Source organism: Streptomyces sp. NPDC046985 (assembly GCF_040644415.1).
Taxonomy (GTDB): Bacteria; Actinomycetota; Actinomycetes; order Streptomycetales; family Streptomycetaceae; genus Streptomyces.
This window is the reverse complement of sequence record NZ_JBEYWK010000009.1, coordinates 114,604-228,752: the sequence shown is the minus strand read 5'-3', so window position 1 is coordinate 228,752 and position 114,149 is coordinate 114,604. Positions and strand designations below refer to the sequence as shown.

The following is a 114,149-nucleotide window of genomic DNA, read 5'->3' as shown; positions in this document are numbered from 1 at the left end:
CCGCCGCCGCCCGCGACGACGTACCTGCCGATCAGGATGGCGCCGATCAGGACCAGGACGCCGGCGACGACCAGGAGGATCGTCGAGGCGTGGGACTTCTTCTGCGGGCGGCGCCGGTCCGGGCGGTCGTCGTAGCCGTAGCCGCCGTCGTCCGGGTTCATGGGCGGCAGCATGGTGGTGGCGCCGCCTGCTCCGGAGTCGGAGCGCAGCGCCGTGGTCGCGTGGTCGTCGCCGTACGCGCCGTAGCTGGCCGCGCCCAGGGCGGCGGTGGCCGCCACCGGCTGGCCGTCGAGGCAGGCCTCGATGTCGGCGCGCATCTCGTCGGCGGACTGGTAGCGGTAGTCGGGGTCCTTGACCAGCGCGCGCAGCACGATCGCGTCCATCTCGGGCGTGATCTCGGGGTCGAAGACGCTCGGCGACTGCGGCTCCTCGCGCACGTGCTGGTAGGCGACCGCCACCGGGGAGTCGCCGACGAACGGCGGCCGGACGGTCAGCAGCTCGTACAGCAGGCAGCCGGCGGAGTAGAGGTCGGAGCGGGCGTCCACCTGCTCGCCCTTGGCCTGCTCCGGGGAGAGGTACTGGGCGGTGCCGATGACGGCGGCCGTCTGGGTCATGGTCATGCCGGAGTCGCCCATGGCGCGGGCGATGCCGAAGTCCATCACCTTGACCTGGCCGTTGCGCGTCAGCATGACGTTGGCCGGCTTGATGTCGCGGTGCACGATGCCGTTGCGGTGGGCGTACTCCAGGCCCTGGAGGATGCCGATGGTCATCTCCATCGCCCGCTCGGGCAGCAGCTTGCGCCCGCTGTGCAGCAGCTCGCGCAGCGTGGACCCGTCGACGTACTCCATGACGATGTACGGGATCGAGACCCCGTCGATGTAGTCCTCGCCCGTGTCGTAGACCGCGACGATCGCGGGATGGTTGAGCGAGGCGGCCGACTGGGCCTCCCGGCGGAACCGGGCCTGGAAGGAAGGGTCCCGCGCCAGGTCGGCGCGGAGCGTCTTCACCGCCACGGTGCGGCCCAGGCGGGTGTCATGCGCGAGGTACACCTCTGCCATGCCACCACGGCCGAGCACATGACCCAGCTCGTACCGGCCGCCGAGGCGACGCGGCTCATCCATAGTTCCCTACCAGCCCTCTCCGTCGGTCCCGGCCCGCACGGGTGCGTGCGGCCGGAGGCTGCCGTCCGGGCCTACCGTACCCGGCTCGTTCTGTGCGACCTGGCCAAGCCCGTCACCCGATGCAGGACCGGTAGCGCAACGTGCACCGATGTGAAGGGGACGTGACAGGGGTCACTTCTTGGAGTTGATGACCGCCTCCATCACGCTCTTCGCGATCGGAGCGGCGAGGCCGCCGCCGGAGATGTCGTCGCGGTTGGCGCTGTCGTCCTCGACCACCGTGGCGACGGCGACCGGCGAGCTGCCGTCGCTGGTCTTGGCGTAGCAGATGAACCAGGCGTACGGCTTGCCGCTGTTGGCCACGCCGTGCTGGGCGGTGCCGGTCTTGCCGCCCACGGTGACGCCGTCGATCTGCGCGTTCTTGCCGGTGCCGTCCTTGACGACCGTCTCCATCATCGACTGAAGGATCTGGGCGTTCTTCGAGGACAGCGGCTGGCTCAGCTCCTCGGGCTGGGTCTGCTCCAGGGTGTCCAGGTTCGGCGACTGGAGCTTGTCGACCATGTAGGGCTTCATCAGCTTGCCGTCGTTGGCGACCGCGGAGGCGATCATGGCCATCTGGAGCGGGGTCGCGGCGGTGTTGTACTGGCCGATCGAGGACTGGGCGGTCTCCGACGGGTTCATGTGGTCGGAGAAGACCGAGGCGTTCGAGCGGACCGGGGTGAACTGCTCCTGGGTGAAGCCGAACTGCTTGGCCTCGGCGAGCATCTTGTCGTTGCCGAGGTCCGCGCCGATCTTGCCGAAGACCGAGTTGCACGAGACGCGCAGCGCCTCCCGCATCGTGGCGTTCTCACAGGGCAGGTCGCCCTCGTTCTTCAACGGGGTCGTCGTGCCCGGCATGATCCACGGCAGCGGCGACTTGGTGGGGTCGTCGGCCGAGGTGTACAGCCCGTTCTGCAGCGCGGCCGCGGCGGTGACCACCTTGAAGGTGGAGCCGGGCGGGTAGGTCTCGCGCAGCGCCCGGTTCAGCATCGGGTCGCTGGAGTCGCTCTTCTTCTGGAGCTTGTTCCACGCGCCGGCGTCGGCGTCGCTGGTCCCGGCGAACGACGACGGGTCGTAGGACGGGTAGGAGGCGAGGGCCAGGATCTTGCCGGTGGACGGCTCCAGGGCGACGACGGCGCCCTTGCCGTGCCCCTGGAGGCCGTCGTACGCCGCCTTCTGCGCGGCCGCGTTGAGCGTGGTCACCACGTTGCCGCCCTGCTTGGGCTTGCCGGTGACCATGTCCAGGGTGTTGCGGAAGAACAGCCGGTCGTCGTTGCCGGTGAGGATGCCGTCCTCGATCTTCTCCAGGAAGTTGCTGTCGAACGCCTGGGAGGAGTAGCCGGTGACGGGCGCCCACATGGGGCCGTTCTGGTAGGTGCGCTTGTAGAGGAAGTCGCCGTTCTTGGCCTCGACGGAGCCGGTGATGGGGGAGCCGTCGACGATGATGTCGCCGCGCGGGGCGGCGTAGCGCTCGATGGCCACACGGCGGTTGTCCGTGTCGGAGCGCAGCTTGTCGGCCTGGGCGTACTGAAGCCAGTTGTCGCGGATCAGCAGGGTGAGGACGAGGAGTCCGCAGAAGATCGCGATGCGGCGCAGGGGCTTGTTCACGTCCGGCCTTTCCACAAGCGAACAGGTGCGCCTGTTGCTTCAGTCTGTCGGTGTCGCTGGTCTGGGGCGCTCGTCCTCGGCCGCCCACAGTCTAGGGGGTGGGGCTGTGCGCCCGGCGGGGACGGCCGGGGCGGCTCTTCGGTAGACGCGGGGCGCGCGCGGCGGGTTCCCGGGGCGGTCTCCCGGGCGGTGCGCCGGACGCGGACGGCTCCCGGCCCCGGTGTGCGCCGGGGGCCGGAAGCCGGGGGTGTGCGAGGTATCACGCCTCGGGGGCGCCGGCGCCGCCGGGACGCACCACCTGGGTCATCTCCGCGTCCGGGTTGCCGGCCGGGGCGGGCGCCGGGCGGCGCGCGGTGTCGCTGATCCGGATCAGGATGCCGATCAGCGCCCAGTTGGCGATGACGGAGGAACCGCCGTAGGCCAGGAACGGCATGGTCATGCCGGTGAGCGGGATGAGACCCATCACACCGCCGGCGACGACGAACACCTGGAGGGCGAAGGCGCCGGACAGGCCGACGGCGAGCAGCTTGCCGAACGGGTCGCGGGCGGCCAGCGCGGTGCGCACGCCGCGTTCCACGATCAGGCCGTAGATCAGCAGGATCGCCATGATCCCGGCCAGGCCCAGCTCCTCGCCGAAGGTGGCGAGGATGAAGTCGGAGTTGGCGGCGAACCGGATCAGCTCGGAGTGGCCCTGGCCGAGGCCGGTGCCGAGGGTGCCGCCCGATCCGAACGCCCACAGCGCCTGCATCGCCTGCTCGGAGTGAATGACGCCGTCGTGGGTGCCGGCGCGGCTGAGCAGGTACTCGTGCATCGGGTTCAGCCACGCCTGCACGCGGGTCTGGATGTGCGGCTCGAAGCTGGCCACGCCGACGGCGCCGACCGCGGACATCAGCAGGCCGAAGACGATCCAGCTCGTCCGCTCGGTGGCCACGTACAGCATGATCACGAACATGCCGAAGAAGAGCAGCGAGGTGCCGAGGTCGGTCTCGAAGACCAGGGTCAGGATCGAGATGGACCAGACGACCAGGATCGGGCCGAGGTCGCGGCCGCGGGGCAGGTAGAGGCCCATGAAGCGGCGGCTGGCCAGGGCCAGGGCGTCGCGCTTGACCATCAGGTAGCCGGCGAAGAACACCGCCAGCACGATCTTGGCGAACTCACCGGGCTGGATGGTGAAGCTGCCGACCTGGATCCAGATCTTCGCGCCGTACACGTCGGCGCCCAGGCCCGGCACCAGCGGGAGCAGCAGCAGGAACAGCGCGGCCACCATGGAGATGTAGGTGTAGCGCTGCAACGTGCGGTGGTCCTTGAGGAAGATCAGCACGACGACGAAGAGGGCGATGCCCATCGCCGTGTAGATCAGTTGGTTGGCCGCCTTGCCGCCGGCCACGTGAATGGACTGGAGCAGCTTGGACTGGTCCAGCCGCCAGATCACGACCAGGCCGAGCCCGTTGAGCAGCGTGGCCAGCGGCAGCAGCAGCGGGTCCGCGTACGGGGCGAACTTGCGCACGGCCAGGTGGGCGACGCCGGCCAGCAGGCCGAGTCCCAGGCCGTAGCCCAGCAGGCCGGTGGGGACCTGGTCGTTGATGGCCAGGCCCACGTTGGCGTAGGCGAACACCGGGATGGCGACGGCGAAGACCAGGAGGGCCAGCTCGGTGTTGCGCCGGCTCGGCGCGCCGATGGCGCCGATCGTGGACGTGTGGTGCGTCGACGTGTTGGTAGTACTGCTCATCGTGTGTCGGGGCCTCTCACGGCTTGCCTACTGCTTACCGCACTGCGAGACGACCTTCTGCTCTTCCTCCGAGAGAGTGGGGCCGGCGCTGGGCGTGGGCGCGGTCGCGGACTTCGAGGGGGACGGTGACGGAGACGACCCGGCCGCGCGGGCCGACGGGGTCTTCGCGCCCGAGGGGTGCGGTGCCGCCGCCGTGATGAACGCGGTGCGGGTGGCGGTCGTGGCGCCGCCGGCGGCGGTGGACGCTCCAGTCTTGGCGCCGCCGGGCTTGGCGCCGCCGGGCTTGGCGTCGTTCTGCGACCGGACGGTGCGGCGCTCGGCCTCCTTGCGGCACGCGGACGCCTGCACCGACAGGTCGCCGATCTTCTGGCGCGCTGCGGGCAGGCCGCCCTCGGCGATCGTGGCCTTGACCTGCTTCTGCTGGTAGGGCGGCAGGTACTTGAGTTCGATCTCGGGGTGGTCGGTCTGCACCTCGGACAGCTTCACCCAGGCGAGGTTCTGGCTGATGCCGCGGTAGAGCGCGACGTGCTCCTCGTTGGCGCCGACGAAGTACTGCGTCTGGGTCCAGCGGTAGCCGCCGTACAGGCCGCCGGCGATCACGGCGAGCGCCAGCACGGTGTACAGGGTCCCCTTGAACCACCTGCGGCCTTTGCGGTGCTTGACGAAGTCCTCGTCGCCGTAGGCGGACAGGCCGGCCGTCGGGACGAAGCCGGTGGTGTCGCCGGAGCCGGGCGGCCCGAACTCGCCGCCTCCGCCGCCCTGGCCGGGCACCTGGCGGCCCAGGCCGGAGGCGCGTCCGGCGGGGGTCTGCATGATGCCGTTGTCGTGCGGGTGGAGCTGGTTCTCGGCGACCGCGCCGACCACCACGGGGGTGTCGGAGAGCTGGGCGGAGAGCGTGTCGCCCGCGTCCAGGTCGAGGACGTCGGCGACGATCAGGGTGATGTTGTCCGGGCCGCCGCCGCGCAGCGCGAGCTGGATCAGCTCCTGCACGGTCTCCTGGGGGCCCTGGTAGCTGGCGAGGGTCTCCTCCATGGTCTGGTGGGAGACGACGCCCGACAGGCCGTCGGAGCAGATCAGGTAGCGGTCGCCGGCGCGGACCTCGCGGACGGACAGATCGGGTTCGACGTGCTCGCTGCTGCCGAGGGCCCGCATGAGCAGGGCGCGCTGCGGGTGGGTGGTCGCCTCCTCCTCGGTGATGCGGCCCTCGTCGACCAGGCGCTGCACCCAGGTGTGGTCCTGGGTGATCTGGGTCAGCACGCCGTCGCGCAGCAGGTAGGCGCGCGAGTCGCCGACGTGCACCAGGCCGAGCCGCTGGCCGGTCCACAGCAGGGCGGTGAGGGTGGTCCCCATGCCTTCGAGCTGCGGGTCCTCCTCGACCATGGCGCGCAACTGGTCGTTGGCGCGCTGCACGGCCGCGCCGAGCGAGGTGAGCAGGTCGGAGCCCGGCACGTCGTCGTCGAGGGCGACGATGGTGGAGATCACCTCGGAGGAGGCGACCTCGCCGGCGGCCTGGCCGCCCATGCCGTCGGCGATCGCGAGCAGGCGCGGCCCGGCGTAGCCGGAGTCCTCGTTGCCCTCGCGGATCATGCCTTTGTGCGATCCGGCGGCGAAGCGCAGTGACAGACTCATGCGCACCTCGCCCGTCGGCTCGGGATACAGCCGATCGTGTCGAGCCACACTGCCCACCCTCCGGTCGGGAGCGCGCCGGGGCCCCGGGTGCCGGCCGCCGCTGCGTGCTCGCTCCGCTCGCGCTCATTCATGACGTGGCACTACTTCCGCAGCTCGATGACAGTCTTGCCGATGCGGATCGGCGCGCCCAGCGGGATCGGTGTGGGAGTGTTCAGCCGGGCCCGGTCCAGGTACGTGCCGTTGGTGGATCCGAGGTCCTCGACGATCCACTGGCCGTCGCGGTCCGGGTAGATCCTGGCATGGCGGCTGGAGGCGTAGTCGTCGTCCAGCACGATCGTGGAGTCGTGCGCCCGGCCCAGGGTGATCGTCTGGCCCTGGAGCGCGACGGTCGTGCCGGTGAGGGTGCCCTCGGTCACGACGAGCTTGGTCGGCGCGTTGCGGCGCTGGCGGCCGCCGCCCTGCTGGCCGCGCTGCTGCGGCGGCGCGGTCTGGCGCGCGGCCTGTTGCGGACGGGCCGCCTCCCGGCGGGCCCCCCGCTGGGTGACGCGCGTACCGAACAGGTCGCTGCGGATGACCTGCACGGCCACGATCACGAACAGCCACAGTACGGCCAGGAATCCCAACCGCATGACCGTGAGGGTCAGCTCTGACATTGCCCCCGGTTCACCCTTCGGCTTGCCTATAGATAACGGTGGTGCTGCCCACGACGATCCGCGAGCCGTCGCGGAGCGTAGCGCGGGTGGTGTGCTGCCCGTCCACCACGATGCCGTTGGTGGAGCCGAGATCCTGGATCGTCGAGGGCGTTCCGGTCCGGATCTCGCAGTGCCGGCGGGAGACGCCGGGGTCGTCGATCCGCACGTCGGCCTCGGTGCTGCGGCCCATGACCAGCGTCGCGCGGGAGATCTGGTGGCGGGTGCCGTTGATCTCGATCCAGTGGCGGGTGCGTCCGCCGGTCTGCGCGGACTGCTGCGGCCGCTGGGAGGCGGGCTGCGGGTAGCCGTACCCGCCGGGGGCGCCGCCGGGCGGCGGCGCGGAGGGCATGGGGGGCGCCGCCGCGGGCGGGTAGCCGTACCCGCCCTGGGCGGCGGGGCGGCCGGGCCCGGCCTGCGGGGCCGGCGCGGGGCCCTGGGCGGCCTCCTGGCTGCTGGAGGAGGCGAGCGTGCGGCTGCGCACCCGGTACAGGCCGGTGTCCAGGTCGTCCGCCTTCTCCAGGTGGACCTTGATCGGTCCCATGAAGGTGTAGCGCTGCTGCTTGGCGTAGTCGCGCACCATGCCCGCCAGCTCGTCGCCGAGCTGTCCGGAGTAGGGGCTCAGGCGCTCGTAGTCGGGCGCGCTCAGCTCCACGATGAAGTCGTTGGGCACGACCGTGCGGTCGCGGTTCCAGATGGTGGCGTTGTTGTCGCACTCGCGTTGCAGAGCGCCCGCGATCTCCACGGGCTGGACCTCGGACTTGAAGACCTTGGCGAAGGTGCCGTTGACCAGACCTTCGAGACGCTGCTCGAACTTCTTCAGGACTCCCATGGGGCACCTCCTCCGTGGTGGCCGTCACTGCGGGACTCGCGGGCGTCGTGAGTCTCGCGGTCGTGCTGCTGCGTACTGCTTACCTGGTACTGCTTACTGATCGTATCCACGCGCCGGTGAATCGGCTGGTTCCCCCCGTCGGCTCCGCCGACGGGTGTCGGCGCGCTGCGTCCCGGCGCTCCCGTCCGAGCGGCTTCGGTCGTTCTCGTGACTTCTTCTGCCCAGGATCGTAGAGGGGGCCGCAGACCAGTGTCCCGCACCCGGCGCCGGTCCCGGGCCTGCTCTCAGGCAGACGGCCGGGACCGGTACGAGGTTGAGACGTGAACTGGCGGGGGCGGGAACGGCCGTGGGGGCCGTGGGACGGCGGAGAACCGGCGGGGCGGGGCGCGGGGGCGCGGGCGGGGCGAGGGGCGTACGGGGGGCGTATGGGGCCGTACGGGGGCCGTGTGGGCGGAGGCCGGGGGCGGGGCGGGGTGTGACGGCGGGCCGTGGCCGGGCGCGCCGGGGCCGTGTGCGGGCGTGACGGGAGACGTGTGCGGGCGTGCCGGGGGGCTGCGTCCGGGCGGGGTCCCGGCACGCCGGGACGCGCGCCGGCCTGCGGCATCCGGGGGATCAGAGGCGTCGCGGGCCCTGGGGGAAGAGATGTGAATCCGCCCCCTGCGACGTGCTAATGTTCTGCGTGTCGGAAGGCGACGGGCCCGAGAAAACGGGGGCCGAGACCGGAGGACGCACCCAATGCGCGGGTGGCGGAATAGGCAGACGCGCTGGATTCAGGTTCCAGTGCCCGAAAGGGCGTGGGGGTTCAACTCCCCCCTCGCGCACACCAGTTGAAAGCCCCGCAGATCTTCGGATCTGCGGGGCTTTCGCGTTGCCCGGGGAAGCGCTCGTGGCGGCGCCCAGGGGGATTCCGGGTGCTGGGTGCGGATCGGGCCGGCGGCCCCGGGCGCCGCGTGATGGCCGGGGCGCCGCGTGATGGGCCGTCACGACCGGTGCGGCTCGTCGTCCCGCCGGGCGGCCGGTGTCGGCGCGGCCGGGTGTGACGATGCTCTCAGACGTTCGGTGGGCTCGCTGCTCTCAGACTCCGGTGGGCTCGCTTCGCGCGGCGAGCCCCGCAGGGCGGTGGAACGTGGCTCTGCGGGGTTCTGTGACGCGCTGTCGCCGGTGGACGGGCGGAAAGTCACGGCGGCCTTCCGCCCGGGACGCCGGGTTACGCGGCGACGCGCTGCGCCACGTTCCTCGCCCTGGTGGCCGCGTCCTCCAGGGCCTTGTCCCGCGAGGCCTCGAAGAGCGGGATCAGCTCGGTCATCGCCGGGTTGTTCGGGGCCATGGTGAGCTCCGGGACGATGAAGTCGAGGTCCAGTCCGAGCATGTCGCCCAGGAGGGACCGCAGGTAGTTCTGCACGTACTCGAAGCCCTCGCGCGGGGTTCCCGGCCCGTAAGAGCCGCCGCGGCTCGCCACGACGGTCACGGGGATGCCCTTGATCTTCGAGTTCTCGGCCATGGTCGTGCGGCCTACCAGCACCACGTTGTCCAGCCACGCCTTGAGGGTCGAGGGGATGGAGAAGTTGTACATCGGGGCGCCGATGAGGATCGCGTCCGCGTTCTCCACCTCCTCGATGAGCTGCACGCGCGCGGCGAAGGCCTCGGCCTGCTCGGGGCTGTGGTCCCCCGGGGCGACGAACCCGGCGGTGTGGGCCTCGGCGGTGATGTGCGGCACGGGGTCGGCGGCGAGGTCGTGGTAGACGACCGTGCCATCGGGATGCTGCTCCAGCCAGGCCGTGCGGAACGCGTCCGTCACGGCACGCGAGGCGGAGGCGCCGTCCGGGAAGACGGACGAGTCGATGTGGAGAAGAGTGGCCATGGGAATCTCCTGGATAAGCGGGGGTGAACCGGTGCCCGGCGGCCCGAAGGGGCCGTAGGGCGGAGCCCAGGCGGGCTCCGGGTGTCGAGCCCGGTCGGCCAGGTGGGGCCGGGGCCGGGCAGGGCTTCGGAAACGGGTCCAGGGCGGGGCGGCGCATGGAGGACGACGCGACGCCCTGGAAGGCTTCTCATTCGTACTCAACTAGAGATAACACAGCTACTTACTTTTTTTAATCCCCTTCCGCGGACGCAGTACTCTGGAGGCATGCCAGAACCGGGAAGCCAGGACGCGGGGCCGTGCCAGAAGGTCGACGACGGCATGACCCGTGTCTTCATGCTGCTCGGAAAGCGCTGGACGGGTCTGGTCGTGGCGGCCCTCATGCGGCACCCCGTCCACTTCGCCGAGCTGCGCCGAGCGATCCCCGGAATCAGTGAGCGGATGCTCTCCGACCGGCTCACCGAACTCGCCGCGACCGGCCTGGTCGTGCGCGAGGTCGTCGAGGGACCTCCGTTGCGGGTCGCGTACCGCCTGACGGAGGCGGGAGCGGCACTGGAGCCCGCGCTCAAGGAGCTGAGCTCTTGGGCGGAGACCTACCTGCCGGAGAGCGGATCGTGTCCGGGGGCGCTGCGGAAGTAGCCGCGATGCTTTCCGGGGCCGCTGCGGGTTGTAAGCCGCGACGGCGTGCGCGATGCCTCCTGGGGCCGCTGCGGGTGTAGCCGCGACGGCGTGTGCGGTGCCTTCCGGGGGCGCTGCGGGTGTAGCCGCGACGGTGTGCGCGATGCCTCCCGGGGGCGCTGCGGGAGACGTCACGGGCCAGGGTCCGGGCTTCGGCGGGAGGGTGCGTCGAGGCGCGTGGAAGGCGGGCCAGGACGGCCTATGGCCGGTGGCGGCGGAGTTATCCACAGGGTCCGACGCGTTTTCGCGACCGGCTGTACGGTCGGCACGAGTCGGTGTTCGTGCGCGGGGGGAGGCGGTCGTGGTTCGTGCGCGGGGGAGGCGGTCGTGACGGCCGCGGGGTGAGTCCAGGCGTCAGCCGAAGCCGAGGGCCGGCGGGGTGGGCAGGCCGGAGCGCAGCTCGTCGGTGGGCTGGGCGCGGGCGTTGGCACACATCTGGCCTGTGCGGAGTGTGCGTGGGGGCGGGAGGACTCCGAGCCTGAGCAGGCGGCGGGCTGCCCGGTGACCAGGTCGGGGCGCGTGGACGCGGTGCAGGTTCGGGGCTCGTGAGAAGGGGGCTGGCGGCCGCCGCCAGCGTGTCTACGGCTTCGGATGCGGCTGCCCCACGGCGACCTGTTCCGTGTCGGCCCGAGGGGGCCAGGGGCCGGTGCTGGTCCCGCGCGGTCCGCTGTACGGTCGGGGCGCGTTGCTGACATGACGTGTACGTGACGGGGAGGGCGGTCGCGGTGACCGAGGTGACGGTGGAGCGGGGGGCCGGTACGGGAGTGGCCCCGGCGGGTGCGGCGGGTGCCCGAGGTGCGGCGGGTGCGGCGGATGCCCGAGGTGCGGTGGGTGTGCGGGCTGCGACGGGGGCGCGGGCTGCGGTGAATGCGCGGGCCGCTGTCGAAGGGGGCGGCGCCGGGGCGGGGGCTGGGCACCGTGGGCGTGTGCCGGTGGTGCCCGGGTTCGCGCGACGGCCCGCCGACGGCTCGCCCCGGGCAGAGGGCGCGGCGGGAGAGAAGGCGCGAGGCAAGGCGCTGCGCACGCGCGTCCCCCGCTCCGCGCACGCCGCGTTCACCCCGGACCCGGGGCGGCCCGACGCCCCGACGGCCGTGGCGGAGTCCAACCGCGGCCGCATCCCCGGACTCACGCCGATCCGGGTCGGCCGGATGGCGGCGACCCCGTTCGCGTTCCTGCGCGGATCGGCGGGCCTGATGGCCTACGACCTCGCGCGGACTCCGATCACCGGCGTCGTCGCCCGTATCTGCGGCGACGCGCACGCGGGCAACTTCGGCCTGTACGGCGACGCCCGCGGCCGTCTGGTGATCGACCTCAACGACTTCGACGAGACGGTGCTCGGCCCCTGGGAGTGGGACCTCAAGCGGCTCGCCGCCTCCCTGGTGCTCGCGGGCCGCGAGGCGGGCTGCGGCGAGGATCGCTGCCGCGAGGCCGCCTGGCACGCGGCGGGCGCCTACCGGCGCACCATGCGGCTGCTGGCCCGGCTCCCGGCCCTGGACGCCTGGAACGCCGTCGCCGACGAGGAACTCGTCTCCCACGCCGACGCCCACGACCTGCTCGGCACGCTGGAGCGGGTCTCGCACAAGGCGCGGGCCAACACCAGCGGGCGGTTCGCGGCCAAGTCGACGGAGTCGGGCGAGGACGGCGCCCTCCGCTTCGTGGACGCACCGCCGGTGCTGCGCCGGGTGCCCGACGCGGAGGCGGCCGCGGTCGCCGCGTCGCTGGAGCAGTACCTGACCACGCTGCCCCACGACCGGCTGCCGCTGCTCGCCCGGTACGCGGTGCACGACGTCGCCTTCCGCGTGGTCGGCACCGGCAGCGTGGGCACTCGCTCCTACGTCGTGCTGCTGCTGGACCACCGCGGCGAGCCGCTGGTCCTCCAGGTGAAGGAGGCCCGGCCCCCGGCCCTGGCGCCCCACCTGGCGACCGCCGGCCTCGACGCGCCCCGGACAGCCCATGAGGGACGGCGGGTGGTGCTCGGCCAGAAGAGCATGCAGGTGGTCAGCGACATCCTGCTGGGCTGGACGACGGTCGACGGACGGCCCTTCCAGGTACGGCAGTTCCGCAACCGCAAGGGCAGCGTCGACCCGGCCGCCCTGCCCGCCGACCAGCTCGACGCCTACGGCCGGATGACCGGCGCGCTGCTGGCCCGCGCCCACGCCCACAGCGCCGACCCGCGTCTGATCGCCGGTTACTGCGGCAAGAACGAGCGGCTGGACGAGGCGGTGGCCGCCTTCGCCGTCGCCTACGCCGACCGCACCGAGGCGGACCACGCCGATCTCGTGACGGCGGTGAGGACCGGGAAGATCGCGGCGGAGACGGGGGTGTAGGCGCTCAGGGCGCCGGAAGCGCGGGCGCCTGGTTGCCCTGCGCGCGGGGAGCGCGGGAGTCCGGAGCCCTGGCGGCGTGGCGTCTAGGGCTTGTTTCGAAAGCAGCGTCGTCCGCCCGCCGGGCAGAGGGACTCTCGAAACACGCCCCAGGGGGTGTGGAGGTCGGCGTAACCGCGTGGTCGTGCGGGCGCGATGGCCGTCCGCGGGGTCGGTCGCCCCCGGCGCGACGCTACGCTGTGCGGGTGACGACTCCGGAAGCTGAGCAGGGTGGCGTCGCCGGAGCGGACCGGGCGACGTCCGAGAGCGCTGCGGCGCGACCCGAGGCGCGCTTGGAACGGGCCGTGCGGGCCGCCGAGCAGGCGCTGATCGAGTACGAGATCGCGGTGGAGACCTTCCGGGTGGAGGTCGAGAACTTCTCCCGCCTGCACCACCAGAGACTCGGCCCGCTCTACGCCCACCTCGACGAACTGGAAGCGCAGATCGCCGAGGTCCGGGCCGCGCGCACCGGAGACCCGGAGGACCTGCGCCGGGCCCAGGAGGCACGCGCCCGGCTCCAGCCGATCCCGGGCGTCGAGGAGCTGCTGCACGGCTGGATGGACGGGGACGGCCTGTTCCCGGAGGCCGCGGCCATGCTCACCGACCAGCCGGTGCGGCCCCCGCAGCGGGTCCGGCCGAGCGAGGAGGCCCGCGGCCTCTACCGCGAGCTGGCCCGCAAGGCCCACCCCGACCTGGCGCAAGAGGAGGACGAGCGCCAGCGGCGCGAGGAGTTCATCACTCGCGTCAACGCCGCCTACGCCCGGGGCGACGCGGACGAACTGCGCCGCCTGGCCGAGGAGTGGGCCGCGGGACCCCGTCCGCCGGCGCCGGAGCCCAGCCCCGCCGAGGAGCTGTACGCCCGCCTGGAGTGGCTCTCCGCGCGCAAGGAGATGCTCACCCTCGTCGCCAAGGAACTGGAGGACAGCGCGATCGCCGGCATGCTGCGCCTCGCCCCCGACGACCCCGACCGCCTCCTCGACGAGATCGCCGCACAGCTCCACGCCGACGTGGCGCACCGCGAGTCCGAACTGGCGGCTCTGCGCGCCGAGGGATGACCCGATGGAGAGCACCGGGCGCGACCTCGCGGCCCTGTGGCCCTGTACCGGAGCCCCGGCCGCGGGTCGGGGCGGTCCCAGGAGCGTCCGAGGACGACGGGCGGGTGCTTGGGCTCACGGGCGGTGTCATGGGCCTTGGGCGGCGGTCTCGGAGGCGTCGGGCGACGCGGTTCAGGGCGACGGTCGGGCTCGGGTGTCAGACGCCGCCGACGACGGGGCTGACCGGTCGCCGCTCGGGCACCCGCTTCAGGTAGCGTCGGAGCATGCATTTCGGAGCTGGTGTGCCCACGGTCGCGGTCAGCGACCTCAAGGACGGCGACTTCCTGCTGGACGTCCGCGAGGACGACGAATGGCAGGCGGGCCATGCCCAGGGGGCGCTGCACATCCCCATCGGCGAGTTCACGGCCCGCTACGGCGAACTGACCGAGGCCGCGCCCCAGGACGGGCGCGTCCACGTGATCTGCCGCTCCGGCGGTCGCTCGGCGCAGGTCGCGATGTACCTCGTCCAGCAGGGGGTCGACGCGGTGAACGTCGACGGCGGCATGCAGGTGTGGGCCGCCGCGGGCCGTCCCGTCGTGACCGACGCGGGCCAGCCCGGCCACATCCTCTGAACGAGGCGCGCCGAGCGCGCACGGCTCAAACCGACGGCTGAACCGGGCGCACTTCGCACGCACGGGCCGGACGTACGGCTGGATCGGGCGCGCGCCGAGCGGACGGCCGACCTGGGCGCACTCCGAGCATGTTCCGAGCGCGGCACCGGGCGGGCGAATGGTTGAACCGGGCGCGCCGAGCACACCGGCCGAGCGGACGGCCGACTTGGGCGCGCTCCGAGCACGGTCCGAGCGCGCCACCGACCGAGTGGGCTGCCCGTCGCCCAGCCGAACGTCCCGCCCGTCTCCCCGGCGCTCCGTCTGCGCTCGCCGCCCACCCAGCCGGACGGTGAGCGGACCTGCTGAGCCGCAGCCGGTGAGTCCGGGCCGACGCCCGGCGGGTGGGATCGGAAAGCCGCTCAGCCGGACGGCGAGCGGACCCGCTGGGGCGCAGCCGGTGAGTCCGGGCCGACGCTCAGCGGGTGGGATCGAAAGCCGCCCAGCCGGACGGCGAGCGACCCGCTGGGGCGCAGGCCGACGAGTTCCGGGCGCCGCCCAGCCGACGGGATAGGCACGGCCGCTCATCCGGCGGCTCCGGGCCGCGGCTCACCCGGCCCGTTCGGGCCATCGCTCCTCCGGCCCGTTCGGCCGTCGCTCAGCGGCCGAAGTCCCATTCCGGGCACCACCCAGCCGACGGGATCGGGACAGCCGCTCATCCGGCGGCTCCGGGCCGCGGCTCACCCGGACCATCCGGCCCGCTGCCCCTCCGGTCCGTTCAGCCCGCCGCTCCTCCGGTCCGTTCCGGCCTCCGGTCCGTTCGGTCGTCGCTCAGCGGTCGAAGTCCAGCTCCACCCGTTCCGTCGCCGGGTGCGACTGGCAGGCCAGGACGTAACCCGCTTCCGTCTCCTCCGGCTCCAAGGCGAAGTTGCGTTCCATGCGGACCTCGCCCGCGACCAGGAAGGCCCGGCACGTGCCGCACACGCCGCCCTTGCAGGCGTAGGGCGCGTCGGGCCGGTTGCGCAGGACCGTCTCCAGCAGGGACTCGCCGTCGCGGACCGGCCAGGCGCCGCCGCGGCCGTCGAGCCGGACGGCGACCGTGCTGTGCGCGGGCGCCGCGGGGACCTGGCGGGGCGGCGCGGCGGCGTCCACGTGGAAGATCTCCTCGTGGATCCAGTCCCGAGCCACCCCCAGCCCGCGCAGGGCGCGCTCCGCCCCCTGGACCAGCCCGTAGGGGCCGCACAGGAACCAGCCGGCCACGTCTGCCACCGGCAGCAACGCCGGAAGCAGTCCGGTCAGCCGCTCCCGGTCCAGCCGTCCGGACGGCAGCCCCGCCTGCTGCTCCTCCCGCGAGAGCACCGTCACGAGCTGGAACCGCTCCGGGTACCGGTCCTTCAGGTCGGCGACCTCCTCCAGGAACATCGTCGAGGCGGTCGTCCGGTCGCTGCGTATCAGGCAGAAGCGGGCCGACGGTTCGCGGGCCAGCAGGGTGGCGGCGATGGACAGCACCGGTGTGATGCCGCTGCCGCCGACCACGGCCGCGTAGAGGCCGGGCGCGGGCTGGAGGGTGAAGCGGCCCGCCGGGGTCATCACCTCCAGCTCGTCCCCGACGCAGACCTCCTTCAGCGCGTACGGGGAGAACGCGCCGCCCTCCACCAGCCGCACTCCGACCGTCAGCGTCCGCGGCCCCTCGCCGTCCGGGTCCGGTGCGGGGGAGCAGATCGAGTACGTCCGCCGCACGTCGGCGCCGTCGGCCGCCCGCCGCAGGGCGAGGTGCTGGCCCGGCTCGTGCTGGAACTGCGCGCGCAGTTCGGGCGGGACCGCGAAGGTGAGGGCCACGGAGTCGTCGGTGAGCCGGTCGACGGCCGCCACGGGCAGCGGGTGGAAGCGGGCCATCACACCTCCTTGAAGTGGTCGAAGGGTTCCCGGCAGGCCAGGCAGCGCCGCAGCGCCTTGCAGGCGGTCGAGGAGAACCGGCTGAGCAGCTCGGTGTCGGGCGACCCGCAGTGCGGGCAGGCGACGGGCTCGGCCGGCGCGTTTCCGGGCGCGGGGACCGGATGGGTGCGCATCGGGCTGAGCGCCAGCGGGATCGGCCCCGAGACCGCGGCCGTCCGCACGCGCGGCGGGGCGATGCCGAACTCCCGCAGTTTGCGCCGCCCTTCGGGGGTGATGTCGTCGGTCGACCAGGCCGGCGAGAGCACCGTGCGGACGGTGACCTCCCGCATGCCGTGCTCGCGCAGCACCCGCTCGATGTCCAGCGACATCGCCTCGATCGCCGGGCAGCCGGTGTAGGTCGGCGTCAGGTCGACCTCGACCGCGTCCCGGCCGCGCAGGTGCGCCGCGCGGACCACGCCCAGCTCCGCCAGGGTGAGCACGGGCAGCTCCGGGTCGGGCACCGAGCCCGCCCAGCGCAGCAGGTCCGCCTCCAGCGGGGTCGGCGCGGTCACCATGACGCGCCCGGGTGGCTGCGGTGCAGATGCTGCATCTCGGCGAGCATCCGCCCGAACGGCTCCGTGTGCAGGCCCTGGCGGCCCGCGCCCGCCGACCACGCGCCCGACCGCGAGCCCTCGGGCACGGTCAGGGTGGCGCGCCGCAGCACCTCGCCCACGGAGTCCAGCCAGGCGGCCTCCATGGCGGGCCAGTCGACGTCGAGGCCCGCCACCGGCTGGAACATCTCGCCGGTGAACCGCCACAGCGCGTCGCAGGCCCGCCGCATCCGCTCGTGGCTGACGTCCGTGCCGTCGCCCAGCCGCAGGGTCCACTGCTCGGCGTGGTCACGGTGGTAGGCGACCTCGTTGACGGCCTTCGCGGCGAGCGGGGCGAACTCGCCGTCCCCCACTGCCAGATGGGCGTACAGCAGGTGCTGGTAGGTGGAGAAGTAGAGCTGGCGGGCGATGGTGTGCGCGAAGTCGCCGCCCGGCTGTTCGACCAACTGGAGGTTGGTGAAGGCGCGTTCCTCCCGCAGATACGCCAGGTCGTCCTCGTCGCCCACCATGGACAGCAGGATCCTGGCCTGGCCCAGCAGGTCGAGGGCGATGTTGGCGAGGGCGACTTCCTCCTCCAGGACGGGGGCGTGACCCGCCCACTCCCCCAGCCGGTGGGAGAGCACCAGGGCGTCATCGCCCAAGGCGAGGGCGGCGGTCGCGGGCACGGTGGCCGTCACAGGTGCTTCACCCCTTCCGGGATCTCGTAGAAGGTCGGGTGCCGGTAGGGCTTGTCGGCGGCCGGCTCGAAGAACGGGTCCTTCTCGTCGGGCGAGGAGGCCGTGATCGCCGCGGAGGGCGCCACCCAGATCGAGACGCCCTCGCCGCGCCGCGTGTACAGGTCGCGTGCGTTGCGCAGGGCCAGCTCCGCGTCCGGGGCGTGCAGGCTGCCGGCGTGGGTGTGGGAGAGCCCGCGCCGGGAGCGCACGAAGACCTCCCACAGGGGCCAGTCGGTGTTCGTCATGCCTGCTCCGCTCCTGTCCGTGAGCTGTGCTTGGCGGCGTGGGCGGCGGCCGCGTCCCGCACCCAGGCGCCGTTGTCGTGCGCTCGACGGCGCTGGTCCAGGCGCTGCTCGTTGCACGGGCCGTCGCCCTTGAGGACCGCCTGGAACTCCGCCCAGTCGATCGCGCCGAAGTCGTGCCGCCCGCGCTCCTCGTTCCATACGAGGTCGGGGTCGGGCAGGGTGAGGCCGAGGGACTCGGCCTGGGGGACGCAGATGTCGACGAAGCGCTGACGCAGCTCGTCGTTCGAGTGCCGCTTGATCTTCCACGCCATCGACTGCGCGGAGTGCTGCGAGGCGTCGTCCGGCGGCCCGAACATCATCAGCGACGGCCACCACCAGCGGTCGACCGCGTCCTGCGCCATCGCGTGCTGCTCGGCGGTGCCTCGGCTCAGGGCCAGCAGCAGTTCGTACCCCTGGCGCTGGTGGAAGGACTCCTCCTTGCACACGCGGACCATCGCACGCGCGTACGGGCCGTAGGAGCAGCGGCACAGCGGGACCTGGTTGGTGATCGCGGCGCCGTCCACCAGCCAGCCGATCGCGCCCACGTCCGCCCAGGTCAGGGTGGGGTAGTTGAAGATCGAGGAGTACTTCTGGCGGCCGGAGTGCAGCTTGTCGAGCAGTTCCTCGCGGCTGACGCCGAGGGTTTCGGCCGCGCTGTAGAGATACAGGCCGTGGCCGACCTCGTCCTGCACCTTGGCCATCAGGATCGCCTTGCGGCGCAGGGACGGCGCGCGCGTGATCCAGTTGGCTTCGGGCTGCATGCCGATGATCTCGGAGTGCGCGTGCTGGGCGATCTGCCGGACCAGCGTCGCGCGGTAGGCGTCGGGCATCCAGTCCCGCGGCTCGATGCGCTCTTCGGCTGCCACCGCGGCGTCGAAGGCGCGCTGGTGGGCGTCGGCGCCTCCGGCGCCTTCCGGCGCTTCGTTCGCCGGGGCGCCGTCCGTCCGGTGCGCGGCTGCTGTCGCCATGCGGTCCCCCTTCGACCTCGACCTGAACTGGACTTCTCCGTCCTGACCCGACCGATCGTTCGGTCCGGCGCATTCCATGGTGCGGCTCGCCGCCGTAGGGTGTCAACCGCTGTGGACAACCGTGGGGCCGTCCTGTGGACAACTCGCGGACCGTCCCCTCGGGCGCCGTGTCCCGCCGCCTGTGCGGTCGGTGCGGCGGCAGCCATGGTCCCCCTCCCGGCACACTCCGCGCCGTTCGGGCGAGGGCCGTAGGAGTGGGGCCCGGCGTCGTCTCGGGCGGGAGCGCCTAAGCGGGGTGCGGGCCGGGGCTGTGCTGGGCGGACGGGGCTGAGTACCGTTCCATGCTGCGCCCGCGGGTGGCGCGCGGAGGAACGCGGGGCGGCACGGTGGCCGTGCGCCGCAGTGGCAGAGCGGGATGGGGAACGGGGCGGAATTCGGACATGAACGCGCGGGACGACGACGTGGACGCCTCGAACGCCCCGAACAGGCCGGGTGCGCCGCCTGGGTCACGGGAGGCGGACGAGGCCGAGGGGGCGAGCGAGGCGGCAGGCGCCAGCGGCTCGCGCGAGGCCGACGGCTCTCCCGCGACCGGCGCGGCCGCCGTGCCGCGTCCCCGGCAGGGTGATCCTCGGCAAGGCGGTGCATGGCAGGTTGGTGCACGGCAGGGTGATCCCCGGCAGGGTGGTGCTCGGCAGGGCGTGGCCGACCCCGGACCCGTCCCCGGATCCAACCCCGACCCCGGACCCGACCGTGCCCTCGCTAGTGACCCTGCCCGCGACCCGGACGCTGCCCCTGCCGCCGCCGATGCACCTGCCGAAGACGTTCTCGCGGAGTCGCCCGTCGGCGTCGCCGCGCTCTCGCCGCGCTACCGGGCGGGCGCCGTGCTGGCGCTCGCGGTGGTCGCCGTGGTCGTCTGCGCGCACCTCGGCATGGTGTTCCTGCACGTCGCCCCCGCCAACACGGTGTCGAAGCAGCACGCTCAGGCGGTGGACGACTGGATATACCCGGAGTTCGAGCAGAACTGGAAGCTTTTCGCGCCGAACCCGTTGCAGCAGAACATCGCGGTCCAGGCGCGGGCGGAGGTCCGCGGGGAGGACGGCGGTTCGCGCACCACTGACTGGTACGACCTGTCCGCCGAGGACGGCCGGGCCATCCTGGGCAACCCGCTGCCGAGCCACACTCAGCAGAACGAACTGCGTCGCGCCTTCGACTACTACACGAGCACGCACGACAAGGAGAGCCGGCCGGTGGGACTGCGCGGCGCCCTAGCGGAGCAGTACCTGCGCCGCATCGTCGAGATGCGTCTGGACCGCGACCGCGCCGCCGGTCCCGGCGGCGCCCTCGGGCGCGTCCAGGTCCGCTCCCGCACCACCAGCGTCTCCCCGCCCGTCTGGAGCGGGGAGAGGGCGTCCACCGCGCCCTTCTACCACCTGCTGCCCTGGTGGACGGTCCCGGCCGCCGAGGCCCCTGGAGGCGTGCGATGAACAGCCCCGCTCCCTCTCCCGCCGCTTCCCTCCCTCCCGTCTCTCCCGTCCCGCACACCGCGCCCACCGCTTCGCCCCCGCCTCCCGCCGCCTGGTCCCCGTCCCGGTCGCTCGCCAGAGTCGCCGACGCCGCTCTCGGCCCTTTCCAGGCGGCGGTGATACGCGTCGGCTTCTCCGCGACCTGGCTGCTGTTCCTGCTGCGCGAGTTCGCGCACCGCCAGGAGCTGTACGGCCCGGACGGCCCCTGGAACTGGGCTCTCGCCCGGCAGTTGACCTCCGACAACGGCGCCTTCACCGCGCTGCTGTGGTTCCGGGGGCAGCTCTGGTTCGAGACCGTCTACGCCCTGGCCGTGCTGTCGAGCCTGCTGCTGTCGCTGGGCTGGCGCACCCGCACCATGTCCGTGCTGTTCATGCTCGGGGTGTTCTCGTTGCAGAACCGCAGCGTGTTCATGGGCGACGGCGGCGACAACGTCCTGCACGTGATGGCGCTGTACCTGGTCTTCACCCGGTGCGGACAGGTGTGGTCGCTGGACGCCCGCCGGGCGGCGCGCGTCCGGGAGGCACGCGCGCGTGGGGAGCGGGCGCCCGACCGGGCCGGTCCCGCGCTGTGGGGGGTGCTCGGTCTGGTCCTGGCCGCGGTGACGGCCGCCGGGCGGACGCAAGGCGAGTGGCTGGTGCCCGCGATCCTGTGGGGCATATGGGCGGCGCAGGCCCTGAACTGGGCGGTCCAGCGGCGTGCCCGGTCGGCCGAGCCGCGGATCCTGCTCGACGCGGTCGGCAACATCGTGCACAACGCCGCCCTGCTCGTGATCATGGCGGAGGCGTGCCTGATCTACGCGACGGCCGGCTGGTACAAGATCCAGGGGTCCCGCTGGCAGGACGGCACGGCCGTGTACTACCCGCTGCACCTGGACTACTTCTCGCCCTGGCCCGGCCTCGGCGACCTGATGTCCTCCAGCGGCACGATCCTGACGCTGATCACCTACGGGACGGTCATCGTGCAGGTCGCCTTCCCTTTCACGCTGTTCAACCGGCGGGTCAAGAACGTCCTGCTGGTGGCGATGATGACCGAGCACGCCGTGATCGCGGTCGTCCTCGGTCTGCCGTTCTTCTCGCTGGCGATGATCGCGGCGGACGCGGTGTTCCTGCCGACGCCGTTCCTGCGCCGGCTGGGCCGCCTGGCGGGGCAGGCCCGCGCGCGGGCGACGCAGGCGGCGCGGGGCCGCGGCGACAGGGGCCGGTCCGGTCGCGAGCCGCGCTCCGCCTAGGGGATCGCAAGCCGCGCCGCCGCCGTCGGTCAGCATCCAGTCGACGGCCCGCCGGGCGTGCCTGCCTAGGGACTTGCGAGCCGCGCTCCGCCCGGGGGACGGAGGGGGACGTCCCGCCGGGGAGACGCCTCCTGGGACGGCCAGCCCGCCCGCGTAGGCTTCCCGGCATGACCGACCCCGTATCCGCCTGGCGGCGGCTCGCCGGCGCCACCGTGCTGCTCGACGGCTTCCACGCCCTCAAGCACGCGCTGCGCTTCGGGGCCGAGGTGCCGGTAGCCGTCGCCGCCGACCGGCCGGCGGCGCTCGCCCTCGCCGAGGAACTGGCGCCGGACGTCCGGGACGCCCTGGAGGCGCTGCTCGTCGAGGTGTCCGGGGACATCTACGCGTCCCTGGTGCCACGGCCGCACCCCACCGGAGTGGCCGCGCTCGCCGTGCGGCCCTCGCGCGAGGCCGGGCTGCGCGCGCTGGCCCGAACGCCGCGCGAGGCGCCGGTGATCGTGCTGGACCAGCCGCGCAATCTGGGCAACGCGGGCGCGGTGATCCGGCTGGCCGCCGGTTTCGGGGCGACCGGGGTGGTGACCACCGGGGCGCTCGACCCCTGGCACCCTACGGTGGTGCGCGGCGGGGCCGGGCTGCACTTCGCGACCGTCGTGGAGCGGCTGGGCGTGGACGAGCTGCCGCGCGGGCCGCTGTTCGCGCTCGACCCGGAGGGCGAGGACCTCCGCGGGCTGGAGCTGCCCGACGACGCCGTCCTCGCCTTCGGCTCCGAGCGCAGCGGGCTGTCGACCGCACTGCGCTCGCGCGCCGATCACTTGGCGGCCCTGCCGATGCGCCCCCAGGTCTCCAGCTACAACCTCGCCACCAGCGTGGCGATGACGCTGTACCACTGGAGCGCCGCCGGGAGCGCACCGGGCGCGCGCTGACGGCGACCTACGCCTGCCGGCGCACCTCCACCGTCCGGAAGCGGTTGGCGACGAACGCCCCGTCGGTGAGGGCCGCGTTGGCGGCCGGGTTGCCGCCCGAGCCGTGGAAGTCGGAGAAGGCGGCCGTCTGGTTGACGTACACCCCGCCGGTGAGGTTGAGCGACAGTTGGGCGGCCTCCTCCAGGCACGCCTCCGCCACCTCGCGTTCGACCTCCGCGTCGGTCGTGTAGGCGCCCACCGTCATCGCGCCCTTCTCCCGGATCGTGCGCCGCAGCAGCTCCACCGCGTCGGCGGCGGAGTCCACGGCGACGGCGAAGGAGACCGGGCCGAAGCACTCGCTCATGTAGGCGGCCTCGGCGTCCGGCTTGGCGCCGTCGAGCTTGACCACCACCGGCGTGCGGACGACCGCCTCGGGGAAGTCGGGGTGGGCGATCTCGCGGGAGGCGAGGGCGACTTCCCCGAGGCCCGCCGCGGCCTCCAGGCGGGCCTTGACGTCGGGGTTGACGATCGCGCCGAGCAGGGCGGCGGCCCGCGCGTCGTCGCCGAGCAGCCCGTCGACCGCCTTGGCGAGGTCGGCCGTCACCTCGTCGAAGGACTTGGGGCCCTCGTCGGTGCGGATGCCGTCGCGGGGGATCAGCAGGTTCTGCGGGGTGGTGCACATCTGCCCGCTGTAGAGGGACAGCGAGAAGGCCAGGTTGGCGAGCATGCCCCGGTAGTCGTCGCTCGACTCCACGACGACCGTGTTGACGCCGGCCTTCTCCGTGTAGACCTGGGCCTGGCGGGCGTGGGCCTCCAGCCAGTCGCCGAAGGCGGTGGAGCCCGTGTAGTCGATGATCTTGATCTCGGGGCGGGTGGCCAGCGTCTTGGCGACGCCCTCGCCGGGCCGCTCGGCGGCGAGCGCCACCAGGTTCGCGTCGAAGCCGGCCTCGGCGAGCGCCTCGCGGGCGACCTGCACCGTGAGCGCGAGCGGCAGCACCGCGCGCGGGTGGGGCTTGACCAGGACCGCGTTGCCGGTGGCCAGGGAGGCGAACAGGCCCGGGTAGCCGTTCCACGTCGGGAAGGTGTTGCAGCCGATCACCAGGGCGACGCCGCGCGGGACGGCCGTGAACTCCTTGGTCAGGGCGAGCGGGTCGCGCTTGCCCTGCGGCTTGCTCCACTCGGCCGCCTGGGGGGTGCGGACCTGCTCCGCGTACGCGTACGCGACGGCTTCCAGGCCGCGGTCCTGGGCGTGCGGGCCGCCCGCCTGGAACGCCATCATGAACGCCTGGCCGGAGGTGTGCATGACGGCGTGCGCGAACTCGTGCGTCCGGTCGCTGATGCGCTTGAGGATCTCCAGGCAGACCGCCGCGCGCAGCTCCGGGCCCGCCTCGCGCCAGGCGCGCTGGCCGGCCTTCATGGCGGGCAGCAGCTCGTCGAGGTCCGCGTGCGGGTAGGTCACTCCCAGCTCGACGCCGTAGGGGGAGACCTCGCCCCCGACCCAGTCGTCGGTGCCCGGCTGGTCCAGGTCGAGGCGGCTGCCGAGGACGGCGTCGAAGGCGGCCTGGCCGGCCGCGGCGTCCAGACTGCCGTGCTCCCCGTACGCCTTGGGGTGCTCGGGGTGGGGCGACCAGTACGCGCGGGTGCGGATCGCCTCCAGGGCCTGGTCGAGCGTGGGCCGGTGGCGGGCGATCAGCTCGTGCGCGGTCGGTTCGGCGGCCATGCGGGACCAACTCCTCTCTCGGGAGCTCCTCGCGAGCTCGTGACCTGGCGGAAACATGGGCGGGGACGGCCGGTCAGGGTTAGAGTAACCGAACGATCGGTCGGGGCAAGTGGTCCGCCGTATCTGTGGAAAAGTCGGCCCACAGGGGTCCGCCGCCGCTGTGGACAACGCCGTGCGGGAGGATCGCGCACATGACAGCACTGGACCTCAGCAGCCCCGTGGCCGTGGTCGGCGCAGGCACCATGGGCCAGGGCATCGCCCAGGTCGCGCTGGTCGCGGGCCACTGCGTGCGCCTGTATGACACCGTGCCCGGCCGGGCAGAAGAGGCGGCCGACGCGATCGGCGCCCGGCTCGACCGGCTGGTGGCCAAGGACCGCCTCACCGGCGCCGACCGGGACGCCGCCCGCGCCCGGCTGAAGCCCGCCGGAAGCCTCGCCGACCTCGCCGACTGCTCCCTGGTCGTCGAGGCCGTCGTGGAGCGGCTGGACGTCAAGCAGGAGCTGTTGCGCGAACTGGAGGGCGTCGTCGCCGACGACTGCCTGCTCGCCACCAACACCTCCTCCCTGTCGGTGACCGCCGTCGGCGGCGCGCTGCGCAGCCCCGGCCGCTTCGTGGGCCTGCACTTCTTCAACCCGGCGCCGCTGATGCCGCTGGTGGAGGTGGTCTCCGGGTTCGCCACCGACGTGTCGTCGGCCACGCGCGCGTACGAGACGGCCCGCGCCTGGGGCAAGACCCCGGTCGCCTGCGCCGACACCCCCGGCTTCATCGTCAACCGCCTCGCGCGCCCCTTCTACGCCGAGGCCCTGGCCGTCCTGGAGTCCCAGGCCGCCGACCCCGCCACCATCGACGCCGTGCTGCGCGAGTGCGGCGGCTTCAAGATGGGCGCGTTCGAGCTGACCGACCTGATCGGCCAGGACGTCAACGAGTCCGTCACGCAGTCGGTGTGGCGGTCCTTCTTCCAGGACGTGCGCTTCACGCCGTCCCTCGCCCAGCGCCGCCTGGTCGAGTCCGGCCGGCTCGGCCGCAAGAGCGGCCACGGCTGGTACGACTACGCCGAAGGCGCCGAGCGGCCCGAACCGCACACCGCCGAGGAGGCTCTGCCGCCCGCCTACGTGATCGCCGAGGGCGACCTCGGGCCCGCCTGCGAACTGCTCGCGCTGATCCGGGAGGCGGGCATCCCGGTCCGCGAGGAAGACGAGGACGAGGGCGACCGCCTGGTGCTGCCCAGCGGCGGCCGCCTGGCGCTCGCCGACGGCCAGACCTCCGTGGAGTTCGACGACGTCGTGTACTTCGACCTCGCGCTCGACTACCGCAGGGCCACCCGCGTCGCCCTGGCCGCGTCCCAGGACACCTCGCCCCGGACGCTGGCGGAGGCCATCGGGCTGTTCCAGGCGCTCGGCAAGGACGTCAGCGTGATCGGCGACGCTCCCGGCATGATCGTCGCGCGCACGGTCGCCCGCATCGTCGACCTGGCGCACGACGCCGTCGCCAAGGGCGTGGCCACCGAGGAGGACGTCGACACCGCGATGCGGCTGGGCGTCAACTACCCCCTCGGCCCCTTCGAGTGGAGCCGCCGCCTCGGCCGCGGCTGGGCCTACGCCCTCCTCGACGACCTGCATCTGCGCGACCCCTCCGGGCGCTACGCCCCGTCCCTGGCGCTGTACCGCCACGCCTATGCCTCCGAGCAGCGAGAGGGCACCTGATGACGACCGCCAGACGCGACACGTACACGCCGGAGACGCTGCTGTCCGTGGCCGTCCGCGTCTTCAACGAGCGCGGCTACGACGGCACGTCCATGGAGCACCTGTCCAGAGCCGCCGGGATCTCCAAGTCGTCGATCTACCACCACGTGGCCGGCAAGGAGGAGCTGCTGCGCCGGGCCGTCAGCCGGGCGCTGGACGGCCTCTTCGGGATCCTCGGCGAGGACCGCGCGCGCGAGGGGCGCTCCGATGAGCGCCTTGAGTACGTCGTGCGGCGCATGGTGGAGGTGCTTCTCGCCGAGCTGCCCTACGTGACCCTGCTGCTGCGGGTGCGCGGGAACACCGCGACCGAGCGGTGGGCGCTGGAGCGGCGCCGGGAGTTCGACCACCGGGTGGCCGCACTGCTGAAGGCGGCGGCCGCCGACGGGGACGTGCGCGGCGACGTCGAGGTGCGGCTGGCCACCCGGCTCGTCTTCGGGATGATCAACTCGATCGTGGAGTGGTACCGGCCGGACGGCCGGGGCATGAGCGAGCGCGAGGTGGCGGACGCGGTGGTGCGGCTGATCTTCGGCGGGCTGCGCGCGGACGGCTGAACCGGCGGCGGCCGAGGCGGGGCGGCGGGCCGCCGTTCGCGCCGCGTCGGTCACCGCTGCGGTTCGAGGTCCTCCTCCTCGAACACCAGCAACGTACGCGTGCTGAGCACTTCGGGGATCGCCTGGAGGCGGGTGAGCACCAGCTCGCGCAGCGCCCGGTTGTCCGGCGTGTGCACCAGCAGCAGGACGTCGAAGTCCCCCCCCACCAGGGCGATGTGCGAGGCGCCGGGCAGCTGGCGCAACTGCTCGCGCACCGTGCGCCAGGAGTTCTGCACGATCTTCAGCGTGATGTACGCGGACGTGCTGTGGCCCGCGCGTTCGTGGTCGACCCGGGCGCCGAAGCCGCGGATGACGCCGTCCTCGATCAGCCGGTTGATGCGGGCGTAGGCGTTGGCCCGCGAGACGTGGACGCGTTCGGCGACGGACCGTATCGAAGCGCGGCCGTCCGCCTGGAGCATTTGGAGGATGTCCTGGTCGACGGCGTCCAGCGGCCGGGGCGCGGACGAGGCGGCGCCGGCGGCGTTCGCCGCGCTCGCGGAGCCGGCCGCGCCGTCTGAGCCGTCGGCCATTTGTTCAGGCGCCATGTCCCCCCGCCTCCCTACCATGGACGTAGTGCGCCCATCCCACGCTGTGGAGAACCGTTTGTCCACAGGCTGAGGCCGCCTGTAGCCAAAATGCGCCGACGACCGAACAATCGGTTGGTGAGGCGGGTCACAGCCGACGCGCCTCCCGTAGTCACTCCCACGAGGAGGTGCCGTCATGACGGTCATGGAGCAGCGGGGCGCGTACCGGCCATCGCCGCCGCCCGCCTGGCAGCCCCGCACCGACCCCGCGCCGCTGCTGCCCGACGCGGAGCCGTACCGCGTGCTGGGGACCGAGGCGGCCGCGAAGGCCGACCCGGAGCTGCTGCTCCGTCTGTACGCGCAAGCGGTGCTCGGCCGCCGGTACAACACGCAGGCCACCGCCCTCACCAAGCAGGGCCGCCTCGCCGTCTACCCCTCCAGCACCGGGCAGGAGGCCTGCGAGATCGCCGCCGCCCTCGCCCTGGAGGACCGCGACTGGCTCTTCCCCAGCTACCGCGACACGCTCGCCGCCGTGGCGCGCGGCGTGGACCCCGTCGAGACGCTCACCCTGCTGCGCGGCGACTGGCACACCGGCTACGACCCCTACGAGCACCGCGTCGCCCCCCTGTCCACGCCGCTCGCCACCCAGCTCCCGCACGCCGTCGGCCTCGCCCACGCCGCCCGCCTCAAGGGTGACGACGTGGTGGCGCTGGCCATGGTCGGCGACGGCGGCACCAGCGAGGGCGACTTCCACGAGGCGCTGAACTTCGCCGCCGTCTGGCAGGCGCCGGTGGTGTTCCTGGTGCAGAACAACGGCTTCGCCATCTCCGTCCCCCTCGCCAAGCAGACCGCGGCGCCCTCCCTGGCGCACAAGGCCGTCGGGTACGGCATGCCCGGCCGCCTGGTCGACGGAAACGACGCCGCGGCCGTCCACGAAGTGCTCCGCGACGCCGTGCGGCACGCGCGCGCGGGAGGCGGCCCGACGCTGGTGGAGGCCGTGACCTACCGCATCGACGCCCACACCAACGCCGACGACGCGACCCGCTACCGCGGCGACGCCGAGGTCGCGGCATGGCGCGAGCACGACCCGATCCAGCTCCTGGAGCAGGAGCTGACCGGGCGCGGCCTGATCGACGAGGACGGCATGGCGGCCGTCCGCCAGGACGCGGAGGCGATGGCCGCGCGGCTGCGCGAGCGCATGAACCAGGATCCGGCGCTCGACCCCATGGACCTGTTCGCCCACGTCTACGCCGAACCGACCCCGCAGCTTCGCGAGCAGCAGGCCCTGCTGCGGGCCGAGCTGGAGGCAGAGTCCGAGGAGGGCCCCGCCCGATGACCGCCGTCGCCCTCAAGCCGGCCACCATGGCCCAGGCCCTCACCCGCGCCCTGCGCGACGCGATGGCCGCCGATCCCGCCGTGCACGTCATGGGCGAGGACGTCGGCGCCCTCGGCGGCGTCTTCCGCGTCACCGACGGGCTGGCCGCGGAGTTCGGCGAGGACCGCTGCACGGACACGCCGCTGGCCGAGGCCGGCATCCTCGGCGCCGCCGTCGGCATGGCGATGTACGGGCTGCGCCCGGTCGTCGAGATGCAGTTCGACGCCTTCGCCTACCCCGCGTTCGAACAGCTCGTCAGCCACGTGGCGAAGATGCGCAACCGCACCCGCGGCCGGATGCCCCTGCCGTTGACCGTCCGCATCCCCTACGGCGGCGGCATCGGCGGCGTCGAGCACCACAGCGACTCCTCCGAGGCGTACTACATGGCGACTCCGGGGCTCCATGTCGTCACACCCGCGACCGTCGCCGACGCCTACGGGCTGCTGCGCGCCGCCATCGCCTCCGACGACCCGGTCGTCTTCCTGGAGCCCAAGCGGCTGTACTGGTCGAAGGACTCCTGGGACCCCGAGGCGCCGCAGGCCGTCGACCCGATCGGGCGCGCCGTGGTGCGGCGCTCCGGCGCCAGCGCCACGCTGATCACCTACGGGCCGTCCCTGCCCGTCTGCCTGGAGGCCGCCGACGCGGCCCGCGCCGAGGGCTGGGACCTGGAGGTCGTCGACCTACGCTCGCTGGTGCCGTTCGACGACGAGACGGTGTGCGCGTCGGTCCGCCGCACCGGACGGGCGGTCGTCGTGCACGAGTCGGGCTCGTTCGGCGGGCCCGGCGGGGAGATCGCCGCCCGCGTCACCGAGCGCTGCTTCCACCACCTGGAGGCGCCCGTGCTGCGCGTGGCCGGGTTCGACCTCCCCTACCCGCCGCCGATGCTGGAGCGGCGCCACCTGCCCGGCGTCGACCGGATCCTGGACGCGGTGGCCCGTCTTCAGTGGGAGGCCGAGAGCTGATGGCACAGGTGTTGGAGTTCAAGCTTCCCGACCTCGGCGAGGGGCTCACCGAGGCGGAGATCGTCCGCTGGCTGGTCGAGGTGGGCGAGGTGGTCGCCGTCGACCAGCCGGTCGTGGAGGTCGAGACGGCCAAGGCGATGGTCGAGGTCCCCTGCCCCTACGGGGGCGTGGTCACGGCCCGTTTCGGCGAGGAGGGCGCGGAGCTTCCCGTGGGCGCGCCGTTGCTGACGGTCGCGGTCGGCGAGCCGTCGGGGGCCTCCGGGGCTTCCGGGGCTCCCGAGTCCGCCGGTGCCTCGTCGTCCCACGGGGCCTCCGGGTCCTTTGAGCCCGCTGGGGCTTCCCCGCCTGCCGGGACCGCCGGATCTGCCGGGTCTGCCGGACACGCACTGGACGGTTCTGGGGGCGGTGAGGCGGCGGGCTCCGGAAACGTCCTGGTCGGTTACGGCACGGGGGCGCCGGCGGCCCGCCGCCGCAGGGTGCGGCCTGCCGCGCCGGGGACAGCCACGGTGCCGGGGACGGCCATCGCGCCTGGGACGGCTTCCGCGCCTGGCACTGCTCTGGCGCCGGGGACGGCCATCGCTCCGGGGACGGCTACTGCGCCTACCCCTGCCACCGCGCCCAGCGCGCCCGGAGCGGACTGGGCCGTGCGGCCCGTGGCCTCCGGCACAGGGTCGCGCCTCGCGACCGCGCCGTCCGCCGGGGCGCGTGCAGCCGCGTCCGCGGCGGCGCCCGATGCGTCCGTGCGGGACGGGCTGCCCGCCGACGGCGGTCCCGTTCCCGTGATCTCGCCGCTGGTGCGCCGACTGGCCCGGGTCAACGGCGTGGACCTGCGGCGCCTGCTGGGCTCCGGTCCCGAGGGACTGATCCTGCGGGCGGACGTGGAGAACGCGCTCCGCGCCGGTACGGCGCCACACGGAGCAGGGACCGCCGCCTCCACGCACACGGGGTTCGCTGCCTCTGCGCCAGCCGATCCCGCCCCCCTCTCGGCGAACCAAGCCGCCTCTCCCTCGGCGACGTGGCCCACCGCCTCCGCCGCAGCCTCGCCCCGCGCCGCCGGTACCGCTCCCACCCCGGGCGCCGACACCCGCGTCCCCCTCAAGGGCATCCGCGGCGCCGTCGCCGACAAACTGTCCCGCAGCCGCCGCGAGATCCCGGACGCGACCTGCTGGGTGGACGCCGACGCGACGGAGCTGATGCGCGCGCGGGCGGCCATGCAGCACTTCACCGGGGGGCGCCCCCAGACGCCGGGCGCCGCGGCGCCGAAGATCTCCGTGCTGGCGCTGCTGGCCCGGATCTGCACCGCCGCGCTCGCCCGCCACCCCGAGCTGAACTCCACGGTCGACACCGAGGCCCGCGAGGTCGTCCTGCGCGACCAGGTGCACCTGGGCTTCGCCGCGCAGACCGCACGCGGACTCGTGGTCCCCGTCGTCCGGGACGCGCACACGCTGAACGCCGAAGCGCTCAGCGCCGAGTTCGCCCGGCTGACCGAGGCGGCCCACGCGGGCGCCCTCACGCCCGCCGATCTCACCGGCGGGACCTTCACGCTGAACAACTACGGGGTGTTCGGCGTCGACGGCTCCACACCGATCATCAACCACCCCGAGGCCGCCATGCTCGGCGTCGGCCGCATCACCCCCAAGCCCTGGGTGCACGAGGGCGAGCTGGCGGTGCGGCAGGTCGTCCAGCTCTCGCTCACCTTCGACCACCGCGTGTGCGACGGAGGCACGGCGGGCGGATTCCTGCGCTACGTGGCCGACTGCGTGGAACAGCCGGCGGTGCTGCTGCGCAGCCTGTGAGGAGGCGGGGCCGCCCACGGCGCCCTGTGCCGGGGCGGACCCCCCCACCATCCGGTGCCTGCCGCCCCCGTGCCTCCGGGGGCAGGCACCGGCTGCCCGGGGCACTCGGTGTCCGCCCCCGCATCCGGTGCTCCCGGGCATCCGGTGCTCCCGGGCATCCGGTGCCGTCTCCGGGCATCCGGTGCCCGCAGGCATCCTGTGTCTGCTCTCGCCGTCTTGTGGCCCCCGGCCACCCGGTACCCGCCCCCGCCATCCTGTGTTCGCCCCTGGGCATCCGGTGCCCGCCCCCGCCACTCGATGGCCGCACCCGGCTCCGGTGCCCGCCCCCCAACCGATGCCCGCCCCCGGCTCCGGTGCCCACCGACACCCCCCGTGCCCCGCTCGCGTTTCCCGGTGATCGCGGTCGGGACGCATACTCGGAGGGTGACCGTCCACGAGTCGCTCGCCCATGACGCCGTGGTGCTCGCCGGAGGCGCGGCCCGGCGTCTCGGCGGGGCCGACAAGCCCGGCGTGCGAGTCGGCGGCCGGGCTCTGCTCGACCGCGTGCTCGCCGCCTGCGCCGACGCGCGCACCACCGTGGTCGTGGCCGATCCCCGGGACACCGCCCGGCCCGTGCGCTGGGCTCGCGAGGAGCCGCCCGGCGGCGGCCCGGTCGCCGCGCTCGACGCCGGTCTGCGGCTGACCACGGCGGACTGCGTCCTGGTGCTCTCCGCCGACCTGCCGTTCCTCGGACCGGCCGTCGTGCGGCGGCTGACGGACGCCCTGCGCGCCGGCCGCGCCGACGGCGCGCTGCTCACCGACGCCGACGGCCGGGACCAGCCGTTGGTGGCGGCCTACCGCGCGCCCGCGCTGCGCCGGGCGCTGGCGGCGCTCGCCCGCGGCCACGGCGCGCTCGCCGGTCTGCCGCTGCGCCGGCTCACCGCGGAACTCGACGTGATCCGCCTCTCGGACGACCTCTCCGCCTTCGACTGCGACACCTGGGACGACATCGCGGCCGCTCGGGCACGCATCAGGGAGCATGGGCACGTGTTGGATGAATGGATCTCCGCAGTCAAGGACGAACTGGGCATCGACCTGGACGTCGACACCGGCGTCCTCCTCGACCTGGCCCGCGACGCCGCCCACAGCGTGGCCCGCCCGGCGGCGCCCCTGACCACTTTCCTCGTCGGCTACGCGGCGGCGCGCGCCGGCGGCGGCCCCGAGGCGGTCGCCGAGGCCGCCCGCAAGGCCGCCGCCCTCGCCCTGCGCTGGGAGGACGAGGACACCGGCGAGGGCCGGCCCGACGCGGCGCCCGACGCCACGCCCGATCCGCGGCCGGACACGCGATGATCGCCCGCGGAGCGCGGACCGGCGAGGACGCCGACGACCTCTACGTCGAGGAGGCCCTCGCCCTCGTGAACGCACCCCACCACGGCCGCCGCCCCGGCCACGGCGGCACGCCCCCCGGACCGGGCGCCGCATCCCCGGGACCGGGCGCCGCATCCCCGGGACCGGGCGGACCCGCCGGACCCGCGTCCTCCGGGACCGGCCGTGGCGGGCCGGGCGCCGCGTGGTCCGGGACAGGCGAGGACACCGCCCCGCACCGGGCGACCCCCTGGCACCGGGCCCGCGACCTCGCGTCCCGCGCCGCCCGCACGGCGGCCCGCCGCGCCGCAGCGCCGGTCCCCCTGGAGGCCGCGCTGGGCCTGGTCCTGGCCGAGCCGCTCGACGCCCTCACCGACCTGCCCTCCTTCGACACCTCCGCGATGGACGGCTGGGCGGTCTCCGGGCCCGGCCCCTGGGACGTGCGCGAGAGCGGCGCGCTGGCCGGAGGCGCCCTCCCCGAGCCGCTGACCGACGGCGAGGCGGCGCCCATCGCGACCGGCGCCCGGCTGCCGCAGGAAACCACCGCCGTGCTGCGCACCGAGCACGGCCGCACGGACCCCCAGGGCAGGCTGCACGCCACGCGCGAGATGGGCCACGGCCAGGACATCCGCCCGCGCGCCCAGGAATGCCGCAGCGGAGACCAGTTGCTGCCGGCCGGTGTCCTGGTCACCCCGGCCGTGCTCGGTCTGGCCGCGGCCGCCGGATACGACGCTCTGACCGTCGTGCCCCGGCCCCGCGTCGACGTGCTCGTGCTCGGCGACGAACTGCTCGCCGCGGGCCTGCCCCGCGAGGGCCGGATCCGGGACGCGCTCGGCCCCATGCTGCCGTCCTGGCTGCGGGCGCTGGGCGCCCAGACGGGTGCCGTGCGCCGGATCGGCGACGACGCCAAGGCGCTGCACCAGGCCGTCACCCGGTCCCAGGCCGATCTGATCGTGACCACCGGCGGGACCGCCGCCGGGCCGGTCGACCACGTCCAGCCCGTGCTGCGCCGGATCGGCGCCGAGCTGCTGGTGCACGGCGTCGCGGTGCGCCCGGGACATCCCATGCTGCTGGCGCGCGTCGGGGAGGGCCGGCATCTCGTCGGGCTGCCCGGGAACCCCCTCGCGGCCGTCTCCGGCCTGATCACCCTCGCCGAGCCGCTGCTGCGCGCCCTGTCCGCGCGCCCGTCCCCCGAGCCGTACGCGCTGCCGCTCCGGGAGGCCGTACGGGGGCATCCGCACGACACGCGGCTGGTGCCGGTCGCGCTGCGCGGCGACCACGCCGTCCCGCTGCGCTACCAGGGCCCGGCCATGCTGCGCGGCATCGCGGCGGCCGACGCGCTGGCCGTCGTGCCGCCCAGCGGCGCCGGGGTGGGACAGGAGACGGAACTCCTCGACCTGCCGTGGGCCGCCGCCGGGATCGGGGTGTGTTTCACGTGAAACGTCGGGGTCACGACGCGATCGTCCGGCAGGCGGACGAAGACCTCGTGACCCATCGGGTGAGACTCCCGACCAAGCCGGTGCGGCGCCCGATGCGACAGGTCGGCAAGCGGCTGGCCATGGCGCTGCTGGTCCTGGTGGTGACCGTGGTCGTCGTCTACGCCGACCACGACGGCTACCACGACAACGCCGACGGCGCCGTCGACCTGCTCGACGCGGCCTACTACGCCACGGTCACCCTCTCCACCACCGGATACGGGGACATCACCCCGTACAGCGACGGCGCCCGGCTCACCAACATCCTCGTCATCACACCGCTGCGGGTGCTGTTCCTGATCATCCTGGTCGGCACCACGCTCGAAGTCCTCACCGAGCGCACCCGCGAGGAGTGGCGCCTGAGCCGCTGGAGGTCCGCGTTGCGGGATCACACCGTCGTCGTCGGGTTCGGCACCAAGGGCAGGTCGGCGATCGAGACCGTCTGCGCGACGGGGGCGCAGCGGCAGCAGGTCGTCGTGGTCGACTCCAGCGCCCACGCGATCGACGCCGCCACCGCGCACGGGTACGCCGGAGCGGTCGGGGACGCGACCCGCAGCGAGGTGCTGAAGCGGGCGGAGGTGCAGCGGGCCCGGCAGGTCATCGTCGCCGTCCAGCAGGACGACGCCGCCGTGCTGGTCACGCTGACGGCCCGCCAGCTCAACCGGGGGGCGAAGATCGTCGTCGCGGTCCGGGAGGAGGAGAACGCGCCGCTGCTCAGACAGTCCGGGGCGGACGCCGTGATCACCACCTCCAGCGCGGCCGGACGGCTGCTCGGGCTGTCCGTGCTCAGCCCGGCCGCCGGCATGGTCATAGCGGACCTGATCCAGCAGGGCAGCGGCCTGGACCTCGTCGAGCGGCCCGTCACCAGGGCCGAGGCGGGCCGGGGGCCGCGCGAGATCGACGACCTGGTGGTGAGCGTCCTCCGCGGCCACCGGGTCCTCGGCTACGACGATCCCGCCGCCGCCGTCCTGGAGCTGACGGACCGCCTGATCACGATCGTCCGCACCGCGCCCGCCGCCCAGGTCGCCCCGGTCGCCCGGCCGCGGCCGCAGGAGTGAGCGGGAGGACCGGCCGCCGGGACCCGATCGCGGGACATGCGCGGCGCCGCCCGGATCACGCCGCCTGGTGAGCGGCACGGTGAGGAGTAGCGTCGGGCCCATGTATGCGATCACGATTGCCGAACCCGGCGGACCCGAGGCGTTGGTGTGGCGGGAGGTGCCGGATCCCGTGCCCGGCGAGGGCGAGGTGCTGGTCGACGTGGTGGCCAGCGCCGTCAACCGGGCCGACATCATGCAGCGCCAGGGCTTCTACGACCCGCCGCCCGGCGGCTCCCCCTACCCCGGTCTGGAGTGCTCCGGACACGTCGCCGCCCTCGGGCCGGGCGTGTCCGGCTGGGCGGTCGGCGACGAGGTGTGCGCGCTGCTCGCGGGCGGCGGCTACGCCGAGAAGGTCGCCGTTCCGGCCGGTCAGCTCCTGCCCGTGCCCGAGGGCGTCGAACTGCGGCAGGCGGCGGCGCTGCCCGAGGTGGCGTGCACGGTCTGGTCCAACGTCTTCATGGTCGCCCACCTGCACCCTGCCGAGACCCTGCTCGTGCACGGCGGCTCCAGCGGCATCGGCACCATGGCCGTCCAGCTCGGCAAGGCGGTCGGCGCGCGCGTCGCCGTCACCGCGGGCACCCAGGAGAAGCTGGACTTCTGCGCCGAACTGGGCGCCGACATCCTGATCAACTACCGCGAGCAGGACTTCGTGGAGGAGATCGAGCGGGCCACGAACGGGGCCGGCGCCGACGTCATCCTCGACAACATGGGCGCTGAGTACCTGGACCGCAACGTGCGCGCCCTCGCCTTCAGCGGCCGCCTCGCGATCATCGGGTTGCAGGGCGGCGCCAAGGGCGAGCTGAACATCGCCACGCTGCTGGGCAAGCGGGCCGCGATCAGCGCGACCTCGCTGCGGGCCCGGCCGCTCAGCGAGAAGGCGGCGATCGTGGCGGCCGTGCGCGAGCACGTCTGGCCGCTGCTCGCCGACGGCGCCGTCCGGCCGGTCGTCGACCGGGAGCTGCCGATGAGCGACGCCGGGGCGGCTCAGCGGGTGGTGGAGGACAGCGGTCACATCGGCAAGGTGCTGCTGGTCGCGTCCTGACCTGAGCGGGGCCGCCGGGGTCTTGGACCGAGGGGCCTTAGGCCGCCTGGGTGTTTGGAGCGAGGGTGCCGGGGACGCCAGGGAGTCTGGACCGGGCAGTCCGGAGCCGCCGGGCTGCTCGTGACGAGGGCGGCCCTCCGGGGAGCCTCGACCGAGCGGCCCTACACCCGGCGTACCCGCAGGCCGATGAAGGCCAGTCCCAGGCCGAGGCCGATCAGGACCAGCCCGCTGCCCAGCGAGAGGAACCGGTGCACGGCCGCGGCGCCCACACCGGACTCCGCGGCGGTCTGCGTGCCCGAGGCGGACGGCGCGGCGGCTGTCGCGGACGGCGCCGGGGTGGCCGCCGACGTGCCCTCGTCGTCGTCCTCGTCCGCCTCCCAGTGCGGCCGGCGCCTCCCGTGCTCCGCTCGCTCCGGGTCCCGCCGGTGCGTACGGCCCGAGGGCTCCTCCTCCGCCCGCTGTCCGCCCTGCGTCGCGTCGGCGGACGGCGGAGGCGAGGACCCGGGCGGCGAGGCCGGGGGAGTCGCGGGGGCCGAGGACGCCGCCGCGGACCGTAGGACCGCCGCGATCGTCGGGGCCGCCGAGGGCGCCGAGACGGCCTCGGCGGAGGGAGCGGAGGCGGCGGAGGCGCGCGAGGCGCCGGGAGGCCCAGGAGAGGCGGGCGGGGCCGCAGGCGCCAATGCGCCGGGCGAGGCGGGCGGAGCGGCATGCCGGGCTGCTGCCACCGCTGCCACCGCGGACGTTCCGCTCGGCGGCCCGGCCGCCCAGGCGTGGCCGCCGCCGAACATGCCGAGCGCTCCCGCCGCAGTGAGCAGCCCCAGCGCGCACGGCACGGTGCGCAGCCTCCGTGTCACGTCGGGTACCCCCTCACGGCCCTCGGCCGGCGTTGCAGCGGCCGGATCGGTGAAGCGGCGGAACACCGCTGGAACCACCGTCACATCACACGATCGATCCGGCATTCCGGATTCACCCGGCAGGTCGAATCCGGCGCCGTCGCCACGGAATCCGGATATGTCGCTACGTTACGGGCTGCCGGCGCTCCTGGCAGCCGGTCCCCGCTGCGTCTCCTACCTACACGCCGAGTGCGACGGGCGCACAGCGCGGGCGCCGGAAACGGCCCGCACACGGTGGATCACCTTCCGCAGGGGGCACCAGGAAGATGAGATGCACGCGTGCGAGAGAATGGCGGCATGGAGATGCCGAGGAACGAACGGTCGACGGAGAACCCGCAGATCCTGGTCGTGGGCCAGGACGGCATGGCGCTCGGCGGCGGCGGGGACGACGACTCGCGCGAGATTCCGGTGACGGAGCAGGTGGAGCAGCCCGCCAAGGTCATGCGCATCGGCAGCATGATCAAGCAGTTGCTGGAGGAGGTGCGCGCGGCGCCTCTGGACGAGGCCAGCCGGGTCCGGCTCAAGGAGATTCACGCCAGCTCGGTCAAGGAGCTGGAGGACGGCCTGGCGCCGGAGCTGGTGGAGGAACTGGAGCGGCTGTCCCTGCCGTTCACCGAGGAGACCACCCCCAGCGACGCGGAACTGCGCATCGCGCAGGCGCAGTTGGTGGGCTGGCTGGAGGGTCTGTTCCACGGCATCCAGACCACGCTGTTCGCCCAGCAGATGGCCGCCCGCGCCCAACTGGAGCAGATGCGCCGCGCCCTGCCGCCGGGCATCGGCCACGACGGCGGCGACGAGCCCCGCACCGGCGGCCACTCAGGCGGCCCGTACCTGTAGGCGACCGCGACGGGGGAGCGGGCCGTAGCGGTCAGGCGCGGCCCGCTCGCGCACCGGCCGTGGTCAGACGGCTGCCAGGCGGCTGCCTGCGCCCTCCCGCCCGGCGAGAGCCCGCGCCCGCCGCCACCGCGACCCGCTGCCGCCACCGCCGCCCGCGCTGCCTTCCGACAACCCGCGCCGCCGCCCGACAATCCGCGCCGCCAGCACCGAGCCGCCCCGCCCTCTGCCGATCCGCGCTGACCTCTCCCGAGCCGCGCCGCCCGCACCGATCCGCGCTGACCGCGCCGCCCGCCCGACAATCCGCGCCGCCAGCACCGAGCCGCGCTGCCCTCTGCCGATCCGCGCTGACCGCGCCGCCCGCGCCGCCCGTGCCTTCTCCGCCCGCTACGACGGATTGCCGGTGGAGATGCTGAACTGGATCTGCGGGGGGTTCTTCGGGTCGAAGTCGGTGTCCCCCGTGGGCGACTGCTGCATGACGGTGCCGTCGCCGTAGGTGTTCTCGTCGACGGAGGTCTTCTTGTAGTTCCACCCCGCGGCCTGGAGGCAGGAGAGGACCGAGTCCCAGTTCTTGAAGGTGAAGTCCGGCATCTTCACCTTGGCCGGGTCGTTGTACGACTCCTGCGGCTCGGTGCACTCGCTCTTGTCGATGGTCTTGGAGGTGTCTGGCCCCCGGTAGCCCGACCGGTGGCCGGACGCCGACGTGGTGGCGGTGGCGCCGCCGCGCCCGGCCCGGGAACCGTTGCTGCCGCCGTGGTGGACGACCAGCGCGGCGAGCAGGCCGACGACCGCGATGACGGCCACGGCGACCGAGCCGATGACCACCGGCTTGCCGCCCTTGCCGCCCCTGCCGCCGCCGGAGGGGCCGTGCGGCTGGTGCGGCGCGGCGTACGGCGGCGGGGTGGAGGCATGCTGCGGGGCGTAGGGCGAGCCGGGGGGCGTGTGGTACCCGGCGTGCTGGCCGCTCTGCTGCGGATAGCCGTAGGCGGGCGAGGACATCGCGGACTGCGGCGTGCCGTACGGGTTCTGGGTGGGCGGCGCCGGCTGGTACGGCGTCCGCACTCCGGCGGCCGGCGGCGCGGCGGCGTCGATCGGCGGGAACACCGCCGAGCCCACGCCCGCGCCGCTCTGCGCGCGGGCGCCCGGGACGATGCTGGGCGGAGCGGCCTGGAAGGACGCCGCCACGCGCAGGCACTCGTCGCGCATGGACTCCGCGCTGGGGAAGCGCTCGTTGGGGTTCTTCTTCAGCGCGCGGGCGACCAGCGCGTCCACCGCCGGGGGCAGCGAGCGGTTGACGGAGGAGGGCGCGACCGGCGCCTCCTGCACGTGCGCGTACGCGATGGCCAGCGGCGAGTCCGCGTCGAACGGGAGCCGTCCGGTGACCAGTTGGAACAGCATGACGCCGACCGAGTACAGGTCCGAGCGCGCGTCCACGCCCCGGCCCAGGGCCTGCTCCGGGGAGAGGTATTGGGGGGTGCCGACGACCATCCCGGTCTGGGTCATCGAGGTGACGCCGGACTGCACGGCGCGGGCGATGCCGAAGTCCATCACCTTGACCACGCCGCGCTTGGTCACCATCACGTTGCCCGGCTTGATGTCGCGGTGGACCAGCCCCATCTCGTGGCTGATCTCCAGGGCGGCCAGCACGTCGGCGGTGACCTTCAGGGCCTGGTCGGCGGGCATCGCGCCGTGCCGCCGCACGTCCTCGTCGAGCACGGAGCCCAGCGGACGGCCCTCGACGTACTCCATGACGATGTACGGCGTCGTCATTCCGTCGAGGTCGTCCTCGCCGGTGTCGAAGACCGAGACGATGTTGGTGTGCGTGAGCTTGGCCACCGCCTGGGCCTCGCGCCGGAACCGCTCGCGGAAGGCCGGCTCCCGGCCGAGTTCGGTGTGCAGCGTCTTGACCGCGACCTGGCGGTCGAGCACGGAGTCGTAGGCGAGGTGCACCGAGGCCATGCCGCCCTCGCCCAGCACGTCGCGCAGTTGATAGCGGCCGCCGGCCAGCGCCCGCCCCGCGAACCGGCCCTGTGCGCCGTCCTGGCTCATCTTCTGCGTCCCCCATCGGCGCGCGGGCCCAGCGGGTGCTGCGCTCGCGCGATCGGCTGTCCGTCGCCCGGTCTCGCGACCGGAGTTCCCGTCCCGCGGGTCCGACGGCCGGAACCCGACCACGGGGATCGTGACCGGACCGTGTCCGGACCCCGATGATCGAACCTGTCGATCCCGGCCAAGTCTGCCCCAGGGCGCCGACACGTCAAGCTCGGCGCCCGATCCGTGACCGTACGCGAGAGAAGCGTCGCGCAAGCGTTACAGCAGACGGGCGGCCGTGGCACGGAATTTGCACGACGATGGCGGCAGGCGGTTTGATGGCCGGTCCGTCTCGGACCGCTCCCCACGGCGAACCTGGACCGGCGCCTTGCGCCGAACCTGTAGCGTGGCCGACGGAGACCGTGACAACACCGCACCCCGCGGGCAGACACGACGGCGAGGACTGATGGCACAGACGCAGCGCGCCCAGGGCCCGTCCGACCCTGAGGCGTCTGGCGGCGGCGGCATGTCGGACGCGCCGGAGGCTTGGGGCAACGGCGGCCTGGTCGGCGACGGCCGGTACCGGCTGACCCACCGGCTCGGCCGGGGCGGCATGGCCGAGGTCTTCGCGGCGGAGGACGTGCGTCTGGGCCGCACCGTCGCGGTGAAGCTGCTCCGTGCCGACCTGGCCGAGGACCCGGTGTCCAAGGCCCGCTTCACGCGCGAGGCCCAGTCGGTGGCCGGGCTCAACCACCACGCGATCGTCGCCGTGTACGACTCCGGCGAGGACGTCGTGGGCGGCCAGTCCGTGCCGTACATCGTGATGGAGCTGGTCGAGGGCCGCACCATCCGGGACCTGCTGCTCAACGCGGAGGCGCCGGGCCCCGAGCAGGCGCTGATCATCGTCTCCGGGGTGCTGGAGGCGCTGGCCTACTCCCACCAGCACGGCATCGTGCACCGGGACATCAAGCCCGCCAACGTCATCATCACCGACCACGGCGCCGTGAAGGTGATGGACTTCGGCATCGCCCGCGCCCTGCACGGGGCGTCCACGACGATGACGCAGACCGGCATGGTCATGGGCACCCCTCAGTACCTCTCCCCCGAGCAGGCGCTCGGCAAGGCCGTCGACCACCGCTCCGACCTGTACGCGACCGGCTGCCTGCTCTACGAACTCCTCGCGCTGCGGCCCCCGTTCACCGGCGAGACCCCGCTGTCCGTGGTCTACCAGCATGTGCAGGACACCCCGGTGCCGCCCTCGCAGGTCTCCGAGGCGGGCTGCCCTCCGGAGCTGAACGGCCTGGTCATGCGCTCGCTGGCCAAGGAGCCCGACGACCGCTTCCAGACGGCCGAGGAGATGCGCGGCCTGGTCCAGTACGCGTTGCAGATGCTGTACGACCAGGGCGGCCACACCGGCGCCTGGAACACCGGGCCGGTGAACGCGCACGAGGGCCGGAACGCCGCGGCGGCGGCCTTCGCGGGCACGTCGGCGATGACGCGTCCGGGCGACTTCGGGGCCGGCACCACGCAGATCCCCCAGCCGATCCTGCCCTCCGGCTACGGCAGCCGCGACGACGGCGGCTTCGAGGGCCACGGCAACGGGGGCGGCGGCCGGGGCAAGCTGTGGATCCTCGCCGTGCTCGCGGTGATCGCGGTCGCGGCGGGCGTGGCGCTGGCGCTGCACAGCACCGGCGACACCAGCGGCGGCGGGACCGGCGTCACCCGGTCCCCGTCGAACACCCAGTCCACGCAGAGCGACCAGCCCAGCGCCAGCGCGACCCAGTCCTCCGAGGACGAGCCGTCGGACACCGGCAGGCGGCACGGCGGCGGATCCGACGGCGGCTCCGGCTGGGGCGACTACACGCCGTCCGCGCGGCCGTCCTCGACGCCGTCGCAGTCGGCTTCGGACAAGCCGTCGGGCGCGCCCAGCTCCGCGGCGCCCCCCACCCCGACGACCCAGGCCCCCACGCGGACCGCGAACGGCGGCGCCAGCGGCAACGGGGGAACGGACGCCGGCGGTGCGGGCGGCAACGGGGGCAACGGCGGCAATGGAGGCAACGGCGGCGCCGGCGGCGCGGACAACGGCGGTGCGGGCGGCGGAGACGCGGGCGCCGGCGCCGCCGCGGGCACGGCCGCCGGCACCGTGACCAGCGGAGTCGGCGGCAACTGATCACCCCTCACGCGTGCGGGGGCCCGATGCGGCGCCCCGCGCGTGTGGGCGTGATCGCCTCGGCCCACTACCACGTGCCCGATGCGGCGCCCGCGCGCGTGTGCGCGTGCCGACCCGACAGAACGCATCCCGTCGGCGGCCCCCGGCTTCCCGCGCGCCTGCGCGCACACCGCCCGCACACGCGCGCGGGCGCTCTCTTAAGGCCGATGTACGGCCCAGAAGGCCGCTGTACGGCCCACGCCGCGGGCGCCGGTCACTCCCGCCCGGTACCGGCACCCGGCACCGGCACCCGGTACCGGCCCCCCCGGCCCCGGCTCCCGCGCCCGCCCCCGCCGACATTCAGTCCGCGAACGCCGCACGCACCGCCTCATACTCCCGGGTCCACCACACCGCGAGCGCCGAGGCGGCCGGGAACTGGGGGTCCGCGCGCAGGTCGCCGCGCTCGTAGCGCCAGCGCAGCATCCAGAAGTCGTTCAGGCGCTCCCACCACACGCGGTGCACGGCCGCCGCCAGCTCCGAGGCGGTGGCGCCGGCCGCGCGCCGGTACGCGCGCGCGTACGCGACGACCTTCGGCAGGTCCAGGGCGCCGACCGGGCGGACGAAGAAGATCGCCGCGGCGCGCACGGCCTCCTCCGCGCGCGGCTGCACGCCGAGCCGGTCCCAGTCGACGATGGCGGCCGGGGCGCCGCCCCGGTACAGCACGTTGAAGGGGTGGAAGTCGCCGTGCACCCAGCCCACCGGGCCGCCGGGGGGCGGGCGGCGGGCGGCGTGCCGCTCCAGCAGGGCGCGGCGCTCCAGGAGCCGATAGCGGGCCAGCTCGTCGAAGGAGTCCGCGGGGCGGTGGCGGCGCACCCGGTCGAGTAGGTCGTCGATCAGGGCCAGGGTGTCCGCGGGGTCGGCGCTCTGCACGGGGTGCGGGCGCTCGGCCGGGCGGGTGCGTCCGGTGGGCGGCATGACGCGCTCCAGACCGGCGTGCACGGCCCCCAGGAGGGCGCCCAGGCGCGAGCACTGGCCCGCGGTGAGCTGGCCGCCGTGCCGGTGCCGGCCGTCGATCCAGGGGTGCAGCGCGTAGGCGTGGCCGCCGACCACGGCGACCGTGCGGCCGTCGCGGGCGGCCAGCGCGGGCGCGACCGGCACGCCGAGGTCGGCCAGGCGCCGGGTGGCCCGGTGCCGCCGGGCGATGGCCGCGGGGTCGGCGGTGTCGGGATCGAAGTGGTGCTTGAGGAAGTACCGGCCGCGTGTGGTGCGCAGCCGGTAGCCGCGGTTGAGCAGACCCTGGTCGACCGGTTCGCACGCGAGCACGGCACCGGCGGAATACCGGCGCAGCACGGCGCTCAGGGGGAGCGTTCGGGGTGGTGGGGGTGGTACACAACGGCGCGACACGCGGCAGATGCTAGGGCAATGGCCATACCTGTGAGCTGCCCTTTGTCGCAGAAAGTCGCCATCGGTCGCATTCGGTCACTCATCGGCGCCGTGTCGCCGCGCCCGCGCGCCCCTTCCGCGGCGGGCGGACGGAGCGCCCCGCGCGGCGCCGCGTCCCCCGTCAAGACCAGTTCCAGTCGCTCTCGAACCCTTCCCGACCCGGGGGCGCCCGGGATAACGTGCCGATGTTCCGGCCCCCTGCAAGGCTGTGACCAGCGCCTGCCCCGAATCCCGCGCGCGTACCTGGGCCTCCAAGCCGAAGATACTTGGAAATCCAAGGAAACACGCAGGTCAGGAGGGGTTTCCCAGAAATGTGGAGCACTGGGTAACGTGGCTGCTGCAGGGCGCTCGCCGGGGCACCTGTCACGCCTGTTCCCGGCCGAGTGGCACCCACCCCGTGCCTCGCGGGTCGGTTACAGGTGAGCCGCACTGGCCTACCGGCAACCCCGGGGGCCGGACCGACGGAGGAGCACACGTGACCGTGGAGAGCACTGCCGCGCGCACATCGCGACGCAGCGCCGGAAGCAAGGCCGGGTCGACCGGCGCGAAAGCCGCAGGCGCCAAGGGCCGTTCCGGCACGAGGAAGGGCGCCGAGCCCGACCTCGTGCAGTTGCTGACGCCCGAGGGCGAGCGCGTCCAGAACGCCGAGTACGACGCGTACGTCGACGCCGTCACCCCCGAAGAGCTGCGCGGTCTCTACCGCGACATGGTGCTCACCCGCCGCTTCGACGCCGAGGCCACCGCCCTCCAGCGCCAGGGCGAGCTGGGCCTGTGGGCGTCGCTGCTCGGCCAGGAGGCCGCCCAGATCGGCTCCGGCCGCGCCCTGCGCGACGACGACTACGTCTTCCCGACCTACCGCGAGCACGGCGTCGCCTGGTGCCGCGGGGTGGACCCGACCAACCTGCTCGGCATGTTCCGCGGCGTGAACAACGGCGGCTGGGACCCGAACGGCAACAACTTCCACCTCTACACGATCGTCATCGGCTCCCAGACGCTGCACGCCACCGGCTACGCGATGGGCGTCGCCAAGGACGGCTCGGACGCGGCGGTGATCGCCTACTTCGGCGACGGCGCCTCCAGCCAGGGCGACGTGGCGGAGTCCTTCACCTTCTCCGCGGTCTACAACGCCCCGGTGGTGTTCTTCTGCCAGAACAACCAGTGGGCGATCTCCGAGCCGACCGAGAAGCAGACCCGCGTGCCGCTCTACCAGCGCGCGCAGGGCTACGGCTTCCCCGGCGTCCGCGTCGACGGCAACGACGTGCTGGCCTGCCTCGCCGTCACCCGGTGGGCGCTGGAGCGCGCCCGCGCCGGCGAGGGCCCCACCCTGGTCGAGGCGTTCACGTACCGCATGGGCGCCCACACCACCTCGGACGACCCCACCCGCTACCGGCACGACGACGAGCGGGCGGCCTGGGAGGCGAAGGACCCGCTCCTGCGCCTGCGCCGCCACCTGGAGTCCGCACACCACACGGACGAGGGATTCTTCGCGGAACTCGAAGCCGAGAGCGAGACGTTGGGCAGGCGAGTGCGCGAAGCGGTCCGTGCCATGCCCGACCCGGACCAGTTCGCCATCTTCGAGCACGTGTACGCGGACGGGCACGCGCTCGTCGACGAGGAACGCGCCCAGTTCGCCGCCTACCAGGCGTCGTTCGCGGACGCAGAGGGGGTCTGAGCATGGCTGCGGAGAAGATGGCTCTGGCCAAGGCGATCAACGAGTCGCTGCGGCACGCCCTGGACGCCGACCCCAAGGTCCTGATCATGGGCGAGGACGTCGGCAAGCTCGGCGGCGTGTTCCGGGTGACGGACGGCCTCCAGAAGGACTTCGGCGAGAGCCGCGTCATCGACACCCCGCTCGCCGAGTCCGGCATCGTCGGCACGGCGATCGGCCTCGCGCTGCGCGGCTACCGCCCGGTGGTCGAGATCCAGTTCGACGGCTTCGTCTTCCCGGCGTACGACCAGATCGTCACGCAGCTCGCGAAGATGCACGCCCGCTCCCTGGGCAAGGTCAAGATGCCGGTCGTCGTGCGCATCCCCTACGGCGGCGGCATCGGCGCCGTGGAGCACCACTCGGAGTCGCCCGAGGCGCTGTTCGCCCATGTGGCGGGCCTGAAGATCGTCAGCCCGTCCAACGCCTCGGACGCCTACTGGATGATGCAGCAGGCCATCCAGAGCGACGACCCGGTGATCTACTTCGAGCCCAAGCGGCGTTACTGGGACAAGTCCGAGGTCGACGCCGAGGCCATTCCCGCGCCGCTGCACAAGGCCCAGGTCGTCCGCGAGGGCGCCGACCTGACCCTGGCGGCCTACGGCCCGATGGTGAAGCTCTGCCAGGAGGCGGCCGCCGCCGCGGCCGAGGAGGGCAAGTCGCTGGAGGTCCTGGACCTGCGGTCGGTCTCCCCGCTGGACTTCGACTCGATCCAGGCGTCGGTGGAGAAGACCCGCCGCCTGGTGGTGGTCCACGAGGCGCCGGTGTTCTTCGGCTCCGGCGCGGAGATCGCCGCCCGGATCACCGAGCGCTGCTTCTACCACCTGGAGGCCCCCGTCCTGCGGGTCGGCGGCTACCACGCGCCGTACCCGCCGGCGCGGCTGGAGGAGGAGTACCTGCCGGACCTGGACCGCGTGCTCGACGCCGTCGACCGCTCGCTGGCGTACTGAGGAGAGGGCCGTGACGACGATGACCGATGCGTCCGTGCGCGAGTTCAAGATGCCGGATGTCGGTGAGGGCCTGACCGAGGCCGAGATCCTCAAGTGGTACGTCCAGCCCGGTGACACGGTCACCGACGGCCAGGTGGTGTGCGAGGTCGAGACGGCCAAGGCGGCCGTCGAACTGCCCATCCCCTACGACGGCGTGGTGAGCGAGCTGCACTTCCCCGAGGGCGCCACGGTGGACGTGGGCACGTCCATCATCGCGGTGCAGACGGCGGGCGCCGCGCCCGCCGAGGTTCCGGCCCAGGCGGCTAAGGCGGCTCAGACCGCCGTGGCCGCCCCCGCGGCCGAGCCGCAGCAGGCCGGGCAGCCGAAGCCGGAGGCCCGCCAGCCGGTCCTGGTGGGCTACGGCGTCTCGACGGCCGCCAGCCGGCGCCGCCCGCGCAAGGGCCCGGAGGCGACGGCCGCGCAGGCGGCCGGCGCGCTCCAGTCCGAGCTGAACGGCCACAGCGTGCAGGCCGCCGCCCCGGCCCCCGCGCCCGCCGCCCCCGCGGTCCCCGGCAGAGAGCGTCCGCTGGCCAAGCCGCCGGTGCGCAAGCTGGCCAAGGACCTGGGCGTGGACCTGGCGACGGTGATCCCCTCGGGCGCGGACGGCGTGATCACGCGCGAGGACGTGCACGCGGCGTCGGCGCCGGCGACCGCGCCGGAACCGGCGGCGGCGCGGACCCCGGTCGTCTCCCCGGCGCCGTCCGCGGCGCCGGCGGCGGCCCACGACACCGCGCGCGAGACGCGGATCCCGGTCAAGGGCGTGCGCAAGGCGACGGCCGCGGCGATGGTCGGCTCGGCGTTCACGGCGCCGCACGTCACGGAGTTCGTGACGGTGGACGTGACCCGGACGATGCGGCTCGTCGAGGAGCTGAAGCAGGACAAGGACATGCGGGGCCTGCGGGTCAACCCGCTGTTGCTGATCGCCAAGGCCCTGCTGGTCGCCGTCCGGCGCAACCCGGAGGTCAACGCCTCCTGGGACGAGGCCGCCCAGGAGATCGTGCTCAAGGACTACGTGAACCTGGGCATCGCGGCGGCCACCCCGCGCGGCCTGATCGTGCCGAACGTCAAGGACGCCGGCGCCAAGACGCTTCCGCAGCTCGCGCAGGCCCTCGGCGAGCTGGTGGCGACGGCGCGCGAGGGGAAGACCTCACCGGCGGCGATGCAGGGCGGCACGATCACGATCACCAACGTCGGCGTCTTCGGCGTCGACACGGGCACGCCGATCCTCAACCCCGGCGAGTCCGCGATCCTCGCGGTCGGGGCGATCAAGCCTCAGCCGTGGGTGCACAAGGGCAAGGTGAAGCCCCGCCAGGTCACCACGCTGGCGCTGAGCTTCGACCACCGCCTGGTCGACGGCGAACTCGGCTCCAAGGTCCTGGCGGACACGGCGGCCGTCCTGGAGCAGCCGAAACGGTTGATCACCTGGGCCTGACGGCGCCGCCCGCCTGAGCGCACGGACCCGCGGGGGCCGGCCGCCACGACGTCGTCGTGCGACCGGCCCCCGCGGTCGTCGCCGCCGCACGCGAAAGGGGCTGCCGCTGTGGACAGCGGCAGCCCCTCGTCGTGCGCGGCCGGCGTCAGGCCGGCGCTGTGCGCGGAGTGCTAGCCCAGGCGGGCGAAGCCGTAGTTCAGGATCCTGGTGGCGTCCGAGGCCCGCTGGGGGATGGAGGTGGAGGCGAGGACCGTGCCGATGACGGTCTTGCCGCCCCGGTAGGCGGCGAAGACCAGGCAGTACTTGGCCTCCGGGCCGGAGCCGGTCTTCACGCCGATGGCGCCCTTGTAGCTGCTGAGCAGCGTGTTGGTGTTGTCCCAGCGGCCCATCGTGCGGATGCTGCCGGTCTTGGTGACGGTCTTGGCCGTGTACGCCTTGGCAGACACGACCGCGCGGAACGTGGCGCTCTTCATCGCACTGCTGGCGATCTTCGTCAGGTCGCGCGGCGTCGAGTAGTTGTTGCCGTTGCCGATGCCGTCGAACGAGTCGAAGTGCGTGTTCTGGAGCTTCAGGCTCTTCGCGACGCTGTTCATCTTGCCGATGAAGGACTTCACGCGCGCGTCCCGGGTCGAGCCCGAGCCGTACTTGTCGGCCAGCGCGTACGCGGCGTCGCAGCCCGAGGGCAGCAGCAGACCGTACAGAAGCTGGCGGACGGTCACCTTGTCGCCGACGATCAGGTGAGCCTGCGAGGCGTTGTTGCGCACGACGTAGTCGCTGTACGCCTTCTGGATGGTGACCTTGGCGTCGAGGTTGAGGTTGCTCTGCGCCAGCACGACCTTGGCGGTCATGATCTTCGTGGTGGAGCCGGTGGACAGGCGGGTGTCCGCGCTCTTCGTGAACAGCGTCGAGCCGGTGGTGTTGCTCATCGCGTAGCCGCCCTTGGCGGCGATGGACGGCGCGCTGACAGCCTGCGCCGGAACGGCGGTGAGGGCTCCGGTGGCGAGCACGGCGCCGACGGTCACGACGACGGCGGTTGCCCTGCGGTGGCGGCTGGCCTGGATGCCGGTTTTCAAGAGATGTACCCCGATGTAGTCGAATGCCCCTAGGGTGCGGCCGAGTTGGTTACCCACAGAGTGGGGCCGCACCTGTGTGACTCGTCGTCGGCGCGAATGGTTGTGCGGCCGCCCCCGGCGAATTTCCTTTCGACGGGCGGCGGTCCGCATTCCGGACGGCGCGTGTCACGCGTACGCGATGTATCTATGCTGTGGCCATGAGCCTGGCCGTGAAGCAGCCGCCCGCAGCCGACCGCGTCTACGCCCACGTCAAACAGGGCGTGCTGGACCGCGTGTACGAGGGCGGCGTCCTGTTGACCGAGGGGGAGTTGGCCGAGGCGGTCGGCGTCTCGCGCACACCGGTGCGCGAGGCGCTGCTGCGGCTGGAGGCCGAGGGGCTGCTCCGGCTCTACCCGAAGAAGGGGGCGCTCGTCCTGCCGGTGTCCGCCCAGGAGATCGCGGACGTGGTCGAGACCCGGCAACTCGTCGAGGAGCACGCGGCCCGCAAGGCCGTGCCCGCCCCGGCCGGTCTGATCGAGCGCCTGGAGGACCTGCTCGCCCGGCAGCGCGCGCAGGCCGCCGCCGGCGACTTCGCCGCAGCCGCCGTCACCGACCGCTGCTTCCACGCCGAGATCGTCCGCAGCGGCGGCAACGAGATCCTCTCCCGCCTCTACGACCAGCTCCGCGACCGGCAGTTGCGCATGGGCGTCGCCGTGATGCACTCCCACCCGGACCGCATCGCCAAGACGCTCGCCGAGCACGCGCAGATCCTGGACGCGCTGCGCGCCGGGGACGCGGAGGCGGCCGTCGACGTCGTCCACCGCCACGTGAGCTGGTTCTCCCACCTGGCCCGGGGCGAGGTCCGGTGAGCGCGTCCTCCGAGCCCTCCGAGCCCTCCGCGTCCTCCGAGCCCTCCCAGTCCTCCCACTTCTCCGAGTCCTCCGCGTCCTCGTCGTCCGGGGCGCCAGGGTCCTCGGGATCGCCGGGATCGCCGGGATCGCCGGGATCGCCGGGATCGCCGGGGCCGTCCGGCCCGTCCGGGTCATCCGGGCCGTCCGGAGCGGTCCCGCTGCTGTCCCTGCCCGGCGATCCGCCCGGCGGCCGCCGCGCCGTCGCCGTGTGGGGCATCGGCGTCGCCGTCTACTTCGTCGCCGTCGTCTTCCGCACCTCCCTGGGCGTCGCCGGTCTCGACGCGGCCGCCCGCTTCCACGTCGACGCCTCGGCGCTGTCCACCTTCTCGATCCTGCAACTGCTCGTGTACGCAGGCATGCAGATACCCGTCGGCCTCCTGGTCGACCGGCTCGGCGCCAAGAAGGTGCTGGCCATCGGGGCGGTGCTGTTCACGGCCGGACAGCTCGGCTTCGCCTTCTCGTCCTCCTACGGCGCCGCGCTCGCCTCGCGCGCGCTGCTCGGCTGCGGGGACGCCATGACGTTCATCAGCGTGCTGCGACTGGGCGCCCGCTGGTTCCCGGCCCGGCGCGGGCCGCTGGTCGCGCAGTTGTCGGGGCTCGCCGGCATGGCCGGCAACCTGGCCTCCACCCTGGTGCTGGCCCGGCTGCTGCACAGCGTGGGGTGGACCGGGGCCTTCGCGGGCAGCGCGCTGGCCGGAGTCGCGGTGCTGGCGCTGCTGCTGTTCCTGAAGGACCATCCCGAGGGCTTCGCGCCCGAGCCGCTGCCGCACCAGGGCGCCGCCGCCGTGCGCCGGCAGATCGCCGCCGCCTGGCGCGAGCCCGGCACCCGGCTGGGCATGTGGGTGCACTTCACCACCCAGTTCCCGGCCATGGTGTTCCTGCTGCTCTGGGGGATGCCGTTCCTGGTGCAGGCCCAGGGGCTGTCCCGGGCGACCGCCGGCGACCTGCTCACGCTCGTGGTGCTGTCGAACATGGCCGTCGGCCTGGTCTACGGGCAGGTCATCGCCCGCCGCCACGAAGCCCGGCTGCCGCTGGCGCTCGGCACGGCGGCGGCCACGGCGTGCCTGTGGGCCTTGACGCTGGCGTATCCGGGCGACCACGCGCCGATGTGGCTGCTGGTCGTGCTGTGCCTGGTGCTCGGCGCGTGCGGACCCGCCTCGATGATCGGCTTCGACTTCGCGCGGCCCGCCAACCCGGCGCAGCGGCAGGGGACCGCCTCCGGGATCACCAACATGGGGGGCTTCATCGCCTCGATGACCACGCTGTTCGCGATCGGCGTGCTGCTGGACGCGACGGGGGGCGACTACGCGGTCGCCTTCTGCACCGTGTTCGTCCTCCAGGCGCTCGGCGTCGGCCAGATCCTGCGGCTGCGCGGCCGGGCGGCCCGGCGGGAGCGGGAGCGGCTGGTGGCCAGCCGGGTGGAGACGGTGCACGTGCCCGCGTGACGGGGCGTACGGAAACGCGCGTGAGGGCGCGTGCGAAGGCGCCGCGAAGGAGCGTGCGGGACCGGCCGCTTGCGAGGCCGCGTGCGAGCGGGGCCGGGCGGTCCCTGCGGACGGCCGGCGAACCGTCGGCGGGAGCGGACCCGCCCACCGCCCACCGCCACCGCCCGTCGGCGCGTCCCGCTACTGGGTCACCGTGAAGTTCCGCAGGATCGCGTCCGTCAGCTCCGCGTCGCCCTCCGTCTTCACCCGGTCCGCCACGGCGTTCCGCGTCACCCGGCCGCAGGCCAGGCGGACGTAGGTCTCCCAGTCGAGGGTGAGGGTCGCCGCCGGGCCCAGCGCGGGCGCGCTCTCCAGGGTGCCGCGGCCCTGGGCGTCGACGCGGATCGTGCGCAGGAACTCCACCGGCCCGTGCACGTCGAAGACGATCGCCGAGCTGCGCGGGGCGCCCGCCTTCTCCGCGACCACGCCGGGCAGCGCCTCCAGCAGACAGTCCCGGGCCACGTGGGCGCCGGGCGAGTCCAGGTCGCCGGGGCGGCCGAGGGCCGCGCGCAGGTCCTGCTCGTGCACCCAGATGTCGAAGGCGCGGTAGCGCATGGCCTCTTCGAGGGTGATGTCCCTGCCGAGCGGCCCGCGCACCTTCGTGCCGGGGTCGCGGGAGTCGTTGCGCAACTGGCGGTTGCGGCGGATGACCGTGTACTCCAGCTCGGAGGTCATCTCCGGCGCGGTGTGGTGGCGCCGGACGTCGACCTGCATCTCCGTGTAGCGCTGGTGCTCGGTGGCGACGTGGAACAGGTCGCGGGGCAGCGAGTGGATGGGGCGCGGATCGCCGAGCGCCTCGCAGTCCATGCCGATGACGTGCGAGACCAGGTCGCGGACCGACCATCCGGGGCATGGCGTCCGCCGGTTCCACTCGCCCTCGGCCAGCGGCGTCACCAGCTCGGATATCGCCTCGACGGACTGGGACCAGGCGTCGGCGTAGGGCTGGAGAGCGGGATGCAGACTCACGGAACGGGACCCCTCGGCGGTCGGTGCACGGGCAGGTGGCGGCGGCATTGCCAGTGGGAGGCAGCGGCGGTGGGCGGCGTCCCGGACTCCCCCGGGCTCTCGCTCCGCTTCGAGCAGGGGGATCACCAAGTTACGCTGCTGCGAGGCACCCCGGCAGTGCTTTCGTGTGACGATCGTAGGCCCGTGTGGCCGACTCCCATGCCAGGACGGTGGTAGTGTGCGCGCCTCGCTGATCCAGATCTCCGTGGACGAGGACGAAACGGTCGACGCGCGGCGGCGGCGTGCGGCCGGTCTGGTGCGCGCGCAGGCGGGGGCCGACCTCGTCGTGCTGCCGGAGCTGTGGACCACCGGCGCCTTCGCCTTCGAGGCGTTCGCCGGCGCCGCCGAGCCGCTGCACGGGCCGACGTACGAGGCGATGGCCCAGGCGGCGAGCGACGCGGGCGTGTGGCTGCACGCGGGCTCGATCCCCGAACGCGCGGCGGCGGACGGCGGTTCCGCCGCGGCGGACGGCGCGCTGTACAACACCTCCCTCGTCTTCTCCCCGTCCGGCGACCTCGCCGCCGCCTACCGCAAGATCCACCGCTTCGGCTTCGACCGGGGCGAGGCCGTGCTGATGGGCGCGGGAAGCGAGCTGGTGACGGTCCGTCTGCCGGAGACGACCCTCGGACTGGCGACCTGCTACGACCTCCGCTTCCCCGAACTGTTCCGCGCTCTCGTCGACGCCGGGGCCCAGACCCTGGTGGTCCCGGCGGGCTGGCCCGAGCGGCGGCGCGAGCACTGGACGCTGCTGGCGCGGGCGCGGGCGGTGGAGGACCAGGCGATCGTTCTCGCGTGTGGAACGGCCGGCACGCACGCCGGGGTTCCCCAGGCGGGTCACTCGATCGTGGTGGACCCCTGGGGCGAGGTGCTGGCCGAGGCGGGCCCCGGCGAGGAAGTGCTCACGGTCGACTTCGACCCGGCGCGCGCGGAGACCGTGCGGGAGCAGTTCCCGGCCCTGAAGGACCGGGTCCTGGGCCTGCGCCCGCCGCTCTCCTGAACGGACCGCGCTCCCTGAGCGGACCGCCCTGTCTGAGCGGACCGCGCTCTCTGAGCGGCGCCGTTCCCTCCCGGCGGCCTCCCGGCCGCCCACGGCCTTAGTCCCCCTCCCGCTCCTTCTCCGCCAGGTGGATCACGCACACCGCCACCGCGATCATCAGCGCCGGGTCGGCGTCGTCCCGTACGACGTCGACGCCGTACGTCTCCACGACGCTCAGCCAGCGCCGGGAGATCACCGCGAGCAGCTCGCCGTCGTACTCGACGGCGAACTCCCGGTCGAGGATCTTGCCGCTGACGTCCAGCTCGGTGCCGTCCACCAGGGCGACGCGGTAGTGGTTGCGCAGCAGCGACAGCCGCTTGCGCCGGATCTTGGCCAGCGCCTCGCCGTCCCGTTCGATCACCATGGTGTCGCGCAGGGCGAGCATCTTCTGGTGGATGTCGATCAGGACCCGGCCCTGGGTGTCCTTCAGCTCGAAGGTGTCGCGCAGCCGCATGGCCTTGCCGTCGACGAGGAAGACCTTGCTGCCGTGCTCGTCCTCGATCCAGTAGTCGTCGCCGATGCCGAGGATGCGGTCGCGTACGTGGAATCTCATGCCTCACGGCTTCCCCGGCGGCGGCTGGGCGACTCCGCCGGTAGCCCGACGGGCTGAGGACGAGGACGCCCGCCGGCGCGCACAGGCGTCCACCCCCGCGCCCCGCCGCGCACCGGCCCGCGCAGCTCCGCGCCGCCGCGCCCCGCGCCCACCGGCGCGCACCCCCGCGCGCGGTCGCCCACAGGCGCGTGAACGTGCGCCCGGCGCGAGTGGCACCCTGGGTCCATGAGCGAAACGCCCCCGGCCCCCGCCCCCCGCCGCGCCCGCGTCCGTGCCCCCGAGCTGATCGGCAAGGGGGGCTGGCTGAACACGGGCGGCAGCCAGTACACCCTGGCCGACCTGCGCGGACGCATCGTGATCCTGGACTTCTGGACCTTCTGCTGCATCAACTGCCTGCATATGCTGGACGAGTTGAGGGAGCTGGAGGAGAAGCACCGGGACACGGTCGTGGTCGTCGGGGTGCACTCGCCGAAGTTCGTGCACGAGGCGGAGCACCAGGCGGTGGTCGACGCCGTGGAGCGCTACGGCGTGGAGCACCCGGTGCTCGACGACCCCGAGCTGGCCACCTGGAAGCAGTACGCGGTACGGGCCTGGCCGACGCTGGTCGTGATCGACCCCGAGGGCTACGTCGTCGCCCAGCACGCGGGCGAGGGGCACGCGCACGCCCTGGAGCGGCTGGTCGCGGAGCTGGAGGCCGAGCACGCGGCCAAGGGCACGCTGCGGCGCGGCGACGGCCCCTACGTGCCGCCGGAGCCCGAGCCGACGACCTTGCGCTTCCCCGGCAAGGCGCTGGCGCTGCCCTCCGGCGCCTTCCTGGTCAGCGACACCACCCGGCACCAGCTCGTGGAGCTGGCGGCGGACGGGGAGAGCGTGCTGCGCCGGATCGGCTCCGGGGCCCGCGGGTTCCGCGACGGCGGCGCGCGGGAGGCCGCGTTCAACGAGCCGCAGGGACTCGCGCTGCTCGACGACGGCTCGGTCGTCGTGGCCGACACCGTCAACCACGCCCTGCGCCGCCTCGACCCGGAGACCGGCGAGGTGAGCACCCTGGCGGGCACGGGCCGCCAGTGGTGGCAGGGCTCGCCGTCCTCCGGGGCGGCCCGCGAGGTCGACCTGTCCTCGCCGTGGGACGTGGCCTGGTGGCAGGGCAGGGTGTGGATCGCCATGGCGGGCGTGCACCAGCTCTGGACGTACGACCCGGCCGACGCGACGGTGGCCGTCGCCGCCGGGACCACGAACGAGGGGCTCATCGACGGACCGGGCGCGCAGGCGTGGTTCGCCCAGCCCTCCGGGCTGGCGGCCGCACCCGGACGGCTGTGGCTCGCCGACTCCGAGACCTCGGCGCTGCGCTGGGTGGAGCCGGACGGCAGCGTGCACACGGCCGTGGGCGCCGGGCTGTTCGACTTCGGCCACCGGGACGGGGACGCCGGGCAGGCCCTGCTCCAGCACCCGCTGGGCGTGACCGTGCTGCCGGACGGCTCGGTGGCCGTCAGCGACACCTACAACCACGCGCTGCGCCGCTACGACCCGGCGACCGGGGAGGTGACCACCCTCGCCACGGACCTGCGCGAGCCGAGCGACGCGGTGGTCGCGGGCGAGGACATCGTGGTGGTGGAGTCGGCCCGGCACCGGCTCACCCGGCTGCGGCTGCCCGAGGAGGCGGTGCGGGTCGAGGCGGTCGCCCACCGCACCCAGCGCGCCGCGACCGAGGTCGCCGCCGGGCGGCTCAGCCTCGACGTGATCTTCCAGGCCCCGGCGGGCCAGAAGCTCGACACCCGGTACGGCCCCTCGACCCGGCTGCTGGTCTCGGCCACGCCGCCCGAGCTGCTGCGCGCGGGCGACGGCGCGGGGACGGACCTGTCGCGCACGCTGGAGATCGACCCGGCGGTCGGCCAGGGCGTGCTGCACGTCTCCGCGATGGCGGCCTCGTGCGACGACGATCCGGCGAACGAGTACCCGGCCTGCCATGTGCACCAGCAGGACTGGGGCGTGCCGGTCCGCGTGGCCGAGGGCGGCGCGGACCGGCTGCCGCTGGTGCTAGCGGGCCTCGACGAGGCGCCGACCGAGGCGTCGGATGAAGCGCCGACTGAGGCGCTAGCCGGGGCGCCGGACGAGACGCTGAGCGACGCGTCGGATGAGGGGACGGCCGCGGAGGCGGACGCGGGGACGCACGCCTGACTCCGCCGGCGCCGGCCCCGCGGGACGGGGCCGGCGGGTGCTCACAAGCCGTATCCGTCGCTGTAGCCGTCGCGCGTGTGGTGGTGCCGCTCCTCCTCGACGACCGTGGTCGTGGGGGGCACCACCACGCGGCGGCGCCGGGCGATGCTGCTGAACGCCGTGACGCCGATCAGGCCGACGAGCATCAGGATGACGCCGACGAGGTCGAGGTTGACGCCCTGCATGTGCCAGTCGGTCGCGAACGTGAGAATGGCTCCCACGGCGATGAGGATGATGCATCCGCCGAGGCCCATGACTGTCGCCTCCTAGTCCGGTCTCAGGTCCCGTGGTTCCGGCCTGTTCCGGTCCCTTCCGGTCAACTCCGGGTACCCACAAGTCGGATGGGCATGCGAAGTCCGGTCGTCATCCGTCGCGCGGAGAACGGCGGGAGGGCGCCTGTCAGCCTTCCAGGAACGCTGACAGGGCGTTCGCCAGCAGGAACGGGTCGTCGGCGGCGCACAGTTCGCGGGCGCTGTGCATGGACAGGATGGCCACGCCCACGTCGACCGTGCGGATGCCGTGCCGGGCGGCGGTGATCGGGCCGATGGTGGTGCCGCACGGCATCGCGTTGTGCGAGACGAAGGACTGGAACGGCACGCCCGCCTTCTCGCAGGCCGCCGCGAACACCGCGCGGCCCGAACCGTCGGTCGCGTAGCGGTTGTTGACGTTCACCTTGAGGATCGGGCCGCCCCCGGCGCGCGGCCGGTGGGTCGGGTCGTGCCGCTCGGCGTAGTTGGGGTGCACGGCGTGGCCGGTGTCGGAGGACAGGCAGATCGTGCCGGCGAAGGCGCGCGCCCGGTCCTCGTAGGACCCTCCGCGGGCGAACACCGAGCGCTCCAGCACCCCGCCGAGCAGCGGGCCGTCCGCGCCGGTGTCGGACTGGGAGCCGTTCTCCTCGTGGTCGAAGGCGGCCAGCACGGGGACGCAGTCGAGGCGCGCGGCGCCGTCCGCGCTCGCCACGGCCGCCAGCGCCGCCGTCCCGGCGTGCACGGAGAGCAGGTTGTCCATCCGCGGACCGGCCAGCAGCTCGCGGTCGCGGCCCAGGTAGGCGGGCGGCTCCACGGAGTGGACCATGAGGTCCCAGCCGGCGGCCTCGCCGGCCGCGAGGCCCGCCTCCTGCTCCAGGAAGGCGATCAGGTCGCCGTCGCGGACGTCGTCGCCCAGGCCCCACACCGGCTGGAGGTGCCGCTGCTTGTCGAGCTTGAGGCCCTCGGTGGAGACCGAGCGGTCCAGGTGGATCGCGAGCTGGGGCACCCGCAGCAGGGGCCGGTCGACGTTCACCAGGCGGGTGGAGCCGTCCCGGAGGGTGAGCCGGCCGGACAGGCCCAGGTCGCGGTCGAGCCAGGAGTTCAGCAGCGGGCCGCCGTAGATCTCCACGGCGACCTGGCGCCAGCCCTGCGCCCCGGTGTCGGGCAGCGGCTTGACGCGCAGGTTCGGCGAGTCGGTGTGGGCGCCCACGATGCGGAACGGGGTGTGCGGCGCGGCGCCCTCGGGGACGTACCACGCGATGATCGCCCCGCCGCGCAGCACGTACTTGCCGCCGCTCGTGCCGTCCCACGCGTCCGTCTCGGCGACCTGGCGGAAGCCGGCCTTCTCCAGCCGCTCGGCCGCGTTCGCCACGGCGTGGTACGGCGACGGGCTCGCCGCCAGGAAGGGCATCAGATCGTCGGTGTGGCCGCGGTCGAAGCGCTGGCTTGTACTCATGGGTTCACCTTAACGACGGACGAGGGTCCGCTCCTCGTGGCGGAAGCGGACCCTCGTGAGCGCGGTGCGGCGCGCGGACCAGCGGCGGACCGGCGCCGCCTGTGCGGCGGACCGGTCTCAGACCGGCGCCGGGCCCGGGGGCGGACGAGCCGCGGTCCGGCGCGGCCCTGGCGGCAGGCGAGCCGCGGTCCGGCGCGGCCCCGGCGGCAGGCGAGCCGCGATCCGGCGCCGCCTTGGCGGCAGACCCGCGCCGCCCTGCCAGCAGGCCCGCGCCGCCCGGCGGCGGACGAGCCGCGGACCGGCACCGGGCCCCGGCGGCGAACTCAAAGGCGTCCGCCGGGCCCGCTGGGCGGACTAGAAGGCGGCCTCGTCCAGCTCCATCAGGTCCAGCTCGACCGCGCCGGACAGCTTGCGGGCCAGGGTGACGCCCGGCAGGACGGTGGCCGCGAAGAACTTCGCCGCCACGATCTTGCCCTGGTAGAACGCCCGGTCCTTGGCGGAGGCGGTCTCCAGCTTCTCCGCGGCGACCGCGGCGCCCTTGAGCAGCAGGTAGCCGACGACGACGTCGCCGGAGGCCAGCAGCAGGCGGGTGGTGTTCAGGCCCACCTTGTAGATGTTCTTCACGTCCTGCTCGGTGGCCGCGAGGTCGGTCAGCATCACGCCGACGATCGCCTCCAGCTCGACGGCCGCCTTGGCCAGGTGCTCGCGGGCGCCGGCCAGCTCCTCGCCGCCGGTGGCGAGCGCCAGGAACGTCTTGATGTCCTCGGCGAGCCCGTTGAGCGCGGCGCCCTGGTTGCGGACGATCTTCCGGAAGAAGAAGTCCTGGCCCTGGATGGCGGTGGTGCCCTCGTACAGGGTGTCGATCTTGGCGTCGCGGATGTACTGCTCGATCGGGTACTCCTGGAGGAACCCGGAGCCGCCGAAGGTCTGGAGCGACTGGGCGAGCTGCTCGTAGCCCTTCTCCGAGCCGTAGCCCTTGACGATGGGCAGGAGCAGGTCGTTCAGCGCGTGCTCGGTCGCGGCGTCCTCGCCGGTCGCCTCCTTGACCGCGATGACGTCCTGGACGGAGGCGGTGTAGAGCACGAGGGCGCGCATGCCCTCGGCGTACGCCTTCTGCGTCATGAGCGAGCGGCGCACGTCGGGGTGGTGGGTGACGGTGACCTTGGGCGCGGTCTTGTCCATGAAGTTCGCCAGGTCGGGGCCCTGGACGCGCTCCTTGGCGTACTCCAGCGCGTTGAGGTAGCCGGTGGAGAGGGTGGAGATCGCCTTCGTGCCGACCATCATGCGGGCGAACTCGATGATGCGGAACATCTGGCGGATGCCGTCGTGCCGGTCGCCGATCAGCCAGCCCTTGGCGGGGTGGCGGTCGCCGAAGGTCATCTCGCAGGTGTTGGACGCCTTCAGGCCCATCTTGTGCTCGACGTTGGTGGCGTAGACGCCGTTGCGCTCGCCCAGCTCGCCGGTCTCGAAGTCGAACAGGTACTTCGGGACGAGGAAGAGGGACAGGCCCTTGGTGCCGGGGCCGGCGCCCTCGGGGCGGGCGAGGACGTAGTGGAGGATGTTCTCCTCCATGTCGTGCTCACCGGAGGTGATGAAGCGCTTCACGCCCTCGATGTGCCAGGAGCCGTCCTCCTGCTGGACGGCCTTGGTGCGGCCGGCGCCCACGTCGGAGCCCGCGTCGGGCTCGGTGAGCACCATGGTGGAGCCCCAGGTCCGCTCGACCGCGATCTTCGCGAGCGCCTTCTGCTGCTCGGTGCCCTCCTCGAAGAGGATGCGGGCGAACGCCGGGCCGGAGGAGTACATCCAGATCGCCGGGTTGGCGCCGAGGACCAGCTCGGCGTACGCCCAGATCAGGGACGGCGGGGCGTTGGTGCCGCCGATCTCCTCGGGCAGGCCGAGCCGCCAGTACTCGGAGTCCATGAAGGCCCGGTAGCTCTTCTTGAAGGACGCGGGAACCGGCGCGGTGTTGGTCTCCGGGTCGAAGACCGGCGGGTTGCGGTCGGCGTCGGCGAAGGACTCCGCCAGCTCGTTCTCCGAGAGGCGGGTCAGCTCGTCCAGGACGCTCTTGGCGGTCTCGACGTCCATCTCCTCGAACGGGCCCGTGCCGTACAGCTTGTCGCGCCCGAGCACCTCGAAGAGGTTGAACTCGATGTCGCGGAGATTCGACTTGTAGTGCCCCATGGCGACGGCTCCGTAAAGGATTCGGCGAGGCACTGGCTCCTCGCTCCGGTTCAGCTTCCAGCTAGCGCCATCGATGATGCTACCCGTCGGTAATAAGAAGCAACCCCGATCGGGTCATCTGTGACTCAGTACTCTTGCGGGCATGTACGGATACGGCCAGACGATGGACGGCGGCGCCGCGCAGCAGGGCTACGTCCCCCCGCAGCAGCAGATGCCCGGGGGCGTCGGCGGATACGGCCAGCAGGCCCCGCTGTACCCGGAGCCGTCCCCGCCCTCGCTGGCCGACGCGGTGCGCGCCTTCACCACCGGACAGATGGCCGCGGAGGACTTCCAGCAGGTCTTCGCGACCAGCAAGGTGTACTGCCCGCGCGGCGACACCCCGGGCTTTCTGGCGCTGCACAACACCCAGCAGCCGGTGATCCCCATGTTCACCTCGCTCAAGGAGCTGCGCCGGTACGCCGGCAAGGAGTCGAAGTACTTCGTGATCACCGGCGCCGAGGTGATCGACCTGCTGCCCACCGGGTACGGCTTCGTGGTCGACATGGAGGGCGAGCACCGGATGGTGTTCGACGCCAAGGCGGTCGAGCAGATGGTCGACTTCGCGATGCGGCGGATGTACGGCTGACGCGGCGAGCGTATGACTGACGCGGCAGACGCATGACTGACGCGGCAGACGCATGACTGACGCGGCAGACGTGTGACTGGCGCGGCGGGTGCGCGGGCGGCGCGCGTCGCCCGGTTCCGGGGCCCGGAGGGAATTTCCTCCGGGCCTCGCGCATGGGTGCTGGCGAAAAGTTGAATCCTCAACTAGAGTGCTCGCACAAGGAGGCCCAACATGCCCGCAGTGACCGTAGAGAACCCGCTGACGCTCCCCCGAGTGGCGGCGCCCGCCGACGCCTCGGCCCGGCCCGTGCTCACCGTGACGACCGCGCCGAGCGGGTACGAGGGTGAGGGCTTCCCGGTCCGCCGCGCGTTCGCGGGGATCAACTACCGGCACCTGGACCCGTTCATCATGATGGACCAGATGGGCGAGGTGGAGTACGCGCCGGGCGAGCCCAAGGGCACCCCCTGGCACCCGCACCGCGGCTTCGAGACCGTCACCTACATCATCGACGGGACCTTCGACCACCAGGACTCCCACGGCGGCGGCGGCACCATCACCAACGGCGACACCCAGTGGATGACGGCGGGCTCGGGCCTGCTGCACATCGAGGCGCCGCCGGAGTCCCTCGTCCTGTCCGGCGGCCTCTTCCACGGCCTCCAGCTCTGGGTGAACCTGCCGGCCAAGGACAAGATGATGGCCCCCAAGTACCAGGACCTGCGCAGCGGCAGCGTGGCCCTGCTGACCTCGCCGGACGGCGGCGCGCTGATCCGCGTGATCGCGGGCGAGCTGGACGGCCACCAGGGCCCCGGCGCGACGCACACCCCGATCACGATGATCCACGCGACCCTCGCGCCGGGCGCCGAGCTGACCCTGCCGTGGCGGCAGGACTTCAACGGCCTGGCGTACGTGCTGGCGGGCAAGGGCTCGGTCGGAACGGAGCGCCGCCCGGTCCGCACCGGCCAGACGGCGGTCTTCGGCGCGGGCTCGTCCCTGACCGTCCGCGCGGACGAGCAGCAGGACGCCCACACCCCCGACCTGGAGGTCGTCCTCCTGGGCGGCCAGCCCATCCGCGAACCGATGGCCCACTACGGCCCGTTCGTGATGAACACCCGCCAAGAGCTGCAACAGGCTTTCGAGGACTTCCAGAAGGGCCGACTGGGCTCGATCCCGGCGGTGCACGGGATGTCGGCGAAGGGCCCGCAGGACTGACCGGCCGGCGGCACTGACCGGACGACCGGACACTCGGACATGGCCGGGTCGGCGACCGGCGGGACACTCGCCCGTCGCGCTGGCCCGGCCGTCGTCGTTTGCTGCCGGAGCGCCACCGATCACGGTCGGTCGCGCTCCGGTCGGGACGGCGTTCAGTGCCGCTGACCGCTACTGCGGTGGCATGACCAGAACGGGACGTGCCACTCCGTCTGACCACGTCCTACCGGTCATCGCGTCTCCCAGTACTCCGCCAGCATCTCCGTCGGCCACTCCGGTTCCCGCACCTCCCCCTGCGGCCCCATCTCCCGGAAGTACGGCCCGACGTCGTAGACCGGCGTGCCGTCCACCGCGTCCAGGCCGGTGACGTGGAGGTCGAGCCCGTCCACCCGGAGCAACCGGGGGAAGCTGGTGGCCAGTTGGTTTGGCCGGCGGTGGTTGCGGTGGGCGAAGGCGCCGCTGGGGGCCCAGCGGGGATCGTTGCGAGGGCTGCGGGCGTGCAGGGCTACGTCGTCAGGGGAGGACTTGCTGAAGTGCCAGACGACGAGGAGGTGGGAGAACTCCTCCAGGCCCTGAACCGCTTCGGCGGGGAAGGCGGGGTCAAGGCGGATGGCGGACTCGACTCCGCCCCAGTAGTCGTCGGCGACTTCGGTCCGGCCGCCGACGACGACGCCGATGGGTTCGATGTGCAGGGTCACGAGACGCTCCCTCGTCTTCGGGTGGGCCGTGATCAATCTACGGCGCGCAAGTAGCCGGCCGCCCTGGCTTCCAGCTCGACGGCGGCCGGGATGCCTCGGCGCCGGTAGGGGGAGAGAAGGGAGCGCATCTCTTCGACGCGCTGCCGGGCCCGGCCCGAGTAGATGCCCTCCTCCATGGCGTCGAGTGCCTTGCCCCAGGTGGCGCAGGCTTCTTCGACGCTGCCCGTGGAGACCTGGGCAGCGCCCAGGTAGCCCAGGGTCACGGCGTGGGTGCGGCGGAAGGCCGGCCCGCGCTTGCGGACGCTGCGCTCGAACTGGCTGATCGCACCCTTCGGGTCGTTGAGGTCCCGCAGGGCACAAGCCGTCTCATGGGACAGGGAGGCGGCTCCGAAGAAGAAAGTGCGGGAGGGTTCTTCGACGCCGTCGTGGGCGTTGCCGAGGTCGTCCTCGGCTCGGAGGAGGGCGGCGGACGCCTCCTGGGGGTGGCCGGTGGCGGCGAGGCAGCGGGCGTGGACGACGCCGAGGAGGGCGCGTTCGCGTGGCGTGGCGGACAGGTACCGCTGGCCGTGCGTCGACGCGGTAGAGAGTTCCAGAGCCTTCTGGGGCAGCCGCATGTCGAGGGCCTGGTGGGCCATCGCGCGCAGGATGTGGCCGGAGAGCGGTGCGTCGGCGGCGGTCGCCGCCATCTTCAGGCCGAGCGCGAAGTACGGGACGGCGATGTCGTGGAGGCCGTTGTCGAAGGCCATCCAGCCGCTCAGGTAGGAGGCTTCGGCCGCGGCGGAGAACATGTCGCGGCGGACCGCCTCCGAAGGGAAGCGGCCGACGAGGCAGCGGCTGACCTCCGTGCTCAGGTACTCGACGAGGGCAGTGCGCCCGTGGCCGCCGCCACGGCGTTGGTCCATGCCGGAGAAGGCGAGGGTCATCTCACGGACGTTCTCGACGTCTCCCTGGCCCACCCGTTTCGCGGCCGGTGACGCCTCGGCGGCCGGATGCCGGGCCATCTCGGTCCACCACGTCTCGGCGGGGACGGTGAGGGCGGCGGCCGAGTAGACGCCGCCGCGCAGAAGTCTCCGTCGGCTCGAGTCCAAGTCGGTGCTCCCCAGGTCGGTCAACGTGGTCAGCGGGTCGACGCGCCAGTCCAAGGCTCCTCGGACCGGCGAGTCGGGCGTCGTGAACCCGGCCTCGGCGGGGGTGACGACGCGGTGCAGACGGCGGGACAGCGCCTCGCACACGATTATGGGGGAATGGCCGGAAGGCACATGGCCGCTCACCCAGTGCTGGACGTGCTGACGGGTCACGTGGCAGTGGCCGGCCAAGCCGTTCTCGTGCGCGACGCGGACGAACGCGCTCGCCGCCTGTGCCCGTGACCAGCCGGCTTCCGCGAGCAGGGCCTCGAACTTCGTGTTCCGCCTGGGTGTCATATCGCGGTCCCCGCTCACCGGCGATCTCGTGTCAGGTTCGTCGGCCTCGCCCACGCACGGTGCGGAGTCGGTCGCTCACGACAACGTAAGGCGGACGAGGCCCCGCGTTCCATCGAACTGGTCGAAGTTCACCGGCCCTTGTTGTCACACGAGCGCGGTCGATCTTGAGGCGGCTTTGGCAGGCCGCAGCCCGGCGGCTGCTGTCCGGGACCGCTCTGGAGGGGTTGTCTGGTTCCGCCGACCCTTCCCGGATCAGGGGGTATTTCCATGTCCACCACGCCACTCGTCTCGGCGTGCCTTCGTGGCTGCTCCGCCGACGAGTTCCTTCTGGCCGAGACGCTTCACCTCGTAGGTGAGCCGACGCAACAGTCAGGACAGCCGGAGGACCTGAGCTTCGTCGGGCGGATGCGTCGCCTCGCGAGGGCTCGCCTGATCTCGGCTGGCCTCGCCGGTCTTGCCGACGACGCGGAACTCGTCGTCTCCGAGCTGGTCACCAACGCCGTGGTGCACAGCGGCGGGAGCGAGGTCACGCTGACTCTGCGACTTCACGAGTCGCATCTGGAGATCTGGGTGCACGACGGCGTGGCCGGAGACCACCACCCGGTGCGCCCGGCAGTGGAGGCATACGACGAGGGCGGCCGGGGCCTTCATCTGGTGGCCGCCGTCGCGGCCTGTCACGGCGGTTCCTGGGGCCTTGGGGACCAGGGGGCCACCACCTGGTGCCGACTGGCGGTGGCGACGTGAGGGGCCTGGGCGGGGCGGCCTGGTACTGCGCTGCCCGTGCCGCGTCCCCAGGCGGCGCGGGCGACACGGCTGGTGATTACCTGGCGGCCACCGACCTCAAGGGACGGTCAGAGCCAGTCGGGCTCGATGATCTCCTCGCCCTCGTCCTCGGGCGGTTCGAACCGGGCGTAGAAATCGTCAAGCGCCGACTCCGTGACGGTCAGCGCGTTGGCGTCCTCACGCAGGTTGCGCTCCTGAAGACGCGGCAGCAACTCGGCCCGCTCGACAGGGAAGTACACCATGTGCGGCCGCCCGCCCGCCTCTTCGACGAGCTTCTTCCACTCCTGGCGGGCCGAACGCAGCCACAGGCCGTGGTCCAGTACGACGTTCCGGCCTGCTTCAACCAGTTCCACCAGGCGCTCACGGACCTCGGCGACCACCGGCGCCTCCAGGGCGAAGTAGTCCCGCTCCGGATAGTCCACGCCATAGCTGCCGTGCCGGGCGTGAACCAGTTCGTCCACCGACAGCCGCACCGCTCCGGCCGGCTCCAGCCGCCGCCGGGCGTACGTGGTCTTGCCCGACCCGGTCAGCCCGACCAGCAGATACACCACCGGCTCGGTCTCCCGACCGCGGTCAGCAGCCCGGCTGGGCTCCACCGCCTTCACCCGCGCTCCCTCCTCGCGCTCTGCGGATTGCTCCCGGAGCCCAGCCTGTCACCCTTCCGCCCGCGGTGCGGGCGAACGGCCGTGCCGCGCCCCGGGGAGATCTGCCGTGATTCCACCGTTCACGCTCATCCCCCTGTGTGCGTACGTGCGGCGTGCGCCCGGCTGTCTCGGCAGGACGATGGCCCCCAAGTACCAGGACCTGCGCAGCGGCAGCGTGGCCCTGCGGACCTCGCTGGACGGCGGCGCGTTGATCCGCGTGATCGCGGGTGAGCCGGGCGGCCACCAGGGGCCCGGCGCCACGCATACGCCGATCACGGTGATCCGCGCGACCCTGGCGTCCCGGTCACCCGGGCGGCTCGTTCTGGCGGGACAGGGTGGACGGGGGCGTGGTGCGCTGGTGGGGTGCGCCTGTTGCCCGAGCCCGTGAGACGTCTCGCCGCCTGGTGCGCCGTCGCGCTGCTGGTCTCCGGGACGGTGTGGATCGGCGTGCGGCTGTGCGCGCAGTTCCGCACGACCGTGACGCCGGTGCTGCTGGCGCTGCTGGGGACCGCTCTGCTGCGGCCTCTGTTCCGGCGGCTGGTGCACGCGCGGGTCAACCGTTCGCTCGCCGCCGGGATCACCTGCGCCGCCGTCCTGGTCGTGGTCGGCGGGGTCGGCTACATCGTCGCCGTCGCGCTGATCGGCAGCGGGCCGCAGATCGCCGCCTCCCTGGAGAACGCGGCCAAGGCGGTCGCCGCGCACTTCGGGGCGGCCGGGACCTCCCTGAAGGACCTCGCCGCGCACGGCAGGGAGCTGCTGGGGAAGTTCGGCGGGACGGCCGTGTCCAATGTGGTCAGCGGGGTCAGCGTGGTCGCCGAGTACGGCGCCATGGCGGTCCTCGCGCTGCTGCTCGTCTTCTTCTTCCTGCGCGACGCCCACCGGGCGCTGGCCGCGCTGCGCTCCCTCTCGCCGGGCGGGAGCGCGGACACGGTGGAGGCCGCGGCCCGGCGGGCCTTCTCCGCCGTCGAGGGCTTCATGCGGGGGACCACGCTCATCGCGCTCATCGACGCCGTCTGCATCACCGTGGGCCTGCTCGTTCTGAGGGTGCCGGGCGCCGTCGGGCTGGGCGCGCTGGTCTTCGTCGGCGCCTACATCCCCTACCTGGGCGCCTTCGTCTCCGGCACCGTGTCCGTGCTGGTCGCGTTCGCCGACCGGGGCGTCGTCGTCGCGCTGTGGGCGCTTGGCGTGGTGCTGGCCGTGCAGGTGCTGGAGGGGCACGTGCTCCAGCCGGTGATCCAGAGCCGGACCGTGCAGATGCATCCGGCGGCGGTGCTGCTGGCGCTCACGGCGGGCGCCTCGGTCGCCGGCATCCTGGGCCTGCTGCTCGCGGTGCCGCTGACCGCGGCGGCCTTCGGCATCGCCCACGAACTGCGGCAGCGGTACGGCTGAGGGCGCGCCGGCATGCCCGCGCTCGCATACTCCCTCGCGGCCCGCCCGCGATGGCGCCGACTGCCCCGCGCGGCCCGTTCGGCCACGGCGCCGACCGTCTCCCGGCCGGTCCGCGATGGCTGACTGCCTTGCGGCCCGTCCGGCGACGGTGCCGACTGCCTCCCGGCCTGTCCCGCGACGGTGCTGACGGCCTCGGGGCCCGTACGGTCACGGCGCCGACCGCCTCGCGGCCCGTCCGGCCACGGCGCCGACTGCCCCCCGCGCCCCGTCCTGCCACGGTGTCCGCCGCCCTACCGCTTCGGGCACGGGGGCGGCTCGTACAGGTCGAACCAGATGCTCTTGCCGACCCCGCGCGGCTCCACGCCCCAGGCGTCCGCCAGCAGCTCCATCAGCACCAGGCCGCGGCCGGAGGAGGCCAGCTCCCCCGGGCGGCGCTTGTGCGGCAGCTCGTCGCCGGCGTCGGTGACCTGGACCCGCATGCGCCGCTCGCCCTTGTGGCCGCTCACCTCGGCGAGCAGCAGCGCGTCGGTGTCGGTGTGCACCAGGACGTTGGTCAGCGTCTCCGACACCAGCAGCACCGCGGAGTCCACCTGGTCGGGGCAGGACCAGTCGTGCAGGAGTTCGCGCAGTTGGTGCCGGGCCACCGCGATCTGCTCCGGCTCCGCCTGCGCGACGGTCAGCAGGGTGCGCCGCACCTCGGGCGCCGGGCCGCCGGGGGTCTCGTGGCGGCTGAGCAGCAGGACGGCGATGTCGTCCTCGCGGCGGTCGGCGAGCGGACCGGTGGTGTAGTGCGAGGAGGGCCCGTGCACGCCCTGGACGAGCGCGTCGGCCAGCTCCTCCAGGTCGCCCTCGTGCCCCTCCAGGATGGCGCGGATGCGCTGCCACCCGGTGTCCAGGTCGTGGCCGCCGGTCTCGATCAGGCCGTCGGTGCAGACCATCATCGTCTCGCCGGGCTCCAGGACGAACCGGGTGGTGGGGTAGTCGGCGTCCGGGTCGATGCCGAGCGGCAGGCCGCCCGCCGTCGGACGCTCCAGAACCGTGCCGTCGGCCATGCGAATCACCGGGTCCGGATGCCCGGCGCGGACCACCTCCAGGACGCCGGTGTGCGGATCGACCTCCGCGTACAGGCAGGTCGCGAACCGCACGTCGGAGAGGTCGGCGCCGTGGCCGTCGTCCCCGCCGCCGTCGGCGTGTCTGTCGCCGCAGCCGCGTCCGCCGACGACGCCGTGCAGGAACCGGGAGGCGCGGGAGAGCACCGCGTCCGGGGGATGGCCCTCGGAGGCGTAGGCGCGCAGCGCGATGCGCAACTGGCCCATCAGGCCCGCCGCCCGCACGTCATGGCCCTGTACGTCCCCCATGACCAGCGCGAACCGCCCGGAGCCCGACTCGTCGAGGCGGCGGGCCGGGCCGCCGGGCAGCGGGATCATGTCGTACCAGTCGCCGCCGACCTGGAGGCCGCCGCCGGTGGGCACGTACCGGGCGGCCACGTCCATGCCGGGGACCTCGGGGCCCAGCGTGGGCATCATCGACCGCTGGAGCCCGTCGGTCAGCTCCCGCTCGGTCTCGGCGGCGCTGGCCCGGGACAGGGCCTGGGCGAGCATCCGGGCCACCGTCGTCAGCACCGAGCGCTCGTCGGGCGTGAACGCCACCGGATAGGCGAACGCGGCCATCCAGGCGCCCTGGGTGCGGCCCCGCGCGATCAGCGGCAGGAACGCCCAGGAGCGGCGGTTGAACCGCTGGGCGAGCGGCCAGGTGACCGGGTAGCGGTCCCGGTACTCCTCCGGCGAGGAGAGGTAGACCGCCCGGCCGGTGCGCACCACCTCGGCGGCCGGATAGTCCGTCTCCAGCGCCATCTGCGCGAACGGGCCCTCGTCGCCCGTCTGGTGCCCGTAGTACCCGATGATCGTCAGCCGGTCGGCCTCGGCGCCGAAGACGGCCAGCCCGTCCGGCGAGAACCCCGGCATGGACAGCCCGGCCGCCACGCGCAGCACCTCGGCGGTGGACCGGGCCTCGGCCAGCGCCCGCCCGGCGTCCAGCAGGAACGCCTCCCGCGAGCGCCGCCAGTCGCCGGTGACCGCGCTGACCCCGGCCGGGGAGCCCGGCGTCGGCTCGGTGACCTCCTGGAGGGTGCCGATCAGCTCGTACGCCTTGCGGCGCGCGTCGTAGGACGGCCGGGAGCGGCTGCGCACGACCCGGATGATCCGGCCCCGCTCGTCCATGACCCGGAAGCGCACCTCGGCCAGGGTCTGCTCGGCGGCGGCGAGCTGTACCACGCCGGTGATCTCGTTCCAGTCGACCGGATGCAGCCGGTCGCGCACCTCGGACTCCGCGAGGACGGCCGGCCGGGCGGGCAGCCCGAGCAGCCGGGCCGCCTCGGCGTCGACCGAGACCAGCTCAGCGGCGGTGTCCCAGTGCCACACTCCGGTCGCGAGGGAGGCGAGGACGTCCCCGACGGCGGGCAGCGGGTCGCCAGTGCGCATTGCCCCACTTTAGGGAGATGCGATCGGTACCTGCCACCCTGGGAGGACGGCCGTCGCGGTGGGGACCCCCTAGAGAGGCGGCCGGTACGCTTGACGGGTCCGGGCCCCGTGCCCGTTCCCGCCGAGGAGAGCATCCTCGGCGCACCACCTGGGCGCACCACCACCTGGGCACTCCACGAACGAAGGACGATGAACGACGATGCATCGGTACAGGTCCCACACCTGCGGCCAGCTCCGCGCCTCTGACGTCGGCGCCGGCGTCCGGCTCAGCGGCTGGCTGCACAACCGGCGCGACCTGGGCGGCATCCTCTTCATCGATCTGCGCGACCACCACGGCATCACGCAGCTCGTCGCCCGTCCCGGCACGCCCGCCTACGAGGCCCTGGACAAGCTGTCCAAGGAGACCGTCGTCCGGATCGACGGCGCCGTTGTTTCACGTGGAACCGAGAACGTGAACTCCGACCTGCCCACCGGCGAGATCGAGATCGAGGTCAGTGACGTGGAGGTGCTGGGCGAGGCCGCCCCGCTGCCGTTCACGATCAACGCCGAGGACGGGGTCAACGAGGAGCGGCGCCTGGAGTACCGCTTCCTGGACCTGCGCCGCGAGCGCATGCACCGCAACATCATGCTGCGCACCGCCGTCATTTCAGCGATCCGCCACAAGATGACCGCGCTGGGCTTCAACGAGATGGCGACGCCGATCCTGTCCGCCACCTCCCCCGAGGGCGCCCGCGACTTCGTCGTCCCCTCCCGCCTGCACGCCGGCCGGTTCTACGCCCTGCCGCAGGCCCCGCAGCAGTTCAAGCAGCTCCTGATGATCTCCGGCTTCGACCGGTACTTCCAGATCGCGCCCTGCTTCCGCGACGAGGACGCCCGCGCCGACCGCTCGCCGGGCGAGTTCTACCAGCTCGACGTCGAGATGAGCTTCGTCGAGCAGGAGGACGTCTTCCAGCCGATCGAGCGGCTCATGACCGAGCTGTTCGAGGAGTTCGGCGGCGGCCGCCACGTCACCTCGCCCTTCCCGCGCATCCCGTTCCGCGAGGCGATGCTGAAGTACGGCTCCGACAAGCCGGACCTGCGCGCCAAGCTGGAGCTGACCGACCTCACCGACGTCTTCGCGGGCTCGGAGTTCAAGGCGTTCGCGGGCAAGCACGTGCGCGCGCTGGCGGTGCCGGACGTCGCCGCCCAGCCGCGCAAGTTCTTCGACCAGCTCGGCGACTTCGCGGTCGCGCAGGGCGCGAAGGGCCTGGCCTGGGTGCGCGTCGGCGAGGACGGCTCGCTGACCGGTCCGATCGCCAAGTTCCTCACCGAGGACGACGTGGCCGAGCTGACCAAGCGGCTGTCGCTGGCCCCCGGCCACGCGGTGTTCTTCGGGGCCGGCGAGTTCGACGAGGTCTCCAAGATCATGGGCGCGGTGCGGGTCGAGGCCGCCAAGCGCGCCGGGCAGTTCGAGGAGAACGTCTTCCGCTTCTGCTGGATCGTCGACTTCCCGATGTACGAGAAGGACGAGGAGACCGGCGCGATCGACTTCTCGCACAACCCGTTCTCCATGCCGCAGGGCGGCCTCGAGGCGCTGGAGACCCAGGACCCGCTGGACGTCCTCGGCTGGCAGTACGACATCGTCTGCAACGGCGTCGAGCTGTCCTCGGGCGCGATCCGGAACCACGAGCCGGACATCATGCTCAAGGCGTTCGAGATCGCGGGCTACGACCGCGAGACGGTGGAGGACAAGTTCGCCGGCATGCTCCGCGCGTTCCGCTTCGGCGCCCCGCCGCACGGCGGCATCGCGCCGGGCGTCGACCGCATCGTCATGCTGCTGGCCGACGAGCCCAACATCCGCGAGACCATCGCGTTCCCGCTCAACGGCAACGCCCTGGACCTGATGATGGGCGCGCCGACCGAGCTGGACGAGTCCCGCCTGCGCGAGCTGCACCTGTCGGTGCGCAAGCCGCAGCCGAAGTAGCCGCTCCGGCGCACGACGAAGGGGTGGGGCCCGGCCGTTCGCCGGGCCCCACCCCTTTTTCCGTTCACGTGCTCCGGTCGCGTTTTCCGTGCGCGTGCTCCGTGCGCGCCGGGTCAGGCGGCGGGCTTCTCCTCCAGGCGGGGGAAGAGCACCGCGCCCTTGGTGACCCTGGCGCCGGCCGGGAGCTGTCCCCAGGCGCCGGCGTCCTGGACCCGCTGGTCGGCCAGCGCGCCCAGGGAGGCTTCCGCGCCGAGGGAGTCCCACAGCTTCTGGGAGGTCTCCGGCATCACCGGGTTCAGCAGCACGGCCACCGCGCGCAGGGACTCGGCCGCCGTGTAGAGGATGGCGGCCAGGCGGGCCTGGCCCTCCTCGCCGGGGTCCTTGGCGACCTTCCACGGCTCCTGCTCCGTGAGGTAGCCGTTGACCTGCTTGACGAAGTCGAACACGGCCAGGATGCCGCCCTGGAAGTCCAGCTCGTCGCCGATCTTCCGGTCGGCCTCCGCGACCGCGCGGGCGAGCCCCGCCTGGACCGCCTTCTCGGCCTCGCCGTCGGCCGCGCTCTCGGGCAGCGCGCCGTCGAAGTACTTGCCGACCATGGCGGCCACGCGCGAGGCGAGGTTGCCGAAGTCGTTGGCCAGCTCGCTGGTGTAGCGGGCGGAGAAGTCCTCCCAGGAGAAGGCGCCGTCCTGGCCGAAGGCGATCGCCCGCAGGAAGTACCAGCGGTACGCGTCCACCCCGAAGTGCGACGTCAGGTCCTGCGGCTTGATGCCGGTCAGGTTCGACTTCGACATCTTCTCGCCGCCGACCATCAGCCAGCCGTTGGCCGCGATCTTGCGGGGCAGCGGAAGGCCCTGCGCCATCAGCATGGCCGGCCAGATGACCGCGTGGAACCGGAGGATGTCCTTGCCCACGAGGTGCACGTCGGCCGGGAAGGTCGACTCGAACTTCGCCGGGTTCTCGTTGTAGCCGACCGCCGTGGCGTAGTTCAGCAGCGCGTCGACCCACACGTAGATGACGTGCTTGGGGTCCCAGGGGATCGGGATGCCCCAGTCGAAGGTCGACCGGGAGATGGACAGGTCCTGGAGGCCCTGGCGGACGAAGTTGACCACCTCGTTGCGCGCCGACTCGGGCTGGACGAAGCCGGGGTTCGCCTCGTAGTGGGCGAGCAGTCTGTCGCCGTACGCGCTCAGCTTGAAGAAGTAGTTCTCCTCGCTGAGGGTCTCCACCGGCTTCTTGTGGACCGGGCACAGCTTCAGGCCCGCGAACTCGCCCTCCCCGTCGAGCAGCTCGCCGGGGATCTTGTACTCCTCGCAGCCCACGCAGTACGGGCCCTCGTAGCCGCCCTTGTAGATCTCGTCCTTGTCGAAGAGATCCTGGACGAACTCCTGCACACGGTCCGTGTGCCGCTTCTGCGTGGTGCGGATGAAGTCGTCGTTCGCGATCTCCAGGTGCTCCCAGAGCGGGCGCCACGACTCGGTGACGAGCTTGTCGGCCCACTCCTGCGGGGTGACCCCGTTGGCCTCGGCCGTGCGCATGATCTTCTGACCGTGCTCGTCCGTGCCGGTGAGGTACCACACCTTCTCGCCGCGCTGCCGGTGCCAGCGCGTGAGCACGTCCCCTGCGACGGTCGTGTAGGCGTGGCCCAGGTGAGGAGCGTCGTTGACGTAGTAAATGGGGGTGGAGACGTAGAACGCCTTGTCACCCTGCTTCTCGGATCCAGTGGCCGCCATGGCGAAATCCTACTGGCCCCGTGAAGATCGACTCACATGCGTTTCAGGTCGCGGACGGCGGCGAGGGCGGGACGCGCCCGGCCGCCGTCCGCGTTCTGCCCGCGTTCTGCCCGCGCCCCGTCCGCGCTCCGTCCGCGCCTCTTCCGCCGTCGCGGCGGTGCGGCGGCGGTGCGGCAGAGGTCGCGGCCGCGGCAGGGCGGCTACGGGCGCCAGGCGGCCAGGACGCCCGCGTACACCTCCACGTCCGTCAGCTCGCGGGGGGCGGGGCCCGCGGCGAAGAAGGACGTGTTGCCGGTCCTCAGCCTGCGCAGGTAGTCGAACGCCTTGCCGTCGCGCTCGCCGAAGGCGACGAAGGAGAAGAACACGTCGGGGCGGTTCCTCGCCGCGTCGGCCAGGGCCTGGGTGGCGGGGGTCTTGGCGTCGGGGGCGCCGTCCGTCTGGAAGACCACCAGGGCGGGGGCGCCGGCGTCCGTCTTCTCGTGCCGCGCGAGGACCGCCTCCACCGCCGCGTGGTAACTCGTCCGGCCCATCCGGCCGAGGGACGCGTGCGCCTCGTCGATCGCGTTCTCGTGCGCGGCGAGGGTCAGGTCGGCGGCGCCGTCGACCTCGGTGGAGAAGAACGTCACCGCGACCGCGGCCTCGGGGTCGAGGTGCGCGGCGAGCGCGAGCGTCTGCTCGGCCAGGGCCTGTGCGGAGCCGTCCGCGTAGTACGCCCGCATGGAGGAGGACCGGTCCAGCACGAGGTAGACCTTCGCGCGGGCGCCGGTCAGCCCCTTCTCCTTCAGCACGGCGCCGGCGGCCTTGTAGGCCGTGACGAGGGCGGGCGCGCGGGACTTCAGCCGTGCGAGGGAGGTCGCGGGCTGCGGCTTGGGGGTGAGGGCACCCGGGGCGTCGGGGGTGAGGGGGGTGCCGCCGGGGGTGAGGGGGGCGGCCGGCTCGGCGGTGGCCTGGGGGGTGGGTGCCTGGGTGGCGGGGGTCGCTGCGGGTTCCGGGGTCTGGAGGGTGGACGCCTGGGGCTCGGGGGTTGCCAGGGGCTCGGGGATTGCTTCGGGTTCGGGGGTCTGAAGGGTGGGCGCCAGGGGCTCGGGGGTGACGAGCGCGGGAGCCTGGGGGGCGGACGTGAGGGGCGCTTCGGGCTTGGGCTCGGGTTCCGCTTCGGGGTGCGGCGCCGCCTCGGCCGGGGTCTCTCCGTCGCCCGCGGCGGCCGTGCGGGACGCGTCGTCGCTGGGTGCGGGGGCGGCGGCCGGTTCCTGCCCCGTGGCCGGGTCGGGCGCGGCGGTGACGGCCGGTTCCGTCGCCGCGGCGCCGTCCGGCTCAGCGGTAGGTGCAGGCGCCTGCTCTGGCTCGGGCTGCGCCTGGGGCGCCTCGGCCTTCTCCTCCGGGCCCCGGGCCTCCTCGGCCTCCGGGGCGGCTTCGGCCGCCGAGACGACCTCGGTCTCTGGCGCCGGGATCTCGTCGGCCTCCGGGGCCTTCGGGGCGGCTTCGGTCTCCGGGGTCTTCGGGGCGTCCCCGGCCTCCGGAGCCGCTTCGGCCTCCCGGGCCTGCGGGATCTCCCCGGCCTGCGCGGTCTGCGCGTTCTCCGCCGTCTCCCGGCGGGGCGGGTCCACCGGCTGGGCGGGGGCGGGGACCGTGACGTTGTCGAAGGCGGACGACACCAGGTCGTGCTCCGCGCGCTCCTCGCGGGGGGCGGAACGGGGCTCGGGGACGTGCGCCGTGGCCGGGGGCTCGGGAACAGGCGCCGGAGACGGCGCCGGGACCTCGGCCGGGGCCTGCGGCTCGGGCTGCCGCGCAGCCGTGGGGGTCGGCTCCTGAGCCGGAACCTGTTCCGCACCCTCTGCTTCGGCCGCACGCTCCTGGCGTGACCGGCCGAACGCGTTCCGCAGGCGAGTGAGAATGCCCATGTGCGCTGCCCTTCGCGTGAGTTGTCCCGTCAATCCCTGGCCAGGACGGACACGTAAGGTTAGCGGCCCCCGACGACGTTCTCGGGCAGGGGAGAGCGCGGGGGGCGGCAGGACCGTGTCGGGGACGCCCGCGCGCACCGTCGGTCAGGGCGCCCCGGACGCGGGCGGCGCGGTCAGGCCCGTACGCGCGGCGGCTCCGGCGCCTGGGCCGGACCCTGCGCCTCGGACGCGCGCCCGCGTCGCCCGAAGGGCAGCCGGAGGCGCGGACGGGGGCCGGAGCGGCCGGCGCGGCGGCGGGTGAGCCAGGTCAGCGCGGCCACCCCCAGGCCGAGCGCCATCAGCAGCCAGGACGCCGTGCGCAGGGTGGACGTCAGGGCGTCGTAGACGGTGCCCGCGGCCGGCTGGGATACCTCGGCGGGCAGGTCGGAGAGGGTCAGGCTGCGGCCGACGGCGAGGGCGAGGGCGAGCAGCGCGCCGCCGAGCGCGGTGCCGAGCGCGGTGGCGACGACGGCCATGCGCCGGCGGGCGGCCAGCGCGATCCCCGCGGCGGCGAACACGACGGCCGAGACGGGGAGCCAGAAGCCGGCGACTTCGAGCATGTGGAACCCCTTCCGCAGACGGCCCAGGTCGTGGGCCGGGAGCAGGGCGACCTCGGTGTGCTGCACCGGGATGCGGTTGGCGAGCGGCACGTGGTCCTGGGCGAGCCGAGCCTTGACGTGGGCGGTGACGGGCGCGAGGTCGACGGTGACCGCGTGGTCCCGCTCGTCGCGCAGGGCGCTCAGGACGGCGTCGTGCGCGGCCCGGTTGCCCTCGTCCCAGGCCGTGCGGAAGGCGGCGGTCTGGGTGAACGACCGCACCGCGTCGTGCACGAAGGGCGACACCGTGCCGCGCATCAGCCGGGAGTCCGTCCCGTGGCCGATCCCGTGCACGATGCCGTCGCCGACGGTCTGGGCGACCGCGTCGCGCACGTCCGGGTCGCCGGCGAGGGGCGCCATGGCGGTGACGTAGCGCCCGGTGTCGGCGAGCCCGTAGGCAGCCCAGGCCGACAGCGCGCCGAACGGCACGAGCAGGCACGAGAGGGCGATCAGGACGGCCGACAGGCCGCTGCGCAGGCTACGGGACACCCTCCCAGCGAAGGCTCCCGGCGCCGTCCGCGCCAGTGTGGGCGGGCGATCGGGTGACCCGCGCTCCCTCCGACGCGGCCGACCCGGTCTGCGTGCCCGCGCCGACGTACCGAGAGACGGTCCGCTTGGGCGCGCCGACGTACCCGAGAGACGGTCCGCTTGGGCGCGCCGACGTACCCGAGAGACGGTCCGCTTGAGCGCGCCGACGTACCCGGGAGACGGTCCGCTTGGGCGCGCCCGTACGCGTAGGCGGTCCACCGGACGTGCCGACGCGGCCGCGCCGACCCGCCCGGCCGCGGCGCCGGACGTCAGCCCGCGCGGTGACCGCCCGCGGCCTCGTGCGGGGAGACGCGCTCGTGCGTGGAGAACCGGTAGAAGCACATCAGGCCCACGCCCCCCGCGCACAGCAGGCCCAGCAGGATGGTGAGCGGGACCGTGTCGCCGGCCTGGTGGAACAGGAAGCCGAAGGCCGCGCCGCAGAAGAGCGCCCAGGCGACGGCGTGCAGTTCGTAGGGGAGCCGCGGCGCCACGGTCAGCACGGCCGCCATCAGGACGGCGAACACGACCGCGCTGACGAAGCCGAACGCGACGTTCCCCGCGGTGATCGGTCCGCCGGAGCGCCGGACGGAGGCCGCCCACAGCCCGTAGACCAGGCCGATGGCGAGGGGGATCGCCCACCGTCCCAGGGCGTGCGCCCGCGGGCCGAAGAGGTCGGGCGGCCGGGCGGGGAGAGGGGAACGGGCGCCGACGGGCGCGGTGCGGGCGGGTACCGGTGCCGTGTGAGCCATGGAGTGCTCCTCCTCGTCACTCGTCGCCCCCGTTCTCCAGGGCACACCGGGGGAGGGGCGCTGGCAAGTCGGGGTGCGGCCGGTGTCCGCCTGTGGTTCGCTGGGGGCCGTGAGCGAGGGTCGCCCGGACGTCGCGGGCCGCCAGCCGTTTCTGCGGGTGCGGGGCCGCAGCGTGGCCTGGCTGGCGCCCATGGCGCTGCTCGTGACGATCCTGGCGGTCGACTGGAACACCGGCGGGGTGTTCCGCATCCTGTCGTGGGTCGTGCTGGTGCCCGCCATCAGCGCGACGATCTGCGGAGTGTGGACGACGGCCGCTTTCGCCGTGCTGGCGATGGCCTGCTACGTCCTGTCGGACAGCGCCTGGCCGCACCAGTACCGCTTCGGACTGCCCGACTTCATCCTGGTCGCCGCGGGCGGGGTGCTCGCCGTGCTGGTCTGCGCGGTGCGCTGCCGCGGGGAACTGATGATGCTGCACATGGAGAACGTGGCGGAGACCACCCGTCGCGTCGTGCTGCGCCCGCTGCCCCCGGTCTGGGGCGGGCTGGAGCACGCCGAGGTGTACCTCGCCGCGGACTCCGCCGCCCGCATCGGCGGCGACTTCTACGACATCCAGCCCGGTCCCCACGGCACCCGGGTCCTGGTCGGCGACGTCCAGGGCAAGGGGCTGGGCGCGGTGGAGACCGCCGCCGCGCTGCTCGGCACCTTCCGCGAGTCCGGCTACCACGAGAATGATCTGGCGACGGTCGGCGGCCGCCTGGAACTGCGCATGCTGCGCCACCGCGAGCACAGCAGGGCGTCCGGCCGGGGCGACGGCGGGCGCTTCGCCACGGCCGTCCTGCTCGACTTCCCCGAGGACGACCGCGGCAGCGTCCGGGTCGTCAACTTCGGGCACGAGCCGCCCCTAGTGGTCGGCCCCTCGGGGGTGCGGCAGCTTCCCTACGGCGAGGCGCTGCCGCTGGGGCTCGCCGACCTCACCGAGGAGGGGCTGCCGGCGGTGCGCTGCGCGGCGCTGGCCCCGGGCGAGACGCTGCTGCTGTTCACGGACGGCGTCACGGAGGCCCGGGACAGCTTCGGCGCGTTCTATCCGCTCGCCGCCGAGGTGTGCCGCGCCCTCGCCGCGGACCCGCGCACCGTCGAGCCGGAGCGCCTGGTCGCCTGCGTCCGGGACGGCACGCTGCGCCACGGCGGCGGGCGCGTGAGCGACGACACGACGATCTTCGCGGTCCGGCGGGCCGCCGCGCGCACTCCCCGCATGCCCAGGCCCGTCGGCGGCCGCTCCCCACGGTGACCGGCGCGGCTTCTGGCGCCGACCGCACTCCATGGTGACCGGCACAGCCCTTGGCGCCGACCGCACTCCAGGACCGCACTCCAGGGTGACCGGCACAGCCCTTGAGCCGACCCCGTGCCTACGCCCCCACGATGCCTGTCCTCCACGCCTACGCCCTCGCCCCGCCGGTCCCCCGCGCCTGCGCCCCCGCCATGCCTGTCCCCGGCGCCGATCCCGCGCCCCTGCCCCGCTGGTTTTCTGCGCCGATCCCGCGCCGCCGCCCCTGCCCCGCCGGTCCCCGGCGCCGATCCCGCGCCTCTCGCCGCGTCTACGCTCCCGCCGCCTCGCCAGCCTCCGACGCGACCCCCCGCGCCGACCCCGCGTCTCCCGCCGCGTGTACGCCCTCGCCGCGCCGCCCCCCACCGCAACCCCCGACGCCCCCCCCGGCCCCCGCGGCGCCGACGCCCTTGCCCCCGGCCAGCGCTGTGACCGGCGTCTTCCCGGCGGCAGCGGTTACGGTGGCGCCGTACGCGAAGGACGGGCCGCCGTGCGCGGCCGCGACCGGCGCCGTACGCGACCGACGGAGACACCCACGCGGGGGGACCATGCCCGGAACCGTGCTGCTGCTCGCGGCCTCGCCCGTGGGCCGGGGGCGCCTGGTGGACGCCGCCTCCGTGCTCCCGGCGCTGGCCGCCGTCGAGCCCGCCGTGCTGTCCGGCACGGCGACCGCCAGCGTCGTCGAACTCGCCGACCCGCTGGAGCCGCAGGCCGTCCTCACCCGGCTGCGGGCCGCCGCGGCCAGTCCCGGACCGCTGACCCTCTACGTCACCGGCCAGCTCCAGTCCGACCGCCGCCAGCGCCTGCCGCACCTGGCGCTGGCCCGCACCGCCCCGGCCACCGTCCGCTACACCGCCCTGCCCTGGCACTGGCTGCGCGAGGAGCTGCGGCTGCGCGCCGACGGCGCCACCACGCTCGTCGCCGACCTGCACGCGGACGCGGAGAGCTGGCGGCTGCTGGGCGAGCGCGGACCGGGCGGCCTGGACGCGGGCCGCAACGTCGCCGTGTACGGCCGGGTCGCGCCCCCGCCCCGCCGGCGCACGGTGGCCGTCCCGGCGTACATGAAGGCCGTCGCGACGATCCTGCGCAGCGGGCGCCGCCCCGCCCCGGAGGACCTGCACCAGCAGGCGCTGGCGCGGCTGGCCGGAGAGCAGGCCGGCCGGGCGGAGGCCGGACCGCAGCTCGTGCTCGCGCCCCGGCGCGCCGAGGCGGCCGATCCGCACGCCGCCGTCGCCGCCTGCGTCCGGGCAGGGCGGCACGGCGACGCCGACGCGCTCGCCGCCCGCTGGGAGCGGGCCGCCGCCCAGGCGCACGGCTCGGCCTCCGAGGACGCGCTGCACTGGACGGAGGTACGGGCCGACCTGGCGATGCTCGCGGGGGACGCCGCCGGAAGCTGCCGCGCCTGGCTGACCGTGGCCGCCACCCGCCTCTCCCTGGGCCAGAGCGGCGACTCCCGGGCGGTCGAGGCCGCCGTCGACCGGGCGCACCACCAGTGGGGGCGGATCGCCGATCCTGGCCGTGCCCGTGAACTAGGTCTGCTTCTGGCCGAGTTGCGCGGCCGGGTGCCGGGCTCTAGGGCGGGCGCGCTGGACCACGTACGGCAGGGGCTGCGGCAACTCCAGCCGCAGGAATGACGCGCGCCGGAGGGGCGCCGGAAACGTCGGCGACGGCGACCGGCGGGAACGGCTGGACCGGCGAGGACGGCGACCGGCGCGAGAGCGGCTGGACCGGCGAGAGCGGCGACCCGCGCGGGAGCGGCGGCGCGGACGACCGCTGGGCCGCGGCGGAGGCGCCGAGGGCGCCCGCTCGGAGGTGACGGGGACGCGCGCGCGGCGGCGGTGAAAAGCCGCCAAGTACGACCATACGTCAGTTGTTCAGTGCGGTACGACCCTCCCCACGGGGCGCCGACGGCGCCAGAATGACGAAGTATGGCTGAGGGGGAGGGCGTGGCCGGCCGCAGCATCCGGGTCCGGCTGGACGGGAGCGCGAGCAACGGCGACGTAGCCGCGCTGAAAACGTGGCTGGAGCGCGAGAAACCGCTGGAGGAACAGGTCCGCGCCGGGCGGTTGCAGATCCTGGAGCGGCCGCGCCCCGACGGGCCGCCCGGACACATGGGCGCGGGCATGGAGATCCTGCTCGCCGTCGTCACCGCGGGCGCCGACGTGGTGTTCAACGAACTGCTGGCGCAGGTCAAGCGGGCGGTGTCGGCGTGGCTGGAGAACCGGCGACGGGTGGAGCGCGGCGAACCACCCGAGCCCCGCGTGGATCCGGTGCGCTCCGACGGGGGATAGCGGCCGGTGAGTCGTCTCGACCCGCGAGGGCGGGTGAACCGTGCGCTGCTGGTCGGCGTCTCGGAATACGACCACGTCCACCCCGGCGACGGGGTCCCCGGCTGCCTTCCCGCCGTCGCGCGCAACCTCGAACTGCTGGAGCAGACCCTGCTGAAGGGCGGGGTGTTCGGCGAGGAGGACGTCGTCGCGTGCTCCTCGCCGACCCTGGACGACTTCACCGACGAGCTGCACCGCGCCGCCCGCGCCGCCGACGGACTGCTGCTGTGCTACTTCGCCGGGCACGGCGCCGTGCCGAGCGCGGGCGACGAGCTGTTCCTCCAGATGCGCAACGCACGCGTGGTCGCGGGCGGCCAGGCGGTGTTCCCGGGCGCGGACGCCTTCAGAGGGGTGCTCACCGTGCTCGCCGCCAGCCACGCCCAGCGGATCGTGGTCGTCCTGGACTGCTGCTACGCGGGCAACGCGGCCAAGGTCTGGCACGACTTCGCCCACCGGCACCGCATCATGCTGCTGATGAGCGTGCAGGCCAACCGCCTGACGTACTCCGGCGACGGCGCCGGTCCCACGCCGTTCACCGGCGAACTCGTGCGGCTGCTCGGCGCGGACGGCGAGCTGTCGGCCGCGGAGCTGTCCGCGGGGCTGCGCGAGGGCATGCGGCGGGCGGGGCTCACCACGGACTCCGGGGACCCGTGGGAGCCGCAGTGGGTCGCCGAGCCGGACACGGACGCGCTGCTGACCGCGCGGCCCGCGGGGCCGGACCGGCTGATCCCCCCGCCCCAGCCGACGATCGACCCGTGGCCGCTCAGAGCCCTACGGGCCGGAGTCAGGGCCCTACGGGCCGCCGTCAGGGCCCTACGGGCCGCCGCGGGACTGCTCGCGGCGTTACCGGGCGCCGCGCGGCGCCGGGCCCGCGCGGCGCGCCGCTGGTTCCGCAGGCGGAGCCGCCCGGTCCGGGCCGTCCTGATCGCCGCCCTCGTGCTGGCGCTCGCGGGCGCCGGGCTCGGCGGCTACCGGATACTCGGCCCCGGCGGCGGCCCCGCCTGCGCGCCGCCGCTGGAGCTGCGGCTGCTGACCGACCCCGACCTGGAGACCGCGATCCGCGGCGCCGCCGACGCGTATCTCACCTCCGGCGCCGACACCACCGGGTCCGGATGCCGCCGCAGCGGCATCACCGTCTACAGCTCCGGGACCAACGGCGTGCTCACCGCGCTGCGCGAGCAGACCGAGGCGTGGCGGAACCCGACGGAAGACGACGACGACCCGCAGCGGGACATCGGGCCGCAGCCGGACGTGTGGATCCCCGCCTCGCTCGCGGACGTCCCCCGGGCCGCCCCCGTCGACAAGACCGGCCAGGACTCCAGCTTCGTCGACCTCAGCGCGGACAAGGCCCCCTTCGCGTACTCCCCGGTGGTGCTGGCCGTGCCGCGGAGCGCGGCGCCCGCGCCGGGCGACCGTGTCGGGCTCCCCCTGTCCCGGCTGGTCCAGGGCCTGGGGCAGGGCAAGCGCCCGATGGTGCTGCGCGCCGACCCGGAGACCACCGACGCCGCGCTGCTGGCGACGATCGGACTGTACGACGGAGCGGGCGGCGACGTGCGCGGCGCCGAGCACAGCGCACGGCTCAACGGGCCGCCCGCCGCGGACGCCCACGACATGCTGTGCCCGCCGCCCTACGCCGCCGCCAAGGGCGGTCAGACCGCCCCGCTGGTACCGGAGTTCAAGCTCAGAAGCGACGTCTCCTGCCCCGGGGCGGACTCCACGCCGCGCATCGCCGAGTACCCGGTCGACGTGCCGGCCCTGACCCCCACGTTCGTGCGGGTGCGCTGGTTCGCCGGCGAGTGGGACGTGGGGGCCCGCGACGGCGCCGTAGCGCGCTTCCACCAGTGGCTGACCGGCCCGGAGGGGCGGGCCGCGCTGGGCACAGCGGGCTTCCGCTCGGCGGCGGGCGGGCATCCGCTGCTCGACCCCGGCCCGCCGGCCGCGGGCGTGCTGGCCGCCCCGGCGACGTTGCCGGGCGCGGCCGGGCAGGCGGCGATGGACACGGCGCTGGCGCGCTACCGGGGCGCCACCGGACCCGGCCGGGTGCTGTACCTGCTGGACAGCTCCAGCTCGATGGGAGACCACTGGCAGTCCGCCAGCGGAGGTCCGGCCCTCGTCAAGCAGTCCCTGAACGGCCTCGGCCCGCAGGACCAGTACGGGGTGTGGTCGGTCTACGGCACCGGCGGCGCCTCCGCGCACACGCAATTGCTGGGCGTCGGCGCCCACACGCGTGCGGAGGCCGAAACCGCCGTCGACGACGCCCGGTTGAAGGACGCCGACGCCGATCCGCACGCGGCCCTGCTGGAAGCCCTGGACTACCTGGGGCGCCTCAGCGCCGACGAGCCGCGGCCGACGCTGATCGTCTACCTCACGGACGACGAGGACGTCGACCGGCTGGCGACCGGCGGCAGCCTCGACGAGGTGACGGAGCGGGCACGGGAGACGAAGATCCCGGTGGACATGGTGTCCCTGGTCGCGGCGTCCTGCGACGACGGGCGCCCGGACACGGTGGTCGCCCAGCAGAGCCACGGACGCTGCATCGACGCGGGCGAGGACATCGGCAGGAGCCTGCACGAGGAGGTCGCACGCATGGGGACGGGGGAGCGCTGATGCCGGCACGGACCGGGCCCGCAGGGCCCGTAGGACCCCTAGGAGCCGTACGGCCCTTACGGCTCCTAGGGGTCCTGCGGCTCCTAGTGCTCTTACGGGCCTTACGACCCCTGCGGGCCCTAGGGGCCCTAGGACTCCGAGGACCCCTACGACCCGTGCGGCCCCTACGGGCTCTAGAACTTCTACGGCCCCTACGGCCCCTACGGTCCCTACGGCCCCTACGAGTGCTCCAGCCCTCACGTTCCCCTCGGCCTCCGCGCGCCTCGTGGACGCTGCGGCCCGTGCGGCGGGCGCGCTCGCGCTCCGTGCGGCGGCTGGCGCCGCTCTGTCTGCTGTCCCTGCTGCTGCTCGCGACCGGCGCCTGCACCAGGAGCGCTCCCCGCCCGGCGGCGACGGCCGCCGACTTCGGGGCGGGACCGATCGTGGTGGCCAGCGGCCGCGACGTGACCGGCAAGGACGGCGTCCGCCAGCGGCTGATCGACGCCTGGAACGACAAGCAGAGAGACCAGGGAACCGGCTACCGCGCCCGCCTGGTCGAGCTGCCCGGCTCCGCCGACGAGCAGCGCAGCCAGCTCCTGGGCGCCCTCCAGTCGGGCAGCTCCTCCTACGACGTGGTCAACCTGGACGTGACCTGGGTGCCGGAGTTCGCCGAGGCGGGCCTGATCGAGCCGCTGCCCGACGACATGGTCGACTCCGACGTCATCCCGCCGGTGGCCGCGACCGCCCGCTGGAAGGGCCGGGTCTACGCGGTGCCGTTCAACAGCGACGTCGGGCTGCTCTACTACCGGCGTGACTACTTGCGCGCGGCCGGCTACGACGACGCCTCGTTCAGCGCGAACCTGACGTGGTCGACGCTTCAGGAGCGGGGTGAGGCCGTCGAGACGCAGGCGGATCACCCCAAGGAGTTCCGCACGTGGACCACCCAGCTCGCCCCGTACGAAGGGTTCACGGTCAACGCCCTTGAGGCGTTCGCCTCCGCCACGACGGACTTCTCCCTCACCGACGCCTCCGGCCGCTACACGGCCACCCGCCAGGAGCTGACGGACGGCATCACCGAGCTGCGGCGGCGCGTCGAGAGCCCGTACACCCTGGCGGCGGCCAAGGACTCCTATGAGCCGCAGTCGCTCGGTTCCTTCACGGAGGGCCACACCGTCTTCCTGCGGCACTGGCCCTACGCCTACAGCACGCTCCACCAGACCTTCAACGACGAGCAGTTGGGCGTCGCCCCGCTGCCCGGCCGGGCAGTGCTCGGCGGGCAGAACCTGGCCGTGGCCAGCGCCTCGCACCGGTCCAAGGGAGCGGCCGACCTGATCAGTTACCTCACCACCGCCGAGAGCGAACGCTGCCTGCTGGACGCGGGGTTCGCCGCCACCCGGGTGAAGACGTACCAGCAGGACTCGGTCAGGTGCCCCCCGGCGGCCTCGGCCGCGAGCCCGTCGGCGTCACCGGGCGGAGAGAGCGCCAAGAGCAAGATGCCGCGGGACGCGGCCGGCCGCCCGCAGTACGCCCGCGGCATCCTGCTCCCGGCGCTGCGCAGTGCGGTCCTGCGCCCGCGCACCCCGTTCTACGGCGCCTTCACCCAGACGTTCACCGACACACTGCGGCCCCTGCTCGACGGCGATCCGCCCAGTGACGCCGTGCTGGCGGGACGGCTGGACGCGGCCCTGCGCAAGGTGCTGCCGCACTGAGCGGCGGGGCGGCAGCGGTGGCCACGGGCGCGTCAACGTGGCCGGAAAAGCTCACAGTTGGCGTACTTTCGTTCCTAAGATGGCCGCATGGACATCACGTTGTTCCTTGTCGGCGTCATCGGGGTCGGGGCTGTGTTCGTCGTGGCCGGCGGCCTGGAGAGCCGGTTCTCCCGGGTCGACCGTCGCTTGGCGCGGGTCGAAGGCAAACTCGATCTGATCCTCGACCACTTGGGGCTGCGTGAGGACGAGCCGTGGCGGGACGAGGTGGTCGAACTGGTCCGCGCGGGACGGAAGATCGAGGCGATCAAGGTGTACCGGAAGGCGACGGGCGCGGGTCTGCCCGAGGCCAAGGACGCCGTGGAACGCATCGCCACCTGACCTGGCGACTGTCGAGACCGTCGGTCCTGTCGGCGGGCGCGGCGCCGTCCGTGGGGACTGTGAGGCTTGTAGGCGGGCGTGCCGCCGTCCGTGGGGACTGTCGGGCTTGTCGGCGGGGGCGCTGCCGTCCGTCAGGCCTGGGCGCGGGCCCGTTGCCGGACGTCGGTCAGGCGCCGGGCGCCGAGCTGGACGGCCTCGGCCGTGATGTCCGGCGGGGCGGCGCCGAGGGCGCCGTCGGTCAGCGTGATCGCGTCGTCGCCGACCCGCACGGCGGCGACGACCAGGACCAGGGTCGTGCCGGTCCCCTCGTCGTACTCCTCCGCCTCCTCCCCGGCGTTCGTCGCGGTGAAGGTGATCCGCAGCCCCTGGCCGGCGTCCCCGATCTTCGGCAGCCCGAGGTCGGCGACCTGCACGTTCTGCGTGCCGGACCGGGTGGTCGTCGCCTCGAAGCTGGCGCAGTCCCTCGGCAGCGTCGCCAGCCAGGACAGGGCGCGGTCGGCGTCCGCCGGGTGCGGCGAGAGAACCTGGTAGCGCATCTGGGACTGGTCGTCGGCGTCGTCGAAACCGGCCACGGCCCCGGGGCCGACCGGGGCGCCGAGGGGCTGGTCGGCGTAGAGGGCGTCGAGCAGGCGCTGGCACTGCGGCAGGTTCGTCCGCGCCTTGAGCACACCGTCCCGCCAGGTCGCCGCGCCCTGGGTCGGCCCCCAGGGCGCGCCCATGTCGGCCTCGGTCAGCAGCGCGGCCCGCGCCTGGGCGGCGGTGAGCGCGGCGGCGCCCGGCGCGGCGGAGGCGGCCGGACGGGTGGCCGCGGCGGCCGACCCGGGGGCGTCGCCGGTCGTCGCCGGCCGCCCGGCCGCACAGGCGGAGGCCGCCAGCAGCGCGGCCCCGCACAGCGCGGAGGCGGGAAGGAGACGGGCGACCGTGGGACGGTGCATGAGCGGGTGCCTCCAACGTCGTGCTGCGAACCTGAGCGCCGGCGCCGCCCGAGCGCACGCCCGGCCGGTCCTCCCACCGCACCACCCGCCCGCCGCCCCCGCGACGCGGGCGGTCCGCGCGGGTGAGGCCGCCCCACGGACGGCTCACGGAAGCGGCGCGGTGGGTGAGGCGCGGTCGGTGAGGCACCGCCCCGGGCGGCCCGCGGCCCGCGGCCCGCGGCGCGCCGTAGCGGCGGGCGGCACCCGGCAGACGGCCGGCATCCGGTGGGCGGGCGGCAGGCGGCCCACCGCACGTGGCAGGCGGTACCTGGCAGGCGGCACACGGCACACCGCACCCGCCAAGCGGCAGACCCGCACGTGGCAGACGGCACCCGTCAGGCGGCAGGCGGCCCACCGCACGTGGCCCACTGCACGTGCCAGGCGGCACCTGGCAGGCGGCGCACGCCACACCGCACCCGCCAAGCAGCCCACGGCACACCGCACCTGCCAGGCACCAAGCGCCGCACCCGCACGCAGCAAGCGGCGCCGCGCCGCGGCGGACTGCGAGAGGGACCGGCCGACGCGTAGGGTCGCCGGATCGGATCGCCTGCCAGGGAGTCCCGCCGTGACTGGTCTGCCCGCCCCCGCCCTTCCCGTGATCATCGACTGCGACACCGGCGTCGACGACGCGCTCGCCCTGCTGTTCGCGGTCCGCTGCCCCGGTCTGGAGCTGCGCGCGGTGAGCTGCGTGGCCGGGAACACGGACGTGGACCAGGTGGTGCGCAACACGCTGACCGTGCTGGAGCAGGCGGGCGCCCCGGACGTCCCCGTCGCCCGGGGCGCCGCGCGCCCGCTGATCGAGCCGGTGCGCCCCGCGCACCACGTGCACGGCCGGGACGGCATGGGCGACCTCGGGCTGCCCGCGCCGTCCCGCCGGCCCGCCGACGTGGACGCGGTGACGCTGCTGCGCCACGAGATCCTGGCCTCGCCGCGCCCGGTCACCCTGATCCCCACCGCGCCCCTGACCAACATCGCCCTGCTGCTGCGCACCCATCCGGAGGTGACCGAGAACATCGAGCGGATCGTGTTCATGGGCGGCGCGGTGGCCGCCGGGAACGCCACGGCGGTCGCCGAGTTCAACGTGTGGCACGACCCGGAGGCGGCGGCGATCCTGCTCACCGCCGGAGTGCCGACGACGATGTACGGGCTGGACGTGTTCCAGCGGGTGATCGTCCCGGCCGGGGACGTGCGGCGGCTGCGTGCGAGCGGCGAGCCGGGCGCGCGGCTGGCGGGGCGGCTGCTGGCCCACCGCGACCCGGCCACCGGCGAGGACGGCCTGGCCGGCGGGCTGGGCGACGCGGGCGCGGTCTGCTCGGCGGCCGACCCGGCGGGGCTCACCTCGCACCGGCTGCCGGTGGAGGTGGTCCTCGCCCCGGGCCCCGCACGCGGCCAGACGGTCGTCGACCGCCGCCCCCGCCCCGGCGAGGCGGAACTGCACGGCGAGGCCCGCGAACAGCCCCTCGTCGACGTGGCGCTGGACGTCGACGCGGAACGGTACGTGAAGCTGTACCTGGCCGCCGTGGAGGGGACCGGACGCTAGCGCCGTGCCCGGACAGCTCACCGGCTCGCGAGGCTCTGGCGCCGCGCCCCGCAGCACCGGCGGTCGCCGAGGCTCCGCCGAGACGCCCTCCTCCGCCTGGCGGCGGTGGTGCACGACGCCAGAGCCCCGCCCTGATCACCCTGATCACCCTGGATCGGCCTGAACGGCCTGCCCCGGTCTGATCCCGGACGGAAGACCCTGAGAGCGCCCCCTGAGTGCACCGCGAGGTTCGCTTGCGCGGCGATCGGGACAGAGTTCCCCTTGGCGCTCGGTGCCGCCCGCCGCCCGACCGCCGTCCCGACGCGCCGAACAGGAGACCGCGTGAGCGACCAGCCCGCCCCCCAGGACCCGCCGCCGCCCGACCTGTCCTCCCGCGACCCCGACTGGTGGCGCCAGGCAGTCGTCTACCAGGTGTATCCGCGCAGCTTCTGCGACGCCGACGGCGACGGGCTCGGCGATCTCCGGGGCGTCACTCAGCGCCTCGGCCACCTCGCCGCGCTCGGCGTGGACGCGGTGTGGCTCAGCCCGTTCTACCCCTCCGAGCTGGCCGACGGCGGCTACGACGTCGCCGACCACCGCGACGTCGACCCTCGCCTGGGCGACCTGGACGACTTCGCCGCCCTGGTCGCCGAGGCCCACCGGCTGGGCCTGAAGGTGATCGTCGACCTCGTCCCCAACCATACCTCCCGGCTGCACCCCTGGTTCGAGGAGGCGCTGCGCGCGGGCCCCGGCGCCCCGGCCCGCGACCGGTACGTCTTCCGCGACGGAAAGGGCGAGCACGGCGAACTCCCGCCGACCGACTGGCAGTCCGTCTTCGGCGGCAGCGCCTGGCGGCGGGTCCCGGACGGGCAGTGGTACCTGCACCTGTTCGCCCCCGAGCAGCCGGACCTCAACTGGCGCTGCGAGGAGGTCCGCGCCGACTTCCGCGCCACCCTGCGGTTCTGGTCCGACCGGGGCGTGGACGGCTTCCGCGTCGACGTGGCCCACGCCCTGGTCAAGGACCTGGACGAGCCGCTGCGCGACGTCGGGAACGTCGGCGTCACCGGAGAGGACGCGCTGCCCCGGATGGCGCCCGGCAGCCACCCGTACTGGGACCGGGACGAGGTGCACGAGATCTACCGCGACTGGCGCGAGATCTTCGACGCCTACGCGCCGCCCCGCGCGGCCGTCGCCGAGGCGTGGGTCCCCGACGACCGGCGCGCGCTGTACGCCCGCCCGGACGAACTGGGCCAGGCGTTCAACTTCGAGTACCTCCAGACCGATTGGGACGCCGACGAGCTGCGCCGGGCCGTCGGCCGGGCGCTGGCCTCCGCGCGCGCCGCGGGCGCGTCGGCCACCTGGGTGCTCTCCAACCACGACGTCGTGCGGCACACCTCGCGGCTGATGCTGCCGCCCGGCGCCGACGACAACGCCTGGCTGATGTCCGGCGGCCGCGCCCCGGCCGTCGACGCGGCGGCCGGACTGCGCCGGGCCCGCGCCGCGACTCTGCTGATGCTGGCACTGCCCGGCGCGGCCTACGTCTACCAGGGCGAGGAACTGGGCCTGCCCGAGGTCGCCGACCTGCCGGTCCAGGTGCTCCAGGACCCGATCTGGGAGCAGACCGGCCACGTCCGCAAGGGCAGGGACGGCTGCCGGGTGCCGCTGCCGTGGACGGCTGACGGGCCGTCGTACGGCTTCGGCGCGGGCGCCGCCTGGCTGCCGCAGCCGCCGTCCTTCGCCTCGTACGCGGTCGAGGTCCAGGACGGGACGGAGGGCTCGACGCTGGAGATGTACCGCACGGCCCTGCGGCTGCGCCGCAAGCTGCTCGCGGGCGAGACGCTGACCTGGACGGAGGACGCCCCGCCCGGGGTGCTCGCGTTCGCCCGGTCCGAGGGCTGGCGATGCGTGACCAACCTGTCGGCCACGGACGTCCCGCTGCCGCCGGGCGAACTGCTCCTGAGCAGCACCCCCCTCCCAGCCCCCCGCCGCCTACCACCGGACACCACCGTGTGGCTGGCGTAGGACGCCGCGCCACCAGAGCACGCAGGCCCGAAGGGCCCCGGGGTTCGCTAGGCCCCGGGGCCGCCGTGCCTCCCCGCCCCCGGACCACACACCCTGTACCCGCACGCGGCGGCACAGCGGCGCTCGTATGTTCCTCCCCCTTCGTGACCGACGCCATGAAATGGATCAAGCCGGGCGACCGCCATGTGATCGCCATCGGCTGACCCACAACTGAGGCATCGTCGTCGGGACTCCGGTGCGTTACCAGCCCGTCTGGGGTTCGCCCAGCGGCAGTCCCGAGTCACGCAGCCAGGCCTGGCCGGCTGGACTCCAGGCGACGCGGGAGCCGAGCGAGACCCAGACCTCGAACTCACCTGGAGCCGGCTCGGTGTGCTGACCACACCAGACGCTGTTGAAGCAGAGCTGGATGCCGCAGCCCTTGGAATCGGGCAGGTCCCGCCAGGCGCAGTCCCAGCTCACGCCCATGGTCAATGGTCCCAGCACGGAGACCATCCGCTCCAGTTCCTCAGCGGTGCAGTCGTCCTCGGGCTCGCTGTCGGGGCCGCCGAAGGGCGAGGTCAGATGGAGAAGGAGCGCTGTGCCTTCGGGCAACGGCCACAGGTCGGCCAGGTCCGGGCGGAGCTGCGTGTCCGCTGTGAACACGTTGCTCGACTCCAGACGATCGAACGCGACGCCACGGCGTGTCAGTTCGCTCAGGAGCGGGCCGGTGGAAGGCGGCGCCAGGTCACCGGCGAACCGTCCGACGCTGAAGGTGCGCAGAGCGTAGAGGTACTGCTCAAGGGTGGTGACCGGCTCCAGCCGGGGCCAGGGAACGCCGTCCCAGTCGGCCAATTCGCGCATGATCGCGCGCCCCCGCGACAGCGCGCTCGCCGCATCGGGAAAGGGCTCCCGCACCCGATAGAGAATCGACATGGACAAGGGAGTCTCCCCTGAAAGCGAGGGCGCGGAGAGGCGTGCCGCCGAGAACGCCTCCCCCTAGATCTGTATGTACGGGAAACTACCGCTGTACCGAGCGCCCTGCGCAGAACAAGATCGCGCCGGCTCGATCCGGGGAGGTGCGCACGGCGACCTTTGTCTTACCGGGTTTCCGGGCATCCGCAGTCAGCCAGACCAGAACGGCCCAGGCCACGGCAGGTACTGCGACTTCGGCCATGCGCGGGAACGGCGGAGCCGTCAGGCGGCGAGGTCGACGTCGCCCGGGGTGCGTGGTGCGTAGAGGGCGCCGGTGCGGATCATCGCGTGGACGACGTTCACTCGTGGGCCATGAGCAGGGCCTCGCAGCGGGCCCGGCCCGGTTTCTTCAGCCTGGGCGGGGGACCGTGGCGCTGGAGGAGGGCCTGGACGAAGCGGTGGGCCCCCGGGGCCCGCTAGCCCCGGGGCCGGTCGCTTGCCTATCCGCTTAACCCACCGTCGGGCTGGGGGCCGGCGCGCCGCCGCCGTCGCCGAGGTTGAGCGGGCTCGAAGTGGCGTTCGGCGGCGGGGTGAGCACGATCTGGGGCTGGCCGCCCGTGGGGGGCGGCGGGGTCATGTCGGAGGCGGGGAGCTTCGGCGGAGTCGTCTCCTGGAACAGCACCTGGTCGAAGTCGACCAGGCCGGTGTTCTCCATGACCGTGATGTGGTCCAGGACGGTGGCGTTGGCCTGGTTGGCGAGCGCGCGGACCAGGGTGTTCTTGGTGGTGGAGCGGATCTTCGCGATCGTGTTGAAGATCGAGCCGTGCGTCACCCGCAGGATGTTCGCCAGGTCGGTGTCGAACTGCTTGCCGCTGTCCGCGCTGAGCGTGCTGACGAAGCCGCGCTGCTGCGGGCTCGCCAGGTCGGGCAGCGTGATGTTCAGCATTGGGGCGATCTTCCGGCAGCTCGCGTCCAGCGCCGCGTGCCCGTCGATCAGGTGCCGCCCGGCGGTGATCACCGCCTTGGTGGTGCCCTTCTTCACGGCCATCTGGCCGACCGGGTACTCCCACAGCCCCGCCGCGCGCACCTTCACCACGAAGTCCCGGTCCGACTCGGTGAGCGGCCCCCACTGGGTCTGGGCGATGACCCGGGTGGGCGCGCTGGAGACGGTCTGAAGACCGAGCATGCCCGGGTAGGCGAGCGCGCCGAGGGTCAGAGCCAGTGCTCCGCCCACGAAGAGCGTTCCCGTCGCGTTCCGCGAAAAGCGCACCGTGTCTCCTGCCCGGTCGGGGAGTCCGCCCGTAGGCGGTTCGTACGCACAGCAGTACGGGAACGGAAACGTCCGGAACCTTTTGGATTGGCAAAGAAACCCGGCTGAGGGTGAGCGGCGGGAGTGCGGAAAGAGCGGGGACGGGGCGGCGGCAGGGGCGAGACGTCAACAGCGTTGCTGCTCAGCAAGGTTGACGCAATGTTGACCGGAACGTGGGAGAGCCCTGGGGAACGCCCGCCCTACATTCGGCCGCATGCCCCCACAGCCCCCCGTTCCCCCCGGTGTGCCCGCCGCGCTCCCCGTCCTGCCCTACCGCAAGCCCACCAAGGGCCGGGACTACTGGGTGATCGACGACGTCCTGCCCGACCCGGACGCCGTACGGGAGCGGTGCCTGGACCGGGACGACTGGGTCAAGGGATACCCGTACACCTCCGAGACGTGGCCGGGGCTGCGCACCATGCCGGGTCTGGAACCATCTGAACTGGCCCGCGTAGAACGGCTGGTGAGGAAGGCGACCGGCGCGAAGGAGCTGTGGGTGCAGCAGGCGCCCGGCGGCGGCACCCTCAACCACAACTGCGTGCAGGTCGTCGGCGAGGGCGAGAGCGAGCCGCGCCCGCACACCGACTCACGGGCGCTGTGCCGGTACGCGGCCGTGCTCTATCTCAACCCGGCGGTCCCCAAGGACTGCGGCACCAGCTTCTACCGGCAGTCGCTGCCCGGCGGCCGGCTCGGCGGCAACGTCGTCCAGGCCCCGCACACCAACCTCGTCGAGGCGCTGGGCACCCGGTTCGTGGCCCCGGACGCCTTCGAGGAGGACGTGCGCGTGCCGCACCGCGCCAACCGGCTGCTGCTCTACCACGCCAACCTGGTGCACAGCGCGACCGGCTACTGCGGCCGCACGCTGGACGAGAAGCGCATGACGGCGGTCTTCTTCTGGATGGCGTGAGCCCGGAGGACGGACGCCAGGCGGGTGCGGCCGCGCGGTGAGGGAGCGGCGGCCGCGGGAGGCGGGTGCGCCGGCGCCGGGACGGAGTGACGGCCGCGGGAGGAGCGTGCGCCTGCGTCGGGACGGAGTGACGGCCGCGGAAGGAGCGTCCGCTCGCGCGGTGAGCGAGCGGCGGTCGGCGGAGGTCCGTCCGCGGGAATCCGGCGGTGACCCGGCAGCGGCCGCGCGGGGCTGCCGCGCGGGACTGAGGAGCGTCTTCGCGCAGGCACGGCGGGGTCGTGGACCGGCGGCCGGGCGTGCGAGCGCGGCGGCACGGGTACCCAGGAGAGGCCGTACCCGCGGGACGAGGAGAAGGAGAGGGGCATGACCGACACCAGCCGCACCGTCGGCTTTCTGGGCGCCGGGATGATGGGCGCCGCGATGGCTCGCAACCTGCTGGGCGCCGGACACGCCGTCCGGGTCTGGAACCGCACCCGCGCCAAAGCCGAGCCGCTGGCCGAAGACGGAGCGCAGGTCGTGGACACCCCGGCCGAGGCGGTGCGGGACGCCGACGTCATCGTGACGATGCTCTACGACGGCGACACGGTGCTGGAGACGATGCGCGAAGCGGCCCCCGAGGCGCGGCCGGGCGCGATCTGGATGCAGTCGACCACGGCCGGTCTCCCCGCGATCGGCGAGCTGGCCGCGCTGGCCGGCGAACACGACCTGGTGTTCTACGACGCCCCCGTCCTGGGCAACCGGAAGGTCGCCGAGGACGGGAAGCTGAGCGTGCTGGCGGCGGGGCCGGTGGACGGGCGGGACGCCGTGGCCCCGGTGTTCGACGCGGTCGGCGCGCGCACGGTGTGGACCGGCGAGGACGGGGCGTCGGCCCCCTCGACCCGGCTGAAGCTGGTGGCCAATAGCTGGGTCATCGCGGCCACGGTGGCGACCGGCGAGGTGCTGTCCCTGGCCAAGGGCCTCGGGGTGGACCCGCACGGCTTCCTCGATCTCATCGCCGGCGGCCCGCTCGACATGGGCTACCTGCACGACAAGGCCGCCCTCATCCTCGACGACGAGCTGATGCCGCCGACCTTCACCGTGACGACCGCGGAGAAGGACGCCCGTCTGATCGTCGAGGCCGGCGAGCATCACGGCGTACGCCTGGACATGGCCGCCGCGAGCGCCGAACGGTTCGCCCGCGCCGCCGCCCAGGGACACGGCGCGGAGGACATGGCGGCGGCGTACTTCGCCAGCTTCGACGCGGAGCCGGACGCCCCGGCGGAGTAAGGCTCCGGCGGAGTAAGCGCCCTAGGCGGGCCGCCGGGGGGGCGTGTAGCGCTTCCCAGGCGTGCCGCCGGGGTCCGTGCAGCGGCTTCCGCCGCGGGCCGCCGAGAAGGTCACGCGGGAGAGCGCGCCGCGCTCCTGCGGCACGCGCACGGACGCTTCACCGGCGGCTCAGCCCCCCGTCCTCTCCCCGGCCCGCGCGCCGGGCACGCGGTCGCGGTCGCCGCGCAGAAGCCGAGCCGGGCTCGGGGGCGGCCCCGGAGTCCGGGCCGGGTCCTGCGCCAGGACCGGTCTCGGGGTCGGATCTGGGGTCGGGGTCGGGGTCGGTTCCGGGGTCGGCGCGGGCGCCGGTTCCCGCTCCGCGTACGGCGCCGCGGGTTCGGGACTGGCGACGCGCACCGGAAGCACCGGCGCAACCACCGGCGGAACCACCGGCGCAACCACCGGCGGCGCGACGGCGGGATCCCGGCGCCGCATGCGAGGCAGCCGAGGCAACGGCACACGTAGCCAAGGGCGTTCGCGGAGCAGGGCCAGGAGGATCGCGGCGGCCACCGCGATGAGGTGCTCGCGCCCGGCCAGGTTCGGCTTGACCACGGACTCGGCCACCATGGAGCCGCCGGTCAGGAAGAAGACGACCGGCGCCCTGCGGACCACGGACAGGTAGGTGAACAGGCCCACCACCGCCGCCGACGGCCCGGTGTCGAGGACTTGGCCGATCTCCGGCGGCAGCCCCAGCCCCTGCCAGCCGGGGCCTATCGCGATCATCAGGCGCACCGTGAGCGTGCCGGCCAGCGTGGTCGCGTAGGAGATGAACAGGGTCCGGCGGCGGCCCAGCGTCAGCTCGGCCAGCGCGAAGGCGAGGAAGAGCTGGGTGATGCCGGCCCACACCGGGAGGTCCAGGGCGGGGACGTAGAGGGACACGGGGGTGCGCAGCAGGGCCAGCCACAGCGGCAGGTCCGCCTGGACGCCGCCGAGGATCCGTACCGCCGCCTCACCGGCGGGCGGCTGGGCGAGCGCGTGGAAGAAGATCACTCCGAAGGCGGCCACGAAGGCGAGCAGCAGCCCGGACAGCCCGCGGCGCGCCAACTGCCGCACCGGGTCCACGACGATGGCATGCCACTCGCCGCGCAGGGTGCGCAGCACGAACAGCGCGAAGAGCGCGAGCCGGGCCGCCGCCCGTCGCCCGCGCCGGCTGCCGTCTCGGCCCGTCCCCGTCACGCCGCACCCCCGGTCGGCCCGTCCGTCCCTCTGTACCGTTGCCCCACCGCTCGGCCCCTCGACGCAGTTCCCCCACCCGTGCGCACAACCGTATGGACCGCGGAACGGCTCGCCGCGTTCCCACACGCCGCGCGGCGGTTCTCCCGGCGCGCGGGCGCCCTGGGTGGAGCAGTGCGCTCGCACAGTGTCACCCGGGCGCCGCGTCGGCGGGCTACCGGGTGGCCGCCGACGCGGCGCCCTGGGCGCCGACTTGCCCCTCCCGAGCGGCGTGCGCGAGCAGTTGGGTCACGCCGTCGGTCCTGAACCGCGCCGTACGGGGTATGCGCCTGAGCGGCGGAGTCTGCACAGCGGGCGCCTTCCGCCGCAAGCAGTGACAGTCACCAAGTGACGGGAGGTGATCGCCATGTCGAGTACGCAGCCACACCGCGCGACGGATCAGCAGACCCACAGCTCTGAGCCCGTGGGGGAGTTGGTGCAACGGGCGTCGCAGCAGCTCACGGAGCTGGTACGCGGCGAACTCCGCCTCGCCCAGGCGGAGATGAAGGAGAAGGGCAAGCGGTACGGCAAGGGCGGCGGGCTGTTCGGCGGGGCCGGACTCGTCGGGTTCCTGATGCTGGAGGCCCTGGTGGCCACCGCCATCGCCGGGCTCGCGGTGCCCCTGCCGGTGTGGGCCGCCGCCCTCATCGTGACCGCGGTGCTCGGGGTGATCGCCGGCGTGATGGCGCTCATCGGGAAGAAGCAGGTCGCCCTGGCCTCACCGCCCACCCCGCAGCAGACGGTCGAGAACGTGAAGGCCGACGTGGCCGAGATCAAGGAGAGTGCGCACCGATGACCCAGCCGCCCCACGACGAGCCCACCGCCTCCAGCCCGCAGGAACTGCGCGAGCAGGTCGAGCAGACCCGCCACGAACTCGGGGAGACCGTGGAGGCGCTCGCGGCCAAGACCGACGTCAAGGCCCGCGCCCAGGAGAAGGCCGCCGAGGTCAAGGAGCAGGCCGCCGCCAAGGCCGGTGCGCTGAAGGAGCAGGCCGCGCTCAAGGGCGCGGAGGCCAAGGCCAAGGCCGAGGAGGCCAAGGCGAAGGCCGCCGAGGCGGCGGCGAAGGCGCAGGAGAAGCTGCCGGAACCGGTCAAGGAGAAGGCCGCCCAGGCCGCCGGGCAGGCCCGCGCGAAGGCGGCCGAAGCCGGCCGGCTCTGGGAGGAGAAGGCGCCGGAGCCGGTCCGCGTGAAGGCGGCCCAGGGCGCCCGGCTGGCCCGGGACAACAAGCCCGCGCTGCTGGCCGCCGGTGCGGTCGCCCTCATATGGCTGGTCCGCCGCCGCAAGAAGGGCTGACCCGGTCAAAGCCGACCCGATCCAGCCGGGGCTGACCCGACCCGGTCAGAGCTGACTCGCTCGGGGTTTACCCGGTCGCGGCGCACAGGCCGTCCGCCGGCCGCGGGGACCGTCTTCAGGACCACGGTCCCCGCGGTCGGCGGTCGGCGGTCGGCGGCTGGCGGCAGTCGCGCGACCGCGTCGCGGACGCCGAGGCGACTACCAGGTGGGCGTGTCCGCCGCGTTGTCCTGCCAGTAGGTGACGGCGGCGGCGCTGTTGAAGAAGACACCGCCGTTCGGCAGGTTCAGCGTCTTCTCCTTGCTGATCCCGTTCCCGTTCCCGTCGGTGAAGAGCACGCCCAGGGTCTTCTCGGTGCTGCCGCCTTCGCCGTCAGGGGAGTACGTCGCGATGCCCGCGTACGCGGTCTGGCCGGGCTTGAGCATCAGCACGCCCTGCGGGGTGCTCTCCTCGACCCACGGCAGCGGGGCCTGTACGGCGGCCCCGGCCCGCAGGAACGGCGCGCTGTAGGCGTAGACAGGGCTGGGTGCCGTGTCCGCGTCCGGGCGTCGGCCCCCGCCGTCTCCGCGCCGCACTCGTCGGCGTCCGCGTCGCCCTCCACACGACCGAAGGGTCCCTCGACCCCGGCCCTGACCGCGACTCGAACCGCCAGGACGCCCGGCGCCAAGCCGCCCGCCCACAGCCCACGCCCGGACCACGCCCAAGTCCGCGCCCAGAGCCGCGACGAGATCCCGCTCACGGTGAGCACCCGCACCTATGCCTGGGACGACCCGCAGTGCGAGGGCAAATACCTGCTCGGCGGCACACAGTGGAACAGCGCGCCCGAGAACTGGCGTCCGGGCCCCGCCGCCGAGGACACGCCTACGTGCACGGGGCCGGACAGGCACTGGCTAGCCCATGCTCTTGGCGCCGTCGAGAGACTCGCGGATGATGTCGGCGTGGCCCGCGTGCTGGGCGGTCTCGGCGACGATGTGCAACAGCACCCGGCGGGCCGACCACTGCACACCGGGTTCGAACCACGGCGCCTTCGGCAGCGGCCACGCGGCGTCCAGGTCGGGCAGAGCGGTCACCAACTCGTCGGTCCGGCGCGCCTCTTCCGCGTAGTCGGCCAGCACACCGGCCAGCGTCTCCTCGGGCAGCAAGCGGAACTCGTCCGCCCGACGCGCCCAGTCGGCGTCGGTCATCGCCGTGACGTCCGGCATGGCCGACGGCCCGTTCAGGATGAAGTCCCTCCAGCCCCGCTCGACCTTGGTGACGTGCTTGATCAGTCCGCCCAGGCACAACTCGCCGGCGGTGCTCCGCAGACGGGCCTGCTCATCGGTGAGGTCCCGGGTCGTGAACCGCAGGAAGTGCCGCTGCTTGGCCAGTGTCTCCACCAGGTCGGCGCGCTCGCCGGTGAGAGACGGGCGCTCGTTCAGCTCGCGGGTGCTCAGCTCGTTACTGGTCATGATCGCTGCCTTTCGGTGTCCCTGTTCCGCATTCCTGTTCCGTCGGCAAGAACAACCATAGGAGCCGTCTAGGTCAGTTCGTGTCCTAGTGGCGGGACGCCTGCGGGGTGAGGTAACGATGACGACCTGAATGACGAGGACGGCGCGCCCGGATGACGAGGGCGGCGCGCCCGGTGCGCCGACAGCCGTCCGAGACGTCGGGCTAGAAGGAAGGGCGCCTCCGCGAGCGTGCCGAGCCCCTACCGTTACGACCTCGCACACAGCTACACCACCACGGTGCCTGCCTCGCCCGTCACGACGGTCCGTCCCCCCCCCTGGCTTCGGGCCTCGACAGCTTCCACACGCTGGCTTCGTCGAGACTGCCGTCGTCCGAGAAGACGTACGCCCTCGACGAGACCGTGCACCGCCATGTCGCGTACTCCCGGTTGTCCACGGACGGGCACAACGAGTGGACGTTTCGCTCGGGTTATGCGACGGACGTCGAACTCATCCTGATCGAGGCTCAATTGAAGGTCGTACCCGCCACCGCCTCCTTCGTCACCCTGCGCGTCACCGCCGTCGACGATCAGGGCGGCAGCCCCGCCGGACCCTCGTGCGCGCGTTCGCGGGCCCGGCCCAGCAGGGCGACGAGACAGCGGGCGCCCGCCAGTGCACCGTGCGCAGCCCTCCGTGCGGGGGCGCCCGTGCGGGGACGCGTCCCTACCCACTGTCCCGTGGCCTTCGGCGATGGTGGGCTAAGGCGCACGAAAAGCACGCCATAGTGCCGGGTACACCAATTCGGTACATGGACTACTGTTGGTACATGTCCATGAAGCGCACCAATGTCTACGCCGACCCCGAAGACCTGGCCATCATCAAGGAGGCCGCCAAGCGCCGAGGCGTTAGCGAGGCTGAGATCATCCGCCAGGGCATCCACCTTGCGGCCATGGCGAACCGGGTCTGGGACGAGCCGTTGTTCTCGCGCACCTTCGAGGGGCCGGGGCGGACGCTGTCCAAGTCGGAGGTCCGCGACACGGTCGCCGAGGCCGTCCGGCGTGAGACGGGTTCGGATTCCGGATCGGTCGCGTGATCATCGTCATCGCCGACACGTCCGGTCTCCTGGCAGCCTTGGACTCGGCTCATCCGGAAAACCGGGCGGCGAATGAGGCGATCATGGCGGCGGGCCTGCTCGTCATGTCCCCGCTCCTGCTGGCCGAACTGGATCACGTGGCGACGCGAGAGCTCGGCAGGGAGGCTGCCCTCAGTGCGGTCGACGACCTGCGGCGCTGGATGGGCCTGGGTCGTGTCGTCATGCCGGAGATCACAGAAGACCACCTGGGCGCCGCCCAGTCCGTCCGTGTCCGCTGCCGCGCGCTGAACCTCGACCTCGCCGACGCGGTGAACGTGGCGCTTGCCGCCGACTACGACACTGACGCGATCCTCACCCTCGACCGACGGGACTTCCGGGCCGTGCGCCCGTTGGGCCGCTACAAGACGTTCCGGGTGCTCCCCGACGACCTTCCGCTCTGACGAAACGGCGCGGCGTTCACCGACGGTAGTTCCTCTTGTCATCGAAGAGATCCAGATCGAAGGCGTCCTCCCCGGCAGCCTCCCGCAGGCGGGTAAGCGGCCGACGGTTCTCCAACGCCCGCGCAGTGCGGTGTTCACCGTCTCCGTCTCGATACTAGTGCCAAGGGCCTCGGCTGCGTTCGCGACCGCGCGCCAGGAAGTGGCATCGTCCGCTCAGCCCCTGCCGCTGGGGGCAAGCCGAAATTCCCGCCAAGCGTGGTTGTCAGTGGCCGGCCCTAGGGTGCTCACGTGGCGACATTTCGATCCGGCTTCACCCTTTGGCAGAGGGTACGGACGGCGCGCAAGCTCACCGAGGATGAGCGCGTCCGGGTGCGCATCGACGCGGTGCTGTACATCATGGGCGGCCTCGGTGGGACGTATGGCAAAAGCAGGCCTCTAGTGGATGCCTTGGAGGATGTGGCCCGAGAGGCGATCCTTCACGAAGGCTTCGCCCTCGCTCAGCGCTTTCAACGCTTCGCCGCCTATGCCAGAGGCGACCTGTTTCTCGAAATTCTTGAGAACTACTACGACGACGAAGCACGGCAGCGCAGCGAGGAGCGCATGCGGAGGATGGCTGCCATGGGTGCTGACAGGGCGGTCGCCGCCTTGGACGCTCTGTGCCGTGACCGACCCGACGCGACCGCAGCAGACGCTCGTGACCTCTTTCGCGGCGTTGCCCGGTCCGTCGATTACCTGGGCCTCGGAGACGGCGAGGGCGGGATCCGGCTTTCCATCCGGGAGCTGAGGCGACTTCAGCAGTACGGGCAGATGGAGATCGTCCTCCGCAACCTGCCTCGGCCCGCCTCCGCCGAGGCCACACGGATGATGAACGACGTCCTGGCCGATGTTGACGCCGGCATGCTGGCACAGTTCTTAGAACTGAGGGCCAGACAGGTCGGCCTGGCGGCCTTGCGCATCGCGGTGGAGGACCCGGACAGTCCCGAGTTCGCCCTCCATGCCGCTTTGAAGAGTCAGGAATGGATCTTCGGCGGGGCTTACGTGGCCGAGCTGGCACGCCGGCAGTACACCCCAGAAACCATCCTCGACATCCCGCTCCTGCGCGGTGACGGCTCTCTGCACGTGGTGGAGCTCAAGCGCGCCAACATCAAAGACCTGGTCATCCGGCGCTCTGGCCACCTCATGCTGGGCGCCGCGGCGCACCGCGCGGTCTCCCAGGCACAGAACTACCTCCGGGTCATGGACGAGAACCGTCAGAGCATCCTGGCCGAGCACGGGGTCGACACTCGCCGAGCCTCGGCGACGGTCGTGATCGGACACCCGCACTTCGTGACGGGGGCGTGACCTCTCGGGAGATCGCGGAGACGCTGCGTACCTACAACACGCACCAGACACGGATAGAAGTGATTACTTACGAGACCCTGTTGAATTCAGCCTCCCGCATGCTGGCCCTGTCATCGGCACGACGGGACACTGAACCGGACGAGGAGCCTGCCGCATGACTGACGCGCCGACCGCGATCGAACCGCTCCTGGCCCGCCTGTGCGGCGGTCAGATCACCGATAGGGACTACGTCGGATACTTCATGAACGGGTGCGGAGAGGAACTCGTTTTCGCCCAGCGCCGGGACGAGAAGACCGCCCGGCTCTGGCACAGCGACGCGGATTGGCTGATGTTCCTTGTCGGCGACCACTCGATTCGGCTCGACGGCCCGATGGACGGGATGATCACTGAGCCTTTTCCATCATCGGTCTGAGCTGGCCAGATGCAGGGTCACGACGGCTCGGACGAAGCTTGTGACGCGAGTGGTCGAGCACCGCAGCTTGCGGAGGAGTCGCCGGGACTTGAGGGTGGCTACGGCTTGCTCGACCAAGGCCCGGATCTTGGCGTGAGACCGGTTGACGGCCTTCTGACCTTGGGAAAGCGTCTCCCAACGCCCCCAGTACGGTACGCGGACCGTCCCCCCGGCGCCTCGGTATCCCTTGTCGGCCCAGCATGTGACGCCGGCGTCCGCGAGAGTGCGGACGACACCGTGTTCGCGGGCGGCCCGGACGTCGTGGACGGCACCGGGCAGAGCCGGAGAGGCCCACAGCAGCCGACCGGACGGATCGGCCAGGACCTGCACGTTCATCCTGTGTCTTTTGTGCTTGCCGGAGTAGAAGGGGCGGTCCGCGGCGATGCGGTCGATGGGCAGCAGGGTGCCGTCCAGCAGCACGAATGCCTTTGTCGATGCCGTACGGGCCGCCTCCTCGAGGGTTGGGGCAAGTGCGGCCAGGAGCTCTACGGCCTCGGCGACGTACCGGTAGGCGGTCGTGGCGCGGATGCCGAACCGGGCCGCGAGCTGGGCATACGGGTGGCCGTTGCGAAGGTGGGCGAGAGTGAGCAGGGCCTGCCGGCCTGGGCTCAGGCGCCGCCACCGGGTGCCGAGTTCGTGACGGTGCCGGCTGAGCTTGGCGGACAGGAAGCGCAGGGCAGAGCCGGACACGTCGATGCCCGACGGGTAGACAAGCACACGAAGCCTCTGGTGGAGACGGTTCTCTTGGTCGATAACCCATCTACCAGGGGCTTCACCTGTCTGTCAGCCCAACGGACCTATCCAACGGCCAGGTTGGAAAGGGTTCGTGATCAGGTCACCACCTGCCCGACTCCCGACCCGGCGCAGCAACCAGATCTTCGCAAACATGGTTGCGTAAGTGCTAGGTGCGCCGGCCGGACCGGGTCCAGCGCGGAATGCCCCACGACCACGGGTCCTGGAGTGCGCCCTCGATGTTCCTGTTTTATCTATTCAGATGCGTTATATATACTTCTACGCAAGAGTGCTCGAGGATTCTTGCTCCTCCCCCTAGCTCGGGGGAAGTGCCTGTGCCATGCTAACTTCCGCATCTCATCAGGCGAAACCTTTGATAAGTCGCCATAGTGGAGGAATCTGCGTGTCATCCATTGGAAAGCGTTGGACGCGTTCACTCGCGGTGCTTGGCTTGGCTGTTTCCGGACTCGCCATCAGTGCTCCTGCTTCACACGCTGGATCATCTTGCGGCTACCCATACTGCTCAGAGACATTTAACCAGTCCAGCGTAGCCGTCTGGGTCGCCCGTGACTGGTGCGGCACCAAAGAATACTTGATTCAGTCCACCGCCCCTTGTGGTACAAAGACATCTGACAAATGGCTACTACCCGGTGACCACACTGATTCCCACGAGGACTGGGACGTCTTCCGTGTTGACGCCGGCTATTGTTACAAATTTCAAATGTACTCCGTCATCGTCGGCTGGGAGCCCAGTGAGACTGTGGACCGCCGCAATCAGTCCCTTCCCGAGTGGGTGCGAGTCCACGATGATGAAACCGCCTACATAACTAAGCAGAGTAACATCAGCTGCTAACCTCAAAACTTTCGTGAGGGTCTGCCGACGGAGTCGGTGGGCCCTTTCGCTTTCCGGAGCTGGAACTGAACTTAATGATGTCGGTGTCGTTCGCGTGACAACTGGCCATTGGCCCCGATAGCTGTGGAGTGTGGGGTATGCGCCGGGTGGCGGGCTGACCGACGCCGAGAGGACCACGTGGACGGCTCCGGGCCGCGCGGGTGAGGCCTACAGCAGTCGTCCAAAGGGGTCGGCGAGGACTTGGACGTTCATACCGTGCTTCTAGTGTTTGCCCGAGTAGAAGGGCCGGTCGTCGGCGATCCGGTCGATGGGTAGGACAGTGCCGTCGAGCAGGGTGAACGCTCTCCCCGATGCTTCGCCGACGGCTTGTTCGAGCGTGGGTGCGAGGGTGGCCAGGACATCGACGGCTTCGGTGATGTACCGGTACGCGGTCGTCGTGCCGATGCCGAAGCCGGCTGCGAGTTGGGCGTAGGGATGTCCGTTGCTGAGGTGGGTGAGGGCGAGCAGCGCCTGTCGGCCGGCGCTCAGCCGACGCCAACCGGCTGCCGATCGCACGGCGACGTTCGCGCAGGCGGGTGCTGAGGGAGCCAAGATGCGAGCTGGACAGATCCAGGCCGGACGGGTAGACAAGCACGCGAAGCCTCTGGTGGTACGGGAGATATTGGTCGTGAACCCGTCTACTAGGGGCTTCACTCGTCTGTCACGCCAACTGCCGCACTGGCAGGGCAGGATGAAAAAGGCTCACTGTCGCCGACCTGATCATCAACCGTGAGGAGGCGACATGGTTGTCCTCCTGCCTTGCCGCCTCCCGCCACCTGCGACAGGGGCGCGCCTGACCACCTCTTATACCTGACGGCCATAGACGCGGTGGCGGCATCTCTGGTGACACCGCAGAAACCCGCCAGCAGTTGGTCACGCCATCATGGTGCGGCTGCGATGGCGCAGCCGCACCATTGGGCTGCTGCGGTCTGATTTGTACGCGTGCGGAGTCGAGAACGGCGCGGTAAGCAGTTTCTGCCGGCCCATAATCGGCTTCGGCTGCTCGGTGGGTGGGGCGAGCTTGAATGCGGGCAACGAAGACGCCGGTGATGGTGCCGAGGGCGACGCCGCCAAGGGCTCCGACGGCGGATATCCATGCTGCAGTTACTTCGGGTTCCACAACGGCTGATCATGTCGTAAGGGGGCGCAGTACCGTACTGGGCATTCGAACTGGGTGCCTGAGCGCCTGAATCGACGAGCTGAGCGACGCCCTACCGGAGGCTGAAACCACCTCGTTCGCCACCCCCTACCACTGGCACCTGCCGGAGGCGCTGCAGGACTGAGGCGGCTGGCCGGACTGAGACACGGCTCACCTCAGCTCCGCGAGGGGGATTTCGGTACGGTGCCAGTGAACGGCGTAGGCGATCGCGGTGAACGCTACGTCGAGTGGATCAGCGCTGCCTTCTCCGATGCTGGCTGACCCAGCCTATGGGATCCTCGAGCGCGGCCCGGGAGTGCGCTGAACAGCGTGGCTGCGGGATTGGACGCGACGGTCTGGAAGGCGCGGGCGGCGGCCGGACCGGCATCGGAGAAGCCTTCTGGCACGGATCTGGCACGCGGCGACTGACGAGCGAGGACGACAAAAAGGCTCAGGTCTCTGACCTGGGCCTTCTTCGTGGAGCGGGTGACGAGAATCGAACTCGCGCTCTCAGCTTGGGAAGCTGATGTTCTACCATTAAACTACACCCGCGTAAGACGTCGACTGCTGTCGGTGTCCGGTGCTCGCTCACTGTACCTCATGCCTGGCCCCCGGTGCTGACGCCGTGGGGCCCGCGTGCGTGCGCGGGGTGGTGCGGCGGCTGCGGGGGAGGGGAGTCGGGGCGTACGGTGTGGGCGCGGGAGAGGGGGCCCCGCGGGGCCGGAGTGCCGCGTGGGAGGGCGTCCCCTTCATCCCCTAATGTGGCTTTCGTCGCCAAGTGGCAGAAGGTCAGGCGTGGTTCTGGGGAAGGGACTTGAGGGCTTGATGGAGCGCACCGTCGTCCGTTGTGCCGAGGGGCACGTGTTCAGCACCGCTTCGTTCCCGATGCAGCAGGCCGAGCGGCTCGGGCCCGGTCGGCTCGTGCGGTGCCCGCAATGTGCCCGGCTTCGCAGTGCGGTGCCGGTGCCCGTGCTGTTGCAGCGGCAGTAGTCGCGGCGGCGGCCCGGGGGGTCGGGCCGCGGCGCCCCGCGAAGCGGAAGAGCGGCACCCCGCGCGGGGAAAGAAGCGGCGGGCAGCGCGCGGAGTCGTCCTGATTACGGGGGCTCCGCGCGCCTTGCGTATCCTCGGGGCGTGCTTCTCTCAGACAAGGACATCCGGGCCGAGATCGACGCCGGGCGGGTGCGCATCGACCCCTTCGACGAATCCATGGTGCAGCCGTCGAGCATCGACGTGCGCCTCGACCGCTTCTTCCGGGTGTTCGAGAACCACCGTTACCCCCACATCGACCCCTCGGTCGAGCAGCCCGACCTCACCCGGCTCGTCGAGCCGGCGGGGGACGACCCCTTCATCCTGCACCCGGGGGAGTTCGTCCTCGCGAGCACCTATGAGGTCATCTCGCTCCCCGACGACCTCGCCTCCCGCCTTGAGGGGAAGAGCTCGCTGGGGCGGCTGGGCCTCGTCACGCACTCCACCGCCGGGTTCATCGACCCCGGCTTCTCCGGGCACGTGACGCTGGAGCTGTCGAACCTCGCCACCCTGCCGATCAAGCTGTGGCCCGGCATGAAGATCGGGCAGCTCTGCCTGTTCCGGCTCACCTCGCCCGCCGAAGCCCCGTACGGCAGCGAGCGCTACGGCTCCCGTTACCAGGGGCAGCGCGGGCCCACCGCCTCACGGTCCTATCTGAACTTCCACCGCACCCAGGTCTGAGGGGCCGCCCGCATGAGCGACATACGAGAGAACCTCACCTACGAGCGGTTCGGCGACGCGGTGCGCGAACTCGCCCAGACCATCGCCGACGACGGCTACGAGCCCGACATCGTGCTGAGCATCGCGCGCGGCGGCGTCTTCGTCGCCGGCGGTCTCGCCTACGCCCTGGACTGCAAGAACATCCACCTGGTGAACGTGGAGTTCTACACCGGCGTCGGCACCACGCTCGAGATGCCCGTGATGCTCGCGCCCGTCCCCAATGTGATCGACTTCTCCGACAAGAAGATCCTGATCACCGACGACGTCGCCGACACCGGCAAGACGCTCAAGCTGGTCCGCGACTTCTGCCTCGACGCGGTCGCCGAGGTCCGCACCGCCGTGATCTACGAGAAGTCGCAGTCCCTGGTGAAGTGCGAGTACGTCTGGAAGCGTACCGACGAGTGGATCAACTTCCCGTGGTCCGTTCAATCGCCCGTCGTGCGGCGCGACGGTCAGGTGCTCGACGCCTGAGAAGTGGTGTGCCCGCCAGCCTCTGCGCGAGGCTGGCGGGCACATTCCTGTTGCGCTGGCTACCAGTTGTGCAGAAGGCGGGCGAGCTCAGGGATCTGCTCTTTCGGGAAGTGCAGCAGCACCGAGTCGTTGAACCCGTCCGGTCCGAGGGGGACGTTCATTCGCCACGATCCCTGGCGCCACGGGTGCCGGACGCGCGCCCCGAATTCGAGGGTTTCAGCGAGGGCGGCCACAAGACGCATGGCGTCGGGAATGGGGATCTTGAGCAGTGCCCATCCGCGGTGGTACTCGATGAACGGTCCTCCCCCGTATCCGAGCGGAGTAGCGCGCTTTTCGCGTACGCCGGCGGTGGCCTCGCCTACGTCTTCGCAGCACGCACTCGTCGAGTAATGGAGACGCCAAAGTTCCCGGACGATTGGCGTCATGGCAGCGTCGACCTGTACGCGCTCACCGGTCGGTGTGGTGAGTATCTCGTACGGGTGAATGGTTGGATCGGTCGGCATCGGACCCCCCTCGTTCACGCCCTGCGGTAGTCGAGCCACTGCTGCGCGGCGTCGGCGAGCTGGCGTTTCCATGCGACATCGGGAGCATCCGCGGCGATGCCGGCCCAGAGCCGTTGTTGAGCGGTGGCGAACACGTCGAGGGCCCGGGGTGGCGCCGTCGACCATGCGGGGTTTTTCGCTGCCCAGAGTTCGGCGTCCGCCGGGGGGTGACCGGCTGATACGAGCCAGATGACCCAATAAGCGGCGTCAATCCATGCGGCTCCGCGGGTAGGCCATGCCCAGTCGACGACGCGGGCGACGTTGTCCACGATCAGGACGTTGTCGGGAGTCCAGTCGGTATGCAGGACGGTGTCGCCTTGTAGGAGTGCGGCGTCGTCGGGATGGTCGACGTAGTCGGCGAGTCGCTCTGCGATCTGTTTCAGTTCGACGTCGGCGGGGGCACGGATACAGGCGATCTTGATGATTGCCTCAGCGACGAGAGGCAGGTCGTTGCTGTGGAGGGAGTAGTCGGCGGGACGGCCGACGAGTTGCTCGAAACCGAGCAGATGCCAGTCGTCATCCTTGACGGTCCACAGCAGGCGAGGGGCGAGGGGGAGGACGTAGGGGTTGATCGCCGCCTCCCGTTCCTGCGTCCACACGCGCGGGTGGTCGCGGCGCAGACCCTTGACGAAGACGGCGCCAGCGCGGGTGTCGAGGATTGCAGCGAGTTCGCTGTTCAACCCCTTGTCGCTGCTGTTGGTCGCGTAGAGGGGGCCGGTGTGCGCGACGACGGCGTGGCGTGTGGCCGGCGGTAGGTCGTCCCAATGCATCCTCATAGTCACCACGGGCGGGAGTGTACGGCTCGGGAATGGGCGGGGCCGCCCGCACGCGGCGGGCGGCCCCGGATGTCGCGGAGCACGGCACGACCTAGTACGGGTTGTCGTTGCCGCAGCCGCGCATCACCTCGTTGCACAGGGTCACGAGCGGCATGCAGGTGGTACTCGTCTTTTGTAGTGCGCAGCCACTGCATCCGCTGTGCCGCTGTAGCGCTCGGTCGGAGATGTCCCCCAGTCGGGCGAGACCCGCGACCCCTTCCTTCAGGAGTGGAATCGTTCGAGCCGCAGAACTCCGGCGTCGCGCAGGGTGCGCAGCAGCCGTGATCGGGCGGCCCAAGGCAGCCCCTCATGACGTTTGGCGCCGTACACACACTCGTGCGCCGCGGATTCAGCACGACTGCTGGTAAGCGAGGTCGTCACGAACGTCTATGCGCACACCGCCACGCTTACTGTTCACATCGACATTTCGGTGCATCCGGAAAGCGTCACCGTGGCTGTGTGGGACGACAAACCGGAGAAACGGCCGAGGGTTCTCTGCGCGCACGCGGGACGGGAGGGTGGCCGAGGTCTGCGACTCGTCGCGCAAGTGGCGACGCAATGGGGTGTCACGTGGCCGTCAGAGCCTGACTCGCGCGGTAAGTGCGTGTGGTTCTCGCTGGCGGGATCCGTTCCACCGCCCGTCGTACGGCGCGACGGTCAGGTGCTCGACGCCTGACGCCTGACGTCTCATGTGCCGTACTGCGGTCGTCGAGAAGGGCCCGGCTGGAGCCGGGCCCTTCTCGCGTGGCGTCGCCGCGTCCAGCCGCGCGGACCCGCTGTCCGCGCGGACCGGCTAGAACGTGCCCAGTTTCACGATCGACAGCAGGGCGATGAGCTGGATCGCGGACGCGCCCAGGGCCTTCGGCCAGGGGAGGTCGTGGGAGCGGCTGACCATCAGGGTCAGCAGGGCGCCGGCCGCCACCCAGGTGGCCCAGCCCAGGAGTTGGACGAAGCCCGCGTCGCCGCCCGCGAACAGGGCGAAGACCAGGCGCGGGGCGTCCGTGAGGGACATGACCAGCATGGACAGGCCGACCGTGGGCTGCCAGGCGCCGTCGCCGCCGAGCTGGCGGGCCAGGGTGTGGGTGACCACGCCCAGGACGAAGGCGCTGAGCACCATGGCCACGGCCGTGAGCAGGACGATCGGCACCGCGTTGGAGAGGGTGGCGTGGATCGCGTCCTGGCGCGCGCCGTCGAAGCCGAAGACCGCCAGCAGGCCGTAGAGGAACGTCACGGTGAGGGCCGGGCCCCACAGCGTGTAGTCGCGCATCTGGAGGAACGTCTGGTTGGGGGACAGCACGATGCCCCGCAGCAGCGGCTTCCAGTGCAGGCGCGGGCCGATCGGGCCGGACGCCGTCGAACCGGCGCGGTACGTCTCGCCCTGCGAGTACGGGTCCTCGCCGACGGCGAACGCCTGGGTGTTGCCCGGGTTGTTCGCCGCGTACGGGTCGCGGACGCCCTGCGGGCGTGCGCCGCCGTCGCCGAAGTACTCGGGCTCGCCCTGGCCGCGCGCGGGGCCGCCGCCCTGCGGCGGGGGCCACTGGCCCGCCCCGGCGCCGCCTCTGTACTGCGGGCGCTGCTGCGGGCGCTGCGGCGCGGACGGCTGCGGCGCGGACGGCTGTGGCGCCGACGGATAGCCGTAAGCGGGAGCCTGGGGCGCAGGCTGCCCGTACGGAGTCTGTTGGGGGCGCGTGTGCGGGGCACGGTCGTTCCGGCCGCCGCGTCCGATCCTGAATCCAGCCACGTCGTCGAACGTACCCGGTCCCGGCGGGCCACGTGCCAGGGCGGCGTTCCTGGGCGGCCTTTGCGGCCGACCTGTGACATCCCCTAGGGGCGTGGAGGCGTGTGCCGTAAGGGCGCCGGGGCGGTGACGTCCTCCCCGAGGAGGGCGCCGGGCTCGGCGTCTCCCGGCGGGGTCGGGGCGTTCTGGGCGGCGCCGGTCCCGAACGGGCAGGATGGGCTCATGAGCGTAGTGAAGATCAACGTGCTGACCGTGCCCGCCGAGCAGCGGGAGACGCTGGAGAAGCGGTTCGCCTCGCGGGCGCACGCCGTGGAGAACTCCGACGGGTTCGAGTGGTTCGAACTGCTGCGTCCGGTGGAGGGAACCGACGCCTACCTCGTCTACACCCGCTGGCGGGACGAGGAGTCGTTCCAGGCCTGGATGGAGGGGCCGATGAAGGCCGCCCACCAGGGCGGCGCCCCAGGTGAGGGCGGGGGCGAGGGCGGGGAGCGGCCCCGGCCCGCCGCTTCCGGCGCCACCCTGTGGTCCTTCGAGGTGGTGCAGCAGGCCTCGCCCAAGGACGCCTGACCGCACACGTCCTGCCCAAGGACGCCTGACGCGCCACCACACGCCTCGGCCACGGACGCCTGACGCGCACGCCGTGCCCAAGGACGCCTGACGCGCCACCACATGCCTCACCCAAGCGCGCCTGACGCACACGCCGACGCCCCCTGCCGCACGGTCGCGGCAGGGGGCGTCGGGCGTCCTGCGAGGCGCCGCCTTCGCGTCGGCGCCTTCGCGGCGCCGACTTCGGCGTCGCTCCCGGCGTCGCTACTTCACCGGCTCGGGCTCCGGCTCGCTCGCCGACTCCTCGTCGCCGGCCGGGTCGGCCGGGGTCCTGACGGAGTCCAGCAGGAGCTGGGCGACGTCGACGACCTGCACCGACTCCTTCGCCTTGCCGTCGTTCTTCTTGCCGTTCACCGAGTCGGTGAGCATCACGAGGCAGAAGGGGCAGGCGGTGGAGACGATGTCCGGGTTCAGGGACAGGGCCTCGTCGACGCGCTCGTTGTTGATGCGCTTGCCGATCCGCTCCTCCATCCACATCCGGGCGCCGCCGGCGCCGCAGCAGAAGCCGCGCTCCTTGTGCCGGTGCATCTCCTCGTTGCGCAGTCCGGGGACCTTGCCGATGATCTCGCGCGGGGGCGTGTAGATCTTGTTGTGGCGGCCCAGGTAGCACGGGTCGTGGTAGGTGATGATGCCCTCGACCGGGGTGACCGGGACCAGCTTGCCCTCGTCGACCAGGTGCTGGAGCAACTGGGTGTGGTGGACGACCTCGTAGTCGCCGCCGAGCTGCGGGTACTCGTTGCCCAGCGTGTTGAGGCAGTGCGGGCAGGTCGCGACGATCTTCTTGGCCGCCTTGGGCTTCTTCGACTCCGCCGTGGCCTTGCCGTCGTCGTCCAGCTCCTCGCCGAACGCCGTGTTCAGGGCCATGACGTTCTCCATGCCCAGTTCCTGGAACAGGGGCTCGTTGCCCAGGCGGCGGGCGGAGTCGCCGGTGCACTTCTCGTCGCCGCCCATGATCGCGAACTTCACGCCCGCGATGTGCAGCAGCTCGGCGAACGCCTTGGTGGTCTTCTTCGCGCGGTCCTCCAGGGCGCCGGCGCAGCCCACCCAGTACAGGTACTCGACCTCGGACAGGTCCTCGAGGTCCCTGCCGACGACCGGGATCTCGAAGTCGACCTCCTTGGTCCACTCCAGGCGCTGCTTCTTGGCCAGGCCCCAGGGGTTGCCCTTCTTCTCCAGGTTCTTGAGCATCGTGCCCGCCTCGGAGGGGAACGCGGACTCGATCATCACCTGGTAGCGGCGCATGTCGACGATGTGGTCGACGTGCTCGATGTCGACCGGGCACTGCTCGACGCAGGCGCCGCAGGTGGTGCAGGACCACAGCACGTCCGGGTCGATGACGCCGTTCTCCTCGGCGGTCCCGATCAGCGGGCGCTCGGCCTCGGCCAGGGCGGCGGCGGGGACGGCCTTCAGGGCCTCCTCGTCCGCCTTCTCCGTGCCTTCCACGCTCTTGCCGCCGCCCGCGAGCAGGTACGGCGCCTTGGCGTGGGCGTGGTCGCGCAGCGACATGATCAGCAGCTTCGGGGAGAGCGGCTTGCCGGTGTTCCAGGCGGGGCACTGCGACTGGCAGCGGCCGCACTCGGTGCAGGTCGAGAAGTCCAGCAGGCCCTTCCAGGAGAAGTGCTCCACCTGGGAGACGCCGAAGACGTCGTCCTCGCCCGGGTCCTCGAAGTCGATCGGCTTGCCGCCGGAGGTCATGGGCAGCAGGGCGCCGAGGGAGGTCCCGCCGTTCGCATCGCGCTTGAACCAGATGTTCGGGAACGCCAGGAAGCGGTGCCAGGCCACGCCCATGTCGGTCTTCAGCGCGACCGTGATCATCCAGATGAAGGAGGCCGCGATCTTCAGGCCGGCGAAGAAGTAGGTGAGGTTCTGGAGCGTGGAGACGTCCATGCCCCGCAGCCAGGAGACGACCGGGTACGAGAGGAAGAACGACGCCTCGTAGCCGTCCACGTGGTGCTGGGCGCCCTCCAGGGCGTGCAGCATGAAGATGCAGACGCCGACGATGAGGATGACGCCCTCGACGAAATACGCCTGGCCGAAGTTGGAGCCGGCGAAGCGGGACTTGCGGCCCGGCTTGTCGGGCTTGCTGAGCTGGCGGATCGCGATCAGAACCAGGATGCCGAGCACCGTCATCGTGCCGATGAACTCGACGAACATGTTGTACGGGGCCCACTCGCCGATGACCGGCAGGAGCCAGTCGGCCTGGAAGAGCTGCCCGATCGCGTTGACGATCGTCAGCAGCAGCGAGAAGAAGCCCACGGCCACGAACCAGTGCGCCACGCCGACGACGCCCCAGCGGTTCATCCTCGTGTGCCCGAGGAACTCCCTGGCCACGGTGAGGGTGCGCTGAGCGGGATCGTCGGTCCGCGTCCCGGCCGGCACGGGCTGGCCCAGTCGCATATGGGTGTAGATCTGGAGGACGGCGCGGCCGAACAGTGCCACGCCGACCACGATCAGGACCAGCGACACGATGATCGCGGCGAGTTGCATTGGGGCTCCTGTGAGGCGGCCTCGACATTACTAAGCGGTAACTTATTCAGTCCGTTCGAGAGTACCCCCATCCTCTGTCGCAATGTAGCTGGGCGCGGGGTGATCTGAGTCGCTGAGGGTCCCTTGACGGACCTGCCGCGACGCCCTCTCCGGGCTGCGCAGGGGCGCGTCCCTCCGGCCCGCGCGAGGGCGCCCTCCGGGCCGCCTCGGGGTGGTCTTCCGCCCGTGTCCGGGGTCCTCCCGTCCGCTGCCAGGCGTCCTCGCCGCCGCGTCCGGAGCGCCCCGCCTCCCTCGTTTAGCCCCCTTTCGGGATTCCTTTCCGTTCCGATCGTGTTATTCACGCCTCATCGACCGATATGCCCCTAATTTAAGACCTGTGCTCTACGGGATCGCCACCGCCACGTCCGCCCTGCTCCTCGCCGCCGTACTCTCCGCCCAGCTCCGCGCGCCGGCGCTGCGGCTCGGGCTGGTCGACCGGCGCCGCGCGCGGCCGGTGCCGCTGCTCGGCGGCGCGGCCGTGGTGGTCAGCACCTGCCTGGTCGTGTCCGCGGGCGCCTGGACGGGGGCCATGCCGCTGAGCCGCGACGTGGGGAGGCTGCTCGCGGCGGGCGCCGGGGTCGCCGTCCTCGGTCTGACCGCTGACGTGTGGCGGTTGAAGACCAGGTTCCTGCTGCCCGGCACGGCCGTCGCGGCCGCGTTCGTGGTGCCGTACGACGAGACGGGGCTGCCCGCGGGGATCGCGGCGGTGTGCTGGATCGCCTGTGTGGCCGCGGCCTTCCGGGGACTGGACCACGCCGACGGCCTGGCGGGCACGGTGGGCGTGCTCACCGCCTTCGGGGCCGGGGTGTGCGCGGCGGCGGAGGTGATGGACGACCTGGCGGTGCTGCTGAGCGTGCTGGCCGCCGCGCTGACCGGCTTCCTGATGCACAACTGGCATCCCGCGCGGATCGCGTTCGGCGCCTGCGGCTCGCTCTTCACCGGCTTCGTGCTGGCCGCCGCGGGCGTGCTGGTGCGCACCGGCTACAACGCCGGGGCCACCGCGGCGGTGCTGTTCGCGCTCACCGCCGTGGCCAGCGCGGACGCCGTCCTCGTCGTCCTCTCCCGGCGGCTGGCCGGGCGTCCGCTGCTGCGCCGCGGGCCGGACCACCTCGTGCACCGGCTGCGCCGGCTGGGGCTCACCCCGCCGGGCGCCACCGTCCTGCTCGGCGCGGCCGCCTTCGCCACGGTCCTGGTCGGGGTGCTGGTGCACACGGACTGGCTGGCCCCGGCGAGCGCGCTGTGGGCGGCGGGCGGGGCGCTGGCCGTCGTCCTCGGGCTGCTGGGCGTACGCGGTCCGCGCCGCCCGCACGGTCCGCGCGACCCGTACGTCACCGGCGTGCGCCGCGAGGCCGGGGGGCCGAGGACGACGCTGTCCCGGCCCCGGGCCGCCGGGGCGGCGCCCGGCACGGTCGCCCGGCCGCACTCCGCCCCGGCGCGCGCCGCCGGTCGCGCCGCCGACCGCGCGGCCGGTCCTCGGGCAGCCGTACGGGCAGTCCGGGCCGCGCGAGCAGTCCGCGCCGCACGAGCCGTCCGGGCAGCACGCGCCACGCAGACGACGCAGACCACGCAGACGGCGCGTACAGCGCAGACGGCCCAGACGGCGCGTGCCGCACGTATTGCACGCGTCGCCAGGGCCGTCCGCGCCGCCGTCGAGGTGTGCGGCGCGCGGATCAGGGCAGGAGCGGGCGGGGCCGCATCGGGGCGCGCCGCCTCCGGCACGGCCGGAGGCCGGGCGGCCGGGCGGGGCGCCGGGAACCCGGCGGCCTGGGGGTCGTCGCGACGCTCCGGCGCCGTCCCGGCCCCCGGGGGCGCGCGGACCATGAGCGGCTTGCGGGCCCCCAGCGGTCCGCGCACCGCGAGCGGCCTCCGGGCGCCGGGCGGCCCGCGCACCGGGAGCGGCCTGCGCGCCCCGGCGGCGCCGCGCTCAGGCGCCGCTTCGCTGACCGGCGCCCCGGGTCTCCCCGGCACGGGCGCCGGCGCCCACACCGGCACGGGCGCCCACACCGGCACGGGCGCCCACACCGGCACGGGCGCCCACACCGGCACGGGCGCCCACACCGGCACGGGCGCCCACACCGGCACGGGTGCCCACACCGGCGCCGCCGCTGACGCCGTCGCCGCCGGGCCCCGGCAGCG

General features: G+C 73.0%; 92 protein-coding genes, 2 tRNA genes and 4 pseudogenes (1 of these 98 running past the window's edge). 54 read left to right on the top strand and 44 right to left on the bottom strand.

Annotated elements, in window-relative coordinates:
- The 6 genes from pknB to ABZ861_RS14555 form a co-directional block, all read right to left on the bottom strand.
- Positions 1–1,121, bottom strand: the 5' portion of a protein-coding gene (gene pknB / locus ABZ861_RS14580) for a Stk1 family PASTA domain-containing Ser/Thr kinase (RefSeq protein ID WP_361629169.1). 901 nt of this gene lie to the left of the window's left edge; 1,121 of the gene's 2,022 nt are visible here — the first part of the coding sequence; its start codon is at positions 1,119–1,121; the stop codon falls past the left edge of the window.
- A gap of 171 nt (positions 1,122–1,292) precedes the next feature.
- Positions 1,293–2,765 (bottom strand): penicillin-binding protein 2, encoded by a 1,473-nt coding sequence (locus tag ABZ861_RS14575; protein ID WP_361629166.1) that lies wholly within the window; start codon positions 2,763–2,765, stop codon positions 1,293–1,295.
- Between the two features lie 259 nt (positions 2,766–3,024).
- Positions 3,025–4,494 (bottom strand): FtsW/RodA/SpoVE family cell cycle protein, encoded by a 1,470-nt coding sequence (locus tag ABZ861_RS14570; RefSeq protein WP_361629163.1) that lies wholly within the window; start codon positions 4,492–4,494, stop codon positions 3,025–3,027.
- Between the two features lie 27 nt (positions 4,495–4,521).
- Complete coding sequence (locus tag ABZ861_RS14565; RefSeq protein WP_361629160.1) at positions 4,522–6,123, bottom strand: Stp1/IreP family PP2C-type Ser/Thr phosphatase; 1,602 nt, start codon at positions 6,121–6,123, stop codon at positions 4,522–4,524.
- Positions 6,124–6,263: 140 nt separating this feature from the next.
- Positions 6,264–6,776 carry an FHA domain-containing protein gene (locus tag ABZ861_RS14560; protein WP_361629157.1) on the bottom strand — a complete coding sequence of 171 codons (513 nt, stop codon included), beginning with the start codon at positions 6,774–6,776 and terminating at the stop codon, positions 6,264–6,266.
- 10 nt (positions 6,777–6,786) lie between these two features.
- Entirely contained in the window at positions 6,787–7,644 is an 858-nt protein-coding gene (locus tag ABZ861_RS14555) for a DUF3662 and FHA domain-containing protein (protein ID WP_361629154.1), read from the bottom strand.
- A 737-nt stretch (positions 7,645–8,381) separates the two neighbouring features.
- On the opposite strand from ABZ861_RS14555, the gene ABZ861_RS14550 reads away from it, so the two are divergent.
- Positions 8,382–8,465 (top strand) — tRNA-Leu (locus ABZ861_RS14550).
- Between the two features lie 386 nt (positions 8,466–8,851).
- Here ABZ861_RS14550 and ABZ861_RS14545 read toward each other — a convergent pair.
- Complete coding sequence (locus ABZ861_RS14545) at positions 8,852–9,505, bottom strand: NAD(P)H-dependent oxidoreductase (protein ID WP_361629151.1); 654 nt, start codon at positions 9,503–9,505, stop codon at positions 8,852–8,854.
- Positions 9,506–9,769: 264 nt separating this feature from the next.
- Here ABZ861_RS14545 and ABZ861_RS14540 point away from each other — a divergent pair, with 264 nt between their 5' ends.
- The 4 genes from ABZ861_RS14540 to ABZ861_RS14525 all read left to right on the top strand — a co-directional run bounded on the left by ABZ861_RS14540 (position 9,770) and on the right by ABZ861_RS14525 (position 14,209).
- Positions 9,770–10,141 (top strand): helix-turn-helix domain-containing protein, encoded by a 372-nt coding sequence (locus ABZ861_RS14540; RefSeq protein ID WP_361629148.1) that lies wholly within the window; start codon positions 9,770–9,772, stop codon positions 10,139–10,141.
- Positions 10,142–11,043: 902 nt separating this feature from the next.
- Positions 11,044–12,507 carry a DUF2252 domain-containing protein gene (locus ABZ861_RS14535; protein ID WP_361629357.1) on the top strand — a complete coding sequence of 488 codons (1,464 nt, stop codon included), beginning with the start codon at positions 11,044–11,046 and terminating at the stop codon, positions 12,505–12,507.
- 242 nt (positions 12,508–12,749) lie between these two features.
- Positions 12,750–13,598: a hypothetical protein gene (locus ABZ861_RS14530; protein ID WP_361629145.1), complete on the top strand. Its 849-nt coding sequence runs from the start codon at positions 12,750–12,752 to the stop codon at positions 13,596–13,598.
- Positions 13,599–13,879: 281 nt separating this feature from the next.
- A complete protein-coding gene (locus ABZ861_RS14525) occupies positions 13,880–14,209 on the top strand; it encodes a rhodanese-like domain-containing protein (RefSeq protein ID WP_361629354.1) in 330 nt (109 codons plus the stop codon).
- Between the two features lie 807 nt (positions 14,210–15,016).
- On the opposite strand, the gene ABZ861_RS14520 is transcribed toward ABZ861_RS14525, so the two are convergent.
- Genes ABZ861_RS14520 through paaA form a run of 5 tightly spaced genes read right to left on the bottom strand, consistent with a single transcriptional unit; the run spans position 15,017 to position 18,639 of the window.
- The gene (locus tag ABZ861_RS14520; protein WP_361629142.1) at positions 15,017–16,081 is read right to left on the bottom strand and encodes a 2Fe-2S iron-sulfur cluster-binding protein; all 1,065 of its coding nucleotides are present in this window, start codon (positions 16,079–16,081) and stop codon (positions 15,017–15,019) included.
- Complete coding sequence (gene paaD, locus ABZ861_RS14515) at positions 16,081–16,635, bottom strand: 1,2-phenylacetyl-CoA epoxidase subunit PaaD (protein WP_361629139.1); 555 nt, start codon at positions 16,633–16,635, stop codon at positions 16,081–16,083. Before paaD ends, ABZ861_RS14520 begins: the two co-directional genes overlap by 1 nt.
- The gene (paaC, locus tag ABZ861_RS14510) at positions 16,629–17,348 is read right to left on the bottom strand and encodes a 1,2-phenylacetyl-CoA epoxidase subunit PaaC (RefSeq protein WP_361629136.1); all 720 of its coding nucleotides are present in this window, start codon (positions 17,346–17,348) and stop codon (positions 16,629–16,631) included. Before paaC ends, paaD begins: the two co-directional genes overlap by 7 nt.
- Positions 17,345–17,632, bottom strand: coding sequence for a 1,2-phenylacetyl-CoA epoxidase subunit PaaB (gene paaB, locus ABZ861_RS14505; protein ID WP_361629133.1), 288 nt, complete (start codon positions 17,630–17,632; stop codon positions 17,345–17,347). Before paaB ends, paaC begins: the two co-directional genes overlap by 4 nt.
- Positions 17,629–18,639 carry a 1,2-phenylacetyl-CoA epoxidase subunit PaaA gene (paaA, locus tag ABZ861_RS14500; RefSeq protein ID WP_361629130.1) on the bottom strand — a complete coding sequence of 337 codons (1,011 nt, stop codon included), beginning with the start codon at positions 18,637–18,639 and terminating at the stop codon, positions 17,629–17,631. Before paaA ends, paaB begins: the two co-directional genes overlap by 4 nt.
- A 440-nt stretch (positions 18,640–19,079) precedes the next feature.
- Between paaA and ABZ861_RS14495 the strand changes: the two genes are divergently transcribed.
- From ABZ861_RS14495 to ABZ861_RS14485, 3 genes are all read left to right on the top strand, one after another.
- Entirely contained in the window at positions 19,080–20,123 is a 1,044-nt protein-coding gene (locus ABZ861_RS14495) for a DUF5819 family protein (RefSeq protein ID WP_361629127.1), read from the top strand.
- Positions 20,120–21,391: an HTTM domain-containing protein gene (locus ABZ861_RS14490; protein ID WP_361629124.1), complete on the top strand. Its 1,272-nt coding sequence runs from the start codon at positions 20,120–20,122 to the stop codon at positions 21,389–21,391. The genes ABZ861_RS14495 and ABZ861_RS14490 overlap by 4 nt, the downstream gene beginning before the upstream one ends.
- 167 nt (positions 21,392–21,558) lie before the next feature.
- Positions 21,559–22,314: a TrmH family RNA methyltransferase gene (locus ABZ861_RS14485; RefSeq protein WP_361629121.1), complete on the top strand. Its 756-nt coding sequence runs from the start codon at positions 21,559–21,561 to the stop codon at positions 22,312–22,314.
- 7 nt (positions 22,315–22,321) lie between these two features.
- Here the strand turns inward: ABZ861_RS14485 and paaN are convergent, their stop codons facing one another.
- A complete protein-coding gene (gene paaN / locus ABZ861_RS14480) occupies positions 22,322–24,013 on the bottom strand; it encodes a phenylacetic acid degradation protein PaaN (protein WP_361629118.1) in 1,692 nt (563 codons plus the stop codon).
- 191 nt (positions 24,014–24,204) lie between these two features.
- Here paaN and ABZ861_RS14475 point away from each other — a divergent pair, with 191 nt between their 5' ends.
- A complete protein-coding gene (locus ABZ861_RS14475; RefSeq protein WP_361629115.1) occupies positions 24,205–25,716 on the top strand; it encodes a 3-hydroxyacyl-CoA dehydrogenase in 1,512 nt (503 codons plus the stop codon).
- Positions 25,716–26,306: a TetR/AcrR family transcriptional regulator gene (locus ABZ861_RS14470; protein WP_361629112.1), complete on the top strand. Its 591-nt coding sequence runs from the start codon at positions 25,716–25,718 to the stop codon at positions 26,304–26,306. Before ABZ861_RS14475 ends, ABZ861_RS14470 begins: the two co-directional genes overlap by 1 nt.
- Positions 26,307–26,356: 50 nt before the next feature.
- Here the strand turns inward: ABZ861_RS14470 and ABZ861_RS14465 are convergent, their stop codons facing one another.
- Positions 26,357–26,890, bottom strand: a complete 534-nt coding sequence (locus ABZ861_RS14465; protein WP_361629109.1) for an Lrp/AsnC family transcriptional regulator — start codon at positions 26,888–26,890, stop codon at positions 26,357–26,359.
- Between the two features lie 175 nt (positions 26,891–27,065).
- On the opposite strand from ABZ861_RS14465, the gene pdhA (ABZ861_RS14460) reads away from it, so the two are divergent.
- The 7 genes from pdhA (ABZ861_RS14460) (at position 27,066) to ABZ861_RS14430 (ending at position 35,960) form a co-directional block, all read left to right on the top strand.
- Positions 27,066–28,205, top strand: a complete 1,140-nt coding sequence (pdhA, locus tag ABZ861_RS14460; RefSeq protein ID WP_361629106.1) for a pyruvate dehydrogenase (acetyl-transferring) E1 component subunit alpha — start codon at positions 27,066–27,068, stop codon at positions 28,203–28,205.
- A complete protein-coding gene (locus tag ABZ861_RS14455) occupies positions 28,202–29,206 on the top strand; it encodes an alpha-ketoacid dehydrogenase subunit beta (protein WP_361629103.1) in 1,005 nt (334 codons plus the stop codon). The genes pdhA (ABZ861_RS14460) and ABZ861_RS14455 overlap by 4 nt, the downstream gene beginning before the upstream one ends.
- Entirely contained in the window at positions 29,206–31,002 is a 1,797-nt protein-coding gene (locus ABZ861_RS14450; RefSeq protein ID WP_361629100.1) for a dihydrolipoamide acetyltransferase family protein, read from the top strand. The genes ABZ861_RS14455 and ABZ861_RS14450 overlap by 1 nt, the downstream gene beginning before the upstream one ends.
- 423 nt (positions 31,003–31,425) lie before the next feature.
- Positions 31,426–32,331 carry an NTP transferase domain-containing protein gene (locus ABZ861_RS14445; protein WP_361629097.1) on the top strand — a complete coding sequence of 302 codons (906 nt, stop codon included), beginning with the start codon at positions 31,426–31,428 and terminating at the stop codon, positions 32,329–32,331.
- On the top strand, positions 32,328–33,785 hold the full coding sequence (locus tag ABZ861_RS14440) for a molybdopterin molybdotransferase MoeA (RefSeq protein ID WP_361629094.1): 1,458 nt from the start codon (positions 32,328–32,330) through the stop codon (positions 33,783–33,785). Before ABZ861_RS14445 ends, ABZ861_RS14440 begins: the two co-directional genes overlap by 4 nt.
- A complete protein-coding gene (locus tag ABZ861_RS14435; RefSeq protein ID WP_361629091.1) occupies positions 33,782–34,879 on the top strand; it encodes a potassium channel family protein in 1,098 nt (365 codons plus the stop codon). Before ABZ861_RS14440 ends, ABZ861_RS14435 begins: the two co-directional genes overlap by 4 nt.
- A gap of 100 nt (positions 34,880–34,979) precedes the next feature.
- The gene (locus tag ABZ861_RS14430; protein ID WP_361629088.1) at positions 34,980–35,960 is read left to right on the top strand and encodes an NAD(P)H-quinone oxidoreductase; all 981 of its coding nucleotides are present in this window, start codon (positions 34,980–34,982) and stop codon (positions 35,958–35,960) included.
- Between the two features lie 161 nt (positions 35,961–36,121).
- On the opposite strand, the gene ABZ861_RS14425 is transcribed toward ABZ861_RS14430, so the two are convergent.
- Positions 36,122–36,814: a hypothetical protein gene (locus ABZ861_RS14425; RefSeq protein WP_361629085.1), complete on the bottom strand. Its 693-nt coding sequence runs from the start codon at positions 36,812–36,814 to the stop codon at positions 36,122–36,124.
- Between the two features lie 336 nt (positions 36,815–37,150).
- On the opposite strand from ABZ861_RS14425, the gene ABZ861_RS14420 reads away from it, so the two are divergent.
- A complete protein-coding gene (locus ABZ861_RS14420; protein ID WP_361629082.1) occupies positions 37,151–37,690 on the top strand; it encodes a bacterial proteasome activator family protein in 540 nt (179 codons plus the stop codon).
- A gap of 384 nt (positions 37,691–38,074) precedes the next feature.
- On the opposite strand, the gene ABZ861_RS14415 is transcribed toward ABZ861_RS14420, so the two are convergent.
- Positions 38,075–39,736 carry a protein kinase gene (locus ABZ861_RS14415; RefSeq protein ID WP_361629079.1) on the bottom strand — a complete coding sequence of 554 codons (1,662 nt, stop codon included), beginning with the start codon at positions 39,734–39,736 and terminating at the stop codon, positions 38,075–38,077.
- Between the two features lie 445 nt (positions 39,737–40,181).
- Between ABZ861_RS14415 and ABZ861_RS14410 the strand changes: the two genes are divergently transcribed.
- Positions 40,182–41,885, top strand: coding sequence for a protein kinase (locus ABZ861_RS14410; protein ID WP_361629076.1), 1,704 nt, complete (start codon positions 40,182–40,184; stop codon positions 41,883–41,885).
- Positions 41,886–42,224: 339 nt separating this feature from the next.
- Here the strand turns inward: ABZ861_RS14410 and ABZ861_RS14405 are convergent, their stop codons facing one another.
- Positions 42,225–43,223 (bottom strand): phosphotransferase, encoded by a 999-nt coding sequence (locus tag ABZ861_RS14405; RefSeq protein WP_361629351.1) that lies wholly within the window; start codon positions 43,221–43,223, stop codon positions 42,225–42,227.
- Between the two features lie 559 nt (positions 43,224–43,782).
- Between ABZ861_RS14405 and pdhA (ABZ861_RS14400) the strand changes: the two genes are divergently transcribed.
- The 3 genes from pdhA (ABZ861_RS14400) to ABZ861_RS14390 are packed head-to-tail and all read left to right on the top strand — an operon-like array spanning position 43,783 to position 47,433.
- The gene (gene pdhA, locus ABZ861_RS14400; RefSeq protein ID WP_361629073.1) at positions 43,783–44,979 is read left to right on the top strand and encodes a pyruvate dehydrogenase (acetyl-transferring) E1 component subunit alpha; all 1,197 of its coding nucleotides are present in this window, start codon (positions 43,783–43,785) and stop codon (positions 44,977–44,979) included.
- 2 nt (positions 44,980–44,981) lie between these two features.
- Positions 44,982–45,962 carry an alpha-ketoacid dehydrogenase subunit beta gene (locus ABZ861_RS14395; RefSeq protein WP_361629070.1) on the top strand — a complete coding sequence of 327 codons (981 nt, stop codon included), beginning with the start codon at positions 44,982–44,984 and terminating at the stop codon, positions 45,960–45,962.
- Positions 45,963–45,972: 10 nt separating this feature from the next.
- Positions 45,973–47,433 (top strand): dihydrolipoamide acetyltransferase family protein, encoded by a 1,461-nt coding sequence (locus ABZ861_RS14390; protein ID WP_361629067.1) that lies wholly within the window; start codon positions 45,973–45,975, stop codon positions 47,431–47,433.
- Positions 47,434–47,603: 170 nt separating this feature from the next.
- Here ABZ861_RS14390 and ABZ861_RS14385 read toward each other — a convergent pair whose 3' ends face one another.
- Positions 47,604–48,506: a D-alanyl-D-alanine carboxypeptidase gene (locus ABZ861_RS14385; protein WP_361629064.1), complete on the bottom strand. Its 903-nt coding sequence runs from the start codon at positions 48,504–48,506 to the stop codon at positions 47,604–47,606.
- 197 nt (positions 48,507–48,703) lie between these two features.
- Between ABZ861_RS14385 and ABZ861_RS14380 the strand changes: the two genes are divergently transcribed.
- The gene (locus tag ABZ861_RS14380; protein ID WP_361629061.1) at positions 48,704–49,354 is read left to right on the top strand and encodes a GntR family transcriptional regulator; all 651 of its coding nucleotides are present in this window, start codon (positions 48,704–48,706) and stop codon (positions 49,352–49,354) included.
- A gap of 200 nt (positions 49,355–49,554) precedes the next feature.
- Complete coding sequence (locus ABZ861_RS14375; protein WP_361629348.1) at positions 49,555–50,841, top strand: MFS transporter; 1,287 nt, start codon at positions 49,555–49,557, stop codon at positions 50,839–50,841.
- A gap of 180 nt (positions 50,842–51,021) precedes the next feature.
- Here the strand turns inward: ABZ861_RS14375 and ABZ861_RS14370 are convergent, their stop codons facing one another.
- A complete protein-coding gene (locus tag ABZ861_RS14370; RefSeq protein WP_361629058.1) occupies positions 51,022–51,846 on the bottom strand; it encodes a maleylpyruvate isomerase family mycothiol-dependent enzyme in 825 nt (274 codons plus the stop codon).
- A 217-nt stretch (positions 51,847–52,063) separates the two neighbouring features.
- Between ABZ861_RS14370 and ABZ861_RS14365 the strand changes: the two genes are divergently transcribed.
- Positions 52,064–52,882, top strand: a complete 819-nt coding sequence (locus ABZ861_RS14365; RefSeq protein WP_361629055.1) for a carbon-nitrogen family hydrolase — start codon at positions 52,064–52,066, stop codon at positions 52,880–52,882.
- A gap of 97 nt (positions 52,883–52,979) precedes the next feature.
- On the opposite strand, the gene ABZ861_RS14360 is transcribed toward ABZ861_RS14365, so the two are convergent.
- Positions 52,980–53,474: an LURP-one-related family protein gene (locus ABZ861_RS14360; protein WP_361629052.1), complete on the bottom strand. Its 495-nt coding sequence runs from the start codon at positions 53,472–53,474 to the stop codon at positions 52,980–52,982.
- Between the two features lie 225 nt (positions 53,475–53,699).
- Here ABZ861_RS14360 and ABZ861_RS14355 point away from each other — a divergent pair, with 225 nt between their 5' ends.
- Positions 53,700–55,649: an NHL domain-containing thioredoxin family protein gene (locus ABZ861_RS14355; protein ID WP_361629049.1), complete on the top strand. Its 1,950-nt coding sequence runs from the start codon at positions 53,700–53,702 to the stop codon at positions 55,647–55,649.
- Positions 55,650–55,690: 41 nt separating this feature from the next.
- Here the strand turns inward: ABZ861_RS14355 and ABZ861_RS14350 are convergent, their stop codons facing one another.
- The 3 genes from ABZ861_RS14350 to ABZ861_RS14340 all read right to left on the bottom strand — a co-directional run bounded on the left by ABZ861_RS14350 (position 55,691) and on the right by ABZ861_RS14340 (position 59,573).
- Complete coding sequence (locus ABZ861_RS14350) at positions 55,691–55,942, bottom strand: DUF6458 family protein (RefSeq protein ID WP_361629047.1); 252 nt, start codon at positions 55,940–55,942, stop codon at positions 55,691–55,693.
- 145 nt (positions 55,943–56,087) lie between these two features.
- A complete protein-coding gene (locus ABZ861_RS14345) occupies positions 56,088–57,392 on the bottom strand; it encodes a M18 family aminopeptidase (protein ID WP_361629044.1) in 1,305 nt (434 codons plus the stop codon).
- Between the two features lie 354 nt (positions 57,393–57,746).
- Positions 57,747–59,573 carry an acyl-CoA dehydrogenase gene (locus ABZ861_RS14340; RefSeq protein WP_361629041.1) on the bottom strand — a complete coding sequence of 609 codons (1,827 nt, stop codon included), beginning with the start codon at positions 59,571–59,573 and terminating at the stop codon, positions 57,747–57,749.
- 142 nt (positions 59,574–59,715) lie between these two features.
- On the opposite strand from ABZ861_RS14340, the gene ABZ861_RS14335 reads away from it, so the two are divergent.
- Positions 59,716–60,198 (top strand): SseB family protein, encoded by a 483-nt coding sequence (locus tag ABZ861_RS14335; protein ID WP_361629038.1) that lies wholly within the window; start codon positions 59,716–59,718, stop codon positions 60,196–60,198.
- A gap of 210 nt (positions 60,199–60,408) precedes the next feature.
- Complete coding sequence (locus ABZ861_RS14330) at positions 60,409–61,386, top strand: pirin family protein (protein ID WP_361629035.1); 978 nt, start codon at positions 60,409–60,411, stop codon at positions 61,384–61,386.
- Positions 61,387–61,613: 227 nt separating this feature from the next.
- On the opposite strand, the gene ABZ861_RS14325 is transcribed toward ABZ861_RS14330, so the two are convergent.
- Both ABZ861_RS14325 and ABZ861_RS14320 read right to left on the bottom strand, forming a co-directional pair.
- Entirely contained in the window at positions 61,614–62,081 is a 468-nt protein-coding gene (locus ABZ861_RS14325; protein ID WP_361629032.1) for an SAM-dependent methyltransferase, read from the bottom strand.
- A 32-nt stretch (positions 62,082–62,113) separates the two neighbouring features.
- Positions 62,114–63,502 carry a Tat pathway signal protein gene (locus ABZ861_RS14320; protein ID WP_361629029.1) on the bottom strand — a complete coding sequence of 463 codons (1,389 nt, stop codon included), beginning with the start codon at positions 63,500–63,502 and terminating at the stop codon, positions 62,114–62,116.
- A gap of 267 nt (positions 63,503–63,769) precedes the next feature.
- On the opposite strand from ABZ861_RS14320, the gene ABZ861_RS14315 reads away from it, so the two are divergent.
- On the top strand, positions 63,770–64,246 hold the full coding sequence (locus ABZ861_RS14315; RefSeq protein ID WP_361629026.1) for an ATP-binding protein: 477 nt from the start codon (positions 63,770–63,772) through the stop codon (positions 64,244–64,246).
- Between the two features lie 107 nt (positions 64,247–64,353).
- Here ABZ861_RS14315 and ABZ861_RS14310 read toward each other — a convergent pair whose 3' ends face one another.
- Positions 64,354–64,890: an ATP-binding protein gene (locus tag ABZ861_RS14310; protein WP_361629023.1), complete on the bottom strand. Its 537-nt coding sequence runs from the start codon at positions 64,888–64,890 to the stop codon at positions 64,354–64,356.
- Positions 64,891–65,062: 172 nt separating this feature from the next.
- Here ABZ861_RS14310 and ABZ861_RS14305 point away from each other — a divergent pair.
- Both ABZ861_RS14305 and ABZ861_RS14300 read left to right on the top strand, forming a co-directional pair.
- Positions 65,063–65,227, top strand: a pseudogene (locus tag ABZ861_RS14305) (pirin family protein); the annotation flags it as partial.
- A gap of 65 nt (positions 65,228–65,292) precedes the next feature.
- Positions 65,293–66,318, top strand: coding sequence for an AI-2E family transporter (locus tag ABZ861_RS14300; RefSeq protein WP_361629020.1), 1,026 nt, complete (start codon positions 65,293–65,295; stop codon positions 66,316–66,318).
- A 290-nt stretch (positions 66,319–66,608) separates the two neighbouring features.
- Here ABZ861_RS14300 and ABZ861_RS14295 read toward each other — a convergent pair whose 3' ends face one another.
- The gene (locus tag ABZ861_RS14295; protein WP_361629017.1) at positions 66,609–68,798 is read right to left on the bottom strand and encodes a SpoIIE family protein phosphatase; all 2,190 of its coding nucleotides are present in this window, start codon (positions 68,796–68,798) and stop codon (positions 66,609–66,611) included.
- A gap of 199 nt (positions 68,799–68,997) precedes the next feature.
- Between ABZ861_RS14295 and aspS the strand changes: the two genes are divergently transcribed.
- The gene (gene aspS / locus ABZ861_RS14290; RefSeq protein ID WP_361629014.1) at positions 68,998–70,761 is read left to right on the top strand and encodes an aspartate--tRNA ligase; all 1,764 of its coding nucleotides are present in this window, start codon (positions 68,998–69,000) and stop codon (positions 70,759–70,761) included.
- A 113-nt stretch (positions 70,762–70,874) separates the two neighbouring features.
- On the opposite strand, the gene metG is transcribed toward aspS, so the two are convergent.
- The 4 genes from metG to ABZ861_RS14270 all read right to left on the bottom strand — a co-directional run bounded on the left by metG (position 70,875) and on the right by ABZ861_RS14270 (position 76,304).
- The gene (metG, locus tag ABZ861_RS14285; RefSeq protein WP_361629011.1) at positions 70,875–72,491 is read right to left on the bottom strand and encodes a methionine--tRNA ligase; all 1,617 of its coding nucleotides are present in this window, start codon (positions 72,489–72,491) and stop codon (positions 70,875–70,877) included.
- A 200-nt stretch (positions 72,492–72,691) separates the two neighbouring features.
- Positions 72,692–74,392, bottom strand: coding sequence for a VWA domain-containing protein (locus ABZ861_RS14280; RefSeq protein ID WP_361629008.1), 1,701 nt, complete (start codon positions 74,390–74,392; stop codon positions 72,692–72,694).
- A 173-nt stretch (positions 74,393–74,565) separates the two neighbouring features.
- On the bottom strand, positions 74,566–75,516 hold the full coding sequence (locus ABZ861_RS14275) for a hypothetical protein (RefSeq protein WP_361629005.1): 951 nt from the start codon (positions 75,514–75,516) through the stop codon (positions 74,566–74,568).
- A 308-nt stretch (positions 75,517–75,824) separates the two neighbouring features.
- Complete coding sequence (locus tag ABZ861_RS14270) at positions 75,825–76,304, bottom strand: hypothetical protein (protein ID WP_361629002.1); 480 nt, start codon at positions 76,302–76,304, stop codon at positions 75,825–75,827.
- A 190-nt stretch (positions 76,305–76,494) separates the two neighbouring features.
- Here ABZ861_RS14270 and ABZ861_RS14265 point away from each other — a divergent pair, with 190 nt between their 5' ends.
- From ABZ861_RS14265 to ABZ861_RS14235, 7 genes are all read left to right on the top strand, one after another.
- Positions 76,495–77,592: a SpoIIE family protein phosphatase gene (locus tag ABZ861_RS14265; protein WP_361629345.1), complete on the top strand. Its 1,098-nt coding sequence runs from the start codon at positions 76,495–76,497 to the stop codon at positions 77,590–77,592.
- Between the two features lie 584 nt (positions 77,593–78,176).
- The gene (locus tag ABZ861_RS14260) at positions 78,177–79,262 is read left to right on the top strand and encodes a hypothetical protein (protein ID WP_361628999.1); all 1,086 of its coding nucleotides are present in this window, start codon (positions 78,177–78,179) and stop codon (positions 79,260–79,262) included.
- Positions 79,259–79,444 carry a hypothetical protein gene (locus ABZ861_RS14255; protein WP_361628996.1) on the top strand — a complete coding sequence of 62 codons (186 nt, stop codon included), beginning with the start codon at positions 79,259–79,261 and terminating at the stop codon, positions 79,442–79,444. Before ABZ861_RS14260 ends, ABZ861_RS14255 begins: the two co-directional genes overlap by 4 nt.
- A 112-nt stretch (positions 79,445–79,556) precedes the next feature.
- Positions 79,557–79,919 (top strand): hypothetical protein, encoded by a 363-nt coding sequence (locus tag ABZ861_RS14250; protein WP_361628993.1) that lies wholly within the window; start codon positions 79,557–79,559, stop codon positions 79,917–79,919.
- A 6-nt stretch (positions 79,920–79,925) separates the two neighbouring features.
- The gene (locus ABZ861_RS14245) at positions 79,926–82,562 is read left to right on the top strand and encodes a caspase family protein (RefSeq protein ID WP_361628990.1); all 2,637 of its coding nucleotides are present in this window, start codon (positions 79,926–79,928) and stop codon (positions 82,560–82,562) included.
- 281 nt (positions 82,563–82,843) lie between these two features.
- Positions 82,844–84,250 (top strand): extracellular solute-binding protein, encoded by a 1,407-nt coding sequence (locus tag ABZ861_RS14240; protein WP_361628987.1) that lies wholly within the window; start codon positions 82,844–82,846, stop codon positions 84,248–84,250.
- Positions 84,251–84,337: 87 nt separating this feature from the next.
- Positions 84,338–84,628, top strand: a complete 291-nt coding sequence (locus ABZ861_RS14235; protein WP_361628984.1) for a ribosomal protein L7/L12 — start codon at positions 84,338–84,340, stop codon at positions 84,626–84,628.
- Positions 84,629–84,759: 131 nt separating this feature from the next.
- Here ABZ861_RS14235 and ABZ861_RS14230 read toward each other — a convergent pair whose 3' ends face one another.
- Positions 84,760–85,563, bottom strand: coding sequence for a hypothetical protein (locus ABZ861_RS14230; protein ID WP_361628981.1), 804 nt, complete (start codon positions 85,561–85,563; stop codon positions 84,760–84,762).
- Positions 85,564–86,167: 604 nt separating this feature from the next.
- Here ABZ861_RS14230 and ABZ861_RS14225 point away from each other — a divergent pair.
- Together ABZ861_RS14225 and ABZ861_RS14220 are read left to right on the top strand one after the other, a co-directional pair.
- Positions 86,168–87,142, top strand: a complete 975-nt coding sequence (locus tag ABZ861_RS14225; RefSeq protein ID WP_361628978.1) for a nucleoside hydrolase — start codon at positions 86,168–86,170, stop codon at positions 87,140–87,142.
- A gap of 321 nt (positions 87,143–87,463) precedes the next feature.
- A complete protein-coding gene (locus ABZ861_RS14220) occupies positions 87,464–89,143 on the top strand; it encodes a glycoside hydrolase family 13 protein (RefSeq protein ID WP_361628975.1) in 1,680 nt (559 codons plus the stop codon).
- A gap of 240 nt (positions 89,144–89,383) precedes the next feature.
- On the opposite strand, the gene ABZ861_RS14215 is transcribed toward ABZ861_RS14220, so the two are convergent.
- Both ABZ861_RS14215 and ABZ861_RS14210 read right to left on the bottom strand, forming a co-directional pair.
- Complete coding sequence (locus ABZ861_RS14215; protein WP_361629342.1) at positions 89,384–90,055, bottom strand: hypothetical protein; 672 nt, start codon at positions 90,053–90,055, stop codon at positions 89,384–89,386.
- Between the two features lie 487 nt (positions 90,056–90,542).
- The gene (locus ABZ861_RS14210; protein WP_361628973.1) at positions 90,543–91,268 is read right to left on the bottom strand and encodes a DUF4142 domain-containing protein; all 726 of its coding nucleotides are present in this window, start codon (positions 91,266–91,268) and stop codon (positions 90,543–90,545) included.
- 289 nt (positions 91,269–91,557) lie between these two features.
- Here ABZ861_RS14210 and ABZ861_RS14205 point away from each other — a divergent pair, with 289 nt between their 5' ends.
- Both ABZ861_RS14205 and ABZ861_RS14200 read left to right on the top strand, forming a co-directional pair.
- On the top strand, positions 91,558–92,250 hold the full coding sequence (locus ABZ861_RS14205; RefSeq protein ID WP_361628970.1) for a DUF6445 family protein: 693 nt from the start codon (positions 91,558–91,560) through the stop codon (positions 92,248–92,250).
- A 345-nt stretch (positions 92,251–92,595) separates the two neighbouring features.
- A pseudogene (locus tag ABZ861_RS14200) lies at positions 92,596–93,516 on the top strand (NAD(P)-dependent oxidoreductase); the annotation flags it as partial.
- Positions 93,517–93,684: 168 nt separating this feature from the next.
- Here the strand turns inward: ABZ861_RS14200 and ABZ861_RS14195 are convergent.
- Positions 93,685–94,731 carry a hypothetical protein gene (locus ABZ861_RS14195; RefSeq protein WP_361628967.1) on the bottom strand — a complete coding sequence of 349 codons (1,047 nt, stop codon included), beginning with the start codon at positions 94,729–94,731 and terminating at the stop codon, positions 93,685–93,687.
- A 403-nt stretch (positions 94,732–95,134) separates the two neighbouring features.
- Between ABZ861_RS14195 and ABZ861_RS14190 the strand changes: the two genes are divergently transcribed.
- Together ABZ861_RS14190 and ABZ861_RS14185 are read left to right on the top strand one after the other, a co-directional pair.
- Positions 95,135–95,563: a phage holin family protein gene (locus ABZ861_RS14190; RefSeq protein ID WP_361628964.1), complete on the top strand. Its 429-nt coding sequence runs from the start codon at positions 95,135–95,137 to the stop codon at positions 95,561–95,563.
- Complete coding sequence (locus ABZ861_RS14185; RefSeq protein ID WP_361628961.1) at positions 95,560–96,060, top strand: DUF3618 domain-containing protein; 501 nt, start codon at positions 95,560–95,562, stop codon at positions 96,058–96,060. Before ABZ861_RS14190 ends, ABZ861_RS14185 begins: the two co-directional genes overlap by 4 nt.
- 198 nt (positions 96,061–96,258) lie before the next feature.
- Here ABZ861_RS14185 and ABZ861_RS14180 read toward each other — a convergent pair whose 3' ends face one another.
- Complete coding sequence (locus ABZ861_RS14180; protein ID WP_361628958.1) at positions 96,259–96,633, bottom strand: DUF4232 domain-containing protein; 375 nt, start codon at positions 96,631–96,633, stop codon at positions 96,259–96,261.
- A 315-nt stretch (positions 96,634–96,948) separates the two neighbouring features.
- Positions 96,949–97,506: a DinB family protein gene (locus ABZ861_RS14175; RefSeq protein WP_361628955.1), complete on the bottom strand. Its 558-nt coding sequence runs from the start codon at positions 97,504–97,506 to the stop codon at positions 96,949–96,951.
- An 802-nt stretch (positions 97,507–98,308) separates the two neighbouring features.
- On the opposite strand from ABZ861_RS14175, the gene ABZ861_RS14170 reads away from it, so the two are divergent.
- The 4 genes from ABZ861_RS14170 to ABZ861_RS14155 all read left to right on the top strand — a co-directional run bounded on the left by ABZ861_RS14170 (position 98,309) and on the right by ABZ861_RS14155 (position 100,768).
- Positions 98,309–98,575 carry a CopG family transcriptional regulator gene (locus ABZ861_RS14170; RefSeq protein ID WP_361628952.1) on the top strand — a complete coding sequence of 89 codons (267 nt, stop codon included), beginning with the start codon at positions 98,309–98,311 and terminating at the stop codon, positions 98,573–98,575.
- Positions 98,572–99,015 (top strand): PIN domain-containing protein, encoded by a 444-nt coding sequence (locus tag ABZ861_RS14165; protein ID WP_361628949.1) that lies wholly within the window; start codon positions 98,572–98,574, stop codon positions 99,013–99,015. The genes ABZ861_RS14170 and ABZ861_RS14165 overlap by 4 nt, the downstream gene beginning before the upstream one ends.
- A 288-nt stretch (positions 99,016–99,303) precedes the next feature.
- Entirely contained in the window at positions 99,304–100,356 is a 1,053-nt protein-coding gene (locus ABZ861_RS14160) for a Shedu anti-phage system protein SduA domain-containing protein (protein WP_361628946.1), read from the top strand.
- A 154-nt stretch (positions 100,357–100,510) separates the two neighbouring features.
- A complete protein-coding gene (locus ABZ861_RS14155; RefSeq protein WP_361628943.1) occupies positions 100,511–100,768 on the top strand; it encodes a hypothetical protein in 258 nt (85 codons plus the stop codon).
- On the opposite strand, the gene ABZ861_RS14150 is transcribed toward ABZ861_RS14155, so the two are convergent.
- The 3 genes and pseudogenes from ABZ861_RS14150 to ABZ861_RS14140 all read right to left on the bottom strand — a co-directional run bounded on the left by ABZ861_RS14150 (position 100,757) and on the right by ABZ861_RS14140 (position 104,121).
- Positions 100,757–101,524, bottom strand: a complete 768-nt coding sequence (locus ABZ861_RS14150; protein ID WP_361628940.1) for an IS5 family transposase — start codon at positions 101,522–101,524, stop codon at positions 100,757–100,759. The genes ABZ861_RS14155 and ABZ861_RS14150 overlap by 12 nt on opposite strands.
- Before the next feature lie 1,078 nt (positions 101,525–102,602).
- Positions 102,603–103,026, bottom strand: a pseudogene (locus tag ABZ861_RS14145) (transposase family protein); the annotation flags it as partial.
- A gap of 1,021 nt (positions 103,027–104,047) precedes the next feature.
- A tRNA-Gly gene (locus ABZ861_RS14140) sits at positions 104,048–104,121 on the bottom strand.
- A 579-nt stretch (positions 104,122–104,700) separates the two neighbouring features.
- Between ABZ861_RS14140 and dcd the strand changes: the two genes are divergently transcribed.
- Positions 104,701–105,276 (top strand): dCTP deaminase, encoded by a 576-nt coding sequence (gene dcd, locus ABZ861_RS14135; protein WP_361628937.1) that lies wholly within the window; start codon positions 104,701–104,703, stop codon positions 105,274–105,276.
- Positions 105,277–105,288: 12 nt separating this feature from the next.
- Positions 105,289–105,786 (top strand): phosphoribosyltransferase, encoded by a 498-nt coding sequence (locus ABZ861_RS14130; RefSeq protein WP_361628934.1) that lies wholly within the window; start codon positions 105,289–105,291, stop codon positions 105,784–105,786.
- Between the two features lie 59 nt (positions 105,787–105,845).
- Here the strand turns inward: ABZ861_RS14130 and ABZ861_RS14125 are convergent, their stop codons facing one another.
- Both ABZ861_RS14125 and ABZ861_RS14120 read right to left on the bottom strand, forming a co-directional pair.
- Positions 105,846–106,289, bottom strand: coding sequence for a hypothetical protein (locus ABZ861_RS14125; RefSeq protein ID WP_361628931.1), 444 nt, complete (start codon positions 106,287–106,289; stop codon positions 105,846–105,848).
- 14 nt (positions 106,290–106,303) lie between these two features.
- Positions 106,304–107,104, bottom strand: coding sequence for an aminoglycoside phosphotransferase (locus tag ABZ861_RS14120; protein ID WP_361629340.1), 801 nt, complete (start codon positions 107,102–107,104; stop codon positions 106,304–106,306).
- A 355-nt stretch (positions 107,105–107,459) separates the two neighbouring features.
- Between ABZ861_RS14120 and ABZ861_RS14115 the strand changes: the two genes are divergently transcribed.
- The gene (locus tag ABZ861_RS14115) at positions 107,460–107,819 is read left to right on the top strand and encodes an ATP-binding protein (RefSeq protein WP_361628928.1); all 360 of its coding nucleotides are present in this window, start codon (positions 107,460–107,462) and stop codon (positions 107,817–107,819) included.
- 117 nt (positions 107,820–107,936) lie between these two features.
- Here the strand turns inward: ABZ861_RS14115 and ABZ861_RS14110 are convergent, their stop codons facing one another.
- Positions 107,937–108,884 (bottom strand): YIP1 family protein, encoded by a 948-nt coding sequence (locus ABZ861_RS14110; RefSeq protein WP_361628925.1) that lies wholly within the window; start codon positions 108,882–108,884, stop codon positions 107,937–107,939.
- 219 nt (positions 108,885–109,103) lie between these two features.
- Here ABZ861_RS14110 and ABZ861_RS14105 point away from each other — a divergent pair, with 219 nt between their 5' ends.
- Entirely contained in the window at positions 109,104–109,448 is a 345-nt protein-coding gene (locus ABZ861_RS14105; protein ID WP_361628922.1) for an antibiotic biosynthesis monooxygenase, read from the top strand.
- A 243-nt stretch (positions 109,449–109,691) separates the two neighbouring features.
- On the opposite strand, the gene ABZ861_RS14100 is transcribed toward ABZ861_RS14105, so the two are convergent.
- On the bottom strand, positions 109,692–111,974 hold the full coding sequence (locus tag ABZ861_RS14100; RefSeq protein WP_361628919.1) for a (Fe-S)-binding protein: 2,283 nt from the start codon (positions 111,972–111,974) through the stop codon (positions 109,692–109,694).
- 376 nt (positions 111,975–112,350) lie between these two features.
- On the opposite strand from ABZ861_RS14100, the pseudogene ABZ861_RS14095 reads away from it, so the two are divergent.
- Positions 112,351–113,307: pseudogene (locus ABZ861_RS14095) on the top strand (MraY family glycosyltransferase); the annotation flags it as partial.
- Between the last annotated feature and the right edge of the window lie 842 nt (positions 113,308–114,149).

What these genes read in the sequence shown, in the direction of transcription:
- ABZ861_RS14570 (WP_361629163.1), bottom strand. Translation starts at nt 4,494, where the DNA reads ATGAGCAGTACTACCAACACGTCGACGCACCACACGTCCACGATCGGC.
- ABZ861_RS14565 (WP_361629160.1), bottom strand. Translation starts at nt 6,123, where the DNA reads ATGAGTCTGTCACTGCGCTTCGCCGCCGGATCGCACAAAGGCATGATC.
- ABZ861_RS14560 (WP_361629157.1), bottom strand. Translation starts at nt 6,776, where the DNA reads ATGTCAGAGCTGACCCTCACGGTCATGCGGTTGGGATTCCTGGCCGTA.
- ABZ861_RS14555 (WP_361629154.1), bottom strand. Translation starts at nt 7,644, where the DNA reads ATGGGAGTCCTGAAGAAGTTCGAGCAGCGTCTCGAAGGTCTGGTCAAC.
- ABZ861_RS14545 (WP_361629151.1), bottom strand. Translation starts at nt 9,505, where the DNA reads ATGGCCACTCTTCTCCACATCGACTCGTCCGTCTTCCCGGACGGCGCC.
- ABZ861_RS14540 (WP_361629148.1), top strand. Translation starts at nt 9,770, where the DNA reads ATGCCAGAACCGGGAAGCCAGGACGCGGGGCCGTGCCAGAAGGTCGAC.
- ABZ861_RS14520 (WP_361629142.1), bottom strand. Translation starts at nt 16,081, where the DNA reads ATGGCCCGCTTCCACCCGCTGCCCGTGGCGGCCGTCGACCGGCTCACC.
- paaD (WP_361629139.1), bottom strand. Translation starts at nt 16,635, where the DNA reads ATGGTGACCGCGCCGACCCCGCTGGAGGCGGACCTGCTGCGCTGGGCG.
- paaB (WP_361629133.1), bottom strand. Translation starts at nt 17,632, where the DNA reads ATGACGAACACCGACTGGCCCCTGTGGGAGGTCTTCGTGCGCTCCCGG.
- paaA (WP_361629130.1), bottom strand. Translation starts at nt 18,639, where the DNA reads ATGGCGACAGCAGCCGCGCACCGGACGGACGGCGCCCCGGCGAACGAA.
- ABZ861_RS14495 (WP_361629127.1), top strand. Translation starts at nt 19,080, where the DNA reads ATGAACGCGCGGGACGACGACGTGGACGCCTCGAACGCCCCGAACAGG.
- ABZ861_RS14490 (WP_361629124.1), top strand. Translation starts at nt 20,120, where the DNA reads ATGAACAGCCCCGCTCCCTCTCCCGCCGCTTCCCTCCCTCCCGTCTCT.
- ABZ861_RS14485 (WP_361629121.1), top strand. Translation starts at nt 21,559, where the DNA reads ATGACCGACCCCGTATCCGCCTGGCGGCGGCTCGCCGGCGCCACCGTG.
- paaN (WP_361629118.1), bottom strand. Translation starts at nt 24,013, where the DNA reads ATGGCCGCCGAACCGACCGCGCACGAGCTGATCGCCCGCCACCGGCCC.
- ABZ861_RS14475 (WP_361629115.1), top strand. Translation starts at nt 24,205, where the DNA reads ATGACAGCACTGGACCTCAGCAGCCCCGTGGCCGTGGTCGGCGCAGGC.
- ABZ861_RS14470 (WP_361629112.1), top strand. Translation starts at nt 25,716, where the DNA reads ATGACGACCGCCAGACGCGACACGTACACGCCGGAGACGCTGCTGTCC.
- ABZ861_RS14465 (WP_361629109.1), bottom strand. Translation starts at nt 26,890, where the DNA reads ATGGCGCCTGAACAAATGGCCGACGGCTCAGACGGCGCGGCCGGCTCC.
- pdhA (WP_361629106.1), top strand. Translation starts at nt 27,066, where the DNA reads ATGACGGTCATGGAGCAGCGGGGCGCGTACCGGCCATCGCCGCCGCCC.
- ABZ861_RS14455 (WP_361629103.1), top strand. Translation starts at nt 28,202, where the DNA reads ATGACCGCCGTCGCCCTCAAGCCGGCCACCATGGCCCAGGCCCTCACC.
- ABZ861_RS14450 (WP_361629100.1), top strand. Translation starts at nt 29,206, where the DNA reads ATGGCACAGGTGTTGGAGTTCAAGCTTCCCGACCTCGGCGAGGGGCTC.
- ABZ861_RS14440 (WP_361629094.1), top strand. Translation starts at nt 32,328, where the DNA reads ATGATCGCCCGCGGAGCGCGGACCGGCGAGGACGCCGACGACCTCTAC.
- ABZ861_RS14430 (WP_361629088.1), top strand. Translation starts at nt 34,980, where the DNA reads ATGTATGCGATCACGATTGCCGAACCCGGCGGACCCGAGGCGTTGGTG.
- ABZ861_RS14420 (WP_361629082.1), top strand. Translation starts at nt 37,151, where the DNA reads ATGGAGATGCCGAGGAACGAACGGTCGACGGAGAACCCGCAGATCCTG.
- ABZ861_RS14415 (WP_361629079.1), bottom strand. Translation starts at nt 39,736, where the DNA reads ATGAGCCAGGACGGCGCACAGGGCCGGTTCGCGGGGCGGGCGCTGGCC.
- ABZ861_RS14410 (WP_361629076.1), top strand. Translation starts at nt 40,182, where the DNA reads ATGGCACAGACGCAGCGCGCCCAGGGCCCGTCCGACCCTGAGGCGTCT.
- ABZ861_RS14395 (WP_361629070.1), top strand. Translation starts at nt 44,982, where the DNA reads ATGGCTGCGGAGAAGATGGCTCTGGCCAAGGCGATCAACGAGTCGCTG.
- ABZ861_RS14380 (WP_361629061.1), top strand. Translation starts at nt 48,704, where the DNA reads ATGAGCCTGGCCGTGAAGCAGCCGCCCGCAGCCGACCGCGTCTACGCC.
- ABZ861_RS14360 (WP_361629052.1), bottom strand. Translation starts at nt 53,474, where the DNA reads ATGAGATTCCACGTACGCGACCGCATCCTCGGCATCGGCGACGACTAC.
- ABZ861_RS14355 (WP_361629049.1), top strand. Translation starts at nt 53,700, where the DNA reads ATGAGCGAAACGCCCCCGGCCCCCGCCCCCCGCCGCGCCCGCGTCCGT.
- ABZ861_RS14350 (WP_361629047.1), bottom strand. Translation starts at nt 55,942, where the DNA reads ATGGGCCTCGGCGGATGCATCATCCTCATCGCCGTGGGAGCCATTCTC.
- ABZ861_RS14345 (WP_361629044.1), bottom strand. Translation starts at nt 57,392, where the DNA reads ATGAGTACAAGCCAGCGCTTCGACCGCGGCCACACCGACGATCTGATG.
- ABZ861_RS14340 (WP_361629041.1), bottom strand. Translation starts at nt 59,573, where the DNA reads ATGGGGCACTACAAGTCGAATCTCCGCGACATCGAGTTCAACCTCTTC.
- ABZ861_RS14335 (WP_361629038.1), top strand. Translation starts at nt 59,716, where the DNA reads ATGTACGGATACGGCCAGACGATGGACGGCGGCGCCGCGCAGCAGGGC.
- ABZ861_RS14330 (WP_361629035.1), top strand. Translation starts at nt 60,409, where the DNA reads ATGCCCGCAGTGACCGTAGAGAACCCGCTGACGCTCCCCCGAGTGGCG.
- ABZ861_RS14320 (WP_361629029.1), bottom strand. Translation starts at nt 63,502, where the DNA reads ATGACACCCAGGCGGAACACGAAGTTCGAGGCCCTGCTCGCGGAAGCC.
- ABZ861_RS14315 (WP_361629026.1), top strand. Translation starts at nt 63,770, where the DNA reads ATGTCCACCACGCCACTCGTCTCGGCGTGCCTTCGTGGCTGCTCCGCC.
- ABZ861_RS14295 (WP_361629017.1), bottom strand. Translation starts at nt 68,798, where the DNA reads ATGCGCACTGGCGACCCGCTGCCCGCCGTCGGGGACGTCCTCGCCTCC.
- aspS (WP_361629014.1), top strand. Translation starts at nt 68,998, where the DNA reads ATGCATCGGTACAGGTCCCACACCTGCGGCCAGCTCCGCGCCTCTGAC.
- metG (WP_361629011.1), bottom strand. Translation starts at nt 72,491, where the DNA reads ATGGCGGCCACTGGATCCGAGAAGCAGGGTGACAAGGCGTTCTACGTC.
- ABZ861_RS14280 (WP_361629008.1), bottom strand. Translation starts at nt 74,392, where the DNA reads ATGGGCATTCTCACTCGCCTGCGGAACGCGTTCGGCCGGTCACGCCAG.
- ABZ861_RS14270 (WP_361629002.1), bottom strand. Translation starts at nt 76,304, where the DNA reads ATGGCTCACACGGCACCGGTACCCGCCCGCACCGCGCCCGTCGGCGCC.
- ABZ861_RS14265 (WP_361629345.1), top strand. Translation starts at nt 76,495, where the DNA reads ATGGCGCTGCTCGTGACGATCCTGGCGGTCGACTGGAACACCGGCGGG.
- ABZ861_RS14260 (WP_361628999.1), top strand. Translation starts at nt 78,177, where the DNA reads ATGCCCGGAACCGTGCTGCTGCTCGCGGCCTCGCCCGTGGGCCGGGGG.
- ABZ861_RS14255 (WP_361628996.1), top strand. Translation starts at nt 79,259, where the DNA reads ATGACGCGCGCCGGAGGGGCGCCGGAAACGTCGGCGACGGCGACCGGC.
- ABZ861_RS14250 (WP_361628993.1), top strand. Translation starts at nt 79,557, where the DNA reads ATGGCTGAGGGGGAGGGCGTGGCCGGCCGCAGCATCCGGGTCCGGCTG.
- ABZ861_RS14235 (WP_361628984.1), top strand. Translation starts at nt 84,338, where the DNA reads ATGGACATCACGTTGTTCCTTGTCGGCGTCATCGGGGTCGGGGCTGTG.
- ABZ861_RS14230 (WP_361628981.1), bottom strand. Translation starts at nt 85,563, where the DNA reads ATGCACCGTCCCACGGTCGCCCGTCTCCTTCCCGCCTCCGCGCTGTGC.
- ABZ861_RS14215 (WP_361629342.1), bottom strand. Translation starts at nt 90,055, where the DNA reads ATGTCGATTCTCTATCGGGTGCGGGAGCCCTTTCCCGATGCGGCGAGC.
- ABZ861_RS14205 (WP_361628970.1), top strand. Translation starts at nt 91,558, where the DNA reads ATGCCCCCACAGCCCCCCGTTCCCCCCGGTGTGCCCGCCGCGCTCCCC.
- ABZ861_RS14190 (WP_361628964.1), top strand. Translation starts at nt 95,135, where the DNA reads ATGTCGAGTACGCAGCCACACCGCGCGACGGATCAGCAGACCCACAGC.
- ABZ861_RS14185 (WP_361628961.1), top strand. Translation starts at nt 95,560, where the DNA reads ATGACCCAGCCGCCCCACGACGAGCCCACCGCCTCCAGCCCGCAGGAA.
- ABZ861_RS14175 (WP_361628955.1), bottom strand. Translation starts at nt 97,506, where the DNA reads ATGACCAGTAACGAGCTGAGCACCCGCGAGCTGAACGAGCGCCCGTCT.
- ABZ861_RS14170 (WP_361628952.1), top strand. Translation starts at nt 98,309, where the DNA reads ATGTCCATGAAGCGCACCAATGTCTACGCCGACCCCGAAGACCTGGCC.
- ABZ861_RS14155 (WP_361628943.1), top strand. Translation starts at nt 100,511, where the DNA reads ATGACTGACGCGCCGACCGCGATCGAACCGCTCCTGGCCCGCCTGTGC.
- ABZ861_RS14130 (WP_361628934.1), top strand. Translation starts at nt 105,289, where the DNA reads ATGAGCGACATACGAGAGAACCTCACCTACGAGCGGTTCGGCGACGCG.
- ABZ861_RS14125 (WP_361628931.1), bottom strand. Translation starts at nt 106,289, where the DNA reads ATGCCGACCGATCCAACCATTCACCCGTACGAGATACTCACCACACCG.
- ABZ861_RS14120 (WP_361629340.1), bottom strand. Translation starts at nt 107,104, where the DNA reads ATGAGGATGCATTGGGACGACCTACCGCCGGCCACACGCCACGCCGTC.
- ABZ861_RS14105 (WP_361628922.1), top strand. Translation starts at nt 109,104, where the DNA reads ATGAGCGTAGTGAAGATCAACGTGCTGACCGTGCCCGCCGAGCAGCGG.
- ABZ861_RS14100 (WP_361628919.1), bottom strand. Translation starts at nt 111,974, where the DNA reads ATGCAACTCGCCGCGATCATCGTGTCGCTGGTCCTGATCGTGGTCGGC.